Annotated in this window: 102 protein-coding genes and 1 riboswitch (2 of these 103 cut by a window edge); of the genes, 33 read left to right on the top strand and 69 right to left on the bottom strand. The window is 40.6% G+C overall.

The annotated features are described in order from the left end of the window. From ftsZ to leuO, 20 genes are all read right to left on the bottom strand, one after another. Window positions 1-730: the 5' portion of a cell division protein FtsZ gene (gene ftsZ / locus PSF09_RS11865; RefSeq protein ID WP_004262022.1), read on the bottom strand. The gene continues 428 nt to the left of window position 1, outside the view; only the first 730 of its 1,158 coding nucleotides appear in the window; its start codon is at window positions 728-730; the stop codon falls past the left edge of the window. Between the two features lie 60 nt (window positions 731-790). After that, window positions 791-2,047 (bottom strand): cell division protein FtsA, encoded by a 1,257-nt coding sequence (gene ftsA, locus PSF09_RS11860; protein ID WP_004262024.1) that lies wholly within the window; start codon window positions 2,045-2,047, stop codon window positions 791-793. A 35-nt stretch (window positions 2,048-2,082) separates the two neighbouring features. Beyond that, window positions 2,083-2,889: a cell division protein FtsQ gene (ftsQ, locus tag PSF09_RS11855; RefSeq protein WP_210837393.1), complete on the bottom strand. Its 807-nt coding sequence runs from the start codon at window positions 2,887-2,889 to the stop codon at window positions 2,083-2,085. 1 nt (window position 2,890) lies between these two features. Then, complete coding sequence (locus tag PSF09_RS11850; protein ID WP_272665812.1) at window positions 2,891-3,811, bottom strand: D-alanine--D-alanine ligase; 921 nt, start codon at window positions 3,809-3,811, stop codon at window positions 2,891-2,893. A 2-nt stretch (window positions 3,812-3,813) separates the two neighbouring features. Next, window positions 3,814-5,277, bottom strand: coding sequence for a UDP-N-acetylmuramate--L-alanine ligase (gene murC, locus PSF09_RS11845; protein WP_210837397.1), 1,464 nt, complete (start codon window positions 5,275-5,277; stop codon window positions 3,814-3,816). 46 nt (window positions 5,278-5,323) lie between these two features. After that, the gene (gene murG, locus PSF09_RS11840; protein WP_272683938.1) at window positions 5,324-6,397 is read right to left on the bottom strand and encodes an undecaprenyldiphospho-muramoylpentapeptide beta-N-acetylglucosaminyltransferase; all 1,074 of its coding nucleotides are present in this window, start codon (window positions 6,395-6,397) and stop codon (window positions 5,324-5,326) included. Continuing rightward, entirely contained in the window at window positions 6,394-7,587 is a 1,194-nt protein-coding gene (gene ftsW / locus PSF09_RS11835; protein WP_109912942.1) for a cell division protein FtsW, read from the bottom strand. The genes murG and ftsW overlap by 4 nt, the downstream gene beginning before the upstream one ends. Continuing rightward, complete coding sequence (murD, locus tag PSF09_RS11830; RefSeq protein ID WP_272665811.1) at window positions 7,587-8,897, bottom strand: UDP-N-acetylmuramoyl-L-alanine--D-glutamate ligase; 1,311 nt, start codon at window positions 8,895-8,897, stop codon at window positions 7,587-7,589. Before murD ends, ftsW begins: the two co-directional genes overlap by 1 nt. A 1-nt stretch (window position 8,898) precedes the next feature. Further along, complete coding sequence (gene mraY, locus PSF09_RS11825; protein ID WP_272683937.1) at window positions 8,899-9,981, bottom strand: phospho-N-acetylmuramoyl-pentapeptide-transferase; 1,083 nt, start codon at window positions 9,979-9,981, stop codon at window positions 8,899-8,901. Continuing rightward, window positions 9,975-11,339: a UDP-N-acetylmuramoyl-tripeptide--D-alanyl-D-alanine ligase gene (murF, locus tag PSF09_RS11820; protein ID WP_210837403.1), complete on the bottom strand. Its 1,365-nt coding sequence runs from the start codon at window positions 11,337-11,339 to the stop codon at window positions 9,975-9,977. The genes mraY and murF overlap by 7 nt, the downstream gene beginning before the upstream one ends. Further along, window positions 11,336-12,823, bottom strand: coding sequence for a UDP-N-acetylmuramoyl-L-alanyl-D-glutamate--2,6-diaminopimelate ligase (gene murE / locus PSF09_RS11815; RefSeq protein WP_272683936.1), 1,488 nt, complete (start codon window positions 12,821-12,823; stop codon window positions 11,336-11,338). Before murE ends, murF begins: the two co-directional genes overlap by 4 nt. After that, window positions 12,810-14,576: a peptidoglycan glycosyltransferase FtsI gene (ftsI, locus tag PSF09_RS11810; protein WP_210837407.1), complete on the bottom strand. Its 1,767-nt coding sequence runs from the start codon at window positions 14,574-14,576 to the stop codon at window positions 12,810-12,812. Before ftsI ends, murE begins: the two co-directional genes overlap by 14 nt. Before the next feature lie 11 nt (window positions 14,577-14,587). Further along, window positions 14,588-14,908: a cell division protein FtsL gene (gene ftsL, locus PSF09_RS11805; protein WP_004913196.1), complete on the bottom strand. Its 321-nt coding sequence runs from the start codon at window positions 14,906-14,908 to the stop codon at window positions 14,588-14,590. After that, window positions 14,908-15,861 (bottom strand): 16S rRNA (cytosine(1402)-N(4))-methyltransferase RsmH, encoded by a 954-nt coding sequence (gene rsmH, locus PSF09_RS11800; protein WP_210837409.1) that lies wholly within the window; start codon window positions 15,859-15,861, stop codon window positions 14,908-14,910. The genes ftsL and rsmH overlap by 1 nt, the downstream gene beginning before the upstream one ends. A gap of 2 nt (window positions 15,862-15,863) precedes the next feature. After that, window positions 15,864-16,322, bottom strand: a complete 459-nt coding sequence (gene mraZ, locus PSF09_RS11795; protein WP_004262043.1) for a division/cell wall cluster transcriptional repressor MraZ — start codon at window positions 16,320-16,322, stop codon at window positions 15,864-15,866. 699 nt (window positions 16,323-17,021) lie between these two features. Continuing rightward, window positions 17,022-18,032, bottom strand: coding sequence for a catabolite repressor/activator (gene cra / locus PSF09_RS11790; protein WP_004913203.1), 1,011 nt, complete (start codon window positions 18,030-18,032; stop codon window positions 17,022-17,024). 84 nt (window positions 18,033-18,116) lie between these two features. After that, the gene (gene ilvN, locus PSF09_RS11785; protein WP_004262045.1) at window positions 18,117-18,608 is read right to left on the bottom strand and encodes an acetolactate synthase small subunit; all 492 of its coding nucleotides are present in this window, start codon (window positions 18,606-18,608) and stop codon (window positions 18,117-18,119) included. Window positions 18,609-18,610: 2 nt separating this feature from the next. Further along, window positions 18,611-20,338: an acetolactate synthase 3 large subunit gene (ilvI, locus tag PSF09_RS11780; protein ID WP_272665809.1), complete on the bottom strand. Its 1,728-nt coding sequence runs from the start codon at window positions 20,336-20,338 to the stop codon at window positions 18,611-18,613. Window positions 20,339-20,708: 370 nt separating this feature from the next. After that, window positions 20,709-22,541 (bottom strand): AMP-dependent synthetase/ligase, encoded by a 1,833-nt coding sequence (locus PSF09_RS11775; protein ID WP_272683935.1) that lies wholly within the window; start codon window positions 22,539-22,541, stop codon window positions 20,709-20,711. A 363-nt stretch (window positions 22,542-22,904) separates the two neighbouring features. Beyond that, a complete protein-coding gene (gene leuO, locus PSF09_RS11770) occupies window positions 22,905-23,873 on the bottom strand; it encodes a transcriptional regulator LeuO (RefSeq protein ID WP_210837415.1) in 969 nt (322 codons plus the stop codon). A gap of 895 nt (window positions 23,874-24,768) precedes the next feature. On the opposite strand from leuO, the gene leuA reads away from it, so the two are divergent. From leuA to PSF09_RS11735, 7 genes are all read left to right on the top strand, one after another. Next, complete coding sequence (gene leuA, locus PSF09_RS11765) at window positions 24,769-26,346, top strand: 2-isopropylmalate synthase (protein WP_004262054.1); 1,578 nt, start codon at window positions 24,769-24,771, stop codon at window positions 26,344-26,346. 2 nt (window positions 26,347-26,348) lie between these two features. Next, window positions 26,349-27,437: a 3-isopropylmalate dehydrogenase gene (leuB, locus tag PSF09_RS11760; protein ID WP_272665807.1), complete on the top strand. Its 1,089-nt coding sequence runs from the start codon at window positions 26,349-26,351 to the stop codon at window positions 27,435-27,437. A 1-nt stretch (window position 27,438) separates the two neighbouring features. Next, a complete protein-coding gene (gene leuC / locus PSF09_RS11755) occupies window positions 27,439-28,842 on the top strand; it encodes a 3-isopropylmalate dehydratase large subunit (RefSeq protein ID WP_272665805.1) in 1,404 nt (467 codons plus the stop codon). 7 nt (window positions 28,843-28,849) lie between these two features. Continuing rightward, window positions 28,850-29,455, top strand: a complete 606-nt coding sequence (gene leuD, locus PSF09_RS11750; RefSeq protein ID WP_117162798.1) for a 3-isopropylmalate dehydratase small subunit — start codon at window positions 28,850-28,852, stop codon at window positions 29,453-29,455. A 537-nt stretch (window positions 29,456-29,992) separates the two neighbouring features. Next, entirely contained in the window at window positions 29,993-31,672 is a 1,680-nt protein-coding gene (gene sgrR, locus PSF09_RS11745) for an HTH-type transcriptional regulator SgrR (protein ID WP_210838721.1), read from the top strand. A gap of 560 nt (window positions 31,673-32,232) precedes the next feature. Further along, window positions 32,233-32,919 carry a DNA mismatch repair endonuclease MutH gene (mutH, locus tag PSF09_RS11740; protein WP_272683934.1) on the top strand — a complete coding sequence of 229 codons (687 nt, stop codon included), beginning with the start codon at window positions 32,233-32,235 and terminating at the stop codon, window positions 32,917-32,919. 76 nt (window positions 32,920-32,995) lie between these two features. Next, entirely contained in the window at window positions 32,996-33,727 is a 732-nt protein-coding gene (locus PSF09_RS11735; RefSeq protein ID WP_272683933.1) for a TerC family protein, read from the top strand. Here PSF09_RS11735 and PSF09_RS11730 read toward each other — a convergent pair. Beyond that, the gene (locus PSF09_RS11730; RefSeq protein WP_210838725.1) at window positions 33,724-33,972 is read right to left on the bottom strand and encodes a helix-hairpin-helix domain-containing protein; all 249 of its coding nucleotides are present in this window, start codon (window positions 33,970-33,972) and stop codon (window positions 33,724-33,726) included. The two genes, PSF09_RS11735 and PSF09_RS11730, sit on opposite strands and share 4 nt — an antisense overlap. Before the next feature lie 164 nt (window positions 33,973-34,136). On the opposite strand from PSF09_RS11730, the gene PSF09_RS11725 reads away from it, so the two are divergent. Continuing rightward, on the top strand, window positions 34,137-35,012 hold the full coding sequence (locus tag PSF09_RS11725; RefSeq protein WP_210838727.1) for an alpha/beta fold hydrolase: 876 nt from the start codon (window positions 34,137-34,139) through the stop codon (window positions 35,010-35,012). A 63-nt stretch (window positions 35,013-35,075) separates the two neighbouring features. On the opposite strand, the gene PSF09_RS11720 is transcribed toward PSF09_RS11725, so the two are convergent. The 3 genes from PSF09_RS11720 to speA form a co-directional block, all read right to left on the bottom strand. After that, entirely contained in the window at window positions 35,076-35,855 is a 780-nt protein-coding gene (locus tag PSF09_RS11720; RefSeq protein ID WP_210838729.1) for an acetoin reductase, read from the bottom strand. Between the two features lie 331 nt (window positions 35,856-36,186). Beyond that, complete coding sequence (gene speB, locus PSF09_RS11715; protein ID WP_272665799.1) at window positions 36,187-37,107, bottom strand: agmatinase; 921 nt, start codon at window positions 37,105-37,107, stop codon at window positions 36,187-36,189. Between the two features lie 294 nt (window positions 37,108-37,401). Beyond that, window positions 37,402-39,306: a biosynthetic arginine decarboxylase gene (gene speA, locus PSF09_RS11710; protein WP_272665798.1), complete on the bottom strand. Its 1,905-nt coding sequence runs from the start codon at window positions 39,304-39,306 to the stop codon at window positions 37,402-37,404. Between the two features lie 720 nt (window positions 39,307-40,026). Between speA and metK the strand changes: the two genes are divergently transcribed. Next, entirely contained in the window at window positions 40,027-41,178 is a 1,152-nt protein-coding gene (metK, locus tag PSF09_RS11705; RefSeq protein WP_210838734.1) for a methionine adenosyltransferase, read from the top strand. 72 nt (window positions 41,179-41,250) lie between these two features. On the opposite strand, the gene PSF09_RS11700 is transcribed toward metK, so the two are convergent. The 3 genes from PSF09_RS11700 to PSF09_RS11690 are packed head-to-tail and all read right to left on the bottom strand — an operon-like array spanning window position 41,251 to window position 42,431. Continuing rightward, the gene (locus PSF09_RS11700) at window positions 41,251-41,661 is read right to left on the bottom strand and encodes a DUF6691 family protein (protein ID WP_004262080.1); all 411 of its coding nucleotides are present in this window, start codon (window positions 41,659-41,661) and stop codon (window positions 41,251-41,253) included. A gap of 4 nt (window positions 41,662-41,665) precedes the next feature. After that, on the bottom strand, window positions 41,666-42,103 hold the full coding sequence (locus PSF09_RS11695) for a YeeE/YedE family protein (protein WP_272665797.1): 438 nt from the start codon (window positions 42,101-42,103) through the stop codon (window positions 41,666-41,668). A gap of 1 nt (window position 42,104) precedes the next feature. Next, window positions 42,105-42,431 carry an ArsR/SmtB family transcription factor gene (locus PSF09_RS11690; RefSeq protein ID WP_272665796.1) on the bottom strand — a complete coding sequence of 109 codons (327 nt, stop codon included), beginning with the start codon at window positions 42,429-42,431 and terminating at the stop codon, window positions 42,105-42,107. A gap of 106 nt (window positions 42,432-42,537) precedes the next feature. On the opposite strand from PSF09_RS11690, the gene PSF09_RS11685 reads away from it, so the two are divergent. Next, window positions 42,538-43,071, top strand: coding sequence for a SprT family zinc-dependent metalloprotease (locus tag PSF09_RS11685; RefSeq protein WP_210838744.1), 534 nt, complete (start codon window positions 42,538-42,540; stop codon window positions 43,069-43,071). 32 nt (window positions 43,072-43,103) lie between these two features. On the opposite strand, the gene PSF09_RS11680 is transcribed toward PSF09_RS11685, so the two are convergent. After that, complete coding sequence (locus tag PSF09_RS11680; RefSeq protein WP_210838740.1) at window positions 43,104-44,174, bottom strand: magnesium transporter; 1,071 nt, start codon at window positions 44,172-44,174, stop codon at window positions 43,104-43,106. A 73-nt stretch (window positions 44,175-44,247) separates the two neighbouring features. Continuing rightward, window positions 44,248-44,419, bottom strand: a riboswitch (M-box (ykoK) riboswitch). Between the two features lie 585 nt (window positions 44,420-45,004). Between PSF09_RS11680 and PSF09_RS11675 the strand changes: the two genes are divergently transcribed. Beyond that, window positions 45,005-45,241: a HEAT repeat domain-containing protein gene (locus PSF09_RS11675; protein WP_004913253.1), complete on the top strand. Its 237-nt coding sequence runs from the start codon at window positions 45,005-45,007 to the stop codon at window positions 45,239-45,241. A 101-nt stretch (window positions 45,242-45,342) separates the two neighbouring features. Here the strand turns inward: PSF09_RS11675 and hcr are convergent, their stop codons facing one another. Together hcr and hcp are read right to left on the bottom strand one after the other, a co-directional pair. Continuing rightward, a complete protein-coding gene (gene hcr, locus PSF09_RS11670) occupies window positions 45,343-46,347 on the bottom strand; it encodes an NADH oxidoreductase (RefSeq protein WP_272683932.1) in 1,005 nt (334 codons plus the stop codon). A gap of 75 nt (window positions 46,348-46,422) precedes the next feature. Continuing rightward, entirely contained in the window at window positions 46,423-48,075 is a 1,653-nt protein-coding gene (gene hcp, locus PSF09_RS11665; protein ID WP_272665795.1) for a hydroxylamine reductase, read from the bottom strand. 305 nt (window positions 48,076-48,380) lie between these two features. On the opposite strand from hcp, the gene clcA reads away from it, so the two are divergent. Further along, a complete protein-coding gene (gene clcA / locus PSF09_RS11660; RefSeq protein ID WP_272665794.1) occupies window positions 48,381-49,778 on the top strand; it encodes a H(+)/Cl(-) exchange transporter ClcA in 1,398 nt (465 codons plus the stop codon). 68 nt (window positions 49,779-49,846) lie between these two features. Here clcA and tehB read toward each other — a convergent pair whose 3' ends face one another. From tehB to PSF09_RS11635, 5 genes are all read right to left on the bottom strand, one after another. Beyond that, complete coding sequence (gene tehB, locus PSF09_RS11655; protein ID WP_272665793.1) at window positions 49,847-50,734, bottom strand: SAM-dependent methyltransferase TehB; 888 nt, start codon at window positions 50,732-50,734, stop codon at window positions 49,847-49,849. A gap of 121 nt (window positions 50,735-50,855) precedes the next feature. After that, on the bottom strand, window positions 50,856-51,935 hold the full coding sequence (locus PSF09_RS11650) for a linear amide C-N hydrolase (protein WP_272665792.1): 1,080 nt from the start codon (window positions 51,933-51,935) through the stop codon (window positions 50,856-50,858). 174 nt (window positions 51,936-52,109) lie between these two features. Further along, window positions 52,110-52,883, bottom strand: a complete 774-nt coding sequence (locus tag PSF09_RS11645; protein ID WP_004913275.1) for a hypothetical protein — start codon at window positions 52,881-52,883, stop codon at window positions 52,110-52,112. 318 nt (window positions 52,884-53,201) lie between these two features. Continuing rightward, on the bottom strand, window positions 53,202-53,780 hold the full coding sequence (locus PSF09_RS11640; RefSeq protein ID WP_042851639.1) for a YceI family protein: 579 nt from the start codon (window positions 53,778-53,780) through the stop codon (window positions 53,202-53,204). A gap of 13 nt (window positions 53,781-53,793) precedes the next feature. Beyond that, on the bottom strand, window positions 53,794-54,351 hold the full coding sequence (locus tag PSF09_RS11635; protein ID WP_004913280.1) for a cytochrome b: 558 nt from the start codon (window positions 54,349-54,351) through the stop codon (window positions 53,794-53,796). Window positions 54,352-54,734: 383 nt separating this feature from the next. Between PSF09_RS11635 and PSF09_RS11630 the strand changes: the two genes are divergently transcribed. After that, window positions 54,735-55,364 carry a glutathione S-transferase family protein gene (locus PSF09_RS11630; protein ID WP_272683931.1) on the top strand — a complete coding sequence of 210 codons (630 nt, stop codon included), beginning with the start codon at window positions 54,735-54,737 and terminating at the stop codon, window positions 55,362-55,364. Between the two features lie 141 nt (window positions 55,365-55,505). Here PSF09_RS11630 and PSF09_RS11625 read toward each other — a convergent pair whose 3' ends face one another. Then, complete coding sequence (locus tag PSF09_RS11625) at window positions 55,506-56,126, bottom strand: malonate decarboxylase holo-ACP synthase (protein ID WP_272665790.1); 621 nt, start codon at window positions 56,124-56,126, stop codon at window positions 55,506-55,508. Window positions 56,127-56,336: 210 nt separating this feature from the next. Here PSF09_RS11625 and PSF09_RS11620 point away from each other — a divergent pair, with 210 nt between their 5' ends. After that, the gene (locus PSF09_RS11620) at window positions 56,337-57,305 is read left to right on the top strand and encodes an FUSC family protein (protein ID WP_004913289.1); all 969 of its coding nucleotides are present in this window, start codon (window positions 56,337-56,339) and stop codon (window positions 57,303-57,305) included. A 140-nt stretch (window positions 57,306-57,445) separates the two neighbouring features. Continuing rightward, window positions 57,446-58,087: an NAD(P)-dependent oxidoreductase gene (locus PSF09_RS11615; protein ID WP_004913290.1), complete on the top strand. Its 642-nt coding sequence runs from the start codon at window positions 57,446-57,448 to the stop codon at window positions 58,085-58,087. A gap of 84 nt (window positions 58,088-58,171) precedes the next feature. On the opposite strand, the gene iolB is transcribed toward PSF09_RS11615, so the two are convergent. From iolB to PSF09_RS11570, 9 genes are all read right to left on the bottom strand, one after another. Further along, window positions 58,172-59,002 (bottom strand): 5-deoxy-glucuronate isomerase, encoded by an 831-nt coding sequence (iolB, locus tag PSF09_RS11610; RefSeq protein WP_004913292.1) that lies wholly within the window; start codon window positions 59,000-59,002, stop codon window positions 58,172-58,174. Window positions 59,003-59,189: 187 nt separating this feature from the next. Beyond that, window positions 59,190-60,083 (bottom strand): myo-inosose-2 dehydratase, encoded by an 894-nt coding sequence (gene iolE / locus PSF09_RS11605; protein ID WP_272683930.1) that lies wholly within the window; start codon window positions 60,081-60,083, stop codon window positions 59,190-59,192. Window positions 60,084-60,113: 30 nt separating this feature from the next. Continuing rightward, window positions 60,114-62,018, bottom strand: a complete 1,905-nt coding sequence (locus PSF09_RS11600; RefSeq protein ID WP_210838905.1) for a bifunctional 5-dehydro-2-deoxygluconokinase/5-dehydro-2-deoxyphosphogluconate aldolase — start codon at window positions 62,016-62,018, stop codon at window positions 60,114-60,116. Window positions 62,019-62,043: 25 nt separating this feature from the next. Then, window positions 62,044-63,177 carry a Gfo/Idh/MocA family protein gene (locus tag PSF09_RS11595; protein ID WP_004913299.1) on the bottom strand — a complete coding sequence of 378 codons (1,134 nt, stop codon included), beginning with the start codon at window positions 63,175-63,177 and terminating at the stop codon, window positions 62,044-62,046. A gap of 316 nt (window positions 63,178-63,493) precedes the next feature. Then, the gene (locus tag PSF09_RS11590) at window positions 63,494-63,922 is read right to left on the bottom strand and encodes a PTS sugar transporter subunit IIA (RefSeq protein ID WP_004262128.1); all 429 of its coding nucleotides are present in this window, start codon (window positions 63,920-63,922) and stop codon (window positions 63,494-63,496) included. A gap of 54 nt (window positions 63,923-63,976) precedes the next feature. Continuing rightward, complete coding sequence (locus PSF09_RS11585) at window positions 63,977-65,383, bottom strand: sugar porter family MFS transporter (protein ID WP_004913304.1); 1,407 nt, start codon at window positions 65,381-65,383, stop codon at window positions 63,977-63,979. 392 nt (window positions 65,384-65,775) lie between these two features. Further along, window positions 65,776-66,762 carry an inositol 2-dehydrogenase gene (iolG, locus tag PSF09_RS11580; RefSeq protein WP_004262138.1) on the bottom strand — a complete coding sequence of 329 codons (987 nt, stop codon included), beginning with the start codon at window positions 66,760-66,762 and terminating at the stop codon, window positions 65,776-65,778. Between the two features lie 582 nt (window positions 66,763-67,344). After that, window positions 67,345-69,282: a 3D-(3,5/4)-trihydroxycyclohexane-1,2-dione acylhydrolase (decyclizing) gene (gene iolD / locus PSF09_RS11575; RefSeq protein WP_272683929.1), complete on the bottom strand. Its 1,938-nt coding sequence runs from the start codon at window positions 69,280-69,282 to the stop codon at window positions 67,345-67,347. A gap of 12 nt (window positions 69,283-69,294) precedes the next feature. Further along, window positions 69,295-70,806, bottom strand: coding sequence for a CoA-acylating methylmalonate-semialdehyde dehydrogenase (locus PSF09_RS11570; protein WP_272665787.1), 1,512 nt, complete (start codon window positions 70,804-70,806; stop codon window positions 69,295-69,297). Window positions 70,807-71,199: 393 nt separating this feature from the next. On the opposite strand from PSF09_RS11570, the gene PSF09_RS11565 reads away from it, so the two are divergent. Together PSF09_RS11565 and PSF09_RS11560 are read left to right on the top strand one after the other, a co-directional pair. Next, entirely contained in the window at window positions 71,200-72,036 is an 837-nt protein-coding gene (locus tag PSF09_RS11565) for a MurR/RpiR family transcriptional regulator (protein ID WP_004913314.1), read from the top strand. A 232-nt stretch (window positions 72,037-72,268) separates the two neighbouring features. Next, on the top strand, window positions 72,269-73,264 hold the full coding sequence (locus PSF09_RS11560) for a hypothetical protein (protein WP_272665786.1): 996 nt from the start codon (window positions 72,269-72,271) through the stop codon (window positions 73,262-73,264). Window positions 73,265-73,374: 110 nt separating this feature from the next. On the opposite strand, the gene PSF09_RS11555 is transcribed toward PSF09_RS11560, so the two are convergent. Further along, complete coding sequence (locus PSF09_RS11555; protein WP_210838914.1) at window positions 73,375-73,629, bottom strand: helix-turn-helix domain-containing protein; 255 nt, start codon at window positions 73,627-73,629, stop codon at window positions 73,375-73,377. A gap of 907 nt (window positions 73,630-74,536) precedes the next feature. Between PSF09_RS11555 and PSF09_RS11550 the strand changes: the two genes are divergently transcribed. Continuing rightward, window positions 74,537-75,421 (top strand): helix-turn-helix domain-containing protein, encoded by an 885-nt coding sequence (locus PSF09_RS11550; protein ID WP_272683928.1) that lies wholly within the window; start codon window positions 74,537-74,539, stop codon window positions 75,419-75,421. 50 nt (window positions 75,422-75,471) lie between these two features. On the opposite strand, the gene PSF09_RS11545 is transcribed toward PSF09_RS11550, so the two are convergent. The 19 genes from PSF09_RS11545 to napF form a co-directional block, all read right to left on the bottom strand. Further along, window positions 75,472-77,505 (bottom strand): TonB-dependent copper receptor, encoded by a 2,034-nt coding sequence (locus PSF09_RS11545; protein ID WP_272683927.1) that lies wholly within the window; start codon window positions 77,503-77,505, stop codon window positions 75,472-75,474. A gap of 179 nt (window positions 77,506-77,684) precedes the next feature. Then, window positions 77,685-78,035, bottom strand: coding sequence for a DUF2946 domain-containing protein (locus PSF09_RS11540; RefSeq protein ID WP_419182214.1), 351 nt, complete (start codon window positions 78,033-78,035; stop codon window positions 77,685-77,687). Between the two features lie 386 nt (window positions 78,036-78,421). Further along, window positions 78,422-79,453 (bottom strand): phosphotriesterase family protein, encoded by a 1,032-nt coding sequence (locus PSF09_RS11535; protein WP_272665782.1) that lies wholly within the window; start codon window positions 79,451-79,453, stop codon window positions 78,422-78,424. A 1-nt stretch (window position 79,454) separates the two neighbouring features. Then, complete coding sequence (locus PSF09_RS11530; protein ID WP_004913337.1) at window positions 79,455-80,420, bottom strand: DMT family transporter; 966 nt, start codon at window positions 80,418-80,420, stop codon at window positions 79,455-79,457. Window positions 80,421-80,539: 119 nt separating this feature from the next. Further along, window positions 80,540-81,277: a glutamine amidotransferase gene (locus PSF09_RS11525; protein WP_272683926.1), complete on the bottom strand. Its 738-nt coding sequence runs from the start codon at window positions 81,275-81,277 to the stop codon at window positions 80,540-80,542. 26 nt (window positions 81,278-81,303) lie between these two features. Next, window positions 81,304-82,524: a PfkB family carbohydrate kinase gene (locus PSF09_RS11520; protein WP_272665779.1), complete on the bottom strand. Its 1,221-nt coding sequence runs from the start codon at window positions 82,522-82,524 to the stop codon at window positions 81,304-81,306. Between the two features lie 651 nt (window positions 82,525-83,175). Further along, complete coding sequence (locus PSF09_RS11515) at window positions 83,176-84,249, bottom strand: cytochrome c-type biogenesis protein CcmH (protein ID WP_272665778.1); 1,074 nt, start codon at window positions 84,247-84,249, stop codon at window positions 83,176-83,178. After that, window positions 84,246-84,803: a thiol:disulfide interchange protein DsbE gene (dsbE, locus tag PSF09_RS11510; protein WP_004262204.1), complete on the bottom strand. Its 558-nt coding sequence runs from the start codon at window positions 84,801-84,803 to the stop codon at window positions 84,246-84,248. The genes PSF09_RS11515 and dsbE overlap by 4 nt, the downstream gene beginning before the upstream one ends. Further along, a complete protein-coding gene (locus PSF09_RS11505; protein ID WP_004913344.1) occupies window positions 84,800-86,731 on the bottom strand; it encodes a heme lyase CcmF/NrfE family subunit in 1,932 nt (643 codons plus the stop codon). Before PSF09_RS11505 ends, dsbE begins: the two co-directional genes overlap by 4 nt. Continuing rightward, entirely contained in the window at window positions 86,728-87,219 is a 492-nt protein-coding gene (gene ccmE, locus PSF09_RS11500) for a cytochrome c maturation protein CcmE (RefSeq protein WP_004913345.1), read from the bottom strand. The genes PSF09_RS11505 and ccmE overlap by 4 nt, the downstream gene beginning before the upstream one ends. After that, a complete protein-coding gene (gene ccmD / locus PSF09_RS11495; protein WP_004262214.1) occupies window positions 87,216-87,428 on the bottom strand; it encodes a heme exporter protein CcmD in 213 nt (70 codons plus the stop codon). The genes ccmE and ccmD overlap by 4 nt, the downstream gene beginning before the upstream one ends. After that, window positions 87,425-88,165: a heme ABC transporter permease gene (locus tag PSF09_RS11490; protein ID WP_210839974.1), complete on the bottom strand. Its 741-nt coding sequence runs from the start codon at window positions 88,163-88,165 to the stop codon at window positions 87,425-87,427. The genes ccmD and PSF09_RS11490 overlap by 4 nt, the downstream gene beginning before the upstream one ends. A gap of 197 nt (window positions 88,166-88,362) precedes the next feature. Continuing rightward, entirely contained in the window at window positions 88,363-89,001 is a 639-nt protein-coding gene (gene napC, locus PSF09_RS11485; protein WP_210839973.1) for a cytochrome c-type protein NapC, read from the bottom strand. Window positions 89,002-89,010: 9 nt separating this feature from the next. After that, window positions 89,011-89,460: a nitrate reductase cytochrome c-type subunit gene (gene napB, locus PSF09_RS11480; RefSeq protein WP_004913351.1), complete on the bottom strand. Its 450-nt coding sequence runs from the start codon at window positions 89,458-89,460 to the stop codon at window positions 89,011-89,013. Then, window positions 89,457-90,320 carry a quinol dehydrogenase ferredoxin subunit NapH gene (gene napH, locus PSF09_RS11475; RefSeq protein ID WP_272665776.1) on the bottom strand — a complete coding sequence of 288 codons (864 nt, stop codon included), beginning with the start codon at window positions 90,318-90,320 and terminating at the stop codon, window positions 89,457-89,459. The genes napB and napH overlap by 4 nt, the downstream gene beginning before the upstream one ends. Then, window positions 90,307-91,017 carry a ferredoxin-type protein NapG gene (gene napG / locus PSF09_RS11470; RefSeq protein WP_004262231.1) on the bottom strand — a complete coding sequence of 237 codons (711 nt, stop codon included), beginning with the start codon at window positions 91,015-91,017 and terminating at the stop codon, window positions 90,307-90,309. Before napG ends, napH begins: the two co-directional genes overlap by 14 nt. 6 nt (window positions 91,018-91,023) lie before the next feature. Next, on the bottom strand, window positions 91,024-93,510 hold the full coding sequence (napA, locus tag PSF09_RS11465; RefSeq protein ID WP_004913361.1) for a nitrate reductase catalytic subunit NapA: 2,487 nt from the start codon (window positions 93,508-93,510) through the stop codon (window positions 91,024-91,026). Continuing rightward, complete coding sequence (gene napD, locus PSF09_RS11460; protein WP_004913364.1) at window positions 93,491-93,769, bottom strand: chaperone NapD; 279 nt, start codon at window positions 93,767-93,769, stop codon at window positions 93,491-93,493. The genes napA and napD overlap by 20 nt, the downstream gene beginning before the upstream one ends. Next, the gene (napF, locus tag PSF09_RS11455) at window positions 93,759-94,250 is read right to left on the bottom strand and encodes a ferredoxin-type protein NapF (RefSeq protein WP_004262238.1); all 492 of its coding nucleotides are present in this window, start codon (window positions 94,248-94,250) and stop codon (window positions 93,759-93,761) included. Before napF ends, napD begins: the two co-directional genes overlap by 11 nt. Before the next feature lie 806 nt (window positions 94,251-95,056). On the opposite strand from napF, the gene nrfA reads away from it, so the two are divergent. From nrfA to yegD, 8 genes are all read left to right on the top strand, one after another. Next, window positions 95,057-96,490: an ammonia-forming nitrite reductase cytochrome c552 subunit gene (gene nrfA / locus PSF09_RS11450; RefSeq protein ID WP_272683925.1), complete on the top strand. Its 1,434-nt coding sequence runs from the start codon at window positions 95,057-95,059 to the stop codon at window positions 96,488-96,490. Window positions 96,491-96,537: 47 nt separating this feature from the next. Further along, window positions 96,538-97,107: a cytochrome c nitrite reductase pentaheme subunit gene (nrfB, locus tag PSF09_RS11445; RefSeq protein ID WP_210840264.1), complete on the top strand. Its 570-nt coding sequence runs from the start codon at window positions 96,538-96,540 to the stop codon at window positions 97,105-97,107. After that, window positions 97,104-97,775 carry a cytochrome c nitrite reductase Fe-S protein gene (gene nrfC, locus PSF09_RS11440; RefSeq protein ID WP_004913371.1) on the top strand — a complete coding sequence of 224 codons (672 nt, stop codon included), beginning with the start codon at window positions 97,104-97,106 and terminating at the stop codon, window positions 97,773-97,775. The genes nrfB and nrfC overlap by 4 nt, the downstream gene beginning before the upstream one ends. Beyond that, on the top strand, window positions 97,772-98,728 hold the full coding sequence (gene nrfD / locus PSF09_RS11435) for a cytochrome c nitrite reductase subunit NrfD (RefSeq protein ID WP_272683924.1): 957 nt from the start codon (window positions 97,772-97,774) through the stop codon (window positions 98,726-98,728). Before nrfC ends, nrfD begins: the two co-directional genes overlap by 4 nt. A gap of 24 nt (window positions 98,729-98,752) precedes the next feature. Continuing rightward, window positions 98,753-100,627 (top strand): heme lyase CcmF/NrfE family subunit, encoded by a 1,875-nt coding sequence (locus PSF09_RS11430; protein ID WP_272665773.1) that lies wholly within the window; start codon window positions 98,753-98,755, stop codon window positions 100,625-100,627. Continuing rightward, window positions 100,620-101,666 (top strand): heme lyase NrfEFG subunit NrfF, encoded by a 1,047-nt coding sequence (gene nrfF, locus PSF09_RS11425; protein WP_272683923.1) that lies wholly within the window; start codon window positions 100,620-100,622, stop codon window positions 101,664-101,666. Before PSF09_RS11430 ends, nrfF begins: the two co-directional genes overlap by 8 nt. Window positions 101,667-101,999: 333 nt before the next feature. Beyond that, the gene (locus PSF09_RS11420) at window positions 102,000-102,398 is read left to right on the top strand and encodes a hypothetical protein (protein ID WP_210840564.1); all 399 of its coding nucleotides are present in this window, start codon (window positions 102,000-102,002) and stop codon (window positions 102,396-102,398) included. Between the two features lie 406 nt (window positions 102,399-102,804). Then, window positions 102,805-104,157, top strand: a complete 1,353-nt coding sequence (gene yegD, locus PSF09_RS11415) for a molecular chaperone (protein WP_272665771.1) — start codon at window positions 102,805-102,807, stop codon at window positions 104,155-104,157. An 82-nt stretch (window positions 104,158-104,239) separates the two neighbouring features. Here yegD and PSF09_RS11410 read toward each other — a convergent pair whose 3' ends face one another. Beyond that, window positions 104,240-104,674 carry a DUF4822 domain-containing protein gene (locus tag PSF09_RS11410; RefSeq protein ID WP_247605507.1) on the bottom strand — a complete coding sequence of 145 codons (435 nt, stop codon included), beginning with the start codon at window positions 104,672-104,674 and terminating at the stop codon, window positions 104,240-104,242. Between the two features lie 230 nt (window positions 104,675-104,904). Continuing rightward, on the bottom strand, window positions 104,905-105,759 hold the full coding sequence (locus PSF09_RS11405) for a LysR family transcriptional regulator (RefSeq protein WP_272683922.1): 855 nt from the start codon (window positions 105,757-105,759) through the stop codon (window positions 104,905-104,907). Window positions 105,760-105,868: 109 nt separating this feature from the next. Between PSF09_RS11405 and PSF09_RS11400 the strand changes: the two genes are divergently transcribed. From PSF09_RS11400 to dmsD, 7 genes are all read left to right on the top strand, one after another. After that, window positions 105,869-106,339 carry a multidrug/biocide efflux PACE transporter gene (locus PSF09_RS11400; protein WP_272683921.1) on the top strand — a complete coding sequence of 157 codons (471 nt, stop codon included), beginning with the start codon at window positions 105,869-105,871 and terminating at the stop codon, window positions 106,337-106,339. Between the two features lie 368 nt (window positions 106,340-106,707). Continuing rightward, window positions 106,708-107,175 (top strand): hypothetical protein, encoded by a 468-nt coding sequence (locus PSF09_RS11395; RefSeq protein WP_210840002.1) that lies wholly within the window; start codon window positions 106,708-106,710, stop codon window positions 107,173-107,175. A gap of 290 nt (window positions 107,176-107,465) precedes the next feature. Next, on the top strand, window positions 107,466-108,212 hold the full coding sequence (locus PSF09_RS11390; RefSeq protein ID WP_272665768.1) for an energy transducer TonB: 747 nt from the start codon (window positions 107,466-107,468) through the stop codon (window positions 108,210-108,212). A 477-nt stretch (window positions 108,213-108,689) separates the two neighbouring features. Further along, window positions 108,690-111,116 carry a selenate/tellurate reductase subunit YnfF gene (gene ynfF / locus PSF09_RS11385; protein ID WP_371031518.1) on the top strand — a complete coding sequence of 809 codons (2,427 nt, stop codon included), beginning with the start codon at window positions 108,690-108,692 and terminating at the stop codon, window positions 111,114-111,116. Window positions 111,117-111,126: 10 nt separating this feature from the next. Beyond that, window positions 111,127-111,744, top strand: coding sequence for a DMSO/selenate family reductase complex B subunit (locus tag PSF09_RS11380; protein WP_196724638.1), 618 nt, complete (start codon window positions 111,127-111,129; stop codon window positions 111,742-111,744). 1 nt (window position 111,745) lies between these two features. Continuing rightward, window positions 111,746-112,603: a DmsC/YnfH family molybdoenzyme membrane anchor subunit gene (locus tag PSF09_RS11375; RefSeq protein ID WP_210840004.1), complete on the top strand. Its 858-nt coding sequence runs from the start codon at window positions 111,746-111,748 to the stop codon at window positions 112,601-112,603. A 121-nt stretch (window positions 112,604-112,724) separates the two neighbouring features. Beyond that, on the top strand, window positions 112,725-113,342 hold the full coding sequence (dmsD, locus tag PSF09_RS11370; protein ID WP_272665767.1) for a Tat proofreading chaperone DmsD: 618 nt from the start codon (window positions 112,725-112,727) through the stop codon (window positions 113,340-113,342). Window positions 113,343-113,485: 143 nt separating this feature from the next. On the opposite strand, the gene PSF09_RS11365 is transcribed toward dmsD, so the two are convergent. After that, the gene (locus PSF09_RS11365; protein ID WP_272683920.1) at window positions 113,486-114,628 is read right to left on the bottom strand and encodes a trans-sulfuration enzyme family protein; all 1,143 of its coding nucleotides are present in this window, start codon (window positions 114,626-114,628) and stop codon (window positions 113,486-113,488) included. Window positions 114,629-114,651: 23 nt separating this feature from the next. Then, window positions 114,652-115,343, bottom strand: partial view of a D-cysteine desulfhydrase gene (locus tag PSF09_RS11360; RefSeq protein ID WP_272665765.1) — the 3' portion only. The gene runs 307 nt beyond the window's last position; only the last 692 of its 999 coding nucleotides appear in the window; its start codon lies beyond the right edge, outside the window; it ends in the stop codon at window positions 114,652-114,654.

Below are 115,343 nucleotides of genomic sequence, written 5' to 3'. Positions count from 1 at the left end.
TAGCCATTTCCGCCGCTTCTTCTGCTCTATCTTCACCACGAGCAACCCCTGACCCCATCATTGCGTAGCCCATTTCTGACATCACAGTACGCACATCAGCAAAGTCTACGTTCATTAAACCAGGGCGAGTAATCAGCTCAGCGATACCCTGTACTGCACCTTTTAGTACGTCATTTGCCGCACCGAAAGCATCCAGTAATGAGATACCACGACCAAGTACTTTTAATAATTTATCATTTGGGATAGTGATCAATGAGTCAACATGTTTTGACAACTCAGTGATACCCGCTTCTGCGAATGCCATGCGCTTTTTACCTTCGAAATTGAAAGGCTTAGTCACAACAGCAACTGTCAGAATACCCAATTCTTTGGCAACTTCGGCAACAACCGGAGCTGCACCAGTCCCTGTACCGCCGCCCATACCCGCTGCGATAAAGACCATATCCGCGCCATCTAAAGCATTACGCAGCGCCTCACGGTCTTCTTCAGCGGCATTACGGCCAACTTCAGGATTTGCACCCGCACCCAGACCTTTGGTAATACCTGTACCGATCTGGATAGTTTGTCCAACTGCGGTTTTACGCAGCGCTTGTGCGTCTGTATTGACAGCGAAGAACTCAACGCCTTCAATACGTTCACGCACCATGTGTTCAACGGCGTTGCCGCCGCCGCCGCCAACGCCGATGACTTTAATCACCGCATCGTTGGTTAGCTCCATTGGTTCAAACATAATGTCTCTCCGTTTTGTGCTTACTACTTTTGAAGCTAATAATATGCTTCTTTATCAAAATTAAAATTCTTTTCTCAGCCAACTGGTTATTTTACTAAACCACCCGCTAACTGATGCACGTTTTTCTACTTCGGTATCATCGCCTAGATGGCTTTCTTTACCGTAATGCAGAAGCCCTACCGCTGTTGAGTAATATGGCTCCTGCGCATAATCCGTTAAGCCTGTAATGTTGAGCGGTGTACCAATTCGGACTTGCGTATGAAACACTTTTTGCGCACATTCAACTAGACCATCAATTTGTGCGGCTCCACCTGTCAACACGATACCAGCAGCCAAATGGTGTTTGACACCTTGTTGACGTAACTGTTCCTGTAAATTTAAAATTTCTTCATTTACTAAGTTTAACAGCTCAGTATACCTTGGCTCGATCACTTCTGCTAAGGTTTGACGCTGTAAACTTCTTGGTGGTCGCCCACCAACACTTGGTACTTCAACGGTTTCATCTTTACTAACAATAGAACCAACTGCACAACCATGGCGCACTTTAATGGCTTCTGCATCACTGGGTGGTGTTCCAAATGCATATGCGATGTCACTTGTCACCACATTGCCTGCATATGGAATCACTTTCGTATGGCGTAAAGCCCCGCCAGTATAAACCGCCATGTCCATTGTGCCGCCACCGATATCGACGACACATACACCTAATTCACGTTCATCTTCCGTTAAAACGCTATAACTTGCAGCGAGACCGGCAAAAATAAGCTGATCAACTTTTAGCCCACAACGTTCAACGGCTTTAACGATATTCTTCGCCATATCGTTATGGCAGGTGATCAAATGAACTTTAGCTTGCATACGTACACCCGATAAACCAACTGGGTTTTTAATCCCTTCTTGGTAATCTATTGCAAATTCCTGTGGTATTACGTGCAAAATTCTGTGTTCATCACGTACACGTACCGATTTTGCTGTATGCACAACACTGTCAACATCTTCTTGCGTCACTTCTTCTTCTGAAACTGGCACCATACCAATCTCATTTTGACAACTGACGTGTTTACCCGATAGCGCAAGGTAAACCGATGAAATTTGGCAATCGGCCATTAATTCCGCCTGGTCAATGGCTCTTTGTACACATTTTACCACTGATTCAAGGTCGTTTACGCCACCTTTGTCCATTCCACGAGATGGACAACTTCCCACCCCAATAATATTAACCATACCATCGGGCAGAATTTCGCCAACAAGGGCTGATACCTTGGAAGTTCCAATCTCAAGGCCTACCACTAATTTTCTGTCCGTTGCTTTAATCATTTTTTCTGCCTAATTTTTGTTATTAGTCATCGTCTTTATTGTAACTCCGGTGGAGCATCGACCAATAGTGGCGCCCAGCCCACCGCAGCACCACTGGAATAACGTAAGTCAACATAGTCAACGCGTTTATCCGTTGTTTGCTGCAAAAGCGGATACAGTTCAAGGAACCGATTTAACCGCTCTGACACATCTTTCTTACCTAGTTCGATTCTAACATCGTTATCTAAAATAATTTGCCATGCATTTCTGGCTGTCATCGATAATGATTTTAACTTTAGGTTATGTGCTGCTAACGTGTTCTTAAAAACTGCAAATTCTTTAAGGACATCTTTTTGGCTACCTTGTGGCCCATACAGCAACACATAATCCCCTTTACCATTTTCGCTAACTGGCAAGTTAAATACTCTGCCTTGTTCATCTACCATGTTTTGGTCATTCCACCTAGCGAATGGGCGGTATTCAACAATGTGAATTTTCAATTCATCTGGCCATTGTTTACGCACCGTCACTTGGCGTACCCATGGCATCATGCTTATTTGGTTCTGGATAGCGTTGACATCAACGGTCATAAATGTCCCCGGCTGCCCTAACGCTAAAATGGCCTTTCTGACATCATCGTTTTTGGTGTAATGGCGCTCCCCCGTTAACACCAATTTAGACATCGGCAGCCTGTCAGCATCTTTCATCCAAGTCATCACCATCCAACCACTCCAGAGGATAGTGCCAAGCACAAATAGGAAGAAAAATAACCCACCTAAAAATGCGCCATTACTCGGTCCTGAACGTGGATCCTCGTCATTATTCTGATTATGATGCCTAACGTTTAGTGCTGCTTGTGACATATCAACGAGCCAATTTTAAAATTTGTACAACTAACTGTGAAAAACTCATACCAGCCTGTCGAGCTGCCATCGGTACTAGACTATGGCCTGTCATACCCGGTGATGTATTAACTTCCAGCAGATAAAATTGACCATCATTATCTTGCATTACATCAACTCGTCCCCAGCCTTCGCAGCCAACGGCTTGGTAAGCTTTCAGTGCTAATTCTGCGAGCTCAGATTCGAGCTGTTCACCTAAACCACTTGGGCAAAAATATTGAGTTTCATCAGATAAATATTTTGCTTCGTAGTCATAAAAAATACCCGGTGGTTGAATACGAATTGACGGCAAAGTGTTATCTCCCAACACTGCAACCGTGAACTCCGGGCCACTCAGCCATTTTTCAATTAACAACGTTTCATCAAATTGAAACGCGAGGTCCAATGCCGCCGGCAATGACTCTAGGATATCAACTTTGCTCATGCCAACACTAGAACCTTCTAGACTAGGCTTCACAATCAGAGGTAGCCCTAGCAATTGCACTTTAGCAACAATTTGCTCATGCGATACCTGCTTATACTGCTGCTTTGTTAAGTAAACATATGGCGATACACTTAACCCTGCACCTTGCCATAATTGTTTTGTTCTCAGCTTATCCATACTCAGCGCTGAAGCCATAACACCACTACCGGTATAAGGGAGGTTTAGTGTTTCTAACAACCCTTGTAATGTACCGTCTTCACCACCTCGGCCATGCAATGCAATAAAAACTTTATTAAAACCTGCATCTTTCAAGGTTTCTACAGGGAAATTTTGGGGGTCAATAGGATGAGCATCAATACCTGCTTGGCGTAACCCCGCTAGCACAGCATTTCCTGACTGAAGTGAAACTTCACGTTCAGCAGATGAGCCTCCTAATAGAACCGCAACTTTCTCTGTCATTTTTATTCCTCAACCATCGGTGGCTGTAATTTTGCATCGGCTAGGTTTTTAGCTATTTTACCAATATTTCCTGCGCCTTGAACTAAAATTAAATCATTTTCATCAAGAGTTTGAGCTAATATATGCGGAATTTGTTCACTATCGGCAACATAAATAGGATCAATCTGACCTCGACCACGAATTGTTCTGCACAATGAGCGGCTATCTGCCCCCGGTACATGCTTTTCACCCGCAGAATAGACATCTAGCATTAGCAATACATCTACCTGCCCTAAAACATTCACAAAATCATCGTATAAGTCACGAGTACGGGTATAACGATGCGGTTGGAATACCATAACAATGCGTTTATCTGGCCAACCGGCTCTCGCGGCTTTAATTGTTGCGTCAACTTCTGTTGGGTGGTGGCCATAGTCATCGACTAGCATCACTTCACCGTCTTTGCCGTTCACATTACGTAAAGGGAAATTCCCTAAGAAGTCAAAGCGACGGCCTGTCCCTTGGAATTCAACTAATGCAGATAAAATATGTAAATCGTCAATACCTTCTTCTGTGGCAACTGCCACTGCGGCTGTCGCATTGAGCGCATTGTGACGTCCCGGTGCATTTAGAACCACCGTCAGCTCTGGCATATTTTCACGAGCAATGGTGAAAAAGCCTTGATTTCCTTTTTGCTCATATTGCGTGATACGCACATCCGCATCTTCACTAAAACCATAAGTAGTAATGTAGCGACCAATTTTAGGTAGTAACGAACGAATGACAGGGTCATCAATACACATTACTGCACGCCCGTAGAACGGCAGATTGTGCAAGAAGTTAATGAATGTATTCGTTAAATTATCGAAATCGCCTTGGTAAGTATCCATATGGTCAGCTTCGATATTTGTCACAACCGCAACTAACGGTTGCAAATGTAAAAACGATGCATCGCTTTCATCGGCTTCTGCAATCAAGTAGCGGCTACTACCTAAACGCGCGTGCGTTCCTGCTGATTTAACCAACCCCCCATTCACAAATGTAGGGTCAAGACCTGCTTGTGCATAAATCCCAGAAATCATTGCTGTAGTGGTCGTTTTCCCGTGGGTACCTGCAACAGCAATGCCATGACGGTAACGCATTAATTCAGCTAACATTTCTGCACGACGAATAACAGGAATACGTAATTCTTTGGCGGCTTGAATTTCAGGGTTCTCACTCGAGATAGCCGTTGATACGACAACAACACTCGCGTCTTCAACATTCTCTGGGCGGTGATTAAAGTAAATCGTTGCCCCTAATGCAGTTAGTTGTTGAGTCACTGCATTTGGTGCTAAATCTGAACCACTAATTTCATAGCCTTCATTTGCCAACACTTCAGCGATACCACCCATGCCAGCACCGCCGATGCCGACAAAATGGATGTGCCTAACTCTTCTCATTTCTGGCACTGATGTTCTTAATTTCGCTAATTGTTGTGTATTCACTATATTTCTTCGCTTCTAATTAATTCGGTATCAATTATGGCTAATATTATTTAGCCACTTCGCAAATCACGGTAGCAACTCGCTCTGTTGCGTCTGTAATTGCACAGCTATGCGCTTTTTCGGCCATTGAGAGTAATTCGTTTCTATCCCATTGATCTAATAAGCTCGCCACAGCATCTGCGGTAAATTGTGATTGTTCTAAAATTTTAGCCGCTCCCGCTTTTTCTAGCGGTAATGCATTCCAATATTGTTGACGATCTTTATGTTGAAAAGGCACAAAAATAGCCGGTAAACCTGCTGCTGCAATTTCACTCACCGTTAATGCACCTGACCGACAGACAACAATATCTGCCCATGCGTAAGCTTGCGCCATATCATCAATAAATTCAGTAACTTTATACTCAGAATTGACTGAAACTTGCATATGCTCATTATACAATGCTTCTGTCGATTCCTTACTGCCTTTTCCCGCTTGATGCCAGATATTTAACTGTTTGCCTACTTTTTCAGCAACACACGGCATCACTTGATTTAAAATTCGAGCCCCTTGGCTACCACCAACAACTAATACGCGTATAGCGCCTTCTCTACCGGCTAAACGAACCTGTGGTGTAGGTAGTGCTAAAACGTCTTCACGTACTGGATTACCGACAACTGGTGCGTTAGGAAATGCCCCCGGAAAGGCTTGTAATACTCTTTTTGCGATTCGAGATAACCATTTGTTCGTTAAACCCGCGATACCATTTTGTTCATGGAGCACAACAGGTACACCGCATTGCCATGCTGCAATACCACCGGGCCCCGAAACATAGCCCCCCATGCCTAATACGGCATCCGGTTGATAATGCTTAATAATTGTTTTAGCTTGGCGAATCGCTTTATAAATACGCCATGGCGCCCCCAGTTGCGCTGCAATACCTTTGCCTCTGAGGCCCGAAATTTGAATGAATTCAATATCGATACCATGTTTCGGCACTAATGTAGCTTCCATTCGGTCAGCCGTACCTAACCAACGAATCTCCCAGCCTTGAGCCTGCAAATAATGAGCCACGGCTAACCCCGGAAAAACATGCCCTCCGGTTCCGCCTGCCATGACGAGTAATTTCTTTGCCTGACTCATTTAGTGCTCCTTACAAACGCCTGCGCTTTTTCAAGGCGTGTTTCAAAATCAATTCTCAGTAATATCGCAATGGCGGCAGCCATCACCAGTAAACTCGAACCACCATAACTAATTAGCGGTAGTGTTAAACCTTTTGTTGGTAACATGCCTGATGCGGCGCCAACGTTAACTAATGCTTGGAAGGTAAACCAAATACCAATAGAACAAGCCAAATAACCACCGAATAATTGGTTTGACATCAATGCGCGACGGCCGATCATCATTGCTCTAAATGCCAACATAAAGACCATCAGCAGAACCAATACAACGCCAAAGTACCCGAGCTCCTCAGCTAAAACCGAGAAAATAAAGTCTGTGTGTGCTTCTGGCAAATATTCTAATTTTTGTACTGAATTTCCAAGCCCTTGCCCAAACACTTCACCACGACCAAAGGCCATTAAAGATTGAGTTAGCTGATAACCACTTCCAAACGGGTCATCCCATGGATTCAAAAATGACGTGACTCGACGTAAGCGGTACGGCTCGAACCAAATCAAAGCCAATACCCCCACCGCACAAGCGGCAATACCAATAATAAAGGGGGCTAACCTTGCTCCTGCTAAAAACAACAACCCGAGAGTGGTAACCACTAAGACGATAACTGTCCCTAGGTCGGGTTGTAATAAAAGCAAGGACGCCATAACAATCAAAATACACATCGGTTTGATAAAGCCAAGAAAGCGGGTTCTGACTTCATCAGATTTACGCACTAAATAACTGGATACGTAGCAAAACAACGTAAATTTCGAAATTTCTGCCGGCTGAATTTTCACCAAGCCGATGTCTATCCAGCGTGATGCCCCGTTAACTGAACTCCCTGCTACCAACACCACGACTAGCATGCCAAGAGAAGCCATCAACAATATGAAGTTGTACTTCTCCCAAACCGCCATCGGAATACGCATAACACCTAGAGCTAAAATAAATGCGATAACGATATACACCACATCACGCTTAGCGAAATAAAACGGGTCTTCGGTTAAGCGCTGGCCAACTGGCATGGACGCAGATGTGACCATAATAAAACCAACCGCGGCTAAACCGAATGCCAACCACACCAATGTACGGTCGTAAAGCGTTGAGCCTGAAATCACGCCATTTTTTTCACCAATGACCCAATTTTTTAAACGCATCGCACCCGGTATCGTCATTAACCTAGCTCCTTGGCTAATTGAGCAAAGACAGTTCCACGCTGCTCAAAACTTTTAAACTGATCCAAACTAGCGCACGCTGGGGATAACAGCACCATGTCCCCGGTTTTTAGTTGAGGCGCAATTTGGCGTAAGCTTTGTTCCATCGTCTCAGTCAAAACTGATTTTTCAGGTGCCATATTCGCTAATTCTTTGCCATCACGGCCAAAGCAATATAAACGGTAGTTATCCGCAGCAATATATTGTTTTAATGGTGAAAAATCAGCTGACTTGCCATCACCACCTAATAATAAGTAGATGTTGCCGTCCACATGTAACCCATTTAACGCCGCTTCAGTACTTCCAACATTGGTGGCTTTGGAGTCATTAATCCAGCGTACACCGTTGTTGAATAACACTAACTCGAAACGATGCGCTAACCCCGCATAGTCTTTCAATACTTGAAGGCAAGCTGGGCGAGGAATACTCACGGCATCCGCCAGTGCTAACGCGGCTAACGCATTGAGGTAATTGTGTTGACCAGTTAAGTGCATCTCATTGACATCAAGCAGCTCTTTTCCTTTAGCCATTAACACCCGTTTTTGAGTATCAAAGAAATAATCACCACTATTTAAGCCAAAGCTAATGCATTCTTCCAAAGTATGATTCGCGGGTAAGGTCAGTGCATCTTGTAAGTTAACAATGCAGTTTTTGGCATTGTGATAAATTTTTAATTTCGCTTCACGGTACTGTGCTAGACCTAATGGATATCGATCCATATGATCTTCACTAATATTTAAGACTGTCGCGGCGGCCGCTTCTAGACTTGAAGTAGTTTCTAATTGGAAGCTGGAAAGTTCTAAAACGTATAGACGATGCCCTGCATTGAGTAATGAAAGTGCTGGCGTACCAATATTGCCACCAACACCAACTGAAATACCCGCAGCTTTAGCCATTTCACCAACCAATGACGTGACGGTACTTTTACCATTTGAACCTGTAATGGCGACAATCGGTGCATCGGCTTCACGACAAAACAATTCGATGTCACCCACAATTTCGATGCCGTTTTCTGCCGCTTCCTGCAACTGAGGTGTTGCCAACGCAATCCCTGGGCTCGCGACAATTAAATCGGCTGCCTGTAACCAGCTATTATTCAAGCTGCCACTATGGCATTCCACACTCGCTGGGAGTTTATCTACTCCCGGAGGCACTGCACGGGTATCCATAACGCGAGGCACAACGCCGCGCGCAAGGAAAAAATGAACGCAAGATAGGCCAGTGATCCCCAGCCCAATAATAACGACGTTCTTACCCTGATAATCGACCATCTTAACGCACCTTCAAGGTTGCCAGCCCAATGAGGACTAACATTAATGAGATAATCCAGAAGCGCACGATAACGCGAGGTTCTGGCCAACCCTTCAATTCATAATGGTGGTGAATTGGTGCCATGCGGAAAATACGTTGCCCGCGCAATTTAAATGAACCGACTTGTAAAATAACGGACAATGTCTCAACCACGAACACACCCCCCATAATCACTAATAAAAACTCTTGGCGCAGTAATACAGCGATAGTTCCGAGTGCACCACCAAGTGCCAATGAGCCAACATCCCCCATAAACACTTGAGCCGGATATGTGTTAAACCACAGAAAACCTAACCCTGCCCCCACAATGGCAGTACAGACAATCACTAATTCACCTGCATGTGGTAAAAATGGAATATGTAAGTAACTGGCAAAATTAACATTACCTGTTGCCCATGCCACTAATGCAAAACCTGCAGCGACAAATACCGTTGGCATGATAGCCAAGCCATCCAAACCATCTGTTAGGTTTACTGCGTTACTGGTTCCAACAATCACAAAATAAGTCAGCAAAATATACAGCATGCCCAGTTGTGGCATCACATCTTTGAAAAATGGCACCACTAGCTGCGTTGCTGGGGTGTCTTTACCAATCGCGTACATGGAAAAGGCAACAATTAACGCAATGATGGATTGCCAGAAATATTTCCAACGCGCGATTAAACCACGAGTGTCTTTACGTACCACTTTACGGTAGTCATCAACAAAACCGACAATGCCATACCCTACTAACACGAGCAGTACACACCAAACATAAGGGTTGTCTAAGCGAGCCCATAACAGAGTTGAAACGGTGATTGAGAATAAAATCAATAACCCACCCATGGTTGGGGTTCCACGCTTACTAAAGTGAGACTCAGGGCCTTCATTACGAACGACTTGACCTATTTGCATTTTTTGTAAATAGGCAATTAAATGAGGCCCCATCCACAGAGCAATGGCGAGTGCCGTCAGCAAACCGACAATGGCCCTGAACGTCAAATAAGAGAAGACGTTCAGAACAGAAAACTTGTGGACCAACATTTCGGCAAGCCAGACTAACATTCGAAGCACTCCTTCAATGCATTCACAACATCTTCCATCGCGGAACTGCGTGAACCTTTAACTAAAATAGAAACAACGTCCTTCTGCTGCGCTAGCGGAATTAGTCGGGTTAATAAATCTGCTTTCACGGTGAAATGCTCACCACATTCACTAAATTGGCTGATCAACTCACTTAATTGACCAACACTGAATACTTTGTCTAATCCAGCCTGTTTAGCGGCAACACCAACACGCTGATGGCAATCTTCTGCATAATCGCCCAGTTCACCCATATCCCCCACCACTAAGATGCGGTAACCTGGCATTTTTTCGAGAACGTGAATTGCTGCGATCATCGAGCCATCATTTGCGTTATAAGTGTCATCTAAAACTACTTTGTGCTCCGCTAAGCGCACAGGGTATAACCGCCCCGGTACCGACTTCGTTTTCGCTAAGCCATTTTTAATATTATCGAGGCTAGCACCGACTGAAATGGCTAATGCACTCGCCGCTAACACATTAGCGATGTTGTGCATGCCCGGCAGTGGTAACGTGACATCGACACGACCGACTGGCGTGTGCAGCACAAAATCCGTTGTCAGCTGGTTCACTTGAATATCAGAAGGATAGAAATCTGCTTTTGCTTGTGATGTTAGTGAGTAATACCAAACAGTTTGGCGTGGCTGAAACTGCCACTTTTCACTGTAGCTATCAAGGTTAACAATTGCAGTTCCTTCTTCTGGAATACCTTGATAAATTTCACCTTTCGCTTTAGCAACCCCTTCTGGTGAACCAAAACCCGCTAAGTGGGCAGCAAATAAATTGTTAACTAATGCGGCTTCTGGTTTGACGATATTGGTTGTGTAGGCAATTTCATTTGGATGATTAGCGCCCATTTCTATCACCGCGAAATCATCATCATGGGTTAAACGAAATAGCGTCAAAGGCACACCAATATCGTTGTTTAAATTACCTGCAGTATATAAGGTTTTACCGCGCTCAGATAAAATGGATGCAGTCATCTCTTTGACGGATGTTTTGCCTGAAGACCCCGTCAAACCAACCACTCGTGCTCTGCTCTGATGACGAACCCATGCAGCCAGTTGGCCCATTGCAATACGCGTGTCTTTCACGATAATTTGTGGGCAATCCACTTCCAGTTTGCGCTCAACGAGTAACGCCTTAGCGCCCGCCATAACGACTTGCTGCGCAAAATCATGGGCGTCGAAGCGTTCACCTTTTAACGCAATAAATAGGCAATTTTCAGTAATTTTGCGGCTATCCGTACTCACCGCGCTAACCATTGCATTGGTGTCTGGAGCAGATTCAATCTGCCCTTGGGTAATTTGTGCCAGTTGAGCGAGTGTTAAAGGGATCATGCGATTACTCCCAACAAACGAGCCACGGTTAGGCGGTCTGAGTAATCTAACTTGCGCTGACCAATAATTTGATAATCTTCGTGACCCTTACCTGCAATCACAATCACATCATCAGGAGATGCCTGCAAAATGGTGTTTGTCACGGCTTCTGGACGACCCGGTATGGCCAAAGCACGGCTGGAATCTAATAAGCCCGCCATAATATCATTAATAATATCGATAGGGTCTTCACTGCGCGGGTTGTCGTCTGTGATCACGATTTTATCTGCATATTCTTCTGCAGCGGCCCCCATTAGTGGACGCTTGCCTTTGTCACGGTCACCACCGCAACCAAATACACACCATAATTGACCTTTGCAATGTAAGCGTGCTGCCGCTAAGGCTTTTTCTAAGGCATCCGGAGTATGTGCATAATCAACGACGACTGTCGGTTTATTCGGTGCACTGAACACTTCCATACGCCCACATACTGGTGATAATGAAGAAGTAGCAGCCAACAGTTGCTCCAACGGATAATCCATCATCAGTAAAGTTGCCATTGCCACTAATAAGTTGCTGACATTAAACGCGCCCATCAACGGGCTTTCAAAGCGCCCATTTCCCCATGAGGAATCAAAATGGACAGTTGCGCCTTTATCGTGATATTCCACTTCAGTGGCTTTTAACCATGGGCCTTGCCAATCATTTGGAATGCGGTTTTCCATGGTCACCGCGCACGCTTGTGGTAAACGTTGTAGCCATTTCAAGCCAATATCATCATCAGCATTGATGATTTGCGATTTTGTATTATGCGTGGAAAACAACAGCCATTTTGCGGCTTCATAGCTTTCCATATCGCCATGATAATCAAGGTGATCACGGCTTAAATTAGTAAATACAGCGGCATCAAACTGTAAGGCAGCAACTCGGCCTTGCACTAAGCCATGGGAAGATACTTCCATCGCTGTTAATGTCGCTTTTTGGTTCAATAATTGAGTCAATTCAAGTTGGATATCTACCGCAGAGCCGGTAGTATTTTCGCTTGGCGACACATGGCCTAATAGACCATTACCCACGGTTCCCATTACAGCGCTAGTCTCCCCTAGCCCTTGAGCCCACTGAGCAATTAATTGTGTCGTCGTTGTTTTACCGTTTGTACCCGTCACACCAACGAGTTTCATATTTGCTGATGGCTGCTGATAAAACTCCCCCGCAAGGGCTGATAAACGATTATTCAGGTCATTTAAATAAATAACAGGGACGCCATGAACGAAACGAATTTCACCTTCAACAGCTTCACCTTCCGCTTCCGCTATCACAGCAGAAACCCCTTGAGCAATTGCTTGAGGAATATAGTGTCGTCCATCTGATTGATGGCCTTTTATTGCAATAAACAGATCGCCCGCGGCAGCCTTTCGACTGTCTAGCGTCATCTCACGCAGTGAGATTGGAGTTGTGCTCACACCAAAGGGTGAGAGTAGATCACAAAGATTACGATCTGCCACTTTTAACCTCTTTTTGACTATTTACAATTTCATTTTGTTCATTTGGTTGCAATGCATCGGGTTCAACGTTCATCAACCGTAGAACCCCTCCCATGATTGAACCAAATATCGGTGCAGATACCGCACCACCGTAGTATTTACCTGCACTGGGCTCATTGATGAGCACCACTAACGCATAGCGTGGGTTACTCGCAGGAGCCACACCCGCGGCGTAAGCTAAATATTTCTCAACGTAACGCCCTTCAGGACCCACTTTTTTCGCAGTCCCTGTTTTAATAGCAATGCGATAACCTTTAATTGCTGCTCGTGCTCCCCCGCCTCCGGGTAAAGCCACACTTTCCATCATATGAACCACTGTTCGCATGATCGGCTCAGGAAAAACACGAGTTCCTGACACAGGAGGGTCAACCTTCGTGATAGATAATGGCCGATAAATACCAAAACTACCGATAGTTGCATAGGCTCGCGCTAACTGTAACGGTGTTACCATTTGCCCGTAGCCAAAAGAAAAGGTGGCCCTTTCTAAATCAGACCACCGTGTTTTTTTACTTGGAAAGATGCCACTACTTTCCCCGACTAACCCCAGATTAGTCGGCTTGCCAAACCCAAAGCGGCTATACACATCCACCAGCTCAGTGGCAGGCATCGCTAACGCAAGCTTTGAAACACCTACGTTACTCGACTTCTGTAAAATCCCAGTAATTGTTAGTTCAGCATACCGTGCTACGTCTTTGATCTCATGACCGCTAATACGATATGGATAAGTATTAATTACTGAGTTTTCTTTAATAATTTTGTTATGTAGCGCACTCATGACCACCATGGGTTTCACTGTTGAGCCGGGCTCGAAAATATCGGTGATAGCACGGTTACGCATCGCATCCATTGATGTACCCGTTAAATTATTTGGGTTATAGGATGGACTATTTGCCATTGCTAAAATTTCACCGGTATGAACATCCACTAAAATTGCCACGCCCGATTCAGCTTTATTTTCCTGTACACCACGTGTTAATTCACGGTAAACAATGGATTGAATGCGTTCATCAATACTTAATGTCAGATTATGCGCAGCTTGGCTGTCAATGGAGGAAATCGTTTCAATCACTCGCCCATTACGGTCTTTGCGAACTGTACGTTCACCCGGTGCACCTTTTAACCAACGGTCAAAGCTTTTCTCAACGCCTTCAATGCCTTCGCCATCAATATTTGTTACCCCCAATAAGTGAGCGGTAACTGGGCCTGATGGATAATAACGACGAGATTCTTTACGTAAGTAAATACCGGGTATTTTTAATTTTTTAACGTAATCGCCAATAGATGGGTTAACTTGACGCGCTAAATACACAAAACGGCCTCTTGGATTGGCCGATATTTTGCTGGTAATTTGTTCTAGTGGGATCTCAAGGGCATCCGCTAATGCTTTCCAGTGCTCGTCATTGCTGATCCCCCCTTTTTCAAACACTTCTTTGGGGTCAGCCCAAATCGCATTAACTGGCACACTCACCGCCAGTTGCCGTCCTTCTCGGTCGCTGATCATGCCTCGGGAAGTTGCGACTTCTTGCACTCGTAAAGAGCGCATATCGCCTTCTTTCACCAGTTTCTCTGGTGCGATAATTTGCAGATAAGCCACCCGCGTCAGCAACCCAGCTAACGCCAAGACAATGCATCCGCACAGCAAAATAAAGCGCCAGCGGACAAAGCTGGTACTTTCTTCTTGTTTCTTATTTTTCGCTGTTTTTGGTGCTTTCATTAGGAACCTTTTTATTGCTTAGAAACAATAATTTTTTCTTGTGATGGTTCAACTTGTACCATCTGTAATTTTTCAACCGACAAACGTTCTATCCGGCTATGGCTCGCAAGGGCGTTTTCTTCAAGGATCAAATTGCGCCATTCGATATCTAATAAGTCTTTTTCTTCATACAATTTATCTTTAGCTGCCGTTAACAAACGCGTTTCATGTGCCGTAGTCACGACAAAAACGGCACTGATTATAATTGCAGCCAATAAAATCAAAGGAACGATGCCATAACGAAATAAATCACGCCCAATGACGCGAGCTAGGCTGTGCCTTTCTGGAACCATTATTCCGCCGCCTTTTCAGCAAACCGCAACACGGAACTCCGTGCGCGAGGATTTTCGTCAATTTCGTTTTCCGAAGGTTTCATCTTACCTAGGTCACGTAACTGCGCTGTGCCTAACTCTTTAATCTGCGCTTCAGTCAGTGGAATACCAGCTGGCACTGATGGTCCTTTACTATTTTTGCGAATAAACCGTTTTACTAATCTATCTTCCAAAGAATGGAAGCTGATAACCGATAAGCGCCCTTGTGGTGCTAAAACGCTCATTGCGCCTTCTAACGCTTTTTCAATCTCTTCCAATTCACTATTGATATAAATACGAATCGCTTGGAAGCTACGTGTTGCAGGGTGTTTATGCCGATCTTTCATCGGACTGACTTTGGCAATCAACTCTGCAAGATGCCGTGTACGTGTTAATGGCTCTTCTTCTGGATTATGGTTACGTTCAACAATCGCTCTCGCAATTCGTTTCGCAAAACGCTCTTCTCCAAAAGTTTTCAATACCCAAGCAATGTCATCCGCTTCTGCGTCCATCAACCATTGCTGTGCGGATTGCCCTTTGGTTGGGTCCATTCGCATATCTAACGGCCCGTCACGCATAAAGGAAAAACCACGCTCTGGGTCATCTAACTGCGGTGAAGAAACCCCTAAGTCCAGTAATACTCCATCAATTTTCCCTGCTAACCCTTCTTCTTCCACATACTCTGCAATCGCAGAAAATGGGCCATGTTTAATCATAAAACGCGGGTCATCGATAGCCTGTGCCGCTTTTATTGCTTCTGGATCACGGTCAATAGCAATTAACCTTCCTTGTGCGCCAAGCTGGCTTAATATCAACCTTGAATGGCCACCACGACCAAAGGTGCCATCGATATAGATACCGTTAGGTTTAATGTTTAAGCCGTTCACGGCTTCATCCAGTAATACTGTTACGTGTTTAAATTGCTGTTGCGTCATTATTAAAGTGACAAATCCTGTAAGCGGGCTGAAAGTGGTTCATTGGTAAGGCGCTCAGCGGCAATATCATCTTCCACTTGCTGATACCAAGTCTGTTCATCCCAAAGTTCAAATTTATTAATCTGGCCAACCAACATGACCTCTTTGGTTAGCCCTGCGTGTTGGCGCAATGTACTGGCTAACAAAAGACGCCCCGCGTTGTCCATTTGGCATTCACTTGCATGGCCCAATAACAGCCGTTGCACGCGTCGTTCTGCTGGGTTCATCGTCGATAACCGAGAAAGTTTTTCCTCGATAATCTCCCACTCGGGTAAGGTATAAAGCAACAGGCATGGCTGGTGAAGGTCAATGGTACAAACCATTTGCCCTTTCGATTCCTCGTTCAGCATTCCTCGATAACGAGTTGGCACGGTTAGACGCCCTTTGCTGTCGAGATTAACCAGTGTTGCCCCACGAAACATACCCGATTAAACCCCTTTTATTTTCAACCCACCCACTTTACCCCACAATTCACCACATATAAAGTTTACGAATGGTATGAAAACGTTGTCAAGCCAGTAGCATCCGGCTTTAGCTTTATTTACAGAACAATTCAGAAAAAATAAGGAGAGGTAAAATCTAACTTGGAAATAAAATGGGAAATAACAAGTTGATATGATTAACATATTTTATTAAGTATCACCTAAATAAGCGCGAACATAATAGTTTGCTGCAAAATCATACAAATTAATGGAAATTCAACTTATGTCTCATTTTTAATCAGTGTATCTTGTACCGGTTATTTACTTCTGTTGAGTCCTCAAATAATCATTAATTTTTAAATAGGCCCAAAACGTGCCGCTAATAAAATAAAATCATTATATATCAATAGAGTAAATTACTGTTTTAATAAACAGTAATTTACTTCAAAATATTTATCGCACAAATCAGTAATACAACGATAATAAATTTATATTAATTTATTCATCCGATTTAGCTTTCATTTTAAAATCCGCAACAAGCCGATTAAGATAAATCCTAAAGTTAAATATTTACCTAATTTTAGCCTATAAAAAAAAAGCCCCTACAAGATAGGGGCCGTTATATTACTCATTATTGTGACCAACATCACTCATTATCGTGTAAATATTCACTGTTCGATTAAAGTTAAGTCTATTTTATTACTGCTTACGACCTAAACTTCCACGGCGACATAAATCACGACGAATACGTGTAATACCCGGTTCTGGTTTTTGCTTTTCATCAAGGCTGGCAAGTACCAATTCTAAGATGCGTTCAGCGATGTCTCTATGGCGTTGTGCCAGAGAAAGCACTGGGCATTCAAGGAAGTCTAATAATTCATTATCACCAAATGTGGCAATAACCATATGCTCAGGTAAACGACCACTGCGCTTCAATGCGACATCTAGCACGCCTTGTAGTAAGGAGAATGATGTTGTAAATAGTGCGTCTGGCATCTTGTTACCACTATCAAGCCAATGAGCAAAAACCTCTGCGGCTGAATCGCGTTCATAGCTATTTGCATATAGGTAATCAATCTTGCGCGGGTCTTCATGCCAGGCTTTACGGAAACCTTGCTCGCGTAGATAACTGACTGATAACTCAGGTAACGCCCCCAAATACAATACCGATTCAGCTTTAAATTTGCGTAATTCTGCTGAAATCATGAAAGCATCTTCTTGGTCATCACCAACAACACTAATAAAGTGTTCTTTTTCAAGGGCTCTATCCAGTGCGATAATCGGTAAAGAACGATTCGCCCAACGCTGATAGAACGGGTGTTCTGGCGGTAATGCTGTCGAAACAATTATGGCATCAACTTGTCGTTGTAAAAGGTGTTCAACACAACGAATTTCATTGTCGGGTTGGTCTTCTGAGCATGCTATCAACAATTGATAACCACGCTGACGCGCCTGCCTTTCAAGGTAATTTGCTATACGGGTATAGCTCGTATTTTCCAAGTCAGGGATCACTAACCCAATAGAACGGGTACGCCCTGCTCGTAACCCCGCAGCAACTGCATTTGGATGGTAATTGTGCTCTCTGACGACTGCCATCACTTTTTCTACAGTTTTATCGCTGACTCGATACTGCTTGGCCTTGCCGTTGATCACATAACTAGCCGTTGTGCGGGAAACACCCGCTAGACGGGCTATCTCATCCAGTTTCACGTTAACCTCTTTACAATTTTGGGAATAGCCCCGAGTCATTCGGGGCCTTAAACGCGATTATTCTACCTTCGGAAGATAAATTTTTCATCGCATAATTTTATCACCGCGCGAAACACCGACGATCCCTGAGCGTACAACTTCAACAATTTCAGCAACACCACGCACTGATTCGATGAAAGCGTCCAGTTTTTCGCTTGTTCCCGCTAGCTGAACGGTATAAAGCGTTGGGGTGACATCAACAATTTGCCCACGGAAAATATCTGCGCAGCGCTTCACTTCATCACGCCCATATCCAGAGGCTTGTAGCTTCACTAACATGATTTCACGTTCAATATGTGCTGACGCCGTCAGCTCGCTGACGCGCAACACATCAACCAGTTTATGCAATTGTTTTTCAATTTGCTCAAGAACCTTTGCATCCCCTTTAGTTTGGATAGTCATACGTGACAAGGTTGGGTCATCTGTTGGTGCAACGGTCAAACTTTCAATATTATAACCACGCTGAGAGAACAAACCTATGACACGGGACAAAGCACCTGATTCATTTTCTAATAAAACGGATAAAATACGACGCATGATCAGGTCCTCTCTGTTTTGCTCAACCACATTTCATCCATTGCACCACCACGGATCTGCATTGGATAAACGTGCTCAGTTTCATCAATATTGACATCAACGAAGACTAATCGCTGATTTTCATTCACTTCAACAAGGGCTTGTTTTAGTTTTTCTTCTAGCTCATCAGGTGTTGCTATCGAAATACCAACGTGGCCATACGCTTGTGCTAACTTGATGAAATCAGGCAATGATTGCATGTAAGATTGTGAGTGACGGCCTTGATAAATCATATCCTGCCACTGTTTTACCATGCCTAAGAAACCATTATTTAAGTTGAGCACTAAAACCGGTAAGCCATATTGCAGAGCGGTTGAAAGCTCTTGAATGTTCATCTGGATGCTGCCATCCCCTGTCACACAAACAACGGTCGATTTTGGATGCGCTAATTTCACCCCTAGTGCAGCAGGTAAACCAAAGCCCATCGTGCCAAGCCCCCCTGAGTTTATCCAATGGCGAGGTTTATCAAAGGGATAATACAATGCGGCGAACATTTGGTGCTGTCCAACGTCAGACGTTACATACGCTTCACCTTTCGTTAAACGATATATCATTTCAATGGCTTGTTGAGGCTTAACTTTTGTTTGGCTCGCTTCATAATGTAAACAATGCTTACTGCGCCACTGTTCGATGTCTTTCCACCAATCAGTGAGTGCTTGGTTGTCTTGTTTTGCTGAAGCTTGGTCTAACTGACCTAACATTTGTTTTAATGTGAGTTTTGCATCACCAACAATTGGGATATCCGCATTCACCGTTTTTGAGATAGACGTTGGGTCAACATCGATTTGAATGACTGTGGCATTTGGGCAATATTTTTCTAAATTGTTGGTTGTTCTATCATCAAAACGCACACCAACGGCAAAAATCACATCTGAGTTATGCATTACCTTATTGGCTTCGTAGGTTCCATGCATCCCAAGCATTCCCACGGATTGCTTGTGCGTTTCGGGGAAAGCCCCTAATCCCATTAAGGTTGATACTACGGGTAACTGCAGTTTTTCTGCCAACTCTATAAGTTCAGCAGAGCAATTCGCGTTAATCGCCCCTCCGCCAATATAGAAAACTGGTTTTTTGGCTGAAACCAATTTAGTTAATGCTTTTTTGATTTGGCCTTTGTGCCCTTGCAATGTCGGGTTATAAGACCGCAGAGAAACGCTCTCTGGATAGCGGTAAGCAAACTTCAAAGCTGGGTTAACGGTGTCCTTAGGAAAATCAATCACTACAGGTCCAGGACGACCACTCGCTGCAATATAAAACGCTTTCTTGATGGTTTCAGGAATTTCTTCTGCGCTTTTAATTAAAAAGCTGTGCTTAACTATTGGCCTTGAAATTCCAACCATATCGCACTCTTGAAACGCATCGTTACCAATGAGTGAGCTTGCAACCTGCCCTGATAGCACCACCATTGGTACAGAGTCCATATAAGCCGTCGCAATACCCGTAATAGCATTTGTTGCCCCAGGGCCAGATGTCACTAAAACAACCCCAACATCCCCTGTTGAGCGTGCATAACCATCAGCCATATGAACGGCGGCTTGTTCATGGCGCACTAAAATATGTTCTACCCCACCAACTGTATGAAGTGCATCATAAATATCTAATACCGCACCGCCTGGATAACCAAACACGTGCTTTACTCCTTGGTCAATCAACGATTTGACGACCATTTCTGCTCCCGACAACATCTCCATGAGTTTGCCCCCAGACATTATTTGCAAGTGAAGAGGTATGAACTACCTCTTTATTTTTATCATTAAAATTGTGAAATTCGTGCTATTAACATATCGCTCTGGCTGAAACGAAGCAAACACCATTTCAGTGCAAGGATCACGAAACTTTCACATCATCTTGAACATGGGTATTTGATAGATAAATTGACTGCGTATAAAAATAATGGAAGAAAGAATGACTGCTATGAATGAAAAAACAGTGCAACTTTAATTAGTTGGAAACATTCTGATTTTAATATTAAGTGATAATCTGAATAAATAAATATGAATAGAACAAAAACAAGACCTGACCTACCCATAATACAGGTAAGTCAGATAATTAGATGGTAAATTATTCTTTGTACATCGATTCAATTTCTAATTGATAGCGCTCAGAAATAATTTTACGACGCAGTTTCAAAGTCGGCGTTAATTCACCTTTTTCCATTGAAAATGTGGTAGGTAACAATATAAAACGCTTAACTTGATGGAAATTATCGATATTTTTTTGCAGTTCTTTTAAACGACTTTCAAATAAGGCCACAATATTTGAGTCTTTTAAGAGTTCTAAACGATCTCGATATTTCAGATTTATAGAATGGGCATATTCTTCTAAGCTGTCATAACAAGGCACGATCAGCGCTGAAACAAACTTACGCGCATCCGCAATGACTGCAATGTGTTCAATAAACTTGTCTTGCCCTAATACGCCTTCAATCATCTGTGGTGCAATATATTTTCCGTTAGACGTTTTCATTAAATCTTTTAGCCTATCCGTAATATATAAATTGCCTTGTTCGTCAATTTTTCCTGCATCACCCGTTTTTAGCCAGCCATCTGATGTAAATGTATCCAAGGTTTCAATGGGTCGATTGAAATAGCCTTTCATGACCACTGGCCCTTTTACTTGTATTTCATCGTCTTTACCAATACGCACTGAAACAGAAGATAGTGGTGTACCTATCGAACCTAATGGGTATTTACCCTCTTCCCAGCAAGATACCGTGGCGCAGGTTTCTGACATGCCATAGCCATATTTAATATTTACCCCTGCTGAAAGGAAAAATGCAATCACATCGTCATCAAGACGGGCGCCAGCGGCTGGCATGAAACGAATTCGCCCCCCTAGCCCTTCGCGAATTTTACTGAGAACCAGTTTATCAACCATCGGAAAAATTGCGCGGTTAACTAAAGAGGGTTTATGGCCTTTTGCTAAGGCTTTCACACGGCGCTTGCCAAGGGATATTGCACAGCGAAATAGCGCCCTACGAATAAGAGGCGCTTTTGCCACTTTACTGTGTATTGCTGAATAAACTTTTTCATAAAAACGGGGAACCGCACACATCACGGTCGGTTTTACCTCAGCTAATGCTTCCCGAACTTGATTGGTGTCTGTTAAATAAACGTTTAACGCCCCAACGTGCATAACGTAAAAGCTCCACGCTCGTTCAAAAACATGTGAAAGAGGTAAAAAACTTAAAGAAACATCATCAGCGGTTAGTTGTAATCGTTCGTCATGGAGATACAGTTGGGCAGCCATGTTGTAATAATCCAACATAACGCCTTTGGGCTCTCCAGTAGTGCCTGATGTATAAATGATGGTAAATAAATCACCGAGATTATGTGCAGCGATGCGCTCATCAAGTTCCGTTTGGTATGCGGATTGTGCTTGCGCCATAAATGTGGATAAATGCAGGGTGTCGATTGAAAGATCAGCCAACTCAACATTGTCATTCATCACGATAATCGTCGTTAATTGAGGGCAAAGAGCTGGTAATTGGCATGCAACTTGATATTGCATATCTTCCCCAACAAACAACACTTTAATATTAGCATCATTAATAATATATGCCGCTTGCTCAACACTGCTAGTTGCATAAAGTGGCACTGTGACAGCCCTAATTTGTAACGCGGCAAAGTCAACCAATGACCAATTCATACTGTTATGGGCAAATAACCCAATATTTTCTTGTGTGATAACGTTTAATGCTAAGAGACGACGAGAAATCGCTGATGTGTGATCGCCTACCTCCCTCCAAGTTAATGAGCTTTGTTGCCCGTTATCCCATTGACTGAAAGCTATCCGGCTCGCCGATTCGTGCGCAGTAACCCTGCTACGTAAGCGATTAACCAAGTGGTATGGATATAGATTTTCAGTAATCAAAGTGTATTCCCTATAGGTCATTATCGATATAAGTTACTCGGTACATTCACAAGCACTTAACTATTTTTTATTTCTTATTATTTCAGCTTACAAGTGTTAGCTGAATATTCGCAGTGTATCGACTAAAGAGATGCGTGAAAAGCATTTATATGTAAATTTTGTGCAAATGTTATGTCTGCTACAAAACTCATCATAACGCTCACGATAGTGAGTTAATTACCTTGTTGGCGTATCTATTTTGTTATAAGTACGTCTATAGAAATATAGAGGTTGTTGGCTTTAAGGGATAATTTCATTTGTTATTCCCCCTTAACAATATACGTTATTTCTTACTCACAATGTCTGAGCTTGCCAACAACCTCTAGCAATTTTTAAATAGGAGTACTATGCAGCAACAGCCTGTTCAGAGAGTTCCTCAATCAACTGGCTAAATTGAGATTTCATCCATTGATGGCCTTTATCCCTAACCGTTGATTCATGCCAAGTTAAATAGCAAGGCAGTGTATCTCGAAGCCACGGCAACGTTAATGTCCGTAATTTTAGTTGCCCAAAGTAATGACTTACTAGCCATTTTGGCACAATAGCGACGAGATCCGTTTGAGCAACAATACTCAGGACACTATTTAAGTCAGTACCTTGATAGCTAATCGTATGCGATAACTCAGTATTATGATAATAAGGTTTACTAAATGACCCCATGTTATCCATTGACATAATCGCATGACGTTCATTATTTAGTTCAACTTCAGAAATTGAATTACCAATACGTGGGTGATGATTACTCGCCACTAATACCAATTCATCATCGAATAAAACCTGATGTTGAAATTCTGTCTTTTCTAATTGATTATAGCCAAGGAAAAAATCCATTTCTTGGTATTTTAATTGATGAGCAATTTTATTATCCATAAAAGAATGAATGACTATATTAATATTAGGCGAAACTACCTTAAATTTTTCGACAATAATAGCAGCTAGACGAATATCTAACGGTGAACAAATAGATAAATTAAATATTCTATCACTAGTTTGTGGATTGAAACCTGCGCTAGGTAATTCATTATGAACTAATTGTAATGCTTGCCTAATAGGCCCGAACAGTTGCTTAGCACGAGATGTCGGCTGAATACCACGCCCATACCGGACAAACAACTCATCATTAAACATTGATTTTAAACGTGATACTGCGTTACTCACCGCAGGTTGAGACATCCCTAGAACTTGCGCTGCTTTTGTCACGTTTTGCATCTGCATAACCACGTCAAAAACCGTTAATAGGTTGAGATCAACATTACGTAAATGAATATCGCTACTGTCTTTTTTAGCTGTTGAAATTGTATCAAAATCAGTCATTTTTTACTCCACTAATATATTTATCATTTTTCATTAACGAAAAGAGTCATTCATCTTAAAAAACCGACGAATATATAAATTCATTAAATATTATTCTTAAAACAACTTATAGATAATAAGTCATTTCGCTTTCCCTGCATTTATTAAAACGACGTTTATATTACTTTACCTATTAATTAAACTTGCAGTATAAATATCATTATAAAACGTAAATATTCATCAACATAATGAATGATAACCACTTATTAGCCTTGCAATCACTCACCGTAAAAATAATAAAGCAATTTTTGCAAGAAATCATAATAAATCGTATGTAGAATCAATAAATATTCTCATTATCAGATTATTTTTTAAATACTCATTTATTAGATAATTAACTTAATTAAAAAGTATTGGCGAAGATGATTCATTCCCTGCATTAGGTCTTACTTCATACCAAAAAAAATAAAAATCATATAAAAATCAATAACTTTAAACAAAAAAGCATTTAAATGAGCATAGCGAAAGAATTTTACCCTTATAACAACGTAAAAATCCAGATAAAACAGAAGGGATACACAAAAAAAACAGCAACAACCACCAGCTAAAAGCCATAATTCATGATTGGTAAAAATAGGCTAAAAATCTATGATTGACATTAACTTTAAGATAACGTATCAATAAATACAGTTTGATTAAGATACTCAAGAGAGACAGTTGAAATGACATTTTCTATTCGCCTACTAAGCCTACTACTACTCGCATTAAATTTGCGCGGTATGCTTATGGACGAAAAATAGAAACAAACTGTCCACAAACATTAAAAACCCGCGCAACCCGCGGGTTTTTTTATGCCTGCGGCTTTGGAAGAACATAACTCTAAGCAAAAAACAAAATTCGATATGAGGAACACAATATGAGCAACCAAGTCATTATCTTCGATACCACCTTACGCGACGGTGAGCAGGCATTACAGGCAAGTTTGTCCGTCAAAGAAAAATTACAAATTGCCTTCGCATTAGAGCGTTTAGGGGTTGATATTATTGAAGCGGGTTTCCCAGTCTCTTCACCGGGTGATTTCGAATCTGTGCAAACCATCGCGAGAGAAATAAAAAACAGCCGAATTTGTGCATTAGCACGTTGTATTGAAAATGACATTGATGTTGCAGCTGAGTCATTAAAGGTTGCCGAAGCCTTCCGTATCCATATTTTCTTAGCCACCTCCAATTTGCATATGGAGAAGAAATTAAATAAATCCTTTGATGGCGTAATGGATATGGCAATTAATTCCATCAAGCGCGCAAGACGCTATACCGATGACGTTGAATTCTCCTGTGAAGATGCGGGCCGTACTGATCCTGATAATTTATGTCGTATCGTAGAAACGGCTATTAATGCAGGGGCAACAACAATCAATATCCCAGATACTGTAGGTTACACAACTCCTTACCAGTTTGGCGGAATTATCACTGATTTGTATAACCGTGTACCAAATATCGATAAAGCTGTTATTTCTGTGCATTGCCATGATGATTTAGGGATGTCCGTTGCTAACTCAATCAGTGCTGTACAAGCCGGTGCCCGCCAAGTTGAAGGTACCATCAATGGCTTAGGCGAACGCGCTGGCAACACGGCATTAGAAGAAGTGATTATGGCCATTAAATTGCGCGAACAAATGTTGAATGTGCATACCAATATTAATCACAAAGAAATTTACCGTACCAGCCAATTAGTTAGCCAATTATGTAATACACCAATCCCAGCCAATAAAGCAGTTGTAGGCAGTAACGCATTTGCTCACTCATCAGGTATTCACCAAGACGGTGTGTTGAAAAATCGTGAAACCTACGAAATCATGACGCCCGAGTCTATCGGCTTAAAAGAACAACAATTAAATTTAACCTCACGCTCAGGCCGTGCCGCTGTTAAACACCGTATGGAGGAAATGGGGTATCACGAAGGTAAAGACTTCAAATTGGATGAATTGTATACTGCATTTTTGAATTTAGCTGACAAAAAAGGTCAAGTCTTTGACTATGACTTAGAAGCCTTAGCTTTCTTTACGAAACAACAAGATGAAACTGACCACTTCGTGATGGACTATTTCAGTACACAATCAGGCTCTAGTATTGTTGCAACAGCAACAGTCAAAATGCAGTGTGGCGATGAAGTGAAATCTGAAGCGGCAACCGGTAATGGCCCCGTTGATGCCATCTACCAAGCCATCAGCAACATTACACAATTCCCTATGAAATTAGTCTCGTACCAATTATCTGCTAAGGGCCATGGTGAAAATGCGTTAGGCCAAGTGGATATCGTGGTTGAATGCCATAACCGTAAGTTCCACGGGATGGGGTTAGCGACAGATATCGTCGAATCTTCAGCGAAAGCCATGGTGCATGTGTTAAATAGCATTTGGCGCTCTGAGCAAGTTGAAAAAGAAAAACAAAAAATAAATCAAGAATCACAATCAAACACAAAGGAAGCTGTTTAACAATGTCTAGTTATAAAATTGCCGTATTACCGGGAGATGGCATCGGTCCAGAAGTGATGGCGCAAGCTCACAAGGTTTTAGCCGCTATCAGCAAACGTTTTGCAATAACAATTAACACCACTGAATATGATGTTGGCGGCGCGGCAATCGACAAACACGGTGAACCGTTACCGCAGGCTACAGTAACAGGTTGTGAGGACGCTGATGCGGTATTATTTGGCTCTGTCGGTGGGCCTAAATGGGAACACTTGCCACCCGATAGCCAGCCTGAACGCGGTGCATTATTACCTTTACGTAAGCATTTTAAATTATTCAGTAATTTACGCCCTGCTCGCTTATATCAAGCATTAGAAGCATTTTGCCCATTACGCGCAGACATCGCAGCTCAAGGTTTCGATATTCTTTGTGTCCGTGAATTAACCGGTGGGATTTACTTCGGTCAACCGAAAGGCCGCAAAGGTGAAGGGCAAGAAGAATATGCATTTGATACTGAAGTTTATCACCGCTATGAAATCGAGCGTATCGCACGCATTGCTTTTGAATCGGCTCGCAAACGTAATAACAAAGTCACATCAATCGACAAGGCAAACGTGTTGCAAAGCTCAGTATTATGGCGTGAAGTGGTCAATCAAATCGCTCAAGAATACCCAGATGTTGAAGTCAGCCATATGTATATCGATAACGCAGCAATGCAAATGATCAAAGCCCCATCTCAATTTGATGTGGTGTTATGTTCTAACTTGTTCGGCGATATCATTTCTGATGAATGTGCGATGATCACCGGTTCTATGGGCATGTTACCTTCTGCGAGTTTAAATGAAGCTGGATTTGGTTTGTATGAACCTGCGGGCGGCTCTGCACCAGATATTGCTGGAAAAAATATTGCCAACCCAATTGCACAAATTTTATCTGCTTCCATGCTGTTAAGATTTAGCTTAGACCAAACTGATGCGGCAGATGCCATCGAGCGTGCAGTCAATAAAGCCTTAGAAGAAGGTTATAGAACATCAGACTTAGCAGGTGCAGGTCAATCAATAAGTACCAGTGAAATGGGCGATATTATTGCTCGTTATATTGCAGAAGGGGTTTAACATGGCCAAGACTTTATATCAAAAATTGTATGATGCCCACGTTGTCCGTGAGGTCGAAAATGAAATCCCTTTGATTTATATCGATCGCCATTTGGTACACGAAGTGACATCACCTCAAGCGTTTGACGGTTTGAGAACTAAAAATCGCCCGTTGCATCAACCAAGTAAAACATTTGCCACCATGGATCATAACGTATCTACGCAAACCAAAGATATTAATGCTTGTGGCGATATGGCTCGCATTCAAATGCAAGAGTTAATGAAGAACTGTGAAGAGTTTGGCGTAACTTTATATGATTTGAACCACCCATACCAAGGTATTGTCCATGTGATGGGGCCTGAGCAAGGTATTACTTTGCCGGGGATGACTATTGTGTGTGGAGACTCCCACACCGCAACACACGGTGCATTTGGCTCATTGGCCTTTGGTATCGGCACGTCAGAAGTTGAGCACGTGATGGCGACTCAAACACTGAAACAAGCACGCGCTAAAACAATGAAAATTGAAGTCGTCGGCAAAGCACCAGCTGGCATTACCGCAAAAGATATCGTTTTAGCGATTATCGGTACAACTGGCAGCGCAGGCGGTACTGGCTATATTGTTGAGTTTTGCGGTGAGGCCATCGAAAACTTGAGCATGGAAGGCCGTATGACGGTATGCAACATGGCTATTGAATTAGGTGCGAAAGCGGGGATTATCGCCCCCGATGAAACCACCTTTGCCTATATGAAAGGTCGCCAATTTGCACCTAAAGGCCAACAATGGGACGACGCGGTTGCGTATTGGAAAACATTAAAAACTGATGATGATGCACAATTTGATAAAGTCATTACTATTCAAGCAAGTAGCATCGCACCACAAGTCACATGGGGAACTAACCCGGGGCAAGTAATTGCCATCAACCAACCGATACCTGCCCCAGAGTCATTTGCGGACCCTGTTGAGCGAGCTTCTGCTGAGAAAGCATTAGCTTACATGGGGTTAGAGTCCGGTATTAAATTATCTGATGTAAAAATTGATAAAGTATTTATTGGTTCATGCACTAATTCGCGTATTGAAGATTTACGTGCAGCAGCTGCAATTGCCAAAGGTAAAAAAGTGGCTAATGGCGTGCAAGCCATTGTTGTTCCGGGATCAGGCCCAGTTAAAGCCCAAGCGGAACAAGAAGGTTTAGATAAAATTTTCATTGAAGCGGGCTTTGAATGGCGTTTGCCAGGATGCTCTATGTGCTTAGCAATGAATAACGACCGTTTAAACCCTGGCGAACGCTGCGCATCAACCAGTAACCGTAACTTTGAAGGTCGCCAAGGTCGTGCAGGCCGTACTCACTTAGTTAGCCCAGCAATGGCAGCCGCAGCTGCGATTAATGGCCATTTTGCTGATGTACGTGATATTCAAATCTAAGGAGAAAATGATGGAAAAGTTTATTACACACGTCGGGATTGTCGCTCCTTTAGATGCAGCCAATGTAGATACTGATGCCATTATCCCTAAACAATTTTTGCAAAAAGTGACTCGCACTGGTTTTGGCCAACACTTGTTTAATGACTGGCGTTTTTTAGATGAGAACGGGCAACAACCGAACCCTGATTTCGTCTTAAATAAGCCAGTTTTCAAAGGGGCAAGTATTTTATTGGCTCGCGAAAACTTTGGTTGCGGCTCATCCCGTGAGCACGCACCATGGGCATTAACTGACTTTGGTATTCAAGTGGTTATTGCCCCAAGTTTTGCTGATATTTTTTATGGTAACTCGTTCAACAACCAATTATTACCAATTAAATTAAGTGAAACCGAAGTCGATGAACTGTTTAACTATGTTAATGGCCATGAAGGTTGCCAATTTACGGTAGACTTAGAAGCTCAAACAGTGACTGCGGGTGATAAAACCTATCATTTTGAAATTGATAGCTTCCGTCGCCACTGCATGATGAATGGCTTGGATAGTATTGGTTTGACGTTGCAACATGTCGACCAGATCACCGATTTTGAAAGCAAGATTCCATCCTTTATGCAGTAAATCCTTTTCTACGCCTACTTTGGTGGGCGTAGTTCCTCTTTTAGCTCTAATTATCCAACTAAACCGCCTACTTCGCACCAAAAATGCGGAATTCATCCATCATTAAAAATTTACAATCCAAAATCACTTCCCCGTTAATATCTTCCTGTATAATTAACCTAAATATTTTGCCCATCACAAAATTTACTTTTACTTTTACTTTTACTTTTACTTTTACTTTTACTTTTACTTTTACTTTTACTTAACGATTTTTTCTAAATAGTTCGCGTTATAGCAAGGCGGCAAGTGAGGATACGCCTAGGAGCATACATAAGTATGTGACTAGGGTAGCTGAACGAAGCTAACACAGCTATAACGAGAAATATGACGAAAAAATAAAAAAAAGCCGGTAAAAACCGGCTCGGTGATAATACACCATTACTCTAAATGGGGGAGTTGGTCGGCAACTGCAGACCAAACGAGCTACTTACTACCTTCTATTATCGTGAGAATTTAGGAAATTAAAATTGATGTATTTTTTGCCGGAGTTCCTCTTTTATGTCTAATTCGCGATTACAAACCCAATTCATTCGTCTCTGGCAACATTTTCAGGGCCAAGACAGTGAAACTACGCTGCAAGATATCGCAGACACGCTGTTTTGCTCTCGTCGTCATGTCCGTACACTGCTTAACAATATGCAGTCACAAGGTTGGCTTAGCTGGCAAGCGGAGTCTGGTCGAGGAAAGCGTTCTACCCTTATTTTTCATGTTAATGGCTTAGAGCTACAGCAGGCACAGGCTGAACAATTACTCAAAGAAGAAAGTATTGAAAAACTTGTCGCACTGGTTGGTGACAAAGAAACCATTCGCCAAATGGTATTATCTGAGCTGGAGCGCAGCTATCGACAAGGTAAAAATTTATTACGGATTATTTATTATCGAGATTTCCCGACACTGCTTCCTGGCGCACCAATGCGCCGCTCAGAAATTCACTTGATGAGCCAAATATTTAATGGCCTTACCCATATAAATGAGGAAAAAGGGGAAGTGGAAGATGGTCTTGCCCACCATTGGCAATCCACCAGCGATACCCAATGGCGTTTTTATTTACGCCCCGCTATTTATTTCCATCATGGGCGAGAAATGGTTACCGACGATATTATTTATTCCCTTTTACGCTTAAAAACCTGTTGGCCGCTATTCTCACATATTCAATCCGTTAGCTCACCGCAACCTTATGTCATTGATATCACGTTAAGTGAGCCTGATAAACAACTACCTTGGTTATTAGGTAGCCACCATGCCGCCATTTTACCGAAAGAGTGGGAGAACCTCGAAAACTTTAGCCGTTGTCCAATCGGTACTGGCCCTTATCAAGTAGAAAAAAACTTGCCACAAAAGCTGACCATTACGGCTTTCGACCGCTATTTTGGCTATCGTGCGCTACTCGATGAAGTGACCATTTGGGTGGTTCCTGAACTCTCTGAGCAAATGGTCTGTACAACATTAAAAATGGATGGTGATAAGCACCATAATGGCTCGCTCGAAAGTCGTATGGAAGAAGGCTGTTATTTCCTGTTAATGGATCAGCGTTCACCGATAGCTCAGCGTGAAGATGTTCGTAAGTGGTTATGTAGCTTTTTAACCCCTGTCAACCTGCTTGCACATTGCGAACCTTTTTATCAGCGCCATTGGGCGCCAGCTTATGGCCTGTTACTCCATTGGCATCACAGTAAAATGCTAACCTTGTTCCCCAAACCTGAAGATTTAACGGAGCTTACTGTCACTTTTTATCGCAACCACCATGAGTTCTACGCAATTAGCCAAATTATGAAACGGGTTTTACAGATGCAAGGGGTGGAACTTAAGATCAATATCATTGATTACGATGATTGGTTTAATGGCAATGGAGAAAGTGATATTTGGCTAGCAACCGCTAACTTTTTTAAACCTCTCGAGTTTTCCATCTTTGCGACCTTGTACGAAATGCCATTGCTACGACAATGCCTTAATAGCACTCTCGGCAATGAACTCAATCTATGGCGTAATAACCAATTAGATGTCGAAGCTTGGTGTGAAAGCTTAGTTGACTCGCAAATTTTTCACCCTGTTTTTCATCATTGGCTTGAATTGCAAGGCCAAAAAACCATGCGCGGCGTACGAATGAATACCTTTGGCTGGTTTGATTTTAAATCTGCGTGGTTTAAACCGTCTGAGGATAACCTAGAAAAATATTGATAGTTATAAACAGATGAAATGAATAATAAGGATGTTATTCACTTTTTCTGTGGATATCCATGTGAACAACCTCATGGTAATCAGGGTATATCCCCAAGCCGTTTTTTTATCAAAAAAAAGCACAATTGAATAATCACTGATAAATCAAACATGTAAATAACAAAATAGCCTTTTATCCACTGACTACTTTTTTAACTAAAATGCTTAGGACTTTAACTGAGCAAAGATCAAACAACGTTGTATTTATCCACAAGATATGTGCTTAACTTACTCATATTTTGTGATTTGCGTCATAAAAACCGTTTCGTCAAGGCTGTAAATACACACAGTAATCTCTGTTTTTCACAGTTATCCAGAAATCCTGTGGATAACCTAGTGCATGATCCTGTGATTATCTTGGGATGAACTTGAATAACCTCTGTAATAATTTATAATTTGGATAAATAAATAATATTATATTCCTATATATCAGATAGTTAAAAATACCAAAGAAAAAGTGTTATACTTCTTGAGTTATATGTATTTCCACTGGCTATTTTTTATACATTACTATTCAAACCATGACGCCATTTATTGCACCACAACCACCTGATAACGAAGCGACCTTAATGAGCCGAGCGCAAGCTCTTGCTGGCTACACGCTTGGTGAGCTCGCCCAACACGCTGCTATCCCTATTCCTCCTGATCTCAAGCGCGATAAAGGCTGGGTTGGCATGCTATTGGAATATTATTTGGGCGCGAGTGCGGGAAGTAAGGCAGAGCAAGATTTCGCCCATATTGGAATTGAATTAAAAACCATTCCGATTGACCGTTATGGTGTTCCACTTGAAACCACTTTTGTTTCTGTTGCACCATTAACGGGAAACAGTGGTTTAACATGGGAAAATAGCCATGTTCGCCGCAAGCTGTCCCGTATTTTATGGTTCCCTATTGAAGGGGAAAGGCAAATCCCGCTCTCACAACGTAGAGTCGCAAACCCATTAATTTGGAGCCCGTCTCCGTTTGAAGAACAGTTGCTACGGCAAGATTGGGAAGAGTTAATGGATCTCATTGTGTTAGGCAAAGTTGAAAGTATTACTGCACGTCATGGGCAGGTATTACAAATTCGCCCTAAAGCCGCGAACAATAAAGCATTAACGGAAGCGGTTGGTGAGTTTGGTCAGCCTATTATGACGCTACCACGTGGTTTTTATCTCAAAAAAGACTTTACCGCGCCCTTATTAGCGCGGCATTTTAGTTTAAGTTAGTCGCTAACCATCGCCTGTACCAAAGCAGACGATAAATTATTATCACTGTTTAATTCGTTAATTAGAAGGTACTAAGATGTTTGAGTGGATACTGGATCCCAATGCCTGGATGGCACTCGCGACACTAACCATATTAGAAATTGTCCTAGGCATTGATAATATTATTTTCCTCAGTATTGTGGTGAGCAAACTTCCGAATCACCAACAAAATAGTGCCAGACGGACTGGGCTTATTGCAGCAATGGTGATGCGTCTTGCATTATTGGCTTCTATTGCGTGGTTATCACGCCTTACCACCCCACTTTTTACTGTCGCTGATCATGTGGTATCCGCTCGCGACCTCATATTATGTGCAGGTGGGATCTTCCTTATATGGAAAGCAAGCCAAGAAATTTTTGATACGATTGAAGGAGAAGGTGAAAGTAACCTAGCAAATAAAAAAGTCAGTTCATTTTGGGGCGCTATCGTTCAAATTGCTTTATTAGACATTATCTTCAGTTTAGATTCCGTGATCACGGCTGTGGGGCTATCAGACCACTTATTTATCATGATGGCTGCGGTCGTCATCGCTGTGCTCATTATGATGCTTGCGGCCAAACCCATTGGCGACTTTGTTGAGCGCTACCCTTCTGTAAAAATCTTAGCCTTATCATTTTTGATTCTTGTTGGTTTCACCTTACTACTTGAAAGTGTTCAAATTCATGTATCAAAAGGCTATATCTACTTTGCGATGTTCTTTTCCATGGCAGTACAAGTTCTCAATATCTTGCGCAGTAAGAAATGGAAAACGAGAAACCAAACTGATTAAGATGGCAATCTAACCGCTTGTTTAGCTGCTAAAATAGCCCCTTCTACCGCTTTTTTCGCTTGCGGGCTATTTTTCCAGCAACTTGAGCCTGTTAATGCGGCCCCAGAAATTAAAATTTCATCGTAGGAAGCTTCGCTCAATTGTGCGAGTGAACTAAACCCCATTTGTTCTAAACGGCTAATCACTGTGGGCCCGACACCTTTAACTGCTAATAAAATCTGTTTTTCTGATTCAGAAAATGCCATTTTACTCTTCTCATTGTTAATGAATTGATATTTATTAAGCTAATATTTTGCATTTTACCTATTTAATACTTTAAAATTGCAACTATAACAATGCCAGTTTTAATAATTATTAACTGACCTATCTTATCACCCAATCTATACCTGCTCTGTGTTAGGAATTCACCATGTATAACGCACCACTGACCAACACACATCAACACACGATGAAATTACCTGATAGCCGCCAATTTTGCTGGTTTGAATCAGGCCCTAAAACAGGTTTCCCTGTTGTTTTTTGTACAGGAGCAGGGATGAGTGGTTCATTAGGATTTGGTTTGGATTTACTCGAACAACTGAACATTCGTTTGATTGTTCCTGAACGTGCGGGCCTTGGTGAATCCACTTTTCACCCTGAAAAATCATTGAAAAGCTTTGCTATGGATGTGCAAACACTGCTAAATGAACAATCCATTACCCAATTTTCTGTCGTTGGTTTTTCTCAAGGTGCTGTTTTTGCCATGGCTATCGCCCACTATTGCCAGCCTATTTCACTGTCTATTGTGTCTGGACAAGACCAATTTGAATACCCTGCAACTCGCGCAATACTCCGCACTGATGTTGTGAACATGCAAGAGCAAGCCCTTAACACCCCTGAAGCCCTGTCAGATTGGCTATTGAAGAATGTCACTGGTGAGTGGTTGCTGGCATTTATTCTTAATTGCAGCGCAGATATTGACCAACAACTTTATAATGAAGAACAATTCCTTGATGCCTATACTGCGTGTATTCGACGCGCTTTTGCCCAAGGTAATCAAGGTTATGTACAGGATTTAATCCTCTCTTTACAGCCTTGGGGATTCACCCCTGAAGATATTCAATGCCCGACATCCTTATGGTATGGCGAATTGGATATGAGCACCGTGCACTCACCCGATTTTGGTAAAATTTTGTCCGGTCGCTTACTAAACTGCAACCACCATTTACATCCGCAAGAAGGCGGCTCTTTACTTTGGACTCAAGCAGACAATATCTTAGTTGATATTCAAAAATACGCCGCATAAACAAAAACCGCGATGAGTTATTCATCGCGGCTATTATTTGCATCCTAAATTCATATGAATGAATTAACGATACACAATCCCGCCATCAGTCAAAATAGATTGGCCAGTAATATAGTCAGAGTCATCGCTCGCTAAAAATGCAACCAAACCTGCCACATCATCTGGCGTTTGTGCTCGACCTAATGCGATGCCTTCCACATATTTTTTATAGGTCTCACCTTTTGGCGTGCCTGTGATTTCAGAAAAACGTTCGTCGATTTCTACCCACATATCTGTTCCAACAATACCAGGACAATAAGCATTCACCGTTATACCTGAACTGGCGTATTCTTTTGCCGCGGCTTGCGTTAATGCGCGTACGGCAAATTTTGTGGCGGAGTAAACGCCTAACATTGCAAAACCATCATGTCCTGCAATAGAGGATGCATTAATGATTTTTCCTTTGTGTTTACGTTCTTGGAATTTTTCACTAGCAGCTTGAATGCCCCACAAGGTTCCATCTACGTTGATTTTGAAGATTAAATCCATATCTTCTTGGCGAACATCAGCGATTGGCTTAACTTGTGCAATCCCCGCGTTGTTAATCATCACATCGAAACCACCCAACTCAGCTTCCGCATGAGCCACCGCAGCAAAAACTTGGTCACGTTGACTGATATCTGCGGCAAATGTTGTTACTTTACGGCCTAACGCTTCAATTTCTTTGGCAACATCTTGGAGCTTGTCTTTTTTCAAATCCACCAGTGCGATATCAGCGCCTTCTTTCGCTAAACGCAATGCGATACCACGACCAATACCTTGAGCGGCACCAGTAACTAAAATAACTTTATTATTTAACGCCATACTTTTCTCCTACTGAATAATAGCCAAATTGACTAGTTCACCTTTAATATTAAGTTAGCAACAATAACAATAAGTTACAAAGTAATAATTTTAGCCTAATATTTATTATTTATAAAAAATATTTCACTATTTACAAGGTTAATATGTTTTTTTACCGTAGAAAAATACATATAGACGTAAATTATAAGATTATTGTTAATAAAAATCATTCTCAATTCAATAAACAAAAAATGCGATTTGTTGATTTTTAGTATAATTGATAAACACTTATATAAAGTATGGATATAAAAAAGCCACCAATCGGTGGCTTATTGATGCAATTAAAAATAACTTATTTTTTAGCAGCTTGAATATACAGCATCTCTAATGCGATAGATGCTGCGGCTAATGCCGTGATTTCAGATTGGTCATAAGCTGGGGCAACTTCCACTAAATCCATACCCACGATATTTAATGACTGTATGCCACGCAATAGCTTCAATGCACGATCTGACGTTAAACCACCAATAACAGGGGTTCCTGTACCCGGTGCAAATGCAGGGTCAAGGCAGTCAATATCGAAAGTCAGATAAACAGGTAGGTCACCGACAATCTCTTTGATCTGCGCAACCATATCATCCACGCTACGATCATTCACCTGACCTGCATCCAATACAGTAAAACCATTGTCGCTATCATGTTCAGTACGAATACCAATTTGCACTGAATGATTTGGTTCGATTAACCCTTCTTTTGGCGCATGGTAGAACATGGTTCCGTGGTCAAACTTGCTACCGTTACCATAAGTATCGGTATGTGCATCAAAATGAACTAAAGCCATTTTACCAAAGTGTTTTGCATGAGCACGCAGCAATGGCAGTGTGACGAAGTGGTCACCGCCAAAGGTTAAGCAACGTTTACCTGATTCAAGCAATTTTTCAGTATGTGCTTGCAGCTTGTCACTCATGTCTTGTGCATCACCGAAAGCAAACACCACATCACCACAATCGACGACATTTAAACGTTCGGTTAGCTTGAAATTCCAAGGCCAACGATGGCTTTCCCATGCAAGGTTAGTAGACACTTGGCGAATAGCGGCTGGCCCATGACGACTGCCTGCACGGCCTGAGGTTGCCATATCAAATGGTACACCCGTGATCACCCATTCCGCATCTGAGCTATATGGTTGAAAATTCAATGGAAAACGTAAAAAACCAAATGCGTTAGAAACCAGTGAATTATCAACTTGATTGCCTAAAGTACTATTAATCATTTTTGTTCCTCAAAATAGGCTTGCCCGTTAGCAAGCCCTTTTAATATTTGGCTCGAATCGTTCTACCTAATTAACTTCGTACAGTATAAATAATAAACAAATCATGTTATTTGCACAAAGTTATTATCTGTTCAGTATCTTAATACGTTATGACTCATATAGTGCGCTAAATAGTTCGTGCTGTCGCTAGGCGGCAAAATACGCCAAGCCCTAAGAACATACATAAGTATGTGACTAGGGTTGGCGAATGCAGCCAACACCGCCACAGCACGAAATATGACGCGCATTAAGCATTTATTCGTCTTCGAGATAAGTATACCCATACAAACCATTCTCGAACTCTTCCACAAAGCCTTTTTGGAGTTGCTCACTTAAACCAGTGCCTTTTACTTGCTCTGTGAAGCTTTCTAGTAGGACTTCCGGTACTAATTTGACGTATTGCAGCATATCGGCCACAGAATCGCCCTCTTCACTTTGCAGGTAACGCAAGTTGCCTTGGCTATCAACCCAGACATCTATTGCGGCAGTATCACCAAACAAGTTATGCATGTTACCTAAAATTTCTTGGTACGCGCCAATCATAAAGAAACCTATCATTGGCGGCTTTTCAGGGTCATACGCAGGCATTGGCATTGTGGTTTCAACGCCATCACCATCAACATAATGGTCAATAATACCGTCAGAGTCACAGGTGATATCTAACAGTACCGCACGACGGTCTAATGGTTTATCTAACCCTTCAATCGGTAACACTGGGAACACTTGGTCGATTCCCCAAGAGTCTGGCAGCGATTGGAATAATGAAAAATTCACATAGAACTTATCAGCCATACGCTCTTGCAGTTCGTCGATTATTGGACGATGAGCACGATTGCTTGGATCTAAATCCTGTTGAATGCGACGGCAAATATTTAGGTATAACTCTTCTGCCCATGCTCGTTGCGTTAAATCTAGTACGCCGTGTGCATATTGAGTGTGCGCTTCTTGTAAATCGAACTGGCTATCATGCAACCATTCACGTAATGAACGGCTATTACCTTGATGCTGCATTGACTCCCACGTTTCCCATAAGGAAATCAATGAACGTGGCGCATCTTCATGAGGCGGTGTTGTTTTAGTAAATTCGTTACGCTCAACCCCGATCACATTGGATACTAATACCGTATGATGCGCTGTTAACGCTCGGCCAGATTCGGTAATTACCGTTGGGTGTGGTAAATCAAATTCTTCACACGCGTCCCCAATTGCCCAAATCACGTTGTTAGCGTATTCATTTAAACCATAGTTGACCGAGCAATCGGATTGAGAGCGAGTACCTTCATAGTCAACACCAAGACCACCGCCCACATCAAAGCACTGAATGTTAACGCCTAGGCGATGTAGTTCCACATAGAAACGCGCTGATTCACGAACACCCGTAGCTATGTCGCGAATATTGGCCATCTGAGAGCCTAAATGGAAATGAAGTAACTGCAGGCTGTCTAAGCGATTGGCATTGCGTAAAATTTCCACTAATTGCAGTACTTGAGTTGCAGCCAAACCAAATTTAGATTTTTCACCGCCACTTGCCTGCCATTTACCGGAGCCTTGAGAAGCCAAACGAGCACGAACCCCGAGGCGTGGCGTGACATTTAAGCTTTCCGCTTCTGCCAATACCATCTCAATTTCAGACATTTTTTCGATAACAAGGTAAACCTTGTGACCTAATTTTTCCCCAATTAACGCTAATCGGATGTATTCACGGTCTTTATACCCATTACAGACGATAACCGTTTGTGTTTTACCTGCGTTTGCTAAAACAGCCATTAATTCAGCTTTTGAACCCGCTTCAAGGCCGAGCGGCTCGCCAGAATTAACCAGCGATTCAATGACTCGGCGTTGCTGGTTAACTTTTATGGGATAAACCAGAAAGTAATCGCCTTTATAGCCATAAGACTCACGTGCACGTCTAAATGCTGCGTTTATTGAACGTAAACGGTGCTGTAAAATTTGCGGGAAACAAAACAATGCAGGTAAGCGTAAATGCTCCTGCTCTTCTTTAACCTGATTAACGAGGTCAGCTAAATCAACAAAGGTGTCAGGGTTCTCAGGGTTTGGGCAAACACAGACATTTCCGCGCTCATTCACCTGATAGTAACCACCACCCCAATACGCGATGTTGTACGTCTGACGCATTTTGCGAGCGATATTATCATTCATAATAAACTCCTTTTATGGAGGGGTGAGTGACGCGTTCTCCTTCCTGATGCATGTCAGTGAGGACATAACACTGCAAGGCAGTTATGTCGGGGAAACGGCAATACTCAGATTTTAATAAAAAGTGCTTAGAACTTCTAAACAGTGACAATATACGACCTTAAGCTGACAGATTAATGACTCAGCCTCGAAGGTGTATTAAAGATGTGACGGTAACTTCGTGATGAAGTAAAGAATGACAGGAAAGTAAATGCCAAAGTCACGCGGCGATCCGCATATGACGGTTGGATACTGTTATTCAGTAGATTATGGATCATTACCCATTAACCCCCAATATAACTGTTTACCCCTTTAAAATTTCAATGTGGTAGCACTATTTTGGCAGTTTGACCTGTTGATTTAAGCTATATCACCTTATTTTTTTATTGAAATTCAAAAGTTTATAAACATTCCTGATAGATAGCAGAAGTTTTATATTATTCTGCTGGTATATAACGGGAAATAACAACCATCCGTTACGGTCGCAGTTTATACATCTATTGCGCTCAAAAAGCAAAACCAAAATGACTAAATTGCGATAAAACTTTATCTGTTGCTGTTTTATAGCCCTATACCTTTTTTGTATAAATACAGGTAGAAATTTTTGCCATATGGGACTAAAATAGCCGTCTAGATGTTAAAACATCCAATTATAAATTTGCGAATTCTTAAGGTATTAATCTCATGGCTACACATCTCTTTACTTCTGAGTCTGTATCAGAAGGGCATCCAGATAAAATTGCTGATCAAATCTCTGACGCAGTACTTGATGCTATTCTGGAACAAGACCCGAAAGCTCGCGTTGCCTGCGAAACCTACGTCAAAACAGGTATGGTAATGGTCGGGGGAGAAATCACCACCAGTGCTTGGGTTGATATTGAAGAAATCACGCGCAAAACTGTTCGCGAAATTGGCTACACCAGTTCCGAAATGGGCTTCGATGCCAATTCATGTGCTGTTTTAAGTGCAATTGGTAAACAATCGCCTGATATCAACCAAGGTGTTGACCGTGTTGACCCATCAGAACAAGGCGCGGGTGACCAAGGCCTAATGTTTGGTTATGCAACCAACGAAACTGATGTATTAATGCCTGCTCCTATTACTTATGCACACCGCTTAGTTCAACGCCAAGCTGATGTTCGTAAAAATGGCACGTTGCCATGGTTACGCCCAGATGCGAAAAGCCAGGTAACATTCCAATACGACAATAACAAAATTGTGGGTATTGATGCCGTTGTTTTATCTACTCAGCATTCTGAAGATATTCAACAAAAAGATCTGCATGAAGCGGTGATGGAAGAGATCATCAAGCCAGTTCTACCAGCAGAATGGTTATCAAAAGATACCAAGTACTTTATTAACCCAACAGGCCGCTTTGTTATCGGTGGGCCGATGGGTGACTGTGGCTTAACAGGCCGTAAAATCATTGTAGATACCTACGGCGGTATGGCTCGCCATGGTGGTGGGGCATTCTCTGGTAAAGACCCGTCAAAAGTTGACCGTTCAGCAGCTTATGCAGCTCGTTACGTAGCAAAAAATATTGTCGCTGCGGGCCTTGCAGACCGTTGTGAAATCCAAGTTTCTTACGCTATCGGCGTGGCAGAACCAACATCGATTATGGTAGAAACCTTTGGAACAAGTAAAGTTGATGAGTCATTATTAATCCAATTAGTTCGTGAATTCTTTGACTTACGTCCTTACGGCTTAATCAAGATGCTCGACTTATTACACCCAATTTACCAACAAACTGCTTCATACGGCCACTTTGGTCGTTCTCAGTTCCCTTGGGAAAAAACTGACAAAGCTGAAGCATTGCGTGCCGCCGCAGGCTTGTAATCACTTCGGTAAATAAACCATATACAAAAAAACCCATCTAATGATGGGTTTTTTATTGCGCTGAATTAACGGTTAATTTTTTTGCGTAAACTGGAAAATAGCCATTCCTGCAACCATCGCTAATGTAAATATTATCCCTTGTGTTAATCCCATTCCTGTCAACAATAATGCAGGCCCTGGGCAGATCCCTGCTAACCCCCATCCCACACCAAATAACACACTTCCGGTGACTAGTTTTTTATCTATCGTTTGATTGGTCGGAATTTGCAATGGGCAATTTAGTACACTAACAGAGCGTTTTTTAACCCCTAAGAAAGCAATACCACTGATTACCATTCCAACTGCCATCGTAATTAATAAAGAGGGATCCCACGTTCCAGTAATATCTAAAAACGCTAAAATCTTTGCTGGATTTCCCATTCCGGCAATGACCAACCCTAAACCAAACAGTATCCCTGAAATTAATGCGATAAGAATAGGCATGGGTTTATCTCCCTATCCCATAATGGTTAGCTAATGCGACTGTCACAAAAGCCACAATCATAAAGACCAATACCGCAACAATTGAACGACGAGATAACCTTGCCATGCCACAAATCCCATGGCCGCTAGTACAGCCACTTCCAAGCCGTGAGCCAAAACCAACAAACAGCCCAGCTAAAACTAAAATAGGTGTACTGGTTGCAATGCTAACTTCTGGTGTATACGCCAACCAAGTAAATAGCGCTGGGGCGCTCATCAGACCAATAATAAAAGCGACTTTCCACGCCGTATCTCCCTTCGTTGGTTTTAGCAACCCACCTAAAATACCGCTAATACCCGCAATACGGCCGTTAAAAACTAATAAAATTGCAGCGGCTAAACCTATCAATACACCGCCAACTGCGGCAGATAGTGGCGTAAAATTAGCCCAATCGATTGTCATTTCATTTCTCCTTCACAGGGCAATAAAGCTGGTATAACGTATTGAGCAACGTAAATAATTTCTCATCTGCAATCGCATAGTAAATACGCTTTCCTTCTCGACGTGTCATCACTAAGCCTTCATTACGCAATACTGTTAATTGCTGAGAGAGTGTCGGTTGTAATATTCCTAACTGCTCTTCTAACTCACTCACGCAGGCTTCACCCTGTGTTAATTGGCATAATAAAATTAAACGATCTGGATTCCCTAATGTTTTCAATAACGAAGCCGTTTCTGACGCGGCCTGCTTCATCGCTAATAATTGCTGTTCAGGTGTATTATTGTGCATATGTTTTTGCTGATTTATATTATATAAAAATACAATATATATTTTTATATAATATATGTCAATTATTACTTGTTTATGCCCATTGCCTTCACGTATCCTTTACTCCATGAAAACAATCCGTGTTCCACTTTTTTTACAACAACAAGTTATGCGCATATTGCGAGAAAAGCTCGCACTTGCAGAGCACAAACTCGAACAGTCATTTCCAGAACCAACAGTTAACTACAAGCAACGGGGAACAACTGCGGGTAGTGCTTACTTAAAAGAATGGGAAATTCGCCTCAACCCCAGTTTACTCATCGAAAATACAGAACAATTTATTGATGAGGTTGTGCCTCATGAATTAGCGCATTTGTTGGTTTTTCGAGTATTTGGCCGCAAAGGTATCGCACCGCATGGCAAAGAATGGAAATGGATGATGCAACACGTACTGGAAGTCACGGCTAAACGCACACACAACTTTGCAGTTACGACAGTAAAAAGTAAAACATTTCGCTACCGTTGTGCTTGTGAAATGACCCATGAATTAACTATACGCCGTCATAACAAAGTGCTACGTGGTGAAAACCAATATTTATGTCGAAAATGTGGGGAAGTGTTAAAACAAGAAGAGGTTTTTGTCGCTGCGGCAGAAAATTAACCTTTCTGCCGCATCAAGTTTGAGGTGTGCGCTTAAGCAAACTCCGTCATCACTAATTTTGCGATTTCAAAGTAAATAATTAAGCCAGTTCCATCAATGAAAGTTGCAATGAACGGTGCAGAAACAACTGCTGGGTCCACTTTTAATTTCTTCAGTACCATTGGGATAATGGAAGAAACAACCGCGCTCCACATTGTAATCGCAACGATGGTTAAGCTAACCACAATAGTCACTTCGTGGCCAACACCTAAAATCCATGCACGGATTAATGCCGCACCACCGATAGTCACCGCAACTAAAAATGAGGTAGAGACCTCTTTCTTTAGTACTGTGCCGAGATTACGTAAACTCACCTCGCCCAGTGCCATTGCACGGACTAATGTTGATGTAATTTGTGTTCCACTATTACCGCCTGTACCAATCAACAGCGGAATGAAAAACGCTAACGAAATTGCGGCTTCGAGTTGTTCTTCAAATGCTTTTAATACAGTTCCTGTATACGCTTCGGCCACAAATAGCATCAACAACCAAACGACACGTTTACGCCATAAAGTTACAGGGCTTGTCGTTAAGTAGGGCTCATCTAATGGAGTGGTAGCGCCTTGTAACTGCGCATCAAGTGTATTCTCATCTTCAATCAGTTCGGCGATATCTTGCGGACGCAAAACACCCATCAATTTGCCAAATTGCACCACAGGTATCATATCTAAACCACTATGATTAATCAGGTCATAAACATCATGACGTGATTGTTCTGGGGCGACAGAAAAATAATTGTGTCTCATGATATCAGACACTAATAAATTTTCAGGTGAGGCTAATAATGATTTAACTGAAAGAATACCATTTAAATAATTGTCGTTATCGACAACAAATAAATAGGTTGGGATTTGCTCGCCATCAAGGTGCTCAATAAGATTTTGTTTCACGCAAGCTATTGAGTCTGCGACAGAGACTGGCAAATATGATTGGCTCATATAAGCGCTAACTGTTGCATCATCAACTTTTGGTGACGGTGTATTATTGTCTTTGAGGCGCGCGCCTTTCATTGCGGATTGAGCAATAGCAACTGCTCCCGCTTTGTTCTGGGTAGTGAATGTCATTTTTTTAGTCCCTATTACTGTTGGTTACTCAAACAGTACTCACATAGGGGCGAAACCAGATGAGAGAATGCGAAAGCTATCTCTTCGTCTCGGTTTTAGCACTATACAACGTATCCTGATTTAGCAGGAAGTTACATGGGGATATACCTTCGGTCGATATATCCTGTCCTAATCTTGGGCGTCTCTCGACGTCGTCAGATCAGTAACCTATGTTTGTATAGGAGCCTCGCCTAACGAGATACTGCACTTTGGATGCGGCGCGAATTATACCCATTGATGAATTAATTGCCACCCTATATCTACGGTTTTTTACGCATGAGAAACTTATTGTTTAGGTTTCGTTTAAGTTTATATTAAATATATCTTCACAAAGTAACAAAATGTAACTAATAATAAAATTAAATATTCAAATTAAAATAAATATATTTAGTTACTTATCAATAACCAACCCTTAGATAAATCTAAATAATATTTGTAATATTATTTAGTAAATCTTATCGATAATTAAGCAAAACTTACCTGCCCATTTACCTTACAATACAAAAAAACAATATAAAGGAGTAAGCCTAATTAAATATAACTGAAACGCTTTATTAGAGTATACGCAATCACTAATATCAATGAATCATTGGTTTTTTATATTAAAAAGAATCAAATAAGCAAATGATGAGATAAGAAAATACACTTATGTCATTATTTAATTCGAAATTATCATTGAAAACTATTCTTTTAAATTGTTAATATTTAATTTCAGATATCAATACAGTATTAAATATCACAAGAATTATCTTAGAATATTTTTTATTTTATTTAACAGTGAAAGTTTTATTATGGATAAAGTAATTGTTGGAATGTTAACAAACTTAACATTTCGCGTAAATGATGAAATCAAAATTGCTGCCATTTCTGCTTTAGGGGATTTCAAAGCAACGATTGAATATAATGATGCCATCATAAGAATCATAGACTTATGTCAAGACCCAAACAAAGAGGTTGCTGTGTCAGCAATTAATACACTCAGTAAATTATCTATTTATTTTTTACGTAGTTCACTACCGGAACATTAATTACACTCTCATTTCGAGTATTGTAAATAATTACTATGATTTATTTTATAATACTGTCCCATTAATAATCTAATGAGACAGTTTGCACACATGAAATAACTTTACGCTATTTCAGTGTCGCCCTGCAATTGGCAACTACACGCTAAAACATAACCTTCCGCTATTTCTGCTTCGGTTAATGTCATTGTGCTTGTGGTTGTATAATTTCCTGACAACACTTTTGTTTTACAACTGCCACAAACACCCGCTCGGCAAGCCGCAATAACAGGTTGTTTATTTTGTTCTAGTGCAGATAATAAAGACGTCCCCACTGGGACTTTAAAATTGACTAATCGTTGACGAATTTTTAACGTAAGAATATCTTCACTATCAACAATTTCTGGTTCGGTAGAAAAACGCTCCATAAAGAAATGTTCAGCAGGAACACCTAAATTTGCAGCAAATTGCTGTGCATTTTTCATATAAGGTACAGGCCCACACGTCATCACAATTCGTGAATCAATATCTGGCACTAGCGCTTTCAATTTCTCTTCAGTTAAACGCCCTTGAGCAATATCGCCATTATCTGGTGTTTCCGCCATGACACACAATTGCAGCCGTTCTGGATATAACCGGACGAGCTTTTGCCATTCCTCAGCAAAAATGACTTGCTTATCATCGCGAACATTGAATAGCACTTTTGCATGGGAATTTGGGCGATTCACCATCAGCCAACGTGTCATTGACATAATCGGTGTCACTCCACACCCAGCAGCTAGCATCAAATACTGGGAGTTTTTTAGATTGGCACAGGTGAATTCCCCTTGTGCTTCAGAAAGCCAAAGGTAGTCACCTTCTTTAACTGAACGCGTTAGCCAATTTGACCCTTCACCATCGTCTAACCGCCTGACAGTAATGGAAATAAAACGACTTTGTCCCGGTGATGATGAAAGAGTGTAAGCACGCATGACATCATCACTATTTTTAATACTGACCAAAGCATATTGACCGGGTGAATACGTATAAAAATCATGATTGATAAGGTTAATTGTCCAGACATCTGATGTTTCTTGAATAATAGAATGAACTTGCATTCTATTTGGACATAAACTGCTTGGCATGGTCATTGCGCTACTCCTTTAAAGGGGGCCGCAACCCCCGTCTTTCACATCGTTTTTAAGCTTTTTCTATCGGTTTATTGATCATGCAGGTAAAATTTCTGCCAGATCTTGCTCAACTGTCGTAATACTCCGCATGCCAAATTTCTCATTTAGCACATTCAATAAGTTTTCAGTTAAGAAACCAGGCGCTGTTGGGCCGGTATAAATATTTTTCACACCCAACGCTAATAATGTTAAGAGGATAACAATCGCTTTTTGCTCAAACCAAGACAGAATCAGACTCAATGGTAAATCATTAATACCACAACCAAGTTTCTCTGATAGATTCACTGCAAGCATAATGGCAGAGTATGCATCGTTACATTGGCCCACATCCAATAAGCGTGGTAGTCCTTCTAACGTACCAAAATCTAATTTATTAAAACGATATTTACCACAAGCGAGTGTCAGGATTAAGCAATCTTCGGGTACACTACGCGCAAAGTCCGTGTAGTAGCTACGCTCACCGCGGCTACCATCACATCCACCAACGAGGAATACGTGACGTAATTTTTTCTGTGAAACTAAATCAATCACCGCATCTGCCGCACCGAGTAGTGTTTGACGACCGAAGCCAACCGTAATTTTGTGCTCGATTTCGGTATACGGGAAACCGGCAAGCGACTGAGCTTGAGCAATCATTGCAGAAAAATCATCGCCCACTAAATGTTTTGCACCTGGCCAACCTACAATACTACGTGTCCAGATACGGTCTTTATAATCACCAACATCAGGGTCAATAATGCAGTTAGAAGTCATTAAGATAGAACCTGGGAATTTAGCAAATTCCACCTGCTGGTTTTGCCAACCGCTACCATAGTTACCGACTAAATGCGCATATTTTTTCAGCTCTGGATAACCATGTGCTGGCAGCATTTCACCGTGGGTATAAACATTGATACCCGTACCTTCAGTTTGTTCTAACAACATTTTTAAGTCTTTCAGGTCATGACCTGAAATTAAAATACATTTCCCTGCGACTGGACGAACGTTAACTTCCGTTGGAGTTGGGTGACCAAATTCGCTCGTTTCACCTGCATCCAAAATTTCCATGATCTTGAAATTCATCAGACCAATTGCCATGGCATTATCAAGCAGCTCATTCATATCTGATGGCAATGTTCCAAGCCAAGCCATAATTTCATGATATTGGCGATAAACTTCATTATCATACTGACCTAAAACATGGGCGTGTTCCATGTAGGCTGCCGCCCCTTTTAAGCCATATAGGCATAACATACGTAACCCATGAATATCTTCACCGACTTCTGCTTTATCAATATCTAATGAAAATTGAGCCGCTTGTGCCTGTAAGGTTGGAATGTCAGTTCCATTTAATTGCAAATTAATTAATGGATGATTGAAAGCCACTACACTATTCACGGATTGGCAATGCTTGATTAATTTATCACGCAAATAAATAGCTTCACGGGCATAACCGATAATACGTTCTGAATCAAAGTTGACGTTAGTTAAGGTTGAGAAGAATGCGCGCGGAGCAAAACTATCAATATCATGGTCAATAATACCCAGCGAGCGAGCAGTGACTGCGCTTGCAGATAAGCTTTGCAATACAGCAACTAATAAATCTTGTAGGTCAGATGTTTCTGCTGTTTTACCGCACATACCCTGCGCGTATGCACAGCCATTTCCAGCTGGAGTTCTAATTGTTTGTTCACATTGCACACAGTACATGTTATTCGCCTCTTAAAGTTGCATTTGAAATACAACATTAAGACTACGCTCTTTATTAGAATAAAAAAGTGGAATTATTCATTATCTAATGGTTTATTGATCTATATTAATATTCATTGCAAATGAGAACTATTCACGGTAATGAAAGTATGCTATTCGTGCTGCTGGTTTTTATTTCTCAGTTTCCTTGCTTAAATACACTATTTTGCATTTTATTTTTTTCCTGATAACGTTCTTACGGTAACTCTTGTTATACTTACCTATAACTGATTGTTATTCCATCGTATAAAGAGAATCCAATAAAGATGAGCCAGGTAAATTCAGCAAGTAAATCTATGATAAAAGGCCGGTTACGGATTTTTAAACGGTTAAAAGAATCAGATAAAACACCTGTAAAAATCTTACTACTCGCGGCACTCATTGGTGCTGCAGTCGGTCTTATCGGTTCTCTATTTGAAATAGGAACAACTTGGATTAGCAACTATCGCGTTCAATCAGTGAGTGAATGGGTTGCTCCAAAATGGTTGATGGTTGTTGGGATGTTTTTTATCTCGGCACTTCTTGCCATGTTAGGCTATTACCTAGTTAAACGGTTCTCTCCTGAATCGGGTGGGTCTGGGATCCCAGAAATTGAAGGAGCATTACAGGATTTGCGCCCCGTAAGGTGGTGGAGAGTCATCCCAGTTAAGTTTATTGGTGGATTAGGGACATTAGGTTCAGGCATGGTGTTAGGGCGCGAAGGGCCAACTGTGCAGCTTGGTGCGAACCTTAGCCAAATGTTTTATGATTTATTTCGTTTAAAAGATAACGAGTCGCGCCATACCTTGCTTGCCTCTGGTGCTGCTGCTGGTTTATCTACAGCATTTAATGCCCCTTTAGCTGGCATTTTATTTATTATTGAAGAAATGCGCCCGCAATTTAAATACAGTTTAATTTCAATTAAAGCGGTATTTATCGGTGTTGTTACCTCCACCATTGTCTATCGGTTAATTAATGGGGAAGCTATTATATTAAATATAGGTCAATTCTCTTCTGCACCGATGAATACTTTATGGCTTTATTTAATTTTAGGATTAATGTTTGGTGTTATCGGTATCTGTTTTAATGGTTTTTTATTGTACCTACAAAGTAAATTTTTAGCATTTTACCAAAATAAAATTTCTCGCTTTGTATTGATGGGCGGGCTAATTGGTGGTGCCTGTGGTGCAATTGGTGTTTATCTACCTGAAATTGTTGGTGGCGGCTATTCGGTGATCCACCAGATGGTTGCTGGCCAATTTACCATCACTTTATTATTCATATTTTTTGCTTTACGGTTTTTAACTTCGACGATTAGCTTTAGCTCTGGTGCTCCAGGGGGTATTTTCTCCCCTTTACTCGCCCTTGGTACCTTATTTGGTGGTGTTTTCGGCTACGCTGCCCTCGAAATATTTCCTAATTACCAAATTGAAGTAGGAACTTTCGCTATTGCAGGCATGGGCGCATTATTTGCCGCAACCGTCAGAGCGCCATTAACTGGAATAGTCTTAGTTTTAGAAATGACAAATAACTACCAGTTAATCTTACCGATGATTATTACCTGCATTGGCGCCACAATGATAGCCCAATTTTTAGGTGGCAAACCGCTATATTCTGTCTTGCTCGAAAAAACTTTAGCCCGAAGCGAAAAAGAAACCGCTAACACTACCGCCAGCAAACCTTAAATATTAGCAAATAAAAAAGAGTTGCCACCCTCGGCAACTCTCTTACTAAGATAACCTATACTAATCTCTTACTTTTTCCGCGCAATGAGTGTTGCAAAGTTTAATTTAATACGATTACCTTGTGAATCAGTGCGGTGTAAGTGCCCAGGGTTTTCGTTATATTTTAAAATATCCCAATCTTTATAATATCCTTCAAGCTCCCCTGGTTTTAAGAAGCATTTAAATGGCACTAAATCCAGTGGTGCATCTGGCGTTTCAACGGCACACACAATAACGTTAACGCCCCCTGGTAGGGTATGTTCTTGCATATTGGTAACGACATTAGCAATTTTTTCTCGCTGCAAAAACATCAGTACGACAGTAGAAATAATGAGTTCGTAATCCTCTTTTATCTGGTGACTATTAATGTCATAAACAGCCGTATGAATATTTTCTACTGCGGCTTGTTTTTTAACAAAGTCAATCGCTTGGATATGTTGAGGGTTGATATCTACCGAGGTCACGTCATAACCTTGTAAGGCAAGATAAAAGCTATTGCGGCCCCTTCCCGAGCCTAAATCTAATGTTTTACATGGCTTACTAAGGTGGTTCTCACACAGGTAACGCACTTCTGAATGTGGAGTCGTTAACCCGTGTTCTTTATAAAATTTCAGTTCTGGTTTGCATAAAAAAGCCAATTGGCATTCCATGTCATCACTACAAGCAGAAATACGATGCCAAACTTGAGGTTCGATAATAGGCGGCTGGTTATGAATATCAAAAGTAAAATGTTGTTCGCTGCCATCCTCATTAAAAATGATAAAATCTAAAGAGCCTTTTAGCACTTTCAACTGTGCATATGTATCTTCTTTTGTATTATGACGCTCTTGGAACATTAACGGTAAAGACGCTTTATTCCAAACCGGCATGGTTTTGTAACACACGAGATTATTCATATCATCACCAATAAGTTGCATTTTAAATACATCTTATATCGTTCGTTTGCTATCTGCAAAACATTCATGGATAAATTATCGAGGACTTGATTCATATCAACCCCCTATAGATAAAGAGGGCTGATACGCGCTATAGGATAAGTTAGTAACCTAACTGTTTCGCACTTAACCCTAAGAATTCAAAAGGTTTTGTAACCACATATTTATTGGTCGCATCCCCCGAATAAATATGGCTCTGCTCTTCACCCAGATCCAACTTTTTCACTTGTCCAGTTTCTGCTGAAAAGTCAATTTTTGCCAAATCAGTCCAAAAAATATTTGGCGTCAATGCAGATTCAAAAAAATAGAGCTGACGTTTATGGTCAACTAATGTCCGCCAACGCGTTGACGATATTTCAGGTGAATTTTCGGACGTCAATCCGTAAGGAACAGACACATTACGTACGACACTGAAAACACTGGCGACCGCTTTATTAGGCGTTGTTTTCTGAGGAATTGCATTAATATAAAATTGCGCACGAGCAAATCTATCAGCGGAACGGTTTGTCCCCGGTAGCATGACAGTACCACCAATTCCTTGCCAATATTCCTGCATTGCTAATTGCTTCTCATAAGTAGGCGAATTAGTCATAACTTGATACTTGCGACTATGATGAATGACCTGCTTACCATCAATATATTCAATAATTGCGCTATCGCCACTCGCATCTGATAATGACAAATGTAAAGTCGCTAACCTATCCTGTCCTGGAACATTATCCGTTGCCACGACCAGTGGATTTTTTTCTAGGGCTGCAACTGCCTCTTCCACTGTCGCATAATTATCTAGCACATATTGTGCCCATAGCGATATCGACAACGCAGGTTGCTGATTATCTACTTGAGGGTATTTTGATTCAGCAAGCCATAATAAATTGGCAACTAGACCCTCTTCGTTCACTCCATCAGTTGTTGAAATATCATAACCTGAGGCGATCACACTACCGTATTTTGATTTCCATTTTAAAGAGTTAGGTCCTGCAATGCCATCACGCTCCATGCCTCGAGGAAAGATCCATAGATTAGTGCCTATATCGTATTTCCAATCCATTGTTCTTCCGGTCATTATCTGTTCATTTTCACCTAAATAAACAACCCGAGTACAAGCTTGACTTACTGCAATTGGCATTGATATCGCAGCCGCAGCGGCAAGTGCGATGATACTTTTCTTAATAAATTGCATGCCATCTCCAAAATAGTTAAAAATAAATTTATATAATAAGCATACTACATAAATACGAACTATTTATGCTCAAATAATAATGCATTAAAAAAAGTGCGATTAACGCTATGAAATGTAATACTTAATGACACAAAATGGCACCAATATTAATCAGTACCATTTTGCTAAAAAGAATTAATTATTTACTGATGAAAATAAAGAACGTAACAATGCCGCTTTTTTCGGATTATCTGGAATAGATAATATTTCATCATAAAAACTAATAGAAATACGGCACGCTAGTGCCGGTGATTTCTTCCCTGCTTCTAAATTCCCAAGAATTGCAGTATCTTCACCATACTTTGCAGAAAGCCCGCTAGCAAGTTGGGTTAATTCCTCAGAATATTCTGTCGGGGACATTAACGCCTGTTTTACACCCGCTTCACTTGAAATTAAAAGTTCATTGGTTGCCTGAATTTGTTTCAACAAAACAGCTTGGCTTTTTTGTGGTGGAATAATTTCTGCTGTCTCTCTCAAATGCGGAAATAGTGAATAAAAACACGTTTTTCCCGTTGGGTCTTCTTCCAATAAGATTTTTAGGTAATCATTAACTCTGCTAGTAAAGTTAATCACGGAGTCATCAGAGGCATATTCCATACGCTCTAGTACTAACTTCATGACATTCCCGACTACTTGGTCAAACAGTTGACGGCGTAAATCTTCATTAGTTGGGTCGTATTGTGTAATTAGATGCTCAAAACTTTGATAGGTTTCAGGGCTTATTTTCTTAACCGTCGCGATAATCGGTAATTCTTTTTCAACTTGAGCAAGTGCCTCTGAATGAATTGCACTATTATTTTCTGTAGATAACACATTGTTATCTTTACTTAACCAATAAAAACCGAATGCAAATGCAATAAAAATAATGCTAACAATTAATGCGGTTTTACGTGAGTTATTTGTATTCAAAGTTACCCTGCCTTTTCTTGTAAAACGGTTCCCCACAAACACTTTCAAGCTACTTATATACTGTAGAACCAATTGCATATAATGCCATGGCATCTAAAACCGATAATATTCACGTATCTAAAGTGTTAATGCCACGAATTGAACGATAAAAAGTAATAATGCTTATTTTAGCTTGTATTAAAGTCGTCTAGCTATAGGAATAAGGGAAATTGCGAGGTTCAGACGGGGGAATTTGCCACAAAGAAACAATTTATAATACGCTGGATATAAAAAAACCTCCAGCACTCGAAAGCCTGAAGGTTTTTTATGATAAAAATCTTATTTAACTTGAACACCTTCAACTGAAATCAACAGTTGTGCTTCTTGAGATTTAGGACCCAAATCAGATTTGATGTTAAATTCTTTTAACTTAATATTACCTTCTGCTTCAAAACCTGCACGGTATCCACCCCAAGGATCTTTACCTTCGCCCATTAATTTAGCGTCTAATGTAATTGGCTTAGTGACACCATTTAAAGTGAAATCACCAGTGATTTTGTAGGCTTCACCGTCTTTCTTCACTTCTGTTGAAACGAATTTCGCTTCAGGGAATTTGGCTGCATTTAAGAAATCACCACTGCGTAAATGTTTGTCACGCTCTGCATGGTTAGTATCAATGCTACCTGTCTTAATAGTAACTTCGACTTTATCTTTTGATGGATCTTTTGCATCATAAGTAAAAGACCCATCAAAGTCTTTAAAACTACCATATACCCAGCTATAACCTAAATGCTGAATACGAAATTCAATAAACGCGTGTTGGCCTTGCTTATCAAATTGGTAAGTTTCTGCTAATGCTGAACCTGCCGTTAAAAAAAGTGCACCAGTAGCCAGACCAAGAACCGTTTTCTTCAACATAATTATCTCCACGTTACTTATCGGGGTTAAAACCCAACATTCTTTTTAATGTAATATCACGATCAAAAAAGTGATGTTTAAAAGCTGCAAAAGCATGCAACACTGATAATAGAACCACTGCCCAAGCTAAATATAAATGAACTTCACCTGCGGTATCTGCTTGTGTCGCAGCACCGGTAAATAGTGCAGGAACATCAAACCAACCAAACACACTAATAGGTTGTCCATCAGCAGTTGAGATTAAATAACCACTGATCAAAATACTGAATAAAATAATATAAATCAGAATTTGAACAATAATAGAGCTAGCTTTCGTTAATTTACTGTAGCTTGCTAATGGCTTCGGCGGCGGTGAAATAAATCGCCAAATCACACGAAATGCCATAACAATAAATAATAATATTCCTATACTTTTATGTATCTCAGGAGCTTGATGATACCAACTATCATAATAGCCTAGTGTCACCATCCATAAACCTAAAGCGAACATTCCATATACGACAATTGCGACTAGCCAATGTACGAGCAAAGAGATATGCCCATAGCGGCTTGCATTATTTTTCCATTGCATGATAAAAACCATTTAGAGAAGAAGGTAATATTTTATTAACTAAGCCGTAATAATCATAAGGTGAAATTAATTTTATTCCTATCCCAAAGTTAAACAAATATTTTGTTGAAGACATTCAAATACGATCAACATAATGAAAAATAGATTACTATTTGATTTTGTCTAGTTTTAATTATAAAAGTTGAATAAAGATTCTTCCACTTTTGTAAATGGTCGTAACTAAATACTTAGTTCATTTATTTATTAATTTCAATTAAATCTAGCTTATTCCTAATAGATATAAGCTATTTTCGATAAAATAACATTTGTAGGTCTGCCTTTTTCCCCATACATTGGTATTCGTCCTTTTAACATTGCGCGAACTGACTGATAGGTTAAATACTATGTATAAACTTTGGATAGCAAATAAAAACTACTCTTCATGGTCATTGCGCCCATGGGTTTTACTAAAGGTATTACAGATCCCGTTTGAAGAAAATTTGTGTTTATTTGAAAACGGTAAAAGCAGTCATGAGAAATTCAGTCGTTTTTCCCCTACCGGTTTAGTCCCTTGTTTAATCGATGAAAACCAAACAATATGGGATTCATTAGCCATTTGTGAATATATTGCAGAAGACTTCCCGCAAGTCTGGCCAAAAGATCGCAAAGCCAGAGCATGGGCTCGAAGTGCTAGCGCAGAAATGCACTCAGGTTTTAGTGCGTTACGCCAGCAGTGTCCGATGGATGGTGCTCATAATGCACCACTTAATAATATTTCAATTGAATTACAAACTGACTTAAACCGCTTGCAGAAACTATGGCAGGATGGGTTGAACCAATTTGGCGGCCCTTGGCTTGCGGGCAGTGAATTTACGGCTGTAGATGCCTTCTTTGCACCCGTTGCCTTCCGAATCCGCAGTTATCATTTACCTGTAAACCCAGCGGCTAAACAATGGGTTGACCGAATTTTAGTTTTGCCTGCAATGAAAGAATGGCATGACGCAGGTTTACAAGAACCGAATATTGAGCATTAATAATAGGCGAATGGGGAGGCATTATGTGCCTCCGATTTTATTTGATTAGTAAAAAATCACCTGCTCGAACATCAAAATTAATATTTAACCAATTTGTCGGCTATTCAAGCTACAGTCGATTATTTAACAGACAAATGACAACTATAATTTCTCATCCCACGGGTCTGCCGTCATAACATCGCCAAGTGGTGTGTGTAATGTAACCTTTTCATTTTTAAACCACTCTGCTAATGAAAACCCACCCTTAGGCGTTTCAACATGGATATCGATTGGGCAATAGGGTGTATTCGCCTTAATAGCAAACTCAGCAAAATCTTCTTTTTCTTGAGGGTTCGGACAGCGAATGACCACATCAAGGTCGCAGTCTGACAACATACTTTGGATATCTGTCGCTAAAGTGTAAGCACAGCTGCCTGTGACTCCCCATTGCCAAGGCCATTTAGTTTGCGAAATGATCCATAAAACCTGCACAGGTGGTAAAGCAATAAACATTGAACGTTGTAGTTCCACCGAATTTGCCACCAAGGATTCCACATTCATAATATGCGTGATTGCCGATTTTTCAATTTGTGTCGTGATGCGTTGGTGTGGCTTAATTCCTCGAATTGCGACAGTCAGTTTATTCTCATCCGCTTTATTTCGATATACCGTCAACGGTAATTTACTGTTCCATTGTGAGCCAACCCATTCAGGAAGCGATTCTATCGCGACATCATTATTACTGCTGACCCAAACAAAATCATGAGGATTGATTATTTGCATTTTATTACCTTTATGATTGCTACGACTGCTCTTCCCTATTATGCCTTTTTTGTCACATAAAAACAGAATATCAATACTAACAACGCCACTGATACCATTTAATGGTAACTTGTCATAAATACTGAGTGATTGCCTTGAAATTTCACACCGTATAATATTTAATTACGTTATTAATTAATGAGTTAAGCTTCTATTTACGAGCATCGAATTATGAGAACGTTTCCTGCTATTCATGATGGGATTATTTTTACCAGCTGTATGTTTTTTAGTGCCGCAACTGCTTTTGTGATTTTAGATGCGCAAGCAGCGATGTGGGCGACATTCTCAACACTGTATTCATTTAATTTATTCAATGCAGCAAAAGAATATAAAAACTATGCTTACACCGCTTGTTGTTTATTGATGATTTTAGTGGCTATTTTTATCGGTGATACCCTGCGGCTTGGTACGGCGTATTATATTTATCTCGCCATTTTTTCGTTCATTTATTACCAATTGTATGGCACAGATCCCGCAATGGATTTAACGATGAAGTTTATGATTATCATGTCGACAATTGGCACCATTTTACCTGATATATCAAGAAGTTTGGCGTTAGGTTTTATTATTGGCAGTGGAGTAACGCTAATCACGTATTATCTCCTTAGTCATAAAATGACACGCCATAGCGTTATTACGAGTGCTTTAGTTGAACAAAATTTGTTTACGTTGAGAAAAAATATTATTCCCCGTTCGATGATTTATGCTTTAGGGCTATTACTCGCACTTGCCATTCCACGCAGTATAGATCTAGGGCACTTTTATTGGACATTATTGACCTTTGTTTTTGTATTGCATCCAAAATCACAAAGCATCGTTAAAATTACTTTGCAGAGAGTCTTAGGCAGCCTTATTTCTGTTTTATTGCTGTATTTTTTATTCAACCTACCACTTATGCCATACATCGGTTTAATTGCAGTTGTGGTATTCGCCTTTTTAATGCCAATGAGTTTTCATCATGGATATACGTTTATGACATTTGTCGTGACAAGCTTAATTTTATCCATTCTTGAGCTCGTTATATATTGGCGTCACCCAACCTATGAATTATTGTTTGACCGCGTTCTTGAAACCGCCTTAGGAGGAACCATCGCCATCATGACGAGTATTATTTTAAAGTTATTTAGAGAAACAAAATAAAATTAAGCATATTCCCCAATAAGAACGTCTGTTCTATACTCAAAAAAGAACACATTGGGAAAAGAAGTCTTAGTCCTAAAGCCTAGCCCTATCAGTATCATTACTCTTGAGTGTGACATTCAAGCAAAGAGGAACTGAAGATGAAAATATCGATTATTGGCGCAACAGGTTTTGTTGGCAGAGCATTAGTTGCTGAAGCGCTACTTCGGCATCACCAAGTAACAGCGATTTCTCGTCATAGTAATCAACTATCTCAACACGCTCACTTAATCACCGCGGCTGGAGATATCACCGATATTCCATGGTTAACCTCTCGGCTAAAGGGGCAGGATGTTGTCATCAGTGCGTTTAATGGCGGTTGGCAGAACCCTAATTTGTATCAAGATACTGTTGCGGGTAACCTCGCAATTTTACATGCTGTACAAAAATCCATGGTCAAACGGTTCATTGTTGTGGGTGGTGCAGGAAGTCTAAAAACCACTGCAGGTATTGATTTAATTGACTCCCCTGATTTTCCTGCTGAAATAAAGCCTGGCGCCCAAGCAATGAGAGAATTTAAAAACCAATTACAATCCATTGATTCATTAGATTGGACCTACGTTTCTCCTGCCGCCATGCTTGAAGAAGGAGAAAGAACAGAAACCTTCCGGCTTGGCGGGAATCAATTATTAATGAATGGTAATACTCCCGCTAAAATTTCTGTTGAAGACTTTGCAGTTGCTATTCTTGATGAAGTGAATAATTCACAATTTATTCGCCAACAATTTACCGCAGCCTATTAAGTTTAAGCATAAAAAAGCCGGTAAATAGTTACCGGCAAAGATAGATAACAGAACTTAATTCATTCACATATTGCTGTTTTTAACTTACTTTTCACGATGTTTCGCTGCATAGATTTCGCTGTTCACCCAGTTATGGTCTTTTTCCCATGTAAATAACCATTTACGTGTTGGTCCCGCCATCACATTAAGGTAATAGTTATCATAGCCAGCCACTGTCGCCATTGGGTGATACCCTTTTGGTACCATAACAACATCTTTGTTATATACCGCCATGCACTCATCTAACTCGCGGTCGTCAGTGTAAACACGCTGCATACAAAAACCTTGAGATGGATTTAAACGATGATAATAGGTTTCTTCTAGATAAGTTTCATTGGGTTCATTATCGGTGTCATGTTTATGGCTTGGATAAGAGCTGGTGCAGCCTTCATCTGTAAAGACCTCCACGACTAATAAGCTGTCAGCGGCTTTATCATCCGGTAAAATATTATGCACGTAGCGCTTGTTATAACCATGGCCACGTTGCTCTGCACCAATATCATCTGGACCAATTAAACGTGTTGGATAGGTGCCCTTTCCTTTAGCACTGCAAACGGCCAATTCAAGGTCAGTATCTGCGATGACCTCAGCAAACTCTTGGGCTGTCACATACACAGCATAGGGTTTTTTACGTTCGAAAGGATCCATTCGGTCGCCAATGTTTTCAAACGTTTGATTAGTTGTTTTAATCGTCGCTTTACCTGCGACTAAGACTAAGCACATTTCATTTTCAGAAGCAGGTAAGGAAATAGACTCACCTTGTTTTAATTCGTAAACATCAAAGTGAACATAACCCCAGTTAGCGATTTGTGGAGTGATATGCTGAGTACGCTTATGTGCATCTGGAGCATGGTATTTCGACAATAATTTTGACATAACTTTCCTCTGACACTTTTTAGATTCTAGATAGACAATTCTTTTTAGTCACTAACCGTTTCATCAATCAAATAGTTCAGTTTGTGGCTAGGCGGCTAGCGCACCAATCCCTAGGAGCATACACAAGTATGTGACTAGGGGGGGTAAGTGAAGCCAACAACGCCACAGACTGAAATATGACGACGATTTAGATTAAACCCGCATCCTTAGCAAACTTAGACAAATTGTTGTAACCCAATGTGGCATAAGTTAATGGATGTGCAATCGCAGGGTCTTGCTCTGCTTCAACCACCAGCCAGCCATTTTCATATTGGCTATTTTTCAATACCTTAAACACGTCAGGATAGTTAACGCAACCATCACCCGGTACCGTGAACACACCAGCTAATACGGCATCTAAGAAGCTGGTTTTACGGTTTTTAACATCTTTTAGGACATCTGCACGGACATCTTTGCAATGTACGTGATTGATACGTTTTGCCCAACGCTTAGCCACTTCAACCGGGTCTGCACCTGCAAAGGTTAAGTGGCCAGTATCTAGCAATAAACCAACTTCATCGCCAGTGTACTTCATTAGGTTATCAACATCTTCTGCTGACTCAATCACGGTTCCCATATGGTGGTGATAGGCGATTTTCACGCCTTGAGATAAGGTATATTTCGCGAATTCGGTTAGTTTCTTACCGTATTCTTCCCATTTATCGGCTGGGAACAATGGACGCATATGAACAGGTTTGTTTTGGTCGCCATGAATACAGTTGGTCACTTCTGCAAACACCATCACTTTAGCGCCTAAATCACGCAGTAACGCTAAGTGCCCTTGTACCGCTTCAATTTCTTCTTCCACACTGCGAGATAATAGTTCTCCCGAATACCAGCCTGAAACCAGTTGTAAGTCATGCTGTTTTAAAATCGGTCCTAAAACTTCCGCTTTGCGTGGAAATTTATTGCCTAATTCGAAACCAGCGAAACCTGCTTGACGACCTTCAGTTAAACATGTTTCTAGAGATGTTTCTGCCCCTAAAGTGGGTAAATCATCATTCGTCCATGTCAAAGGGTTGATACCAAGTTGGATTGCCATGATGAAGCTCCTGTGTAGGTAAAAGTAATATTATTTACGCTGACGCCATAGGGCTATCAGGTTTAAGTAATTAGCTTTGATTTTCTGAACTAGCTCATCGTCATTGATTTCGCCTTTCATCCACTCCAACGAAGGCTTACCAAATAAGGTACGACCAACAGCAAATCCTTTGACGATGGGTTTCCCAGCTGCGGCATTAAAACCTGCTTGTAACTCAGCTTGTGGCGCATCAAGCCCTAATAGCACGACACCGCGGCAGTATGGGTCACGCTCTTGGATCAGCGCATCGACTTCATCCCAATTTTCTGCTTGTAGTGGTGGTAATTTCCACCAATCAGGCTTGATACCTAAGTTATAGAAACGTTTGATTGCGCGTAAATACAGCTCATCATTGCGTTCCATATCCGCGGGTAATATCACTTCAAGCAATAATTCATGGCCTGATTGACAACAAGCGCTGTACACTTCCTGAACTGTTTTTTCTTGTTCTAAACGCAGAGGATGGTTGTCTTCTGGATGGAAAAATACCAAACATTTCACAATATGCTCTTTTGGCCAACTGATCAGCTGAGAACCGATATTGCCATGTTCTAAGCACAATGGTCTTGATGCCGGTAGCTCAATTGGACGGCCTATCCACCAACCACGACCAGTCACATCATTCAATACGTCTTGGCCAAAGGTACTGTCGCAAAGTAGCCCAGCTTTACCTTGTAAATTTGCTTCTTCAGCCACTTCACTGCTAGCACGGAAAATCAACTTCTTCAAATAAGGAATACAGGAAATATCAGCACCAGCATTACGAGCCATATCAACGAATTGGATGCGATGGTCGAATGCCATGACACAGAGCTCATTCCACTGTGTGCTACGTGAAGTCACTCGATGCAGATGGTTGAGTATAGGATCGAGATCTGGACGTGGTACTGCCGCAGCACGTTCAAGGTAATTATCTAACTCGATTTTTGTTGGCATTGCAGGTGCACAGCCATGGCGAGAAACCACTAAAGCCCCACAAGCGTTCGCATAAGCACAGGCTTTTTCCCAACCATCACCGTTTAAATAACCGCGTAGTAGACCAGACATAAATGCATCACCAGCACCTAATACGTTAAGTACTTCAACTCTGACACCATGAACAGTGATCCCTTCATCTAATGTTTCTGGGATCGCACCGCTAAATACGGAGCAGCCAAGAGAACCGCGTTTACACACCAGTTCCGCATCCGTCAATTGGCGAATGTTCTTGAGTGCTTGTACCGTATCCGTTGTCCCGCCTGCAATATGAAATTCTTCTTCTGTCCCGACAATCAAATCGAACATCGATAACACATCTTGCAGTTGTTGCGTGACACTATCGGAAGCAATAAAGCGCGTTTCCCCGTCACCGAGAGACGTTAACCCCCATAAGACTGGGCGATAATCGATATCAATGGCTGTTTTGACGTTATTACGTTTAGCATATTCCAACGCTTTCAATACGGCCGCGCGAGTTTTCGGATTCGATAAATGCGTTCCTGTAATTGCCAAGCAGCGTGCGGATGCAATATATTCTTCGGTAAAATCATTTGGCGTAATCGCCATATCTGCACAGTTATCACGATAGAAAATTAATGGGAAAGTATCCTGATCTTTGATCCCTAAGATAACTAATGCCGTTAATCTGTCTTTGTCTGTAATAAGATGGCTGGTATCACAGCCTACACGCTGTAATTCCTCACGTAAAAAACGCCCCATGTGCTCATCCCCCACACGGGCAAGCATTGACGATTTTAATCCTTGTATTGCAGTGCCGAATGCCACGTTTCCTGAAGAGCCGCCTAAATATTTGGCAAACGAACTCACATCTTCTAAACGAGAACCTATCTGTTGTCCGTACAGGTCAACGGCAATACGGCCCATACAGATAACATCTAACTTCTTCTGCTTATCCATTAATTACCCCTTAACTACAACAGAATTAATTGATTTCTTTAACGTTAACCCAACGTTGTTCATCATATGAACGTGCTATCGCGTCTAATATTCGTGATACTTTCCAGCCCTCTTCAAAATCAGGCCACATTGGCTGCCCTGTTGCAACGCCATCAATTAAATCACGCACTTCAACTGTTTTTTGGTCATTAAAGCCAATACCATGACCTGCACCATTACAAAATGGCGCATAATCCGGGTGCTCTGGCCCCACAAAAATGGTTTTAAAACCTTGACGGTTGCTAGGTTCATCATGACGATAGAGCTTTAGCTCTGCCATTCTTTCTTGAGTGAAAGACAGTGTCCCTTTGGTGCCAGTCACCACATAGGTTAGTCCCATTTTACGGCCAGCGGCGATTCGTGAAGTTTCTATAACGCCCATTGCGCCACCAGCAAAACGCACCATGGCATGCGCCTGATCTTCATTTTCAACCGTAACCATGACGGCTGAACCCGCTTTTTCTGGACGCTGTTTAATGACAATTTCCATATCACCACAAACGGTTTCAATATCCCCTACTAGGAATTGCGCCATATTAATAATATGTGCAGATAAATCCCCCAAGGCACCTAGGCCAGCTTTTTCTTTAAAACAATGCCAGTGAATCGGCGCGCTAGGGTCAGCCATATAATCTTCATTATGGGTACCATAAAAATGGATAACTTCTCCAATTTCGCCATTTGCAATGATTTCTTTGGCTAGCTGAGAGGTAGGGTTTTTCATATAGTTAAAACCCACTAACGTTAAAACACCCGCCTTTTTAGCCGCTTCGACCATTTCTTTGGCATCTTCAGAATTGAGCGCTAATGGTTTTTCGCAATAAACATGTTTACCGTGCTTAATTGCCTCCATTGCCATTTCTTTGTGCAGGAAATTAGGCGAACAGATATCCACCACGTCAATATTTGGATCTGCAACTAATTTTCGCCAGTCATCGGTTGCACGATTAAATCCCATTTCCTGAGCTCGGGTCTGTGCTAACTCAGGGGTAATTTCTGCAATCATTTCACGAACCAATTTCCCCTGTAATGGAAAAACGGTTGCTGCTTGTGCATAAGCAATGGCATGAGCTCGTCCTATATAGCCAGTACCTATCATCCCGATACGGATCTCTTTCATCTGTTCTACCTCTCGCTCATTTTATGTAACACAATGGCTGGCCTAATACTTGTTCCAGATTTTTATTTCAATAATCATGTTATACGGAACATTCGTTTCATTTTCAATATTATTGGAAATATTAATTTCATTATGTGATCCAACGTGAATTTTTAATGTAATCAATTAATATATAAGAAAATAAATATTAAATTTACGGAAGGGAAAAACAATAGAAGCGTCATAACGTGGAATGAAATGAAATAGAATAACTAAAGATGAAATTTATTGGGTATGGGATCAGGTAAAGATCCCATACTCTCTTCAGAACTCAAAACTAGCGATGAAGAATGCTTAAAAATTCTTCTTTACTTGATGTCAAAGACAATGCATTGGCAATAAACTCATCACTGAAAATCAGTGCGATTTCCCTAAGTACATCAATGTGTTCTCTTGATTTTGCAATCACACCTATTGCGATAAACATCACATTGGTCCGGTCCCATATCACACCGTCAGGGAATTGAAAAATTTCAACACCAGTATGCAAGATAATATCATTAGCAGACTTAGGTAGATGTGGCAACGTGATGCCATTCCCCAAAAATGTTGATATTTGCTGTTCCCTTTCCGTTAAGAAATGCACACAATCCCTATCAACATAACCTTTATTTTTAAATTCCGTACCCACCATTTTGAGTACTTCAGCTTTATTTCTTGCCTGACAACCTAAATGCAAATTACTTGTGGTTAGTTGTTCTATCATATCCAACCCTCGATTAAGTTAATTAGGTATATTCACACCACCAATAAGTAATAATTACATTGATGAGAGCTCTTCTTCTAATTGCTCTAATGATTTGTTTGATGTTTCTGGTAATAACTTCACCACAAAAACGATAGCTAAGTAGTTTATTACCGCAAAAATTAAGAATACTGGACCTAAACCAAGTTCTGCTTGTAATACAGGGAATAAATAACTCACAATCGCATTCATAATCCACATAAAGAAGACTGAGATCCCCATAGATAACCCGCGGATTTTAAGTGGAAATAGCTCTGCAAGTACTACCCAAGTTAAAAAGCCCATTGTTCCTTGCATAACCCCAACAAACACCGCGCCAAGTAACCAAATTAATGTTGCTTTAACATCCCCGGTTAAGAAGTAGTCTGTTGCTGCAATTAATAAGTGTAACGATGCCATTAAAGCAAAACCACCAACAATCAGCGTCTTACGTTTAAATCGGTCAACAAGGAATAGAACCCCTATCACCATACCACCGACAGAAAATACACCATTTAATACGTTGAAAACTAAAGAAGTTTGCTCAGAAAAACCCGCCGTTTTGAGAATTTCTGTACCATAATACATAATAACGTTAACCCCGGTCGTTTGCTGTAATGCCGCCCACACCATCCCAATTAATACCAATTTAAAAATCCAAGGCGTATTAAAAATTAACGCTAAATTTTGTTTATTGGCATTCGGGTGACGTTTAGCTTCCGCAGCTTCAACATCTAATAAGGTCACGATATCTTCATATTCTTGAATGGCGCGTTTTTCAGGGCGAATTTGCTTCAAGATTTTCAGCGCTTCTTCACGACGGTTTTTACTCATTAGCCAGCGTGGGCTTTCAGGCGCTTTCCACATACCAAATAACAGACACAGTGCAGGTACCGCCTGCACTAACAGCATATAACGCCAGACATCCGGTAAATGGCCCCAAATAGAACCGATAATTGCATTGATAGCAAATGCCGCTAGCTGCCCGATAACAATAGCAACTTCATTGAGTCCGGTAAGTTTTCCCCGCATTTCAGTCGGAGCCACTTCCGAAATAAATGTCGGTGCTGTCACCGAAGCCCCGCCCACCGCAAAGCCCAATATAAACCGAGCAATAAGAAGAACTTCAATATTTGGAGCCGCCGCAGATAAAAATGCCCCAAATAAAAATAGAAATGAGAGGTAAAGCAAATAAGTACGGCGCCCGACAAAATCTGCTACACGTCCACCACAAACACTGCCTAATGCCGCTCCCACTAATAGAACACTCATTACCAGCCCTTCCGTGGTTGGCGTTAAGCCCATGTTTTCTTTCAGTGATGAAAATGCACCGTTAATGACACCAGTATCATAACCAAATAGTAATCCACCAAAGGTTGCAACCAAGGTTATTTGGTGCAACCTTTTTCTCTGTTGTTGATTGAGATTCATGATTAATGACATATTATTACCTTATTATTTGAATCATTATGTCTTACCAAAAAAACAATTTTTCAATATTTAAATAAATGTTTAATGTTAAATGTTAAATAATGAAATAAGTTTCTGGCACTCTGGTTTGAATCGCTACTTTGCTAACTTTAGGCCTGATCGATAAACTCTTTGAAAATAGTTTTCGCGAATTTAAAACGATAAATACATCAGTTAAATTAAAAAAAGTAAGATTATAAAAAGCCTCAATTAATCTCAGAACATTGAAAGCCTAAAGAGTATTAAATAAAAGTAAGGTCAGTATTTTATATACTCATTGATAAATGAATATATTTACAATTGCGGCCAAAAATAGATTTTTAACCGCAAGTCTATAATTAAGTTAAATAGTATTACCGTATTAATTACAATTTAACTTCTTTACCTGTTTTTAATGATTCCAGCGCTTTGTCTGCAAGATATAAAGCCAATTCACCATCGGTACCTGTCGTTTCAGATTCCGCACGACCAGCTAAGATATCAACAAAATGCTGCCACTCTGCTTGGTATGCCTCATGGTAACGTTGTAAGAAGAAATACTCTGGCTTGGCGGATAAGCACCCAACTTCGCTTAACAGCGCAACACTGTTCTCTTTAATATTACCTGCCGTTAATAAGCCTTTTTCACCATGTAATTCAATGCGTTGGTCATAACCATAACCTGAACGACGGCTGTTAGAAATGGTCGCCATTGCGCCAGATGGGAATTTTAAGATGATAAACGCAGTATCAATATCACCTGCTTGACCGATAGCAGGGTCAACAACATTGCTGCCTTGTGCGTAGACAGAGCAAGGCTCTTCGCCAATCATAAAGCGCGCCATATCAAAATCATGAATCGTCATATCTCTGAACATACCACCGGAGACTTTCACGTATTCCGCAGGTGGTGGTGACGGATCACGAGACGTGATAATTAAAGATTCTGCTTTACCAATAGCGCCTTGTTGGAATAAATTTTTCAAGTGGCGAAATTGAGGGTCATAGCGACGATTAAAACCAATAAACAGTGGAACATTATGTTCTTTCACGCTTTTTAAACACTGCTTCACACGCTCAAGGTCGAGATGAACAGGTTTTTCACAGAAGATCACTTTTTTATGTTTGGCGGCGAGTTCGATTAAATCAGCGTGAGTATCTGTGGCTGAAGCGATTAAAACCCCCTGTATATTAGGGTCTTGCATTGCTTCTTCTGTCGTCTGTACTTTTGCTTGGTATTTTTCAGCCAAGGCAACCGCATTCGGTTGATAAGGGTCGATAACAGAATAAAGTTTGGTTTCTTTATGGCCGGCAATATTAACAGCATGAACCTGTCCGATACGTCCTGCGCCGAATAGTGCTATATTGAACATTCAAATGCTCCTTGATACCTTAAATCCACTATTTGGATATTACGGAATATACCAAATAAAACATTCATTTCAATTTATAATTTTTTGAAAATTATATTTTTGGGCTCTAGATAACAAATGTTATATTAAAGTGTATTTTTAGTGTTATTCAGATCACAAATTGACAATGTAAGCGAACAGCATTTAACAATAAAGTCAGTGTTTGCTCGCACATTAAATTTTCATAACTTCTTTTTTTGATCTTTTTTTACCTTAAAATAAAACATACATTTCAATAAAATAATTTTCAAACTATAAGAACCATAAAAAAACCCAGCCAAAGCTGGGTATATAATCCAAATGATCCGAGTTGTATTGGCGATTAGCGTAGTGCTGTCCCCTATACAACTTGAAGTATAGCGAATATAGAACGGCAAGTAATAACCACTATGCAAATTAAAACCAAAGCAATCCCTGCTAATTTTCCAGTAACTACCCTACTTAGTTACACATCTGACCCATTAAGAAAACGAAGAACATTCCTCGACGGTAAAACACCGTCGAGTTATTTGGATACTATAAGACACTAACGCAATATATTGATTAATAAAGACGTACTTTATGTTCCACCATCTCTTTAATCTTTTCAGCAGAAGCAACTATTTGAGGCTTTTTAGAAATTTGTGCCGTTCCTGTCCGCCACCAAGCTTCATAACCATTGGTCATTGTTTTCGGAAGTACTTTAATATCAATCAATACACAGCCCGAATGGGACTTCGCGTCTTTCAGTGCGGCAATCAATTGTTCCTCATCATGTACTCGATAACTTTTACAGCCATAGCTTTCTGCGTTTTTAGCAAAATCGACCTTCACTAACGGCCCATCCATCAACCCCGTCTGTGGGTTTCGATGGCGGTTCTCTGTACCAAAACTTCCCATGCCTTGGCTCATTTGCAGATTATTAATACAGCCGAATCCCGCGTTATCAAACAATAAAATGGTGATCTTAATATTCTCCTGAATCGCGGTTTGCAGTTCACTGTGTAGCATTAAATAAGAGCCATCTCCAACCATCGCATAAACAGGTTGTTTCGGTGCAGCGATTTTAGCTCCAACAGCGGCGGCAATTTCATAGCCCATACATGAATAGCCATATTCAAGATGATAGGTATCCCTTTGTTTTGGTAACCAAATACGTTGTAAATCACCCGGTAATGAACCTGCAGCACCTACAATAATGGCATCGTCTTCCATACATTGCTGCATCAAGCCTAACACCCGTGTTTGCGCCAGTTCTGTACCAAGCGTTTTACGGTACTCTTCAAGCTTGTCATCAAGATGGCCTGCAATTTCAGGAACAAAATCTAATGGCCGGTACTGTATACTAAACAAGCGCTCCAGCTCATTTTTCCATTGTTGTTTAGCCTGCTGAATTTCATCCCTCCACTGAGTTTCATAGTGAGAATCTTTCAATTTTATACTCAGTGCTTGTAACGCTTCTTTGGCATCTGCAACCACTTTCAATGCATCTAACTTACTTGCATCAAACTCCGCAACATTGATATTTAAGAATGTTACATTTGGATGGCTAAATAATGACTTCGAGGCGGTGGTAAAATCCGTAAAGCGAGTCCCCACCCCAATCACTAAGTCAGTTTCTTTAGCCAACAAATTTGCTGCTAGCCCACCTGTTGTACCAATTCCGCCCATATTCAAGGGATGACTAGCAACGACGGCACTTTTACCCGCTTGGGTTTCGCCAAATGGAATACGGTAATCTTCAGCAAATTGCAAAAATGCGTCGTGAGCTTCGGAATAACGTACCCCACCACCACAGATGAGTAATGGTTTTTTCTTGCTACGAATTAGATTTACGGCTTCTTCGATATTCACCGCTGTCGGTGGTCTACGTTCAATACGATGGATGCGTTTTTGGAAAAAATAATCGGGGTAATCCCACGTCTCGCCTTGAACATCTTGGGGTAGGCAAATGGTTACCGTGCCAGTATCCGCAGGGTCAGTTAACACTCGCATGGCATTGACCATCGCCGCCATCAGCTGTTCAGGCCGTGAAACCCTATCCCAATAACGTGAAACTGGGCGAAAACAATCATTAGTACTGATAGTTCCATCACCGTATTGTTCGACTTGCTGCAATACTGGGTCGGGCTGACGAGTCGCAAAGGTATCCCCTGGCAACAATAATAATGGAATACGATTGGCAGTTGCCGTTGCTGCTGCGGTGATCATATTTGCGGCACCAGGGCCGACTGAGGATGTCACAGCAAAAATTTGTTTACGTTTTTTTTGTTTAGCAAAACCCGTCGCAATGTGCGCCATACCTTGCTCATTACATCCTTGATAAACGCGTAGATGGCCAGGCGCTTCTTCAAGCGCCTGACCTAAACCCACAACGTTACCATGGCCAAAAATCGTAAATACTCCCTGAATAAACGGATACTGCTCACCATCGACATCAACATATTGTTGGTTGAGAAATTTAACCAACGCCTGAGCGGTCGTCATTTTCTGCTTATTCATACGGGTCTCCGTTTATTCCATGGTTGGCATTGTGAAACTACTTTCATGGTGCTCTAAGCGAACACTTGCAGGCCAACGGCTAGTGACTGTTTTCATGCGAGTATAGAAGCGAACACCGTCATTTCCATGTACATTTAATGGACCAAAAATAGACCGTTTCCAACCACCAAAACTGTGGAATGCCATCGGTACTGGAATAGGTATGTTAATCCCGACCATTCCCGCCTGAACATTTTCTTGGAATTCGCGCGCTGTTTCGCCATCACGAGTGAAAATAGCCGTTCCATTACCATATTCATGTTGGTTAATCAGTTTCAAACCCGTTTCAAAGTCTGGAACTCGCACTACGGCTAATACAGGCCCAAAAATTTCTTCTTGATAAATGTCCATTTCAGGCGTGACATTATCAAATAATGTTGGCCCTACAAAATAACCATTTTCAAAGCCTTTCACTTTAAAATCACGGCCATCGACCAATAATGTCGCACCTTGTTTTTCACCGCTGGTAATATAGTCGCAGATTTTTGCTTTGTGCTGTGCTGAAATTACGGGCCCCATGTCATTTTCTTTGCCTTCCGTCAAACCTGGGCCCACGGACATTTTAGCAATTTGGCCTTTCAGGTTAGCAATGAGCGCATCTGCCGTTTCATCACCGACAGCTAAGACAACGGATAATGCCATACAACGTTCACCTGCAGCACCGAACGCGGCGCCCATAATAGCATTAGCTGCCTGCCCCATGTCTGCATCAGGCATTAAGATACAATGGTTTTTCGCGCCACCAAGTGCTTGGCAGCGTTTACCATGAGCGGATGCCGTCGTGTAAATATATTCAGCAATAGGTGTTGAGCCAACAAAACTAACGGCTTGAACTTCTGGTGCAGTTAAGAGTACATCGACGGATTCTTTGTCCCCTTGAACAACATTAAATACGCCATCAGGTAAACCAGCTTCTTTTAATAATTTAGCTAATGCTAATGCTAAAGAAGGATCTTTTTCTGACGGTTTTAAAACAAAAGTATTACCTGTTGCAATAGCCACTGGGAACATCCACATCGGTACCATTGCAGGGAAATTAAATGGCGTGATCCCCGCGCAAACGCCCAAAGGCTGCATTAATGATTGGCTATCAACACCTGTAGCAACATTGGCTGAATGCTCACCTTTTTGTAAGTGAGGAATACCACATGCAAATTCAACGACTTCTAAACCTCGGGTTAATTCACCTACCGCATCAGAAAAAACTTTACCGTGTTCTCTTGAAATTAAACGCGCCAGTTCATCCATATTCTCTTCAAGTAAAGCTTTAAATTTGAATAAAACCCGAGAGCGTTTTAGGGGAGATAGTTTTGACCATTTAGGAAATGCTTTATTCGCAATCTCAATAGCTTTTTTTGTTTCATCGGCACTACTGAGTACAACTTGAGCAATTTGCTCCCCCGTTGCCGGGTTGAATACAGGCGCAAAACGCCCACTTTTGCTGGATACTATTTCACCACCAATGAAATTATGAATCTGTTCCATGTTGCCTCTCTTTAGCTGACAGAGTTACCTTGTTACTCAATGTATATGAAATATTTGTTTCATTTACAACTAAATTTGAAATAACATTCAATTTATGTGATCTAGACAAAGTTTTTGCGAAATTTTAATCGCGACTAAAAAAATACCAATCCTAAACTTATATCCATCACCTATTTATTGGCTATTTTGCCGTTGTATTGAGTTAAACAGGGCTTTCTTTCAATCAAGAAAACAAGAGAACAAATTGATGTAAGCTGTTCAATTTATTATCCCAAATTCAAATTACTTTACGATTCTAAAAAAAGAAAATTTTTAAATATGAACTAAGTGTTTCAAAAAGATTCGACTAACGCTGTAAAACAACTACAATTAGAGCCAAATTCTGGAGGTTATATGTCAAGTGCATCAAATTTAAATGAGTTTCAAGAGCAAGTTCGCTCGCGATATGACGAACTAAGTAAACGGCTACAGCAAGTGGCACGCTATGTATTAGACAATACGAATAGTGTCGCGTTTGATACCGTTGCCGTCATTGCAAAGGAAGCTAAGGTTCCGCCTTCGACGCTGATCCGCTTTGCAAATGCTTTTAATTTCAGTGGGTTTAATGAAATGAAACAATTGTTTCGTATGAACCTTGTGGAAGAGACGGCCAGCTACACAGATAGAGCCCGTATGTTTCGTGAAATGGATGGTTCCCAAGAACTGAGTGATGACCCTTCGCAAATTTTGAAGGAGTTCGCTCATTCTAACGCCCAAGCGTTACAACAAATGGCAGCTAGAACCCCTGCTGAAGATATTGAAAAAGCTGTATCGCTTTTAGCGAATGCACAGAATATCTACATTATCGGTTTGCGTCGTTCATTCAGCGTTGCAACATATTTAAGTTACGCACTTAGCCATTTGGAATGCCGTCCTGTCCTTATTGATGGGCTTGGTGGAATGTTCAAAGAGCAGATCAGTCGGATCAGTGAAAACGACGTTGTAATTTCAATCAGTTTCACACCTTACGCCTCGGAAACTGTCATGGTAAGTGAGAAAGCGGCTCAAGCGGGTGCACAGCAAATCGTTATTACTGATAGCCAAATCAGCCCGTTGGCAAGTTTCAGTGATGTTTGTTTTGTTATCAAAGAAGCCCAAGTAGATGCATTTCGTTCGCAGTCAGCCACCTTATGTTTAGCACAATCACTGACCGTTGCATTAGCCTATCGTCAAGGTAGCAGCTTAGTCTAGTTATACGGCTCTGTAATTAAACACCTCCATTAATTCAGAGCCTCTTCCTACCTTTTCCCTGATTAACATACACGTCATTATTGAATACTTATTAAGTTTCATTTTTTTCTTTAATTTGTGAATCCCATCAGAAAATACAAATTCTAAAATGACAATAAAATGAAATTATTATTTCATCCTGCTATGTTGGAATTATATCGCGTGTTAGATAAACTAAGAATAAGGGCTAAGCATGTTAAATACACACTTTCTTTATTTACTCGGCCACCTGCGTTTACTTGAAGAACAGCATTCTGTCACGTCAATTAATCGTTCTGGTATTGGTTTAATCGGCACTGCTCCTTATAACCAACTTTATATAGATGCGATAAAATGCTGCACCCATCATAGTGAGCTAAAGTCAATTTGCCATTTGTCCCCATCTCTTCCTTCTATGACTGACTTCATGTGCCAAAAGAAAAAGATAGAAGAGCTAATCAACAATGATGACGTTGATTGCATAATAATGACATCCACTTGCAGTGATGAGTTACTAAGATTTGCTATTCAGACTGCGGTAACTGCAGGAAAAGATGTTCTATTAAATGATATCCCTAACTTTAGTGAAAGCGAACTGAATGAAGTATTTAAGCAAGCCGTGCGCCATGACGTATTTATTGACTACAACCAGCCTTTGAGCTTTGATAACCAGTTCAATCAAATAAAAGCATCTTTAATGCCTAAACAGGGTAGCGAAACAGGGTTATTACGTATCACAACACACCGAATAGTAGAGCCTGAAAACCAACTACCATTCAATATATTACGAAACACCATCACAAAGAACATAGAATTATTGTTATCATTAATGCCTGATTTTGTCCTTTCACTCCCTTCTATTCAGTTCTCGCATCCCTTTACTCAAAGAGCCGATGGCGACGTATTAATAATTAATCTACGCCAAGAAAACGGTTTATTGGTTTCATTTGAAATCTTTTTCAATACAGGAAAGATCTCAGATAAACTATCATTGAAGCAGTGCAATAACCGCTATGAGGTAGAGAAAAAACTTTCTTTTAATGAAAAATATCAAGAGGTTAATCAAGATAATTTCATTGTAAAGCAACTTGACCAATTTGTTTTAAGACTCAGTAGTAACACAAAATTAGCTAAGATTAATCAATGGAGCCACGCTAATGAGCTAACAGATAAAGTAATAAAACAGCTAAATATCTATGGATATATTTGATTACCATAAAATATAAAGATTATTCTGATAGAAACAGAACACATTATTATATTAGTGGGTTATATAATAGTACTGTAAAATTTAATATAACATAATCAAATTACTTACAATCAGTGTATTAATCTACACGTTCCACTATTTACATTGACAACCCCATATAAAAAAGAAGCCGGGTCAACATTGAAGAGATATGCAAATTGAAATAATGAATCAACATCAATACAACTCTCTCCTGTCTCAAATCGATTCATTTCTTCTTCTGTTACACCGATTAAGCTCGCCATTCTTTCTATCGATATTTTATGATTTTCTCGTTGTTTTCGGATTTTTATCCCTAGCATTTTAGCAATACTTTCTTTCCCCATAATAACCTCTACTAAATATTAAAATTAATATAATTAACCGGTGCGTAAATTATCACCAACCATAAATTTATAAATTGACTTAAAATAATAAAAACCTAATTAAACAAGTCATTTAAAGACCATTCATTTATGACTTAAAAACCCAATTTTTAGCTAATACAATGATATAAATAGACTATATAATTTCACCATTACATTTAACTCGTGAAGCTGGTCACATTGTTTAATCTCACTATCAATAGCTAAATTTACATTATAATCAGTTGACGACTAAACGTTGTATTTTCACGTTAACTAAAATTCTAGCTTAGATCTTCAATTAGATAAAACCATCTTGCTTGATTTAATGTTATAACCTTAAGAAATTAGTGACAATTTGTATTCATGCGTATCAATAAGTTTCCAGAGGATAATTATAATAACTTTAATTTTTTCACATCATAAAAAAAGACGTTTTTTTTTATTTATTAGTCGGAATTACAACATTAAATTTAGATGATAAAGCAAAATATTTCATGTTATGCTTATAATACTAAATGACCTTTTCAGATTAATGGTTTACATTACACACTTCTTATATTGAACCTCCAAAATAGATTACTTCAACAGACTGTTTTCGATAAAAATAAAATTACTTCACCCTATTTATGCCATGTTCATTACTTTCAGTCCATACTGCAATATGTAAAAATTAGACAAATTATGTAAACTCTAAATAGGTGTATTTAGGTAATATTCCTACTTTTCTACCTCCCAAAACTTACTTAACTTCACATCTTTTTAATAAAATTGTCAGTTGGCGTGGTATCCTATTACGAGCACCTATGAATACTTGCCAGTCATAACCTTGATGTATTTTATGGCTTATTATTTTATTGGTAAGTAAAAGAGACCTGAAAGGAAAATCATGCTACAAGAAAGTGTTATCAGGGAAATCATTCTCTGGATAGAACAAAATTTAGAATCTCGCCTATCCCTAGATACTGTTGCCGATAAATCAGGATACACCAAATGGCACTTTCAGCGCCTGTTTAAGAATCAAACAGGGCTCGCGCTTGGTTCCTATATCCGAGCCAGACGCCTTTCTTGTTCTGCTGTCGCATTACGGCTAACAAATGACAGCATCATGGACATTTCTCTGAGGTACCGTTTTGACTCACAACAAACTTTTTGCCGCGCGTTTAAAAAGCAATTTAATCTCACCCCTTCTGAATATCGAAAACGCGAAGGTTGGAAGATTGAAGGGTTCTGTTTACCTCTACGAGAAAGTAAAGAGTTAAATGTTCGAGTTAAATTGACTCAATTACCAGCCATTAATTTGCTCGGTACTAAACATCGTTACACTAAAGATATTAATGAGTGGAACCTGAAAACTGATGAGCTACGCCGATACTATTGGAAAGCTTTTTTCGATAAAAACCCTTATGTCACTCAGCATTTATATGCAATTCATGGTGTTGACCAAAGTGCGAATGCTGAAGGCCATTTCCTGTATACCACGGCTCTAGATGAACAAGATGTAGAGATTGCACTTCCGCATACAACCCACTTACAATTACCTGCAGGAGATTATTTAGAAATCAAGATCATTAGTAGCCTTCATGGTATAGATTACAATGATATTATTTATACTGCTTATGGGAAGGTACTTGCTGAAATGGACATCGTCCGTGGCGAAGGGCCTGATGTTGAACAATATGTCCTGAAATCTAAACCCTCTTATGAAGTATTCATGAATGACTCACGCAATTTCATTCAAGAGCTAAATTACTATATTCCTGTTATTATTTAATAACTCGCAAACAACCCATACAAGTGCTGTACGGGTTGTTTATCTAATAATTAAAATGTCACATTAATTTTTGCCCAAAAATTTCTTCCTGGTTCATTTACTGGCACATTGGATGAATAACCAAAACCGCTATTTCCAGCTAAGTTAAGGTGCTCACTGTAGGTTTTGTCGAACAAATTATCAACGCCTGCGCTTAATTTCATGTTTTCATTGATTGTATACGCTGTATTTAATGAAAAAATCGTGAAACCTGCACTTTTACTGAAGTCTTTACCCACCACATTACCATCATTTATAGCAACGCGATTTTGGCGGCTAACAACGCGGACTAAACCTGTCGTGGTCCAATCACCTTTTTCCCATGATAAGCCAAAACGGCTTTCCAACGGTGGCATTTGCGGTAATGCCCTTCCATCCGTGCGATTTTCTCCCCACGAATAAGCTAGGCTTGCATCCGCTTTCCATTCATCACTGAGTTTCTGTGCTACACCGAGCTCGCCCCCCATAATTAATGCATTCACATTTTCAACCTGACTCATTCTTGGATTTGTTGCGCTATAACGGAAGAGAATAAAATCATCGACACGACCCACATATGCAGAAACCCATGCATTGGTATCTTCATGGCTATATTTAGCCCCAATATCTAACTGAGTCGTTTTTTCTGTTTTTAGCTTATCAAACACATTATTACTACCATCTGGGCCGAGTTTAGGCGAGAACAGTTCCCAGTAATCCGGAAAGCGTTCGGTATAGCCAACACCTGCATATAACATAACCGGCGTACCAGATAATGAATGCTCATAACGTGCAAAGCCTGCTGGCATCACCGTATTTCGCCCTGAAGAACCCACGCCTGTATTATTTTCAACTATCACGCGATCTAAACGAGCTCCACTGACCACTTTACCTTGTTCAGTCGCATGCCAAGTTAATTCACTAAAAACACCATAGTCTTGGAATTGTGCATCTTTTTTCCAACTATTATTATTGTTTTTACGGTGTTTATTGGTCTGCATGTCAGCCCCTGCACGCAGTTCATAATCTTTCCACAGCCATGTTCCCATGGTACGGCCGCCCATGGTTTCACGGTCAACGCGCATTTTCATTGGCATATTCATCATACCATGGCCTCCATGCCCCATATGGCCCCCCCCCATTCCACCGCCTGATGGCGAGCGCAGCGAGTAATTATCCATAATATGGTCGGCATAATTGTAGTAAATATTAGCCTCAACTTTATCAAACACATCACCGATATTACTCTTTTCAAAGCGCAAACCTAAGCTTTCGCGTTTAAACTGAGACCCATCCATTCCTCTCCCCGCATAGCGAGCTTCTCCATCACCTTTACCGGCAGTCAGTTCTAATAATGTGTATTCATCAGGCGTCCAGCCAACAGCAATATCTGCATTCCACTTATCCCATTTCGAAGGAACCTTATCACCATTGCCATCTTTATAATCATTTGAACGTGATTTATTACCAATGACACGAATATACCCCGTTTCATTACCTAAACTGATATCTGCATTACCATCCCAACGCTCATTAGATGCCGTTAAGGCACTTGCGTTGCCTTTAATAGCCGCTTCAGTAAATAACGGCTTTTCGCGCTCAAAACGGATTGTTCCAGCAGAATTTCCAGGCCCCCATAAAACAGTTTGCGGGCCTTTAATCATATTCAATACATCAAAGTTTTCCGGTGAGATATAAGAAGTCGGCGCATCCATGCGAGAAGGACACGCACCTAACATTTCACTATCATTGGTTAAAATACGCAAACGAGAACCGAACATGCCGCGAAAAACCGGATCACCGTTAGTTCCACCATTACGTATTTGTGAAAAACCAGGGATGGTTTTGAGGTAATCAGAACCATCACTTGCAGGGACTGGCTGCCTTGGTGTTTTAGGGGATGTCGTAATGGTTAATGGTGAGTCGACCGGCGCAGTAACAATCATCACTGAACTATCTGAAAGTAGGCTTTGGTTTATTTCAGTTTTAGCAACTGTAGACGCCGTAAAAATTGCACTAATGACCAGTGTCGCAATAGGAGCCACTTTAAAAACGTGTGTATTCATTTTTCACCTGTTTCTTAGAAAAGGAAGATGCTGCCTTCATCTTTTAGGCTGCAAACACATTTCAGCTCCCACAGATAAATTGCTTAATAAGCAAAAAAATTCAAGGTGAGCGAACGCGTTTTGCCCAGTGAAGGCAAAATAGCAATAAATTGATTTGTAATATTTACAATGCTAAGACATCAGGAAATAGGCGGGGCTCGAGCAAGGTGTAATGACCATGGTCTAAATAACCAAATGTGAACACAACGTTCAAAAGGAATAAATAGTGTCAGCGTGGCTAATTGCCGAATAACTGCAGCAATAAATAAGATAAGAAATGGAAAGTGGATCAATAATTGGCAGTAACCACATGCAATGTCTTCCATCGGAGATTGCCCAATCCCCGTCATTAACATGTGATTCATTGGCGCAGAAACATCACAATTTTCAGGCATCAGCATACCTTGATGCGTGTGCATCGTATGGTCTGCCGATGAATGATCAATTGCACTATTAGGGTTAGGGCTCACGCAGTGTTCCATCAGCCTCATCGATTTAGAGAACAATGGAGCAATAAACAGCATAGCCACAGCCAATAGTGCAAGATAGGCAGCAAATTGTCTGATTGAAGTGCGCAGGTGCAACGTTTTTCCGTCATCTGAGTACGAATTTATAGCGCAGAATTGTATCTTATTTAGATACCCATTGTTATTGATATTTACCGCAAATGTTAATTTAAGATGAACTTTATTAATAAAATTGATTATCTATCATCAATACAAACCCATTGAAAAATCAATCAATTGACTGATTTATAGTATTAGGTACTTTTCTCTAAGTCACCAAACTGTTTTAAAGGCGCCATAAAAAAGTAGCAACCACAAGTGATTGCTACTAATTTTCCATCCAAAAAATTCTAAAAATAACAAAGGGTATTCTATGCTAATAAGTTTGCAGGGTTATCAATACAAAGGCGGTTAATCATCGATTTATCCACCCCTTTTTTGGCCAATAACGAGAGAAAAACATTGGGTACAAACCCCCAGCCATTACCACCATTTTTTGCCCACATTTGTTTGAGAAAAACATCATGGCTCAACACGATTTGCGCCCCATACCCCATCTCAATCAGTTTACAAACCGCATCCGCTGTTTCTGTTACTGTTGGTGCAACACCTTCTTTTGGAAATGAAATATCTAGCCCAATCATGTCAAACTCAAGCCAAACACCTCTATCAAGCATACGGCGTTGATAATCAAAATCTTTACCTGACGGGTCTGAGTGTGCCAATGAAATTTTAGCGGGATTAACACCCATTTCTTTGATTAAAATATCGAGAACTTCATCTCCCCGACGTTGCCAGCCTGGCATATGAATATTCATTGAGACATGGTCATTAGCCAGTTGCGCTACTGATGCCGCTCTTAAGCTATTCTTTTCACCATCAGTAAAAAAAGGAGATACTCCGATTTCACCAATCATTCCTGCACAAATATCCGTTCCATCAATGCCTACATTGAGCTCATCATCAATCATTTTAGCCATAGCATCGATATCATTGACTAAGCGGTCACCTTCAAACTTTTCAATATACAGACCAGAAGAAGCAACCACATTAATACCCGTTTGAATGGCAACTTCACGCAATTGATGTACATCACGGCCAATCGCTTTGGAACCTGTAGCATCTACCAATGTTTTACCGCCAAGTTCCTTAAAATTATTGACTTCATAAATCACATCTTCGATAGGCTTTTTATCCATATTGTCACAGCAGCAATATGGGTCGTGCTTCAGTCCCCATTGAATATCGGCACTGACTTTTTTATCAACCAACACATGTGAGAAGTCATAAAATGGCTCATCGACAACCGTTGATAAATCATTAAACAGATGTTCATGTGGTAATGTCAGTCCCATATCTTCTTTTTTAACGGGCCCTGTCACCGTTTGGATATAACCTTTCATTTTATACTCCTGCGGCTTTTGTCGCTTTGGCTTCTCTAAACTCAGGAATGGTCGTAATAATTGCGCCGACTAAAGCAAATACTGTTCCAATAATAGTCACTAAGTACACGGTATTGCCCAAAGACGGTAGCAATAAGTCAATCAGTACCGAACCTAATAACTGCCCTGCCGTTGAAGCAACACCGAGCATCAACAAACCTAAGCCGCGGACTAAGATTGCCATTAATGCAATGGACATTAAACCTAACGGGCCACCTAGATACATCCACCAAACACCCGGTAAATCTAAAGTGAGATGACCTAATGCCATACGGATCACGAGCGCTATCGTCAGTACGGTAAAACCAACAATAAAGTTCCACGTAATAGAAACCATCATTGAACCTGTTGCTTCTGCAACTTTTGAGTTACCTGCGGGTTGCCACCCTGCTAACAAGCCAGCTAAAAAAGGCAAAATAGCTAAATAAATGGCAGAACTTGAATGCCACTGTGGTGAAACCACAAACAACGTCGCGACAACCGCAAAAATGGCACCTAATACACGAAAGGTAGTGAATGGTTTTTTCTCATCGATACCAATACCAAAACGGTCACACAGCAAACCTGATAATAATAGTGCAGAAATCAATGCAGTTTGGAAAGTTGCGATACCTAATGCACTCGCGGATGCGCCTTCAGAAAACACCACCATCGCACCGCACAGGCCTGCAAACCAGTTCCACAATGGAATTTTTTTATTTTTAATTAAGCTAGGAATTGCTGCAAATTGTTGTCTAGTTTGTTTCTTAGCTATAATGATAAAAAACATCACCACCAAACCACTGGCAAATGAAATAACGGCGCTCGCATTTCCATCTTTTAATACATCACCCAGCTGCCCATTCACTGCGGATTGCATTGGCGATAACATACCGGCTAATACCGTCGCTATCATTAAAAAAGGGGTAGAATAACTTTTAACACTCATAAAATATTCCTTTTGGATTTTTGACTATGAGTCATTATTTTTTGTAATCGGCTTACAAGGTGCTGAATTAACTCAGCACCCATTTTCTTTATTTTGATTTTTTACTTTTAAAGAATTAATTAACGAGCGATTTGCTTAAGAATATTTACCCACATATCTGAATAATGCTCCCAAGCCATAAACTCACGACTTCCCCAGTGTGGCGAGCAGTCACTCATAAAACAGCCTGTTTTTCCTTTGTCATATTCACCGAATACCAATAATGGGTCTTCACCAATATTTAAAACAACTTGTGTATTTTCTTTAGCAGCAACTTTGTTATAACCTAAAAACATTGGCCAATTACCAAAGTTTTTAATTGATTCATGGCCTGTATTAGCGGGTGTTGCAAAAACTCCCTCAGGGGCTTCAACGCGGTCGTCACCATCTAACATGTCAACCGGTAATACATCGGCTAATAATGTATTTTTATAATTAGCTTTGGCTTCAATTCCCATAAATGACAAGTAACCACCGATCATTAATAAACCACCACCTTGGCTAACATATTGTTTAATTAATCCAAGTGCGTTAGGTAATACTTTCATATTATAGAAAGTGTCATTTTGTAATAAGAAAGTATTGGCACCGATATCGCTAATAACGACAACATCGTACTTTTCTAATTCCTCTACGGTTTTAGGGAATGTCATTTGCACGGTATGTGCAGGCATATAATCAATTTCAACGCCTTTATTTCTTAAACATTCTAATAAGAAAGTTGCACCTTCTTCATATTTACTTGAAGTAAAGCTGTCATAACCTTTAGTGTGGATCATATGGATATGCCATGATTCACCAATAAATAGAATTTTCATTTTTTTCCTCTTTTCAGAATATTAATTTATTCAGGGGATTGAGTCACAACCTGAGAATAGGTTGTTTGATTAATACGATGCATAACATTTATATCTTCAGGCATTTCTGAAGCATTACTTGTTTCAACAGCAAGGGATGAAAACGCCGATGCATAGCGCAAGGCGTAAGAAAACTGTTTACCTTTCGCCAAAGATGCAGCAAGAGCCCCATTGAATGCATCGCCTGCACCCGCGGTATTTTTAACAACAGCAGTATAAGCTGGAGAATAAATAAATTTATTACCATCAAATGCAATAGAGCCTTTACTTCCGAGTGTAATAACCACTTTTTTCACACCTTTGTGATAGATAACTTCAGCGGCTTTTTTAGCACTTTCTAAATCAATAACATTAATGTTAGAAAGCAGACTTGCTTCAGTTTCATTAGGGGTTAAAATATCAATATTTTCAATTAATTCATTAACGATGTCGTTATACGGAGCAGGATTTAAAATAATTGGAATATTATACTCATTACCAATTTCAATAATTTCCTTTAACGCTTCAATATTAGTCTCTAACTGAAGAAGAATAATATTTGAGTTAACAATTTTATCTTTTTGAATTTTCACTTCGTCAGCAGTAATATCCATATTAGAACCTGGATATATAGAAATAATATTTTCACCACTATTTTCAGAGACAAATATAGACGCCGTACCTGTTTGATATTTTTCAGTTTGGTATATGGTTGACGTTTTAATTTTAGATGACGATATAAAATTTATTGCATATTCACTAAATTGATCTGTTCCTATCTTAGTAATAAAGTGTACAGGAGAGTCTGAATAACTCGCTGCTAATGCTTGGTTACACCCTTTACCACCAGGAGAAAAAATAAATTTATTTGATAATAATGATTCGCCTGCCTCTGGTAACCGAGGTAAGTAACTAATCATATCTACGTTAAATGAACCTAATACACATACTTTACCTAACACGGCATCATCCTTATCTGTTCTTTCATTAAAACTTTCATTGCACTCAAGAAATTGAATTATTTCTTTTTTAGCAACTTTATCTAGTGTTTCAAATTCGATGTATGCGCCACCATGGCAACGGCTAATAATTCCTTTTTTTGCTAAAGAATTTAAATCTGCTCTAATGGTTTCTTTAGTGACATTAAGTTCTTTCGATAAAACAGAAACTTTGGCTGATCCGGTATTTTTTAAAATATTAATTATTTTCTTATGTCGTTCTGCTTTCATGCCATTTTACCTCATGGCATTTACTCTAATTTATACCTTGTTACATTAATGTGATTGTACTCATAGGTTCCCCCTGCAAAGCAAAAAAAAGCAAAAAGCATAAAAGTAAAAACAAAAAAAACCAAAAAAGAATAACCAAAGGTAAATCTTCTATTATTATCAAAACAATATAAGAATTGATTAGTTTATTTTATGAAATTTAGACTAAGAGGAAAGTACATAAGTAAATATAATAACTCGGATTATTTATTATATATTTCATAAATATAAAAACTTTAAAATAAAACAAAGTTAAATTAATAATTTATATTTAGAGCTTCATTAATTAAATTAGATAAAATAATCTTGATTAATCGTTATAATCTATTATGGGTAAAATAATGATAGGTTGAGAGAAGGATCACAAATTGAGTAAATGGATTATTCACCAGATAAATAAAAGGGAGCGGTTGCTCCCTTTTTAGACTGCTGCCAAACATAATAGGTTTGGCAGCAGTCTAATTGGTTTTGAAAGTAAATTAGGAAAATCAACTCATTGATTTTCGGCTGATAACACAAAGCGGGAAAAACCACGCTTTTATCTCGCTTTGTCAACAACCTTAAAAGGGAGCAATTGCTCCCTTTTAATCATAATAGTTAGACTAACGTTAACTATTCCGCTTTCGCTGGCAACCCTTTCTTTTCGTGTACCATCATCAGTGCTTGTTCAACACTGCGCTCGATAATAGGGCGACGTTGGTCATTCTCTGGCAGTAGTTTTAACATCATTTGCCAAGCAGAAATGGCTTCAGCGTAGCGTTCTTGCTCAAACGCATTGAATGCAAAAATACTCAACGCTTTCACATTAGTACGGTCTTCTGCAATCAGCTTTTTAAGTAGTTCCGCACCTTGACGGTTATCTTCTGGGTCAGAAGAGCGCGTCAAAACTTCCGCATAACCCATCACTACATTTTCATTTTTAGGTGCTAGGCGATAAGCACGGCCATAGGCATCGGTTGCCATGGTCGCATTCCCCAACACCATACCAATACGGCCTAGCATTTCCCACGCTTCTACATTTTGCGGGTCTTCTTGAAGGCGAGTACGTAGACCTAAGGCGAGGTGTTCCATTTCCGCATTATTAAGTGGCGGCTCTGACGGGTCTAGCGCTCTATCTAGCAAGGCCGGAGCTTGTTGGTAGGCATTATTCCAATCCGCCACTTTCTCGTAGCTACCTACCTGATAATAAGCACCGCCCGCAACACCTAATGCAATGATAAAACCGGGTAAATAAACCCAATTGCTAGTGCGAGAGGCCTCAGGTAATGCTTCTTCATCACCCTGCTCAACCTGTTTCAATCTAACGCGTTTTTTAGAACGGGCAAAAATGATCCAGCCGCCTATCGCTATCGCAATAAACGGCAATCCCCACAGCATAACCGTTAGTGGTGTCAGCGGTGGGTTATAAGTGACGAAGTAACCATAACGGGCAACCATGTAATCAACGATTTCATCACGGTTCTTGCCTTCTTTCATTAACTCATACACTTTTTGGCGCAAGTCCAGTGCAATCATTGAGTTAGAATCCGCAATGCTGTTGTTTTGGCATTTAGGACAACGCAGTTCTTCGGTTAATTTACGGAATTGCTGCTCTTGCTGTTCATTATCGAAAGTAAAGACTTCTGTCGATGCATATGTCACCGTTGCACTTAACGTTAACATCAATAAACCCAATAAATACCTCATTGGTTCGCCTCCTGATTATAGCGCTCCCAAAGGGGTTTAAACTCTTTTTCCCAAACGCGCTCGTCCATTGCCCCTGCGTGACGATAACGGATCACACCATTGCCATCAATTAAGAACGTTTCAGGTGCCCCATATACCCCTAGGTCAAGGCCTAACATCCCTTCACCATCAAATAAGCTTAAGGCATAAGGGTTGCCCAACTCACGCAACCACACAATGGCTTTATCCCGTTTATCTTTATAGTTCAACCCAACCACACGAACACCCTGTGCAGACAATTTATTCAAATATTGATGTTCTGCACGGCATGTTGGGCACCATGTTGCCCAAACATTCAACAAGATAGGTTGCCCTTGTGTTAATACATCGGATTCGTAGTGCTGGCCTGGGTTTTCTAGTGATTCAAGGCGAAAAACAGGCACTGGCTTACCAATTAAAGCAGATTCTAATAAACGAGGATCATCCCCTTCTGCATTACGCATCAATTGCCATAACAGAACCGCGGCAATTCCTGCAAAAATAATAAAAGGAATTAAGAAGACTTTGCGGTTCATGCTGTTTCCCCTTGTAATTTGCGACGACGATAACGTGGGTCAAACAAGCAGAATAACGCACCAATAGCCATTAATACGCCACCAGACCAGATCCAACGAACAAACGGTTTATAATACAAACGCATAGTCCATGTATCTTTAGCGATTTCCTCACCCAATGCAGCATATAAATCGCGAGTAAAACCCCCATCAATCGCCGCTTCAGTCATAACAGCTCGACTAACACTATAAAAACGTTTTTCTGGCATTAAAACACCGATGACTTTGTCTTTTTCCTTCACTGAAATACTGCCAATAACACCTTGGTAGTTAGGGCCATCAGCTTCTCGTACTCCGTTAAATACAAAGGTATAAGCACGAATTGAAATGCTATCACCCGGCTTCATTTTCACGTCACGCTCAATACTGTAATTTTGGCTAAAGGCAATACCAACGATAGTTACCGCCAAACCTAAGTGCGCCAGTACCATTCCCCAGTAACTTGGTGTGAGCTTGATTTTCTTACTGATGCGGACTCGCATTTCTGCGAAGGCAAGAATAGCAATCCAGCACGCCATCATTAAGCCAACAACCGTCAGGGCTTCTACCCTATCTTCCATTAATAATGGCAGGGCAAATGAGAGAATAACGGTTAATACGGTTGCAATGATTAATAACTTTTTAATCGCCGCAGGGCGGTCACGCCCCCAACGTACGAGTGGTCCAATCCCCAGTAGCAAGGCAAATGGCACCATCAACGCGATAAACATGGTATTAAAGAACGGTTCACCAATGGAAATCGTACCCAGACCAATTTGTTTATGGACCAACGGTAGCAATGTACCGAGTAACACGACTAACATCGCGGCTGTTAGGATAACGTTATTGCCCAATAACATGGATTCACGGGACCATAGCGCATTGTTAACTCTTGAGCGTACTTTGTGCCCACGCAGTGCAAACACTAATAAAGAGCCGCCAATCACTAACACCATGAAGGCTAAGATGAATAACCCTCGAGATGGGTCTGAGGCGAAGGCGTGTACGGAAACCAGTACCCCCGAGCGGACTAAGAAAGTCCCGAGCAAACACAATGAGAAAGCAAAAATCGACAATAATAGTGACCATGCTTTAAAAGTGGCTCGCTGCTCAGTCACGGAGAGTGAGTGGATCAATGCTGTTCCCACTAACCATGGCATAAAGGAAGCATTTTCCACCGGGTCCCAGAACCACCAGCCCCCCCAACCTAATTCATAATAAGCCCATGCGGAACCTAACATGATCCCTAGCGTTAAAAAGAACCATGCTGCCATCGTCCAAGGGCGAGCAAAACGCGTGAAAGAGCTATCTAACCGGCCACTTAACAATGCAGCAATCGCAAAGGCGAATGCCACTGAAAAACCGACATATCCCATGTATAACAATGGTGGGTGGAAAATCAGCCCTGGATCTTGCAGTAATGGATTGAGGTCACGCCCTTCAATCGGAAAGGCGGGTAGCGTGCGCGAAAACGGATTTGAAGTGAAGATGATAAACAGCAAAAAACCAACGCTAACCATCCCCATAACAGCTAAAACACGAGCAACAATGTCGAGAGGCATGCGATAACTGCAAATTGCCACCGCAAATGTCCAGCCACTCATTAATAATACCCAAAGTAATAATGAGCCTTCGTGAGCTCCCCATGTTGCCGCAACACGATACCAAATAGGTAATTGCGTATTAGAGTTATTGGCAACATAAGTGACTGAGAAATCATTAACAACAAAGGCATTCACTAATACTAGGAATGCCCCTGTTACACAAAGAAAAAGTAACCATGCTAATGGACGTGATGATGCCATTAAGCGTGCATCATTGCGTGCCACTCCCCATAGCGGGTAAAAAGACAGCAAAACGGCAAGCCCTAATGCCAAGCACAGTAAAACGCTACCAATTTCAGGGATCATGATGCATTGTCCTTATAGGCAGCAGCTGGCCTGCGATGGTTTTCTTGCATCGCTTTTTCAACCTCTGGTGGCGTATAGTTTTCATCATGTTTCGCGAGCACTTCTTTCGCTAAAATATGATTATTCTCTTGTAATTCCCCTTGAACAACGACACCTTGCCCTTCTTTGAATAAGTCGGGCAAAATTCCATGATAACTTACATTAACCTCGCCTTCGGCATCATAAACAGTGAAAGTGATATTGACAGCGTTAGAGACAGGGTCAGAATCACGTACTACACTACCTGGCATGACCATGCCACCGACACGTAAGCGTTGCCCAACTTCAGGGATTTGCTGAGTTTCTCGCTTACCATAAATGATTTCACCGGGGGTATAAAACAAGTCAATACTTGAGCGTAATGCATAGAGAATTAATGCGAGGGTTAGCCCCACACCAACCAATATGGAACAGATCAGCCAAAGTCGGTTACGACGACGAATATTCACACTCCCTCCCTACGCGCTCTTGCTGCTTTTTGCCTGACTTCACGAGCTTGCTGTTGAATAATTGCATTTATTATCATTTTTCTTTGTATATACGTATGCAAACAGAGTAACAAAATAGGTATTAATGTCAGCGCAACCGCCAGCCATACATAAAAACCATAGCCGCCCATCGCCCAAAATTCACTCCAAGATGCAAATGCGCTAGTCATGATTGACGTCCTTTTTTATTCACAATATCTAATACCCATGGACGGTTACGTTCTAACATCAATAATTGGCTACGTAAACGGATTAACGTTAATGAGATAAAAAGAAATAGGTAACCAAGGATAGCTAAACGAAGTGGTGTACGCATAGCAGGGTTGATGCTTTCTTGCATGCGAGTCGAAGGTTGGTGCAAGGTTTGCCACCATTCAACTGAATAATGAATGATAGGTAAGTTAATCACACCAATTAATACTAAAATTGCAGCGGCCTTTCCTGCGGTGCGACGGTCATCAAACGCATGCCATAAAGCAATAATCCCCACATACAGAAAAAATAGAATTAATTCAGAGGTTAAACGTGCATCCCATACCCACCATGCACCCCACATTGGTTTACCCCATGTCGCACCTGTAACTAATGCGATAAAGGTAAATACCGCCCCTACTGGTGCCATCGCTGCTATCGCCAATTCTGAGACTTTCATTTGCCAGACTAGACCGACAAAAGCCGTAATGGCCATCGTGGCATAAATTCCCATCGACCACATTGCAGCAGGAACATGGATATACATAATACGATAGCTTTGACTTTGGACTTTATCAGTTGGCGCAAAACCAAATCCCCAAACCCATCCCACCGCTAAACAAATTACACTCAATATAATAAACCACGGTATTAGACGCCCACATAACCGATACAGGTTGGCTGGGATGGCTAGTTGATGAAGCTTTTTCCACATAGTTTAATTACCCTGATTTATTATATTGTTAGTAAATGCTGCGTGACAGCATCATACAATACACATTAAAAAAGCAAATATATTGATTTAACACAAATATAACTTAGGCTGATCATACTCAAACGCATAACCAGCCTATTTATTGATCATTACTTATAATTCATCGATGTAACTCATCATAAAATGATTACCTTGAATTAAAAGCCAGGTTCAACTTCACGCATGTCCGGCAACTTATGGGCGATCCCTTTATGGCAGTCAATGCAGGTTTTACCATCCGTGATGGCTTGGTCATGCATTTTGGCTGCGACCCCTTTTTGTGCAGTAAAGTCCATATACTCAAAGTTGTGGCAGTTACGACACTCTTGTGAGTCGTTATTTTTCATCCGCCGCCATTCGCTTTGCGCCATCGCTAACCGATGGTCTTCAAATTTTTGTGGCGTATCGATGATGCCAAAAATTTTTCCGTATAACTCTTTACTCGCTTGAATTTTACGCACCATTTTAGGGCCAAACTCATGCGGTACGTGACAATCTGGGCAAGTTGCACGGACACCACTACGGTTAGTATAGTGAATAGTATCCATATATTCTTCATAGACATTCTCACGCATTTCATGGCAGCTAATACAGAACTCTTCCGTATTGGCCATTTCCATACCGGTATTGAATCCGCCCCAGAAAATAACACCACTCACGAAGCCTATCAGTAATAATGTCCCTAACGCTAAGCGGCTTGGCCTACGCCACCAGCGCCATACTCGGCCAATTAACCCAAACAAGCCCTTTTTCTTCGGCTTGTCATCATTTGTTTGCTTTTCATTGTTATTTGACATAATTCCCCCTTATTTCCCAAAACCTTTGGATGGGGTAAATGTGTTATCAACAATCGGTGCCGTGTCTGACTGAGGCACGTGGCACTGTAAACAGAAGTAGCGATTTGGCGCGACTTCGCCAAGAACTTTGCCTGTTGCATCCATAAAGTGTGTTGGGCTAACTCTTGGTGCCCCTGTCGTACGATAATTTTCCACACCATGGCATTGCAAGCAACGATTAGTATTGGTGGTAATTTGATAACCTTCAACACTATGTGGGATCATTGGTGGTTGATTCACATAGTTTAATGCCATTCTTTCTTGCTCTTTCGGAATATGAATGCTTCCTTCTGACGTACCGGATACTTCTGGTGATTGGGTCAGGTCTACACCATTAGCAGCCCAAACAAGACTGCTTACAACAAAGGCCATTCCAGCCACCCAACGGCTGATCGTCTTTTTCAGGACAGGATTTTTCATGATTTTGCTCCCGAACTCCATCTTAGTGTTATTTTAAAAACATCCTCAGAACAAACATCGATGCAACGACCGCAAGTGATGCAATCTTTATCGGATATCTGCGCTGGAGCTTGTTTATCTAGGACCGGTGCGCGCAGAACTTGCGGCTCCGGACAAATGTGGAAACAGTCCATACAACGGCTACAGTTTTCTTTATTTTCCGCTGTAACAACCAATGCGCCCTTACACCCTGCCACGCCATATAGCGCACCTAATGGGCAAAGGTGACCGCACCAACCATGTTCCACAACTAATAAATCGAATAAAAACAGTGCAACTAAAACCAATGCACCGCTGCCAAAACCAAAAATTAAACTGCGCCCCATTAATGAAACTGGATTAAGCCATTCCCAAAGTAAGGTACCTGTAATAGCAGAACCGATCAGGATCACCACCAGCAATACATAGCGAATATTGCGCGGTATGGTTGCGGATTGGTTAAAATCAAATTTACGTCTTAACCACGCCGCCGCATCCGTCACTGGGTTTACAGGACAGACCCAACTACAGAAAATGCGCTTACCCAGCAGTGCATAAACCCCGAATACGATAGCAGCCCCAACTAATGCTGAGATCCCCGGTAAGTAACCACTTGCTAAGCTCTCTAAGGTGATTAATGGGTCAGTCAAAGGTACGGTATCTAACAATACGCTACTGCTGTAGTTACCATGTAAAATCCATACCCCAAACCATGGACCACTCAAGAACATCGCTAACACCAGCAATTGGCTTATGCGTCTAAACACCAACCATTTGTGGCTCTGCCACCAGCCTTTTTTTGCCTGAGCTTCACGTCCGGCATCACGTTTACGATTCGCCATTGTTACCCTCCAGCCAGCCAAAGCGGTAATGGTGTCCTAACTCACCTTTTGCCAGCGACCTTGGTAATACCTTGATAGCCGCCTCTTCCAATACACATGCTTGTTCACATTTACCGCATCCTGTGCAGTAGTTGCTATTGACGGTGGGTAGGAAGCGCGCATGCTTACCTGTTCGGTGGTTTTGTTCAAGTTCCAATGTGATGGCTTCATCAATCAGTGGACATACGCGGTAACATACATCACACCTTAGCCCTTGAAAGTTCAGGCAGTTTTCCTGATCGAGTAAAACGGCTAACCCCATGCGTGCATCGTTAATCGACTCAATGTCTTTATCCAATGCACCACTTGGGCAAACCTTGGCGCAAGGAATGTCCTCACACATTTCACACGGATTTTCTCGGGCGATGAAGTATGGCGTTCCCGAAGCCAAACCGGATGCCAATGTCGCTAATTTCAACATGTCATACGGGCAGGCTTGAACGCATTGCCCACAGCGGACACATGCACTGGCAAATGCTTTTTCATCAAGGGCTCCCGGCGGACGAAGCTTGACGCCACTCGCACGGGAAGTTTGTTGCTGAAGCCCCAGCACCACACCAACAGCCGCCAACCCACCCGCAGTGCGGGCGACATCGCGTAAAAAGCGACGACGACTGTTCTGGGACTTAGCCTGTTGAGACTTAGCTTTCTGGGGCATGAGCAATTACACCTTTTCCAGTTTAACGGCACATTTTTTGTAATCCGTTTCTTTTGAAAGCGGATCGGTTGCATCCAGTGTTAAGTTATTCACTAGCTGCGCAGCATCGAAAAACGCCATGTAAACTAAGCCTTTTGGTGGTCTATTACGGCCACGTGTTTCGACAATCGTGGTTACATCACCACGGCGTGAAACCACTTTGACTTTATCACCACGGCGTAAACCTCTCTCTTTCGCATCGATTGGATGTATAAACACAAGAGATTCAGGGAAAGCACGGTGCAGTTCAGGAACACGGCGTGTCATACTACCGGTATGCCAATGTTCTAATACACGGCCTGTTGATAACCATAAGTCATATTCTTTATCTGGTGATTCTGCAGCAGGCTCAAATGGCAGGGCAAAAATCACCGCTTTACCATCTGGTTTACCGTAGAATTGATAACCCGCGCCAGCCTTAACGTAAGGGTCATTTCCTTCGCTATAACGCCACTGAGTTTCTTTGCCATCAACCACTGGCCAACGGATACCACGCGCTTTGTGGTAGTCATCAAAATCAGCCAAGTCATGACCATGGCCGCGACCAAAGCCAGCGTATTCTTCGAACAGCCCTTTTTGTAAGTAGAAGCCTAATTCACGAGACTCATCATTAAGTTGGTCTTCTGCTAACTCGCTCACAGGGAACTTCGTTACAGCTTGGTTAGCGAATAACACGTCATACAGTGTTTTACCGCGTAACTCAGGTTTTTTCGCGAGTAACTCTTCAGGCCACACTTCATCCGTTGTAAAGCGTTTAGAGAACAGTACCATCTGCATTAAGTCAGATTTCGCTTCGCCAGGTGCTTTAACTTGCTGGCGCCAAAATTGGGTACGACGTTCCGCATTACCGTAAGCCCCTTCTTTTTCTACCCACATGGCTGTCGGTAAAATCAAGTCAGCAGCTAACGCACTGACCGTTGGATAAGGGTCAGAAACCACGATAAAGTTGCGAGGATCACGCCAACCAGGCATACGCTCTTGGTTGATATTCGGGCCCGCTTGCATGTTGTTGTTACACATTACCCAGTAGAAATTCAATTTACCGTCTTTTAAAGCACGGTCTTGAGCTACGGCGTGTAAACCCACTTTTTCAGGGATCGTCCCAGCAGGTAACCCCCACACACCTTCTACTTTCTCACGGTGTTTTTCATTGGTAACCACCATGTCTGCAGGTAAACGGTGTGAGAACGTACCAACTTCACGAGCAGTACCACACGCTGATGGCTGGCCTGTTAATGAGAACGGCCCACAACCCGGTTGAGAAATTTTTCCTGTCAGTAAGTGCAAGTTATACGCTAAGTTATTCGCCCAAACACCGCGAGTGTGCTGGTTAAAACCCATGGTCCAATAAGAAACCACTTTCGTTTTAGGGTCTGCGTAAAGCTTAGCGAGTTCCTCTAACTGATCTTTTGGAACCCCGGTCATTTCTGCGGTTTTGTCTAGCGTATATTCTGCAACAAAGGCTTTATATTCGTCCCATGTCATTGGCTCAGACGCATCAGAACCTGCATTTTTCGCATTTTGTTCGAGTGGGTGAGTTGGGCGTAATCCATAACCGATATCTGTTGCACCACGACGTAAATTCACGTGTTTATCGAGGAATTCCTGATTAACTGCGTTATTTTGAATGATATAGTTTGCAATATAGTTCAGGATCACCAAGTCAGATTGTGGTGTAAAGACGATGCCGTTATCCGCTAATTCAAAGCTACGGTGTTTGAAAGTCGATAACACCGCAACACGCACGTCAGGGTTAGACAGACGACGGTTGGTGATACGAGACCACAAGATTGGGTGCATTTCTGCCATGTTTGAACCCCAAAGGACAAACGCGTCAGCATGCTCAATGTCATCATAACAACCCATTGGTTCATCCATACCGAAAGTACGCATGAAGCCCACTACCGCAGAAGCCATACAGTGGCGTGCATTAGGGTCTAAGTTATTAGAACGGAAACCACCTTTGAACAGTTTTGATGCCGCATAGCCCTCCCAAACTGTCCACTGGCCCGAACCGAACATACCAATCCCTTCAGGACCTTTTTCTTTTAATGTGGTTTTGACTTTTTCTTCCATAACATCAAAGGCTTGCTCCCACGTAATCGGTGTGAACTCCCCATTTTTGTCATATTCGCCGTCTTTCATACGCAACATTGGCTGCGTTAAACGGTCTTTTCCGTACATAATTTTTGGTAAGAAATACCCTTTGATACAGTTTAGACCACGGTTTACAGGGGCTTCTGGGTCACCTTGGCTGGCCACAATACGACCATTTTGAGTGCCCACCAGTACCCCACAGCCTGTACCACAAAAACGACAAGGGGCTTTGTCCCATTTAATACTTTCTTGTTGACCAACCACTGCTTTCGCAATGCTCGGTGCGCCAATACCGGCCGCCGCAGCAGCGGCCGCTATCGCATTGGCTTTCATAAAGCTACGACGACTGAGTTTCATAATCTTCCTCACCTTGCTCTTCCTGCTGATGGTAAACCAGCGAAACATCTAGTACGCCGTCAATATCGCGTACTAAATCAATAGTATCTAACAACGTTCTACTACCTTGCCCTTCAACAACCACAATCAGTTTTCCGTTTTCCGGGGCGCTTAGCGCCACTTCACAATGGGAAAGTTGATTAATTTCTTCGGCCACAGTAGACAGTCGCTCACTTTTTACTTGTACTATTAAACTGCACACTTGATAGTTACTGTGCATGTTCATGCTCCACGGTAATGGCTGAAACTGGGCAACCTGCGACGCAAGCACCACAGCCTGTACAACCTGGTGTTTCTACTTTTGGCTGGTATATACCGGCCATTGACGGACGAAAAGAGATGACTTCAGGCTCACAACTGTCTTGGCAACGACGACATTCAATCGAAAGATAAGCAAGACAATTTTGGCCAATCGAAATTGAGATATCCCAAGGTTGGGAATGTTTTGGTAGGAAAATAGGTTCTGGACATGCTGTTGCACATGCATAGCAAAATGTACATTCACCACGCTTAAAATCAACAACAGGGTAGCCCCCTGCTCCTGGTTGGATAATTGCCGTTTCGCAACTTTCAACACAGGCATTGCAACGGGTACACAATTCGATAAATTGCGTTTCACTACCACTCCATGGCGGCCGAACCACTGGGGCTGCACTACGCCACGCACCAGTTAATACTCCCCGACGGGTGAGATCAACCATGTTTTTTTCCTTTACATTGCCAACAAAAAAACTAAAACGTATTGATAAACCGCATTTTTTATATGTGTATTTATGAGAAATATTAACGATAGAGGTTATAAAAATACATACTACCAAGTGGGTAAAAGAGGTAATTACCCGTATACGACTAGAAATAACAACATTTACGTTATTTACTCACCATTAGCTAAAAATAGCATCAAAATGACAAGCGAGCAGACCTTTTTAATTATTTATTAACATTTTTTTAATATGTATTATTAATTTAAACTCAAGTTTTAATTTTTTAAATTATAATTCCAGCTCAAAACTACCACTAAAGTGGTATATGCAATGTCATTTAGCAAAAAAATATCTGTATTTTTTTTGATATTAAACAACTTTCATTTCTAACTTTATTTTAAAAACAGCACTCAAATATTTAAAATAAAAAAATTATTTTAAAATCAATAAAATAAAATCAGATAACGCCAAATATCAAAATAAGAATCATTACTAATTAATTATTAAAAGTAACAGTTTAAAACTACAGAAAAATAACTATATCAATTTCAATAATACCTATTTTTTATTATTTCCTCACATTCTATTTCCTTATTACAAATTATCTTTTGATCAAAAACAATATTTTTAGTGTGGTTTTTTGTTACACATATAAATTGGCAATGTCTTGGTAGCAGATGAAAGCTTGCTATCAAACCTAAATAACAAAAAGATACCCAAAATAGTTCGAGTCACAGGTCACATTACAACAACAACTCGAAAAATGAAGGGATGACTGGCTAAAATTACTCGAGGCCCTTTTTATGGCAAACATAAGAAATAATGCACTATGCTTATTGAGTCTGGTTGCAGGAATATTTCTCTTTACCTCTGTTCATGCTCAAACTCCGACTAAAGATAGTACATCTACCATCAACGCTCGAAATGAAACTTTCGAAGCTGCTCACCCTGATCAATACCACTCTTGGCGAGCAACATCCGAGCAATCAAACCGAGAAGACGCATTAGCGGAAGACCCTCGCTTAGTCGTACTCTGGGCTGGATACCCATTCTCACGCGACTACAACAAACCTCGTGGTCACGCCTATGCCATTATTGACGTCCGTGAAACCTTACGAACTGGTGCTCCGAAAGATGCCCAAGATGGCCCGCTTCCGATGGCATGTTGGAGCTGTAAAAGTCCCGATGTGGCTAGGCTTATCCAAGAACATGGCGAAGATGGCTATTTCGAAGGTAAGTGGGCGAAAGGTGGCCCAGAAGTGGTGAATGTCTTAGGTTGCGCGGATTGCCATAAAACCGACTCAGCGGATTTTGCAAAAGGTAAACCAGAGCTAACACTTTCTCGCCCTTATGCAGAGCGTGCAATGGAAGCGATTGGCAAACCGTTTGATAAAGCCAGCCGGTTCGACCAACAGTCCATGGTGTGTGGCCAATGCCACGTAGAATATTATTTCTCTGGTGATAAAAAAGCCGTGAAATTCCCATGGGATAACGGCACCAAAGTGGAAGATATGGAAGTCTACTACGATAACATTGGTTTCTCTGACTGGACCAACTCACTGTCGAAAGCTCCAATGCTAAAAGCCCAACACCCAGAATATGAAACTTGGAGTGCGGGTATTCATGGCAAAAATAACGTGACCTGTATTGATTGCCATATGCCAAAACTGCAAAACGAAAAAGGCGAACTGTACACCAGCCATAAAATTGGTAATCCATTCGACAATTTCGAACAAACCTGTAGCACTTGCCATACCCAAAGCAAACAACAACTGCAAGATGTGGTTGCTGAACGTAAAGTCGCTATCCAAGAGATGAAAATCAAAGCGGAAGACCAATTGGTACGCGCTCACTTTGAAGCGAAAGCTGCATGGGATGCAGGCGCAACCGAAGATGAAATGAAACCAATTTTAACGGATATTCGCCATGCACAATGGCGCTGGGATTTAGCTATCGCCTCCCACGGTATTCATATGCACGCACCAGATGAAGGCCTACGTATGTTAGGTGGTTCGATGGATAAAGCGGCAGATGCACGTACTAAACTCGCTCGCCTGTTAGGCTCTAAAGGCATCACCCATGAAATTGCCATCCCTGATATTTCAACCAAGGAAAAAGCACAACAAGCCATTGGTTTAGATATGCAAAAAATCAACGCGGAGAAACAAGAGTTCTTAGAAACTGTCGTTCCGCAGTGGGATGACCAAGCTCGTAAAAATGACCTATTAGCCAAATAACCATGATTTGCCCCAAATAATGGGGCAATACAACCAATGGAGTGAATATGAGCGTACTACGTTCGTTATTAACTGCTGGGGTGCTGGCAACAGGCTTATTATGGGCAACAGCCGCATCCGCAACCCCACAAATGGCACAAGAAAATGCCGAAGGCCGTTGGGTTGTCACGCAGCAACGCAGTGCTGACAGCGCCTGCTTAGACTGTCATAAACCAGACCAAGAAGGCATGCATGGCACTCACGCAGAAGTGGTTAACCCTAACAATAACTTACCCGTGACTTGCACCAACTGCCACGGTAACCCAGGGCCTGATCACCGTGAAGGCGTCAAAGATGTCATGCGCTTTAACAACCCAATGTATAGCGTTGAACAACAAAACAGTGTCTGTCTGTCATGTCACTTACCGGAGCAACTGCAAAAAGCGTTCTGGCCTCATGATGTCCACGTCACCAAAGTGGCCTGTGCCAGTTGCCATGACCTTCATCCGAAACAAGATACGATGAAGGTCCTGACTGATAAGGGCAAAGTAAAAATTTGTGTCGACTGTCACTCAGATCAACGCAATAACCCTGATTTCAATCCAGCAGCGGTGAAATTGCGTAAGGAGCAGCCATGAGTTGTTCTCGTCGTCAATTCATTATCTACACAGGAGCACTGGCGGCGGTAGGAGGGGTTGCTAGCCATACGCTAGCTAACACCATGAAAATAGATGGCGTTCGCTACGGCATGGTGCACGATGAAAATCTGTGCATTGGCTGTACGGCGTGTATGGATGCGTGCCGAGAGGTTAACCAAGTACCGGAAGGTGTTTCACGGTTAACCATCATCCGTAGTGAGCCCATAGGCCAATTTCCTGATGTTAAATACCGTTTTTTTCGCCATTCCTGTCAACATTGTGAAAGTGCGCCTTGTGTTGATGTTTGCCCTACTGGTGCCTCTTTTATCGACAAAACAACGGGGATTGTTGATGTAAACCCTGACTTATGTGTCGGCTGCCAATACTGTATTGCTGCCTGCCCTTATCGCGTCAGATTCATTCACCCTATCAATAAAACTGCGGATAAATGTGATTTTTGTCGTAAAACGAATCTAAAAAAGGGTAAGCAACCCGCTTGTGTCGAATCTTGCCCGACCAAAGCATTAACCTTCGGTAATTTAGATGATCCTAAGAGCGATATTTCGTTGATGCTAAAAGAAAAGCCGACTTATCGATTCAAAATTGCACTCGGTACTCACCCCAAAATGTATCGAGTCCCGTTCAAATATGGGGAGGTTAGCCAATGACAACAGCTTCTGCTTTCCATTTTGAACCCTTAGTGTGGGACTGGCCCATTGCCGTTTACTTATTCTTAATTGGTATTTCGGCTGGGCTAGTAGTACTTGCGGTACTTATGCGCCAGTATTATCCCACTGCGGCTGGCAGTGATAGCACTCTCATGCGCACAACACTGATTTTAGCTCCGACAACAATCATCTTTGGGTTATTGATCTTAATTCTCCATTTGACGCGTCCATGGACATTCTGGAAATTAATGTTTCATTACAGCCCGACTTCAGTGATGTCGATGGGGGTAATGTTATTCCAAGTGTATATGGCTGTACTTGTTATTTGGCTTGCTAAAATTTATGAAAAAGAGCTCATGGTTTTACAGCAAAAATGGCTGCCTAAGTTTACGCTTATCCCAAGAATATTAACCCTGCTAAATCGTGCGATGCGTTCTCTGGATATTGTAATGCTAGTCTTGGCTGTTTTGCTTGGGGCTTATACCGGATTTTTACTTTCAGCATTAAAATCTTATCCATTCTTAAACAATCCATTATTACCAGCTTTATTCCTATTTTCAGGAATATCGTCAGGTATCGCGGTATCATTAATGGCAATCGCATTACGCTACCGTAAAAATATCCATAACGACGAAACCGCATTTTTACACCGTATCGAAAGCTTTGTTATTTGGCTCGAGATATTCCTATTAGCAGCCTTTTTTGTTGGGTTAGCGTTAGGGGACGATGGAAAACTTCGCTCATTAATTGCCGCATTAGGCGGTGGTTTCTGGACTTGGTGGTTTTGGATTGGTGTTGTCGGATTTGGTTTTATTATTCCTCTGCTATTCAAAAAATGGATGGATAAAGGACAAGGTGCAGCAAGAGTATTGATTATCAGTGGTGCAAGCTTACTGGGTGTCTTCTGCTTACGCTTCTTTGTGTTATACGCAGGGCAGTTGACCGTCGCATAACTCACTCAATAATAAGGGTAATCATTGGAACTAATACTCCCAGAAATTGGCTTTCTCTGCCTCGCATTGGCACTCTGTATTGCCTGTTTTCAAGCATTGTTTGGAGTTATTGGTTTTTTCCGCCATATTCCGAGGCAAATGCCTCGGAATATTCTTTGGACCTACTTACAATTTCTTTTCTTGCTCGTTGCCTATGTTTGTTTAACTCTCAGCTTTATTCAAAGTGATTTTTCAGTTGTGTATGTGGCGCAACATAGCCATCGGCTATCGCCGTTATATATTAAAATTGCGGCAGTATGGGGAGGCCATGAAGGCTCAATATTTCTTTGGCTACTGTTTATCTCTGCTTGGAGTTGCCTATTTGCATGGCGTTATCGTCAGCAAACTCACTCCGTATTTCCTCTCACTTTAACCTTACTTGCTATTATTAGTACCGCATTATTACTGTTTATCGTCTTTTATTCCGACCCTTTTGTCCGCATTTTCCCACCTGCTGTTGAAGGGCGAGATCTCAACCCAATGCTGCAACATTGGGGATTGATATTACACCCCCCACTACTTTATTTAGGTTATAGCGGGTTAATGGTCGTGACCGCCTTGGCACTGGCATCCACGCTGTGCGGGCAATTCAACCAAACTGTTGCAGGGCTTTGTTGGCGCTTTGTCGTTCCTAGTTGGTGCATACTCACTTTGGGTATCACACTGGGTTCATGGTGGGCATACAGTGAACTTGGTTGGGGTGGATGGTGGTTTTGGGACCCAGTTGAAAATGCATCGCTGTTACCATGGCTAAGTGCAACTGCGTTATTCCATAGCCTTACCGTTTCACATAAAACGGGTCATTATCGTCATTGGTCAATATTACTGGCGATCCTCACGTTTATTTTATCTCTATTGGGCACGTTGATTGTACGCTCAGGTATTTTAATGTCTGTTCACGCGTTTGCTTTAGATAACGTTAGGGCTGTTCCTCTCTTTTTATTGTTCAGTTTTCTGAGTTTTGGTGCTTTATGTATATATGGTTGGAAAGCTAAAAACATCGATAATTTGCCAACTAAAACTAATCGCCGTCAGCTTCACTTATTACTCACTTTAATCTTATTTTCTACTGTATTATTTATTGTCCTGACGGGCACACTTTACCCGATGATTTACACGTTATTTGGTTGGGGAAAAATATCGGTTGGGGCACCTTATTTTAACCAAGCATTATTACCATTTGGTATTTTGATGCTAATCATAATAGCAGTAAGTGCCATTTATCCGCTTAACAAAACTCGGATTAAAGCCCAATGGCGTATTCTTTTAATTATACTTCTCAGTGTGTTAGTAAGCTTATCTCTTTGGTCTAAAGGGCTTGTTATCGCTCTTTCTTGTGGTTTTTTATTTGCGATTCTACTTATCTTTTGGCTACGCCCCATCGATGCTATCCGCCAACAATTCCCTTCCCTTATCGCTCATACAGGGGTTGTGATTTTTGCGGCTGGCATTGCCTTATCAATTGGTAGCCACCATGAAACCAGTGTTAGTCTTTCTGTTGGGCAATCTATTTCACTCGCAGGTTATCAATTTCAATTCAACGAGTTACAACTTGAAGCTAAATCTAATTACACTACCGAAAAAGCCATTATACAAATTCGCAAAGCTAACCAACCATTACACCAGTTAATTACCGAGCGCCGGTTTTATACTGCTCGCCAGCAATTAATGATTGAACCTGGTATATATTGGGGGTGGCTACGTAATTGGTATGCGGTATTAGGTGAAAAAACGGGAACAAATAGCTATGCAATACGCCTTTACGTACAAGATGGCATTCAATGGATTTGGAGCGGTGCGTTTGTAATGTGTTTTGGCTTATTAATAAGCTGGATAAAAGGGAGAGTAAAAAATGCTTAAAACCCTATTAGCACTATTTTTCCTATTTTGCTCTTTTATATCCAATGCTCAGATTGTTGATGTGTGGCAATTTAATTCTATTGAAGAACAAGAATATTCTTTGCACATAGCCTCACAATTACGTTGTCCGCAGTGCCAAAACCAAAATTTACTCGAATCCAATGCACCCACTGCAGTAAGTATGCGCCACCAAGTTTTTAAAATGGTTGCAGAGGGAAAAGATAAAGCGCAAATCATGCATTATATGACCGAGCGATATGGTGATTTCGTGCTGTATAACCCTCCCCTGACTATTGGCACCGCACTGCTTTGGGGATTACCGGGTATTGCTCTGATTGGTATTTTTTATTTCATTTTCAAATTTGTTCGGTCACAAAAACAGCCGCTTATAGAGAACAATTTTCACCATCAGCAGATATTCGAGCAATTATTGCCAGAAGATGTAACAGCGCCATCAGTTGCAAAGCAATGGCATATGAATAAGTTACTCGCCATATTAATTGTGTCAGCTGTTATTGGTTACTTTTTTTCACCTCGGTTTGAATTAGCCTACCAGGAATACCAACGTATTTCAGATCCTCTACTCTCATTCACACCATTGCAGCAAGAACAAAATGATTTATTCCGCTTGCAAGATGATATTCGCCAATCACCTAAAAATAGTGAGCTTTGGGCTACACTAGGTGAATATTATCTCTATCAAAATAGTTATGATAACGCATTAATTGCTTATCAAAGAGCGTTAAAATATGGTGGAGAAAATGCTCAGGTATACTCCGCTATTGCAACCGTTTTATATTACCAAGCAGGTCAACAACTAACAGAAGATGTTAGAGCGGCAATCAATAAAGCATTAAGCCTTGATAAACAAGAAGTTACTGCTTTAATGCTAGTCGCTTCAGATGCTTTTATGAATGCAAATTATGAGCAAGCAATTGATATTTGGCAAAAATTATTAGATAGTAATAGTTCTCGTATTAATCGTTCTCAACTCATTGAAGCTATTCATATGGCAAAAATAATGAAGAACAAAAAATAATAATCTTATTTAATTATTATTTTTTTTGTTACTCTAGGGATTAATACATACTGAATTATCACAATAGTGATAAAATATTCTTTATGAAATGTCTATTTATTTAAATGTGTAATTTTTCGTTTCTTATTGATTACCATTGTTTCCCCTCTATATTACTTCAAATAATCTTATGTTAGATTGGTAACCGTTAATTATCCCAAATGTAATCCAAGTATATCTCCGTAAGTGAAATTATCAATTAAAAGTTAGCTTATGGCAATGAATTTTCATTTAATTTTTATATTTTGGCATTCATTGGGAGGTTCAAAAATAATAACATAAGAAATAAACACTATGAAAAATAAAATATTTTCATTTTTAGTCATTGGCCTAATTGCAGGCGCTTCCTTTATAGGAGGCGTTGTAAGTAACTATACACCTGATTTAGATATTGTAGAAAAATCTCAAAAAGCAGTTGAGGATTTTTTAGCATTTCCCAAAACGGCCGAGTATAAAAATGTTAAATATCATGAAATAAGAGAAACCTTAGACCATGGTATGCTAGGTTATGTATGCGGTGAAGTGCTTATTTTCACTAGCCAAAACTCATATTCATTTAAACGTTTTGTGGTCAAAACCTATCTTCATGATGACGGCCGTAATGTTGTTTCTATTCCATTAATTGATAGAGATGATAAAGAATTTCCTAATAATGATTTTAATGTAATTTGGAATAAATATTGTAATAGTTAAAAATATATAAACCAAACTATTTAAATAAGATATTTCCGAGAACCTCTTTAACATTACATTAAAATGTTAAAGAGGTGGAAAAATCAAATATTACATTACAAACCACACTCTATATAAAAATAGTTTTAAATAATCTTAATATTATCGATAGGTATTTTCACTAACCCACCTTAAACTAAATTAATTATGCTCCTTTTATGAATATCAATAACGCAATCCTTCAACAATGATTGCATTTTGTCATAGTGCCTCCGTGCTTTCAGAGTATCTAGACAACATGCGATCAATTTATGCTATCTCCTTTTGAGTTTTCCCCTTCATATCGAACTATTTTTTCGATAGTAATTCATTCCTGCTTGATATAAAGTCTCTGCCTTTTTTCAACGTCGTTACTCTTGGAGGCGAAATGTTTATTGGTTTTGATTACGGTACATCTAACTGTGCTGTCGCAGTCATGAAAAACGGGGTACCCACACTATTACCATTAGAAGGCGATAGCGTTTATATTCCATCAACCTTATGCGCGCCAACAAGAGAATCAGTCTCTGAGCATTTATTTCGCCATTGTAAAATCGCCCCCTCGAATGAAATCGGACAGCAAATTTTAAAAAGATCTCTCGCGTTTAACCGTGATGAAGGGATCGATTTAATGCCCGAGGATATTGTATTTGGGCAAGCTGCTTTAGATTTATATCTGAGCGACCCTAGAGATGTTTATTATGTAAAATCCCCAAAATCTTTTTTAGGGGCTTCAGGCTTACATGATACTCAAATTAGTTTTTTTGAAGACCTTGTCTGCGCCATGATGAAAAACATAAAGAACACTGCAGAACATTCTTTACAACAGGTTATTGATGACACGGTCATTGGCCGGCCAATTAACTTTCATGGGCGTGGCGGAGAACTTTCAAACCAACAAGCAGAATCCATACTCTATCGTGCTGCAAAACGTGCAGGTTTTAATCATATTGCTTTTCAGTTCGAACCCGTCGCTGCCGGGCTTGAATATGAATCAACATTAAGTAAAGACCAGATTATCTTAGTTGTTGATATTGGCGGTGGAACAACGGACTGTTCATTGATTCAAATGGGACCTACTTATCGAAACACACAGGACAGAACACAATCCTTACTTGCACATAGCGGCCAACGAGTCGGTGGAAATGACCTTGATATTTACCTAGCATTAAAACAATTAATGCCACTTTTTGGAATGGAAAGCCAATCTTTATCAGGCATTAAAATGCCATTTCTACAATTTTGGAACCCGATTGCTATCAATAATGTTGAGGCGCAAAAAGAATTTTACTCACGACAAAATTTGACAGCGTTAACACGCTTAAAACAAGATGCAAAAGAACCTCAAATAATATCTCGATTGTTAGAAGTTTATAATGAAACATTAGGTTATAGCTTAGTACGTAAAGCTGAAGAAGCTAAAATTGCTTTATCAGACGCCTCAAGTTATTTAGCTCAAATTAAATTGATTTCTGAAAAACTAGAAGTGAATATTCCACATGAACAAATGGTGGAATCAATTGAGTCACCCAAAAGTAAAATGATTGAATTAGTTAAAGAGGCTGTCAACCAAGGTGGGGTCAAACCGGATGCTATTTACGTTACAGGCGGGAGTGCCCGCTCACCAGTATTACACCAAGCAATTAGCCAAGAATTACCTAATATTCCGATAGTACGTGGAGACGATTTTGGTTCTGTTACTGCAGGATTAACACGCTGGGCGGAAACCTGTTTTAAATAAAGCTGCAATAGAACAATAATGCCGCAGAATAAATTACTCAATAAATGAGCTTTATATCTAGACTGCGGCATTGGTTTAAATGTTATTTTTTAACTTTATGGACAATATCAAAGTACTTATCTTTGCTATCTTGCTCTGGATAAATACGATACGTATATTCTTCAGGTGTTACTGTCACATTTTCAACGACACGAGTAAATAAAACTTTACCATCATCATCCTTCGCTGTTAATGAACGGCTTTTGCCATTTTCATCAAATGACCAGTCACCTTTCATTTTGGGTTTGCCATCAAACGTGGTCATATTAAAAGTCCCGTCTGGATAGTATTCGGCAACCCCAAAGAAGTTTGCAACTTGCTTATCTTCTGCGCTAACTTCTTTTTTATCTTGATCTAAAGCTTCTGTCGTTACCCAGACTTTGCCTACCATAATTTCTTCGTAAGCATTTAATTTATGTTCTGCCTTCTGTGATTGGCTTGCTGCTGGAGTTGTCGCTGCATTAACAGCAAATGACATAGTAGATACAACAGCAAAGAGTGTAGGTACTAATAATTTTTTCATTTTTATCCTCTAATAAATTAACTCAAACAACAATTTGATTAAGTTCAGATTAGCGATATAAAGCCAACTTTAAAAATTATATTACGTTTATTTACAAGATAATATCTTATTACATTTAATATAGACTGTTTTACAAAATAAAATATAGTGCAAACACATTGATTTTAAAATTAATCTCCTTAAATTTAGCTATTAAGTAATTTATTAATCAGCCAGTAACCTGCTTTTCCCGGTGGATTATTCTTAGACCAAACTAAATCCACATCAATTTTACGTGGCCATAAATCATAATTAATACTCATTAAACGGTTATGGCCGAATTGCTTAACTAACCATGTCGGTAATATTGCCCATCCAGCACCTTGTTCTGCCATTTCTAATAATAGTAAATAATTAGGCGCAAACCAGTTCTTTTCACTATTAATAATAATTTGGCTACTACTGCTTAGCCGTAGTTGGCGAGTCATTGTTAAATGCTGATAAGTAATTTTTTTCTCTTTAGCTAATGGATGGCTATTTAATACATATAAACCTAATTCACCTTGAATAGGTAAACGGGAAAAAGAAATATCTGCAGGATATTCTGTTCGTGATTCCATCATACCAACATGAGCATGCTGGTTTTGGATCATTTCAATAACCGCATTATTTTCTGCAATTAAAAACTCGAACTCAAGATGCGGAAATTGTCTATCTAATGTCGTTACAATATGTTCAGCATGAGGGGGCTGATAAATATCTGAAAAAGCGCAGCTTAATCTTGGTTCAATATCTGGAAGCAGTTCAACTCGAAGTGCTTGAAGACGCTCATCTGCTGATAAAATATCCTCAACTAAACTTAACACTTTTCTACCTGCAAAAGTTAATGTTGATTCACGTCCCTGCCTATCGAATAACGAAAAACCCAAGTCATCTTCAAACCCACTGATTGTCGTACTCACAGTTGATTGGCTTTTATTTAATTTACGAGCCGCAGCAGAGAATGACTTCAGGGATGCTGCCTCCACAAAGGTACGCAATGTTTCTATAGAATAATTCATGAGGTATCGCTTTTTCCGATGGCTGCCATTTTGTATATATATAAAAAAAAGCAAATAATTGCACCCGATTTTTACCCAAAAAATAATTTTTCATATCTTTGAGGTAGTTATGAGCAGGTATACAAAAACATTAACTGAACGAATTTTTCATGCGGTTTCATTTGAAGTCATCGCGATCGCGATAACTGCACCGGTCAGTGCGTGGCTTTTAGGACGCTCAATTTTCCAAATGGGAACAGTCGCTATTGTCTTATCGACACTGGCAATGCTATTAAACTTATTTTATAACATGGTTTTTGACCGTTATTGGCCCTTATCTAAGGGGCCTCGCCCAGCCAGAGTACGCATTTTTCACGCCGTTGGATTTGAGTTGAGCTTTGTGATCATGGGTGTACCAATGCTGGCGTTTTTACTTAAAATGACATTCTTAGATGCATTCTTACTTGAAATCGGCTTTTTTGCCTTTTTCTTATTTTATACTTATGCGTTTAATCTTGGATATGACATCTTACGTGAGCGTTGGTTTGCGAATAAAGAAAATACAATACGCGTCTCAGAAACAGCGGTTAAGCGCTCTTAATTTTAATTAAATATCCAAACACCGTGTAGCTTATCTATGCGGTGTTATTTATATATACGATAACTACGACGAAATAATTCCCTCCTTTTTTACAAAATGATGAATGCGTTTTATGCACTCATCATATGCATAGATATCAATTTCATCACTGTGCATGATCACCTATATTTACGGCATCGTAATGATGAGTTCTACGATAACTTTATAAAAATACTACTTAGATACGTTTATCTATCAATAACAAACCTAAGTTCGAGTGCAGTAAATGGAAGTTAAATATTAGATTACTTCTATTTTTAAAACTTATTTATATAAAGTTATCCATTATTTTGTCCAAAATTTAGGCAATGTTATTTAAAGGTATTCCGATGAACAAATTATTTATTTCTTCTGCACTTTTTCTGGTATTTAGTTTAAGTGCTCAAGCAGACGTAACCACCCATAAAAATGCCATTATTTCACTCAGTTTTATTGAAAATAATACCGCTTACGCAAACCAAATCGCTATTGCTAACCATGCAAAAGCCGCTAATTTATCGCCTAATGGCATCCAAGGTATTACGAAATCTTTTGCACAGATGAATTCGCATGAAAAGGCAGTTACTGCATTAAGTTTTAATGAAAATAATATGTCCGCAGCGAACCAAGCAGCCATTAATTCACATCTAAAAGCTGGTAATTTAGCAACAGATAAAGTTAATGGTATTAGCAAAAGTTTTTTAGCAATGGATGAACATGAAAAAGCCGCAGTCGCGTTGAGTTTTACCGAAAACAACCAATCCCCTTCTATCAAATACGCTGTACAACAACACTTAATCAGGAGCCAGACAAAATAATAAAATAGAGAAGGATATTTAACTGATTTATCACACAATTAATCTTATTAAGACTTGGTGACTCACTAAGTCTTTTTTATCTAAAGAAATATTTCATTAAAAATCAAAGCATTAAATCCTAATTATATACACCCATTAAAGTTGATAATAACTATCATTTGCAATTGATAATTATTAACATATAATTCGAATCGTTATTTTATCTTATGAGTTATAACTCAAGCATAACTACTTAGTACCTGTTTTGATCTATCCTCTTTAGGTTCAACGAGAAAGAATATTGAGGTCTTATGATGAGTCGGAAATTAATCACTTTTACGCTATCCATAACACTGCATATTCTTGTTATTGGGTACTTAACCTATGTTACGGCTCAATCATTATCCTTAAAAAACCAAGCACAACACGATGCGCCGATTATATCGATCGCATTGACTCAAGCGGTCAACGTTGCAGAACCTGAAGAGCTCCCTCAACCTATAGAACTCCCTAGTGAGGTAAAAATAGAGCCCAGCCCAATTATTGAAAATGCCGCCATTGTTGTACCTAAAAAGCAAAAAAAGGTGATCAAAACACAAAAAGAACCTGTAAAACCCAAAGAACTCACTAAAAGAACTGAAAACACCCGCAAACAAGCTGACTCCGAAATTAAAAATGATTTGCCGATCGCACAACAACAAAAAACCGGTGACCTTGTTTCTTCTCCATCGGCAGGAATTAAAGGCCCCAAAAACCAACATGCGACTAGTGACACTAATAGCCAATTAATTAATGCCTATCGAGAAAAACTGCGCCAAGAAGTTGAGCGAAATAAACAATACCCTCGCCGCGCGAAAAAAATGAAAAACCGTGGTATCGCGACTATTCAATTTCAATTAAGCCAAACCGGAGAAATTAGCTTAATTCGTTTAGCAAGCAGTTCAGGAAATGATTTATTAGATCAAGCCGCTTTACTTGCAGTACAAAAAAGCCGCTCTGTCGGTAAGCCACCAGCAGGTTTTGCTCAATCTATCACTCTCAATATTGAATTTAATTAACCACCATTAATAATAACAATTATTTTCAATAAAAAATCACACCTTAATTGGATATTAGATATTCACTTTTTAGTTAGTTATTCTGTATTTATGTTTCATTCCCCAAAATAATAATAAATTTCATTGATTTTTCAGAGCAATGAATAGTTCTAGAGAAATATATTATTATTTTCCAACTATACGACTAAAAGTCTTCTCCTTAATTTCCGAAAAATCACCACCGAGAGAAATATTTTCTCTACAAAACGCAATATTAACATTTCTAAATTTTCAACCATGAACAAAAAAAAAGAAAATTTCTTTTTTATTCATAATGTTATAATGATATTAATTATCGTTAATATTTATTTATTATAAAAAAGTTACCAGTTTTGCAAATATAACTTAATTGATATGGCGCAAAAAAAACTAAATATGACAGAGTAAGATAGCCCTTGAATAACACTATATTTAATATGGTCATAAAGGCTAATATCAATGAATACAAAAAATAAATTATTAAATAGCCCTATCTCAAGGCGCAATGTCGTGAAATCTGGCGCTGCTGGCGGTTTATTTGCTGCAGTTGGCGGTTTATCACTTCCTTTTAATGCAAAAGCAATCGATACCACTCAAAACTCAACATCCCCTGAAGAAAAAGCCGTTTGGAGTTCATGTACCGTTAACTGTGGTAGCCGTTGCCTATTACGCCTCCATGTGCGTGACGATGAGGTATATTGGGTTGAATCAGATACGACAGGGAAAGATGAATATGGTGATCATCAAGTCAGAGCCTGCCTGCGTGGTCGTTCAATCCGCAGAAGAATGAATCACCCGGACAGATTGAAATACCCAATGAAACGTGTAGGTAAACGTGGTGAAGGCAAGTTTGTCCGAATTTCATGGGAAGAAGCCCTAGATACCGTTGGTAATAGTTTGCGCGATATATTGCAAAATTACGGCAATGAAGCTGTACATGTTCTCTATGGTACTGGCGTTGATGGCGGTAATATCACCAATTCAAATGTTCCTTATCGCTTAATGAATTCATGTGGTGGTTTCCTGAGCCGCTACGGCAGTTATAGTACTGCACAAATTCGTGCAGGTATGAATTACCTATACGGCTCCCAAGAAGCAAATAGTCCCGATGATATTGCAAATACAAAGCTCGTTGTGATGTTTGGTAATAACCCTGCCGAAACTCGTATGAGTGGCGGAGGTGTCACTTATTATGTCGAACAAGCGCGCGAACGTTCAAATGCGCGCATGATAGTCATTGACCCCCGCTATAATGACACTGCTTCTGGTAGAGAAGATGAATGGTTACCTATTCGTCCTGGTACTGATGGTGCACTCGCTGCCGCATTGGCTTACGTGATTATTACTGAGGATATGGTCGACCAAGAGTTTGTTGATAAATACTGTATCGGCTATGACGAAAAAACCTTACCAGCTTCTGCCCCTCAAAATGGTCACTATAAAGCGTATATTTTAGGCCAAGGTTCTGATGGTATTGCTAAAACACCACAGTGGGCCGCTAAAATTACAGGTATCCCAGCAGATAAAATCATTAAGTTAGCCCGTGAAATAGGCCAAGCAAAACCCGCTTATATTGTTCAAGGTTGGGGTCCTCAACGTCATTCAAATGGTGAGCAAACCGTTCGAGCAATTGCCATGTTAGCCATTATTACTGGTAATGTTGGCATTAGTGGGGGAAATTCAGGCTGTCGTGAAGGTACTTATGATTCCGGTGTTGAATGGTTCCCGATGCTCGATAACCCTGTAAAAACTCAGATTTCTGTTTTCACATGGACTGATGCTATCGAACGCGGAACTGAAATGACAGCCATTCATGATGGTATCAAAGGGAAAGATAAACTAGATGTTCCCATTAAATTTTTATGGTGCTATGCCAGTAATACATTGATAAATCAGCATAGTGATATCTCTCGCACTCATGAAATTTTACAAGATGACAGCAAATGCGAAATGATTGTCGGCATCGACCACTTCATGACGGCCTCTGCAAAATATTGCGATATTTTACTACCTGATTTAATGCCTACCGAACAAGAAGATCTTATTCCTAGTGAGTCCGCAGGAAACATGTCGTACATGATCTTAGGCCAACCAGCCACTAGTGCTAAATTTGAGCGTAAGCCTATCTATGAAATTTTGTCAGAAATAGCTAAACGCTTAGGCCCTGATGTCGAACAGAAATTTACCGAAGGCCGCACTCAACACGAATGGATTAAATATTTATGTGAAAAAAGCCGCGAACGCTTCCCTGATATGCCAACTTATGAAGAAATGAAAACTGTGGGTATTTTCAAGCACAAATGCCCTGATGAGCATGTCATTGGATTTAAAGATTTCCGAGATAACCCTCAAGCTAATCCACTGAAAACGCCTTCCGGAAAAATAGAGGTTTACTCAGAAAGCCTAGCTGAAATAGCGAAAACATGGCAATTAGCACCAGATGATGTAATTGACCCGTTGCCAATCTATACCGAAGGCTTTGAAAGCCATACCGATAGTCTTAATAAAAAATACCCATTACAAATGACAGGGTTTCACTATAAAGCCAGAACACACTCAAGTTATGGCAACATTGATATCTTAAAACAAGCTTGTCGCCAAGAAATATGGATTAACCCTATAGATGCCAAAACGCGTGGTATTAAACAGGGTGATATGGTCAAGGTTTTCAATGATCGAGGAGAAGTTCATATTCCAGCAAAAGTGACACCACGGATCATGCCAGGCGTGACTGCTATGGGCCAAGGGGCTTGGTTAGATGCCGATATGTTTGGCAAAAAAGTAGACCAAGGCGGGTGTATTAATGTCCTCACGACTCAACGCCCTTCACCGCTTGCTAAGGGAAACCCTCAGCATACTAACTTAGTTGAAATTGCAAAACTATAAGGAGCCCGGTATGTCACAACAATATGGTTTTTATATTGATACACAACGCTGTACGGGCTGCAAAACGTGCGAACTCGCCTGTAAAGATTTTAAAAACTTATCCGCTGATGTTCATTTCCGTCGTATTTATGAATATGCAGGCGGTGACTGGACAGAGCAAGATGGCGCATGGCATCAAAATGTATTTTCTTATTATCTTTCCATTTCATGCAACCATTGTGAGGACCCTGCTTGCGTTAAAGTTTGCCCAAGTGGCGCGATGCACAAACGTGAGGATGGCTTTGTCGTTGTCGATGAAAGTGTTTGTATTGGTTGCCGTTATTGCCATATGGCATGCCCTTATAGTGCACCTCAGTTTGATGCAGTTAAAGGGCATATGACTAAATGTGATGGCTGCTATGAACGTGTGGCTGAAGGCAAAAAACCCATTTGTGTTGAGTCTTGCCCGCTACGTGCATTAGATTTTGGGCCCATTGAAGAGCTACGTGCAAAATACGGCACAATCAATGAGATAGCACCTCTACCCGCAGCACACTATACCAAACCCAATATTGTGTTAAATCTCAATGCAAATTGCCGCCCTGTTGGTGACACCACAGGTTATTTAGCGAATCCGGAGGAAGTTTAAAATGGGCGCAGGCTTACATGAATATCCGTTAATCTTCTTCACCGTTATAGGTCAAAGCGTTGCCGGTGCATTTATTCTCATGGCTCTGGTATTGTTAATGAAACCCTTGCAAGAGCAGCATCATAAAATAGTGATGAGCATGTTTGGTTTATGGGCGTTAATGGGAATTGGCTTTTTACTCTCCATGCTGCATATGGGCTCGCCGATGCGTGCCTTCAATTCAATGATACGTGTTGGTCATTCGGCTCTGAGTAACGAAATAGTCAGTGGCTCAATATTCTTTGCCTTAGGTGGGATATATTGGTTACTGTCATTATTGAAGAAGATGCCCAAGTCTGTCGGTACTATTTGGTTAATTGTCACAATTATTTGTGCGGCAATATTTATTTATGCCATATCTCGCGTTTACCAAATTGATACCGTCCCAACTTGGTTTAATCACTATGGTAGTTTGCAATTTATCCTAACCAGCTTTATTGCAGGTCCTGTTCTTGCTGCATTTTTATTGCGCATAGCAAGCTATGATATCAATAACGTCCGCTTCTTTACATTAATCAGTATTGTTGCAGTGATTGCGAGTAGTATCTTGGTGACAGCACAGGGGTTTGAATTAGGCTCCATCCAAAGTTCAGTACAAAAAGCATCTGAGCTTGTTCCAGATTATGCCTCACTGATGGGATGGCGTACTGTTTGCTTAACATTAGGGCTAGCTTTCTGGATTTACCCACATGTTAAAATGAAAAACCCTCCAATTATCGGGCTATTAGTCGCCGTATTATTGGTAATTTTTGGTGAATTAATTGGTAGAGGCATTTTCTACGGGCTACATATGACTGTAGGTATGGCTATCGCCGGATAACGACTATTCCATTGTTTTTACGATGATAAGGAGACTAATTACCTTCTTATCATCGACAACAATCGCATGTTTCGCTACGATCGCACCAAAGCGTCATCATCAACATAGCAAGTGGACAAATATGGAACAAAAATTATTGGCAGATTTTTCGCTTTGCGCGCAAACTTTGGGGGCATTATTTTATTATGACCCTTCCGATGCACGTGTAAATAAGCTAATTGATTTATTTACGACGAGCGAATGGTTAGCTGAATGGCCATTCACACAGGATTATGATTGCCAACGTATTGATAAACTTTTTCAAGATAGTCTTTCTGAATCAGAAACTTTACAAGAAGCCTACCAGCGCTTATTTATTGGCCCTTATGCATTACCTGCACCACCTTGGGGTTCTGTTTATCTTGATAAAGAAAATGTTATTTTTGGTATTTCGACACTTGAATTAAGAGCATGGCTTCGTAATAACCAAATCAATATTGAATTAAATCAAAAAGAACCCGAAGATCATGTGGGGCTAATATTTCTTCTCACTGCCTGGGTGATTGAAAATAAACCAGAACTGTTACGTGAATTACTAGAAATACATTTTTTACCTTGGGTATATCGTTATTTAGAGAAAATGCAATTGCAAAGCGGAAATGCTTTTTATGAAGCCACTGCGCTGCTGGCGACAGAAACTTTAAAACATATCCAACAAACTGCTCAATTAAATCCAGCAAATAAAGAGCTTTGTCTTTAGTTTTATATCGTTCAAATAAGCATTTTGTGAAGTAAAAGCCCTCTAAATAATCTGACTATTTAGAGGGCTTAAAATATTATGGGCGTTTTTTAGGCGTGTGGTAGGTATCACTCAGAAGTAAAAATGCGTTACTAATGGCCTAATTACTGTACCTGCGATAAAGCAAAATCGGCATCAGTGAGTAAGTCATCTATATCTTCACAGCCCAATGAGAACCGCAATAACCCATCCGTTACACCTTGCAGTAATCTTTCCTCTTCAGGGATACACGCATGGGACATCATTTTAGGGTAGGAAATAATTGATTCAATTCCCCCTAAGCTGACCGCAACGAGTGGAATACGAATCGCCTCTAAAAATTGTTTTACATTTTCATAGCTACCCAAATCAAAGGAAACCACCATTCCGCCATTTTTAGACTGTTGCATATGGATCATATGGTTTGGGTGTGAAGCTAACCCCGGATAAAAAACGTGTTGTACTTTTGGGTGCTCATTCAGATATTCTGCAAGCTTTTGCGCATTTTCACTAGCTCGTTCAACCCGCATTGCCATTGATTTTAAACCACGCATCGTCAGCCAGCTATCAAATGGGGCCGCAATACTGCCAATAGCCACCGCAGACTTATGTAACCACCTTGCATATTCTGAATTATTCGTTGCTACTGTCCCCAAGATCACATCACTATGACCATTTATAAATTTAGTCGCGCTATTAATAGAAAAATCAATTCCAAGAGAGATAACATCTGATAACAATGGCGTCATAAAGGTATTGTCACAGATGGTAATAATATTATGCTGTTGCGCAATTTCAATAACAGATTTTAAATCAGTCACTTGTAATGTAGGGTTAGATGGCGTTTCAATATAAAACGCTTTGGTATTCTCCCTGATTGCTTGCTGATAGTTCATTGGATTAGTCGCATCAACAAATGTCACTGAAATGCCATAACGAGGCAGAAATTCAGTCATTAACTGGAAAGAACCACCGTAAATATTTTTGCAGGCAACAATATGGTCACCCTGGCTAAAATTAAGTAATACTGCGCTTATTGCTGCCATTCCTGAGGAGAAAATCTCAGCAAATTTCGCGTTTTCAATCGCGCAAATTGCCTCACTTAATGCATCTCTCGTTGGATTGGAAAAACGAGAATAAATATGGTCGTAACTTTCCTCAATATTGGCTTGTGAAAATGTGGATGATTGATATAACGGAATAGAAGAACTTCCGGTATATTTATCTGTCATGGGGTAACCATGAATAACCTTGGTATTAATTTTCATATGTAAATCGCATTATCAAAAGTCTATTTAATCGTTGCTACATTGATTTCAGAATAAGCAAAAATAGCGGGTGCTCCGCCAGTATGAATAAAAAGTAATGGCTGATTGCCATCAATACTTTCTTTTAAAATATGATCAACTAAACCCGCCATGGCTTTACCGGTATACACAGGGTCAAGTAGTATTCCTTCTTTTTGAGCTAATAGCTCAATGGCTTGTTGGCCCTTGTTATTCGGCTGACCATAGCAAGGTGAAAAATACTGATCCCACAGATTCACTTTAGGAAAATCTGTCAGGTTTAATAATTCACCAATTTCCTGCTGTAAGGTTTCTACCTTAGGTTGTTGCTGCGCAACTGTTCTTGAAACGGTAACACCAATCACTGGTGTTTGAGGAAATACCGATTGTAATCCCATAGCTAGCCCTGCATGCGTTCCTGCGCTACCAGAAGCAACAATAACTGCGGCAAATTCAATATCTTTAGGAGTCTGCTCGGCAACTTCTAATGCACAATTAACATAACCTAATGACCCTAAAGCATTAGAACCGCCGATAGGGACAATATAAGCATTTTGCAAACCAAGGGATTCAACTAACGCTTGCATTTGTGAGTTTGGGTCGGTTAACTCATCACAAAAATAACAGCGAGCATTAAATAAATCTGTCAGTTGTTTATTGCCATTTTTTAAAAATAATGAATTCAAACTTTGTAATG

Source organism: Providencia sp. PROV141 (assembly GCF_028481645.1).
Taxonomy (GTDB): domain Bacteria; phylum Pseudomonadota; class Gammaproteobacteria; order Enterobacterales; family Enterobacteriaceae; genus Providencia; species Providencia rettgeri.
The sequence above is the reverse complement of the archived record's forward strand: the minus strand, read 5'-3'. Positions and strand labels throughout refer to the sequence as shown.

What these genes read in the sequence shown, in the direction of transcription:
- nrfB (WP_210840264.1), top strand. Translation starts at nt 96,538, where the DNA reads ATGAGCGTACTACGTTCGTTATTAACTGCTGGGGTGCTGGCAACAGGC.
- iolD (WP_272683929.1), bottom strand. Translation starts at nt 69,282, where the DNA reads ATGAATAAGCAGAAAATGACGACCGCTCAGGCGTTGGTTAAATTTCTC.
- ccmD (WP_004262214.1), bottom strand. Translation starts at nt 87,428, where the DNA reads ATGACTAGCGCATTTGCATCTTGGAGTGAATTTTGGGCGATGGGCGGC.
- murG (WP_272683938.1), bottom strand. Translation starts at nt 6,397, where the DNA reads ATGAGTCAGGCAAAGAAATTACTCGTCATGGCAGGCGGAACCGGAGGG.
- PSF09_RS11680 (WP_210838740.1), bottom strand. Translation starts at nt 44,174, where the DNA reads ATGACATTCACTACCCAGAACAAAGCGGGAGCAGTTGCTATTGCTCAA.
- PSF09_RS11700 (WP_004262080.1), bottom strand. Translation starts at nt 41,661, where the DNA reads ATGCCTATTCTTATCGCATTAATTTCAGGGATACTGTTTGGTTTAGGG.
- PSF09_RS11625 (WP_272665790.1), bottom strand. Translation starts at nt 56,126, where the DNA reads ATGCAAATAATCAATCCTCATGATTTTGTTTGGGTCAGCAGTAATAAT.
- PSF09_RS11635 (WP_004913280.1), bottom strand. Translation starts at nt 54,351, where the DNA reads ATGCAATGGAAAAATAATGCAAGCCGCTATGGGCATATCTCTTTGCTC.
- PSF09_RS11505 (WP_004913344.1), bottom strand. Translation starts at nt 86,731, where the DNA reads ATGATCCCTGAAATTGGTAGCGTTTTACTGTGCTTGGCATTAGGGCTT.
- napF (WP_004262238.1), bottom strand. Translation starts at nt 94,250, where the DNA reads ATGGTTGATCTCACCCGTCGGGGAGTATTAACTGGTGCGTGGCGTAGT.
- ynfF (WP_371031518.1), top strand. Translation starts at nt 108,690, where the DNA reads ATGAATACAAAAAATAAATTATTAAATAGCCCTATCTCAAGGCGCAAT.
- PSF09_RS11585 (WP_004913304.1), bottom strand. Translation starts at nt 65,383, where the DNA reads ATGTCATTAATCATGAATCTCAATCAACAACAGAGAAAAAGGTTGCAC.
- ftsA (WP_004262024.1), bottom strand. Translation starts at nt 2,047, where the DNA reads ATGATTAAAGCAACGGACAGAAAATTAGTGGTAGGCCTTGAGATTGGA.
- PSF09_RS11630 (WP_272683931.1), top strand. Translation starts at nt 54,735, where the DNA reads ATGTATAAACTTTGGATAGCAAATAAAAACTACTCTTCATGGTCATTG.
- PSF09_RS11400 (WP_272683921.1), top strand. Translation starts at nt 105,869, where the DNA reads ATGAGCAGGTATACAAAAACATTAACTGAACGAATTTTTCATGCGGTT.
- clcA (WP_272665794.1), top strand. Translation starts at nt 48,381, where the DNA reads ATGAGCCAGGTAAATTCAGCAAGTAAATCTATGATAAAAGGCCGGTTA.
- leuD (WP_117162798.1), top strand. Translation starts at nt 28,850, where the DNA reads ATGATGGAAAAGTTTATTACACACGTCGGGATTGTCGCTCCTTTAGAT.
- PSF09_RS11545 (WP_272683927.1), bottom strand. Translation starts at nt 77,505, where the DNA reads ATGAATACACACGTTTTTAAAGTGGCTCCTATTGCGACACTGGTCATT.
- PSF09_RS11615 (WP_004913290.1), top strand. Translation starts at nt 57,446, where the DNA reads ATGAAAATATCGATTATTGGCGCAACAGGTTTTGTTGGCAGAGCATTA.
- PSF09_RS11640 (WP_042851639.1), bottom strand. Translation starts at nt 53,780, where the DNA reads ATGTTGAAGAAAACGGTTCTTGGTCTGGCTACTGGTGCACTTTTTTTA.
- iolB (WP_004913292.1), bottom strand. Translation starts at nt 59,002, where the DNA reads ATGTCAAAATTATTGTCGAAATACCATGCTCCAGATGCACATAAGCGT.
- nrfC (WP_004913371.1), top strand. Translation starts at nt 97,104, where the DNA reads ATGAGTTGTTCTCGTCGTCAATTCATTATCTACACAGGAGCACTGGCG.
- PSF09_RS11410 (WP_247605507.1), bottom strand. Translation starts at nt 104,674, where the DNA reads ATGTCATTTGCTGTTAATGCAGCGACAACTCCAGCAGCAAGCCAATCA.
- yegD (WP_272665771.1), top strand. Translation starts at nt 102,805, where the DNA reads ATGTTTATTGGTTTTGATTACGGTACATCTAACTGTGCTGTCGCAGTC.
- PSF09_RS11490 (WP_210839974.1), bottom strand. Translation starts at nt 88,165, where the DNA reads ATGTGGAAAAAGCTTCATCAACTAGCCATCCCAGCCAACCTGTATCGG.
- rsmH (WP_210837409.1), bottom strand. Translation starts at nt 15,861, where the DNA reads ATGACGCAACAGCAATTTAAACACGTAACAGTATTACTGGATGAAGCC.
- PSF09_RS11540 (WP_419182214.1), bottom strand. Translation starts at nt 78,035, where the DNA reads ATGAGGCTGATGGAACACTGCGTGAGCCCTAACCCTAATAGTGCAATT.
- PSF09_RS11850 (WP_272665812.1), bottom strand. Translation starts at nt 3,811, where the DNA reads ATGACAGAGAAAGTTGCGGTTCTATTAGGAGGCTCATCTGCTGAACGT.
- PSF09_RS11725 (WP_210838727.1), top strand. Translation starts at nt 34,137, where the DNA reads ATGTATAACGCACCACTGACCAACACACATCAACACACGATGAAATTA.
- PSF09_RS11405 (WP_272683922.1), bottom strand. Translation starts at nt 105,759, where the DNA reads ATGAATTATTCTATAGAAACATTGCGTACCTTTGTGGAGGCAGCATCC.
- ilvN (WP_004262045.1), bottom strand. Translation starts at nt 18,608, where the DNA reads ATGCGTCGTATTTTATCCGTTTTATTAGAAAATGAATCAGGTGCTTTG.
- nrfA (WP_272683925.1), top strand. Translation starts at nt 95,057, where the DNA reads ATGGCAAACATAAGAAATAATGCACTATGCTTATTGAGTCTGGTTGCA.
- napH (WP_272665776.1), bottom strand. Translation starts at nt 90,320, where the DNA reads ATGGCGAATCGTAAACGTGATGCCGGACGTGAAGCTCAGGCAAAAAAA.
- PSF09_RS11555 (WP_210838914.1), bottom strand. Translation starts at nt 73,629, where the DNA reads ATGGGGAAAGAAAGTATTGCTAAAATGCTAGGGATAAAAATCCGAAAA.
- PSF09_RS11520 (WP_272665779.1), bottom strand. Translation starts at nt 82,524, where the DNA reads ATGAAAGCAGAACGACATAAGAAAATAATTAATATTTTAAAAAATACC.
- nrfF (WP_272683923.1), top strand. Translation starts at nt 100,620, where the DNA reads ATGCTTAAAACCCTATTAGCACTATTTTTCCTATTTTGCTCTTTTATA.
- PSF09_RS11735 (WP_272683933.1), top strand. Translation starts at nt 32,996, where the DNA reads ATGTTTGAGTGGATACTGGATCCCAATGCCTGGATGGCACTCGCGACA.
- PSF09_RS11590 (WP_004262128.1), bottom strand. Translation starts at nt 63,922, where the DNA reads ATGATAGAACAACTAACCACAAGTAATTTGCATTTAGGTTGTCAGGCA.
- leuC (WP_272665805.1), top strand. Translation starts at nt 27,439, where the DNA reads ATGGCCAAGACTTTATATCAAAAATTGTATGATGCCCACGTTGTCCGT.
- PSF09_RS11535 (WP_272665782.1), bottom strand. Translation starts at nt 79,453, where the DNA reads ATGAAAGGTTATATCCAAACGGTGACAGGGCCCGTTAAAAAAGAAGAT.
- PSF09_RS11730 (WP_210838725.1), bottom strand. Translation starts at nt 33,972, where the DNA reads ATGGCATTTTCTGAATCAGAAAAACAGATTTTATTAGCAGTTAAAGGT.
- PSF09_RS11395 (WP_210840002.1), top strand. Translation starts at nt 106,708, where the DNA reads ATGAACAAATTATTTATTTCTTCTGCACTTTTTCTGGTATTTAGTTTA.
- ftsQ (WP_210837393.1), bottom strand. Translation starts at nt 2,889, where the DNA reads ATGTCACAAGCAGCACTAAACGTTAGGCATCATAATCAGAATAATGAC.
- PSF09_RS11570 (WP_272665787.1), bottom strand. Translation starts at nt 70,806, where the DNA reads ATGGAACAGATTCATAATTTCATTGGTGGTGAAATAGTATCCAGCAAA.
- ftsI (WP_210837407.1), bottom strand. Translation starts at nt 14,576, where the DNA reads ATGAAAGCACCAAAAACAGCGAAAAATAAGAAACAAGAAGAAAGTACC.
- PSF09_RS11365 (WP_272683920.1), bottom strand. Translation starts at nt 114,628, where the DNA reads ATGAAAATTAATACCAAGGTTATTCATGGTTACCCCATGACAGATAAA.
- ftsW (WP_109912942.1), bottom strand. Translation starts at nt 7,587, where the DNA reads ATGACGATACCGGGTGCGATGCGTTTAAAAAATTGGGTCATTGGTGAA.
- ftsL (WP_004913196.1), bottom strand. Translation starts at nt 14,908, where the DNA reads ATGGTTCCAGAAAGGCACAGCCTAGCTCGCGTCATTGGGCGTGATTTA.
- PSF09_RS11380 (WP_196724638.1), top strand. Translation starts at nt 111,127, where the DNA reads ATGTCACAACAATATGGTTTTTATATTGATACACAACGCTGTACGGGC.
- PSF09_RS11525 (WP_272683926.1), bottom strand. Translation starts at nt 81,277, where the DNA reads ATGAAAATTCTATTTATTGGTGAATCATGGCATATCCATATGATCCAC.
- murF (WP_210837403.1), bottom strand. Translation starts at nt 11,339, where the DNA reads ATGATCCCTTTAACACTCGCTCAACTGGCACAAATTACCCAAGGGCAG.
- tehB (WP_272665793.1), bottom strand. Translation starts at nt 50,734, where the DNA reads ATGCAACTTATTGGTGATGATATGAATAATCTCGTGTGTTACAAAACC.
- hcr (WP_272683932.1), bottom strand. Translation starts at nt 46,347, where the DNA reads ATGACCATGCCAAGCAGTTTATGTCCAAATAGAATGCAAGTTCATTCT.
- dmsD (WP_272665767.1), top strand. Translation starts at nt 112,725, where the DNA reads ATGGAACAAAAATTATTGGCAGATTTTTCGCTTTGCGCGCAAACTTTG.
- PSF09_RS11375 (WP_210840004.1), top strand. Translation starts at nt 111,746, where the DNA reads ATGGGCGCAGGCTTACATGAATATCCGTTAATCTTCTTCACCGTTATA.
- leuA (WP_004262054.1), top strand. Translation starts at nt 24,769, where the DNA reads ATGAGCAACCAAGTCATTATCTTCGATACCACCTTACGCGACGGTGAG.
- iolE (WP_272683930.1), bottom strand. Translation starts at nt 60,083, where the DNA reads ATGGCAATCCAACTTGGTATCAACCCTTTGACATGGACGAATGATGAT.
- PSF09_RS11390 (WP_272665768.1), top strand. Translation starts at nt 107,466, where the DNA reads ATGATGAGTCGGAAATTAATCACTTTTACGCTATCCATAACACTGCAT.
- napA (WP_004913361.1), bottom strand. Translation starts at nt 93,510, where the DNA reads ATGAAACTCAGTCGTCGTAGCTTTATGAAAGCCAATGCGATAGCGGCC.
- PSF09_RS11675 (WP_004913253.1), top strand. Translation starts at nt 45,005, where the DNA reads ATGGATAAAGTAATTGTTGGAATGTTAACAAACTTAACATTTCGCGTA.
- PSF09_RS11560 (WP_272665786.1), top strand. Translation starts at nt 72,269, where the DNA reads ATGTTAAATACACACTTTCTTTATTTACTCGGCCACCTGCGTTTACTT.
- napC (WP_210839973.1), bottom strand. Translation starts at nt 89,001, where the DNA reads ATGTCAAATAACAATGAAAAGCAAACAAATGATGACAAGCCGAAGAAA.
- speA (WP_272665798.1), bottom strand. Translation starts at nt 39,306, where the DNA reads ATGAATGATAATATCGCTCGCAAAATGCGTCAGACGTACAACATCGCG.
- iolG (WP_004262138.1), bottom strand. Translation starts at nt 66,762, where the DNA reads ATGTTCAATATAGCACTATTCGGCGCAGGACGTATCGGACAGGTTCAT.
- PSF09_RS11695 (WP_272665797.1), bottom strand. Translation starts at nt 42,103, where the DNA reads ATGACAATCGATTGGGCTAATTTTACGCCACTATCTGCCGCAGTTGGC.
- leuO (WP_210837415.1), bottom strand. Translation starts at nt 23,873, where the DNA reads ATGACTGATTTTGATACAATTTCAACAGCTAAAAAAGACAGTAGCGAT.
- mraY (WP_272683937.1), bottom strand. Translation starts at nt 9,981, where the DNA reads ATGTTAGTCTGGCTTGCCGAAATGTTGGTCCACAAGTTTTCTGTTCTG.
- napG (WP_004262231.1), bottom strand. Translation starts at nt 91,017, where the DNA reads ATGCCCCAGAAAGCTAAGTCTCAACAGGCTAAGTCCCAGAACAGTCGT.
- PSF09_RS11690 (WP_272665796.1), bottom strand. Translation starts at nt 42,431, where the DNA reads ATGCACAATAATACACCTGAACAGCAATTATTAGCGATGAAGCAGGCC.
- mutH (WP_272683934.1), top strand. Translation starts at nt 32,233, where the DNA reads ATGACGCCATTTATTGCACCACAACCACCTGATAACGAAGCGACCTTA.
- metK (WP_210838734.1), top strand. Translation starts at nt 40,027, where the DNA reads ATGGCTACACATCTCTTTACTTCTGAGTCTGTATCAGAAGGGCATCCA.
- PSF09_RS11515 (WP_272665778.1), bottom strand. Translation starts at nt 84,249, where the DNA reads ATGAGGTATTTATTGGGTTTATTGATGTTAACGTTAAGTGCAACGGTG.
- napD (WP_004913364.1), bottom strand. Translation starts at nt 93,769, where the DNA reads ATGCACAGTAACTATCAAGTGTGCAGTTTAATAGTACAAGTAAAAAGT.
- PSF09_RS11565 (WP_004913314.1), top strand. Translation starts at nt 71,200, where the DNA reads ATGTCAAGTGCATCAAATTTAAATGAGTTTCAAGAGCAAGTTCGCTCG.
- dsbE (WP_004262204.1), bottom strand. Translation starts at nt 84,803, where the DNA reads ATGAACCGCAAAGTCTTCTTAATTCCTTTTATTATTTTTGCAGGAATT.
- PSF09_RS11685 (WP_210838744.1), top strand. Translation starts at nt 42,538, where the DNA reads ATGAAAACAATCCGTGTTCCACTTTTTTTACAACAACAAGTTATGCGC.
- PSF09_RS11595 (WP_004913299.1), bottom strand. Translation starts at nt 63,177, where the DNA reads ATGAAAGAGATCCGTATCGGGATGATAGGTACTGGCTATATAGGACGA.
- PSF09_RS11720 (WP_210838729.1), bottom strand. Translation starts at nt 35,855, where the DNA reads ATGGCGTTAAATAATAAAGTTATTTTAGTTACTGGTGCCGCTCAAGGT.
- speB (WP_272665799.1), bottom strand. Translation starts at nt 37,107, where the DNA reads ATGATTAATAGTACTTTAGGCAATCAAGTTGATAATTCACTGGTTTCT.
- napB (WP_004913351.1), bottom strand. Translation starts at nt 89,460, where the DNA reads ATGAAAAATCCTGTCCTGAAAAAGACGATCAGCCGTTGGGTGGCTGGA.
- hcp (WP_272665795.1), bottom strand. Translation starts at nt 48,075, where the DNA reads ATGTACTGTGTGCAATGTGAACAAACAATTAGAACTCCAGCTGGAAAT.
- PSF09_RS11620 (WP_004913289.1), top strand. Translation starts at nt 56,337, where the DNA reads ATGAGAACGTTTCCTGCTATTCATGATGGGATTATTTTTACCAGCTGT.
- PSF09_RS11650 (WP_272665792.1), bottom strand. Translation starts at nt 51,935, where the DNA reads ATGCAATTTATTAAGAAAAGTATCATCGCACTTGCCGCTGCGGCTGCG.
- sgrR (WP_210838721.1), top strand. Translation starts at nt 29,993, where the DNA reads ATGTCTAATTCGCGATTACAAACCCAATTCATTCGTCTCTGGCAACAT.
- mraZ (WP_004262043.1), bottom strand. Translation starts at nt 16,322, where the DNA reads ATGTTTCGTGGGGCAACACTGGTTAATCTCGACAGCAAAGGGCGTCTA.
- murD (WP_272665811.1), bottom strand. Translation starts at nt 8,897, where the DNA reads ATGGTCGATTATCAGGGTAAGAACGTCGTTATTATTGGGCTGGGGATC.
- nrfD (WP_272683924.1), top strand. Translation starts at nt 97,772, where the DNA reads ATGACAACAGCTTCTGCTTTCCATTTTGAACCCTTAGTGTGGGACTGG.
- PSF09_RS11600 (WP_210838905.1), bottom strand. Translation starts at nt 62,018, where the DNA reads ATGGATAAGCAGAAGAAGTTAGATGTTATCTGTATGGGCCGTATTGCC.
- PSF09_RS11550 (WP_272683928.1), top strand. Translation starts at nt 74,537, where the DNA reads ATGCTACAAGAAAGTGTTATCAGGGAAATCATTCTCTGGATAGAACAA.
- PSF09_RS11775 (WP_272683935.1), bottom strand. Translation starts at nt 22,541, where the DNA reads ATGACCTATAGGGAATACACTTTGATTACTGAAAATCTATATCCATAC.
- leuB (WP_272665807.1), top strand. Translation starts at nt 26,349, where the DNA reads ATGTCTAGTTATAAAATTGCCGTATTACCGGGAGATGGCATCGGTCCA.
- PSF09_RS11420 (WP_210840564.1), top strand. Translation starts at nt 102,000, where the DNA reads ATGAAAAATAAAATATTTTCATTTTTAGTCATTGGCCTAATTGCAGGC.
- ilvI (WP_272665809.1), bottom strand. Translation starts at nt 20,338, where the DNA reads ATGGAGATGTTGTCGGGAGCAGAAATGGTCGTCAAATCGTTGATTGAC.
- PSF09_RS11530 (WP_004913337.1), bottom strand. Translation starts at nt 80,420, where the DNA reads ATGAGTGTTAAAAGTTATTCTACCCCTTTTTTAATGATAGCGACGGTA.